Below are 111,458 nucleotides of genomic sequence, written 5' to 3' on the forward strand. Positions count from 1 at the left end.
GTGGCGGGCGCAAGATGCGGCTTGGGCCGCTCCGCGCCGGTCTGTCCGCCGCCAAGCTGGCCGAACAGTACCCGATCGAGATCGGTTGGCGCTTTCAGGCCATCGGTCGGCAGGACGATGTCGTTCGCGTTGACCGGCTTCACCAGATACGGCGTGATGACGATGACCAGTTCGGTTTCATTGCGCTGGAACGCGTTCGAGCGGAACAGCGCGCCCAGAACCGGCACGTCGCCGACGCCCGGAGCCTTGGTGATCGAATTGTTGTGCGTGTTCTGGAGCAGCCCGGCGATCATCATGCTCTGGCCCGACCCCAGCTCGACCGTCGTTTCCGCGCGCCGCGTGGTCAGTGCCGGGATGGTCGTGCCGGAAATCGTCACCGCCCCATCCGACGTCAACTGGGAGACTTCGGGGCGGACACGCAGCGAGATGCGGCCATCCGCCAGCACGGTCGGGGTATAGGCGAGGCTGACACCATATTGCTTGAATTCGACCGATACCGCGCCAAGCCCCTGGCTGAGCGGGATCGGGATTTCGCCGCCTGCGAGGAACGATCCGGTCTCTCCCGAGATGGCGGTGAGATTGGGGTTGGCGAGGGTCGATACCTGGCCGTCGGTTTCGCCGAGGTCGAGCGACGCGAGCAGATCCATGCCGAGCGCGCGACCCGCCAACCCGACCGCGGTGGAGCCAGCGAGCGCTCCGGGGAAACCGAACAATGTCGCACCCGGTCGCGCGCCATTGGCGTCGACCGGATTATTGGGAAGGCCGGGAACGCCCGGAACGGTCGTGATCGTGCCCTGCCGTCCCTGGCTGATGCCGAACAACATGCCGCCGCTGCCGCGGTTCGTCAGGTTGACGCCGAGCTTCTTGACGAAGCTGCGGCTGACTTCGGCGATGCGGACTTGCAGGTTGACCTGCAGCGGGGTGGAGGCGCCGAGCCGCGACAGCACCTTGGCGGTGTCCCCGACGAACGCCTGGACGAGCCGCGTTGCTTCGGCGGCATCCTCGGGCGAGGCGACGGTGCCGGTCAGCAGTACGAGCCCGTTCATCGGCGTCGCGACGATCTTGGCATCGGGCATCGCCAGCCCCAGCATCTGCTGGATCGAATCGAAGTTGCTGCCGACGCGGATGGTCGCGGAATAGACCACCGCGCCGCTCTTGCTCGTCGCCGAGATGGTGGTCTCGCCCGCGCCGCGCCCGAAAATATAGAGCTGGGTCGGTGAGCGGACCTGCACGTCGGCGATCTTCTCGTCGGCGACGAAGACGTCGCTCATCGGGCGGGCGAGCGTCACCAGACGGCCCCGACCGGTGTTGACCTGAAAGACTGGAGCGGTCGTGGCGCCTTGGACGGACGCGACGGTCTGGGCGGCCGCCTGGGGCAGGGCGACCATGCTAGCCGCGACCGACGCGGCGGCCAGCGACCAGCCGAGCGAGATCGAAACGCTACGCATCTACTTCTTCCCTTCGACGGCGACGTCCGTCACCGTATTGCCACGTGCGATGTGGACCATCGGGCCCGTGCGGGCTGTTCCGCCTGGAAAGGCGGCGGCGGGCGCGCCCATCGGGGCCATGCCGGTGCCAGGGCTTGCGCCGGACATATCCGTTGCCTTGCCGGGCACGGTGCGGCGCTGATAGCGGGACACGTCCGCACCGGTCGCCATCGAGCCGCTGCCTGCCGAGGGCGCGCTGGCGATCCGCGTCAGCATCGCGCGTTCGGCCTTGGGGTCGTCAGGCATCGACACGTCGCCGCTCGCGATTGCCTGCTCGAGTTCGGTGCTGTTGTCCGCGATCGAGCGCAGCGACAGGGAGATCGTCCCCACCGTCTGCGCGACCGCGATCTGTTCGGCCATTCGCGGGGTCGCCTCGATCGTCACGTTTGAAAAGGTCTTCACCACGGTCTTGCCGTCGTCGCCGACCGCATTGTCGGTGCGCTGGTCGGTCGCCAGCACGCGCATGTTGCGCATGATCGTCTCGGCTGCCTTGAGCGGCGGGCCGTCGCCGCCACCGACGACGCTTTGCGTGAGGATCAGGTCGATTCGGTCACCCGGGAAGACGAAGCCCGCGACGCTGGTGGTCGCCTCGACCGGGACGGTGACCGCGCGCATGCCCGGTCCGAGTGCTGCCGCAAGAAACCCACGGTCGCCCGGCTTGACCAGCGCACCTTGCGTCAACGGCTGACCCGCGGTGATCGCGTTGCGGACTACGGTCCCCTGCAGCGACTTGGGGTCGAACCCGGCTTTCTTGATGTAGTAGACGTTCTGGACGAGTTCCTTCGGCCACGGCTGGTAGCGCAGCGAGCTCGCGTCGAGGATCGTACCGACCGGCAGCGCCTTGGTCGCGACCAGCACGTCGGGGCCATCGGGTGCCGCGGCGACGACCGTCATCGCGGCGGATTGCGGGGCCGGGGTGCCGACGATCAGCGACCGCGCCATAAACGCGGTGATCGCCGCGACGATCAACGCGCCCACCAGCAACAGCATCTTACGACTATCCATTTCCGATTCCGACCTCTCGAACGCGGCCGGTTGGGCCTGCGTTAAGCATATCCACCTAGGTGGTTAAAAAGCGGTGCACGCAGCACCAAAAGCGCAGCGATTGCGATCGCGACTCCGTAGGGAACCTCGATCGGGGTGGGGCGCGGGCGCATCGCGCGGTCGACCAGCAGGACGATCGTCAGCACCCCACCCAGCAGCGACATGACGACGAGCATCCACAGCAACGGCTGGAGCGGGAGCCACAAGGCGAGCGCGCCGATCATCTTGACGTCGCCGCCGCCCATCCAGCCGAAGTGGAACGCCGCGACGAAGCTCGCGAACACGACGAGTGCGAGACCGAACTGAAGCGCCATGTCGGGCCAGGGCGAAAGCCCGCTACTCCACCACCACACGGGCGCGAGTAGCGCGATGGCTGCGTTCTTCCAATTGGCGATCTCGCGGACGCGCGCATCCTCGACCGCGGCCGAGAGGAGCAGGCATACCAGCGCGAGGAGGACCGCAGTCGAAAGAGAAGGCACGCCCATGGCCGAAAGCCCTAGACGACGTGCCTTTCGAAAACGTAACCATGCCGGATGGTCTCCCCCCAATTGTACCGGCGCGCGATTCCCGCAGCGGCGCGAATCACGCGCTGGTCCGCGCCGGATGGATGGATGCTCCGCCGGTTCGACTGGCCTGCGAAGGGCACGCCGCGCGGGCGGTTGCTGTTCCAGGGCGGGCGGGGCGACATCTTCGAGAAGTATCTGGAAAGCTTCGCGCACTGGCAGGCGCAGGGCTGGTCGGTGACATCGTTCGACTGGCGCGGGCAGGGTGGATCGGGGCGGCTCTCGAAGTCCGCGCACGTCGGCCATGTCGAGGACTTCAGACAGTATATCGACGATTTCCGGGCGTTCTGGGCGGACTGGGTGACCAAGGGCGCCGGGCCGCACGTCGTGATCGGCCATTCGATGGGCGGGCACTTGGTGCTGCGGGCACTGGTCGAGGGCGCCGCGACCCCCGATGCGGTCGTGCTGGTCGCGCCGATGCTTGGCCTGCACAGTCCGGTCGGTCAGAGGCTTGGCGGACGGATCGCCGCGATGATGGCGCGCCTGGGGGATCCCGCGCGTGCCGCGTGGCGCGGGAACGAGCGTCCCGCAACGACGGAAACACGCCAAGCGCTGCTGACGCACGATCCCGCGCGCTATGAGGACGAGATCTTCTGGCAGTCGACGCGGCCCGAATTGCTGCTTGGGCCACCGAGCTGGCGCTGGCTATCGCAGGCGTTCGCCTCGACGCGCGCGCTGCAACGCGATTCCCGGCTTGGGTTGCTGAGCGTGCCGACGTTGTTCCTGCTCGCCGATGCGGACACATTGGTGTCGACCAAGATTGCCGCGCAGGTCGCGGCCCGGATGCCGAAGAGCCAGACCCTGCGCTTCGGCCCCGAATCGGCGCACGAGATCCTGCGCGAGGCAGACGGCGTCCGCACCCGTGCGATCGGCGCGATCGACGCGTTCTTCGCCGCGCACACGGCAAGGGGATAGTCCGACATGCGCTATGACGTCGCCATCGTTGGGGCCGGCATGGCGGGCGCGAGCCTTGCCGCCGCGATCGCGCCTTATGCTTCGGTCGTTCTGCTCGAGGCCGAGGACCAGCCGGGGTATCACGCGACGGGGCGGTCGGCGGCGTTCTGGTCGGAGACGTATGGCGGCCCCGGTGTCCAGCCGCTGACCACCGCGTCCGGCCCCGCGCTCCACGACGGCGGGTTCCTCCAGTCGCTGGGGTCGCTCCACATCGGGCGCGAAGCGGACCGCGCTGCGATCGAGGCGTTCCTGGCGGAGTTCGACGGCAGCGGGGTCGCGCTGGAGCGAGTCGATCCGCAGGCGCTGGTGCCCGGGCTGCGGCCCGACTGGACGCTCGGCGTGCTCGAACAAAGCAGCACCTATATCGACGTAGGGGCGCTTCATGCGCATTATCTCGCGCAGGCGCGGCGCGGGGGCGTCCGGCTGGTCGTGTCCGCGGCGCTGTCGGGCGTGACGCGCATTGGCGGCGGCTGGTCGCTCGAAACGCGGGCGGGCCTGTTTGACGCCACGGTGCTCGTCAATGCCGCCGGGGCGTGGGCCGATGCGATCGCGCGGATGGCCGGCGTCGCGCCGATCGGGATCACCGCTTACCGCCGCACGATGGTCCAGCTCGCGACCGATCCGGGTCCACCCGAGGGGTTGCCGCATGTCGTCGGGATCGGCGGCGATTTCTATTTCAAACCCGAGGCGGGCAGCAAGATCTGGCTCAGCCCGCACGACGAGACCGCGACCGAACCGGGTGACGTCCAGCCCGAGGAGATAGACGTCGCCATCGCGATCGACCGATTCGAACGTGTCGTCGACTGGCGCGTGACTCGGGTCGAGCGCCGCTGGGCGGGGCTGCGCAGCTTCGCGCCCGACCGGTTGCCGGTCTACGGGTTCGCGCCCGAGGCCCCGGGGTTCTTCTGGTGCGCGGGGCAGGGCGGTTTCGGCATCCAGACCGCGCCCGCCGCGGCGGCGCTGGCGAGCGCGCTGCTGCTCGGGCGCGTGCCGGACGCCAGCGTTGGTGGGATCGATGCGGACCGCTATGCGCCGGGGCGGTTTGCGCCAGTCAGGTAACTGGAATGACACGGCAATGAGGCCGGCGCGGTTCTACTTGATACGGCGCTTCAGCCGGACTAGCGTCCCGCCATACCGGTAGCCAAAGGCGCCGTAACTAGGGGGGATCAATGCAAGCATATGCATCGCCGCGCGCCGTTCTGGCGTCCGGATTTTCTGTCGTCGCCTTTGTCGCTTGGGCGGCCGCCACGCCGGCTCTTGCGCAAGTCGCGCCGGATACCACGACGCAACAGGCCGAACCCGCGGCCGACGGAAACGACATCGTCGTCACTGCGAACAAGCGATCGACGACGATCCAGAACGTTCCCTTCTCGATCAACGCGCAGACCTCTGAAGACATCCGCCGCTCGGGCGCGACGACGCTCGAGGACGTGTCGCGCAACGTCGCGGGGCTTGCCATTCAGAACCTTGGGCCGGGACAGAGTCAGGTCGGGATCCGCGGCGTCTCCGCCGGGCAGGTCGCGCGTGACCAGCCGGGCGTAAAGGAGCAGGTCGGCATCTATCTCGACGAGTCGGTGATTTCGCTGTCGCTGTTTACGCCTGATCTCGACTTGTACGACCTCAACCGCATAGAGACGCTGCGCGGGCCGCAGGGGACGCTGTTCGGGTCGGGGTCGGTCGGCGGCACGATCCGCTACATCACCAACCAGCCGACCACGAGCCGGATCGAGGGATCGGTCGAGGCCAACGTCAACGTCGTTGCGGAGGATGCGCTCGGCGGGCATCTCAAGGGCGCGATCAATCTTCCGCTCAGCGAGAAGGTCGCGGTTCGCGCGGTCGGCTATTACACGCGGTATGCTGGCTTCATCGATGCGCGGCGCGAGGGCGGCGGGATCGACAAGAACGTCAACGACGGCGAACGCTATGGCGGACGGATCGCGGTGCTGATCAAGCCGGTCGAGGGGCTCAGCATCACGCCGCGCTTCATCTACCAGAAGATCGACGTCAACGGGTTCAACCGGCAGGAACGCTACAACCTGTTCGCCAACGACTTCACCACGACACGCCCCAAGGTGACGCTCGGCGAGCGTGAGCAATATCTGCTGCTCGACGAGAAGTTTACCGACGATATCAAGATTGGCGACCTGACGATCCAGGCAAACGTCAAGGGTGTCGATATCACCACGGTGACGAGCTACACCGACCGCAACATTCTGGTCAGTCGCGACGCGAGCGCGCTGACCGGGAGCGTCTCGGTCGACCTTGGCTTCCCGACCGCAGCGGTGCTGCTCCCATCCAACCTGCGCGACACGACCAAAGTGACGTCGTTCACGCAGGAAATCCGCTTCGCTTCGGCCTATGCGAGCCCGTTCCAGTGGCTGATCGGCGGGTTCTTCTCAAGCACCGACCGCGACTATGCGCAGCGGCTGCCGACGCCGGGCTATGACGCCTTCACCGATAGCGTGCTCGGCGCGGGGACGGCGGTGGCGGTCGCCAACGGGTTCGCGGCGGATTCGCCGTATAACGCCAACATCCCGTACAAGCTGAAACAGCTCGCGATCTTCGGCGAAGCGAGCCTCGCGATCACCGACCGGCTCAAGGCGACCGCGGGCGGGCGCTATTACGGGTACAACGAATCGCGCGTGTTCAAGTCGGGCGGGTTGTTCACCAATGGCGACAACAACAGCGACCGGACGTCCTCGGAAGGATTCTCGCCACGGTTGCTGCTGAGCTACAAGGCGGCGGATCGCGTGACCTTCAACGCACAGGCGTCGAAGGGCTTCCGGCTTGGCGGGGTCAACGACCCGCTCAACATTCCGCTTTGCTCGGGCGGTGCGGGCGGTCCGGACGCCGCGACCTTTGGCAACCGCCCGCGCTATGGCGACGAGACGCTGTGGAACTATGAGGGCGGGATGAAGGCGCGGTTCGGGCCGGTCACGCTCAACGCCGCGGCATTCTACAACGACATCAGCAATTTGCAGGTCACGGCGGACGCGGGAAGCTGCTCTTCGCGGATCGTGTTCAACGTGCCTAAAGCGCATTCCAAGGGGGTCGAGCTCGAACTGTCGATGACGCCGGTGACGGGGCTCGATCTGGGGGTGTCGGGCAGCGTGCTCGAAGCGCAGTTCGATGCGACGCTGGCGCGCCCCGACGGCAGCGTGATCGAGGGGATCCGCGATGGCAACCGCTTGCCCTCGGTGCCGAAGTTCCAAGTGTCGGCCAACGCCAGCTACCGCTTCGCGGTCGCGGCATCGACTTATGCAGTGTTCAGCGGGTCGTTCCAGCATGTCGGCAGCCGCTTTACGCAGCCGGGCGATCAGGAGAACAACCCCCGGCGGTTCGTCACCGGTCTGCCGTTCGGCGGTGCGCCAGCGACAGCGGCGACCGTGATCGACTTGCGTCTGCCACGCTACGAACTGGTTGGGTTGCGCGCCGGGCTCGAATTCGCGAACGACCTCGCTGTTTCGGTATACGTCAACAATCTGCTCGATGAGAACGCCTTGCTCTCGTTCGATCGCGAGCGCGGCGGGCGTGCGCGGCTGGCCTTCACGACCAACCAACCCCGCACGATCGGGCTTACGGCAAGCAAGCGGTTCTGAACGCCAGAGTTGCTTTGTGCTGGCGGGGCGTTAGCGCCGCGCCGCCAGCATCGCGGCATCGCTCGCCAGTCGGTCACAGCGCTCGTTGTCCGGATGGCCGGCATGGCCCTTGACCCATACCCAGTCGATCCGGTGCGGCTTGGCGGCGTCGAGCAGCGCCTGCCACAGTTCGGCGTTCTTGACCGGCTGCTTAGCGGCGGTCTTCCAGCCGTTCTTCTGCCAGCCTTTGATCCACTTGGTCAGGCCATCCATCACATAACGGCTGTCGGTCGACAGCGTGACGCGACACGGGCGCTTGAGCGCGCGCAGACCCTCGATTGCGGCCATCAGCTCCATGCGGTTGTTGGTGGTCATCTTCTCGCCGCCCGACAGTTCCTTCTCGGTCCCGCCGCTGCGAATCAGCGCGCCCCAGCCGCCCGGGCCGGGGTTGCCCTTGCATGCGCCATCGGTGGCGATTTCGACTTTGGTGAGTTCGGGTGGGGTGATCGGCGGAGGCGTATCGGTCATCGCGTCCGCTTAGCCAGCTCCGGGGCATAATGCGACAGCCGGCGGACATAGGCGAGCGGATCTTTTCGCGTCACTAGCGCGTCGGCAGGCGTGTTGAGCCAGTCCCACGCGCGCGACAACGCGAAGCGGACGCACGCGCCCGCCGCCAGCGTCGGGAACAGCGCGGTTTCCTCCGCCGAGAGCGGGAAGCGCTCGCCATAGCCTTGCAGCAGCGCCGCACTGATCCCGGCATCGAACTTTGCGCCCGTGGGATCGAAGGACCAAGCGGTATCCATGATCGCGAGATCGAACACGCGGATATCGGTGCATGCGAAATAGAAGTCGATCAGTCCCGACACGGTGTCGCCGCGCATCAGCACGTTGTCCGGAAACAGATCGGCGTGAATCGCACAGCGATCGAGCGAGTCGTCCGGCCAGCGATCGACGACGGCATCGAGCGCGAACCCGAGATCGTCGTACAGGCCGGGCGCAATGTCATCGAGGCTGCGACCGCATCGGTCGAACAGCGGGCGCCAGCTGTCGACTCCCATCGTGTTGGCGCGGGTAAGCGGGAAATCGGCGAGCGCCATATGCATCCCGGCCATCGCCGCGCCCGCGGCATGCGCTTGTCCCATGGTTGGATGCGAGATCGATACGCCCGGCAGGAACTGGATCAGGCAGGCGGGGCGCCCTTCGAGCATATGGATCGCAACCCCGTCGCGACTCTTGATCGCGGGCGGGACCGGGTTCCCGCGCGCCGCGAGATGGTCGAGCAGGGCGAGGAAGAACGGCAAGTCGTCGCTATCGACACGCTTTTCATACAGCGTGAGGATGAACCGCCCGGTCGTCGTGTCGACGAGGTAGTTGGTGTTCTCCACCCCCTCGGCGATGCCCTTGGCGGAGACGAGCTCGCCGCAGTCGAACCCGCGGAGAAACGCGCCGAGCGCCTCGGCCGAAACCTGTGTGTAGACTGCCATGGGTCAGGCCGCGACGTCGAGGCCGCGGGGAAGCTTGAACGAGACCGTTTCGCGCGTCGTCGCCACTTCGCGTTCGGTGACGTCGAAGCGTTGGCTGAGCTGGTCGACCAGTTCGCGCACCAGCACTTCGGGGGCGGATGCGCCCGCGGTCAGCCCGAGCGTGCGGACGCCCTCGAGGAAGGTCCAGTCCAGGTCCACAGCCCGCTGGATCAGCCGCGCCGGCGTGCCTTCGCGCTCGGCGACTTCGACCAGACGGAGCGAGTTGGACGAATTGGGCGCCCCGATCACCAGCATCGCATCGCACTCCTGCGCGATCGCCTTGACCGCGGCCTGACGGTTGGAGGTGGCGTAGCAGATGTCCTCGCCCGGCGGCCCCTGGATCGCGGGGAAGCGGCGCTTCAGGACGGCGACCACGTCGGCGGTATCGTCCATCGACAGCGTCGTCTGCGTCAGGAACGCAAGGTTCGCGGGGTCGGCGGGGGTATAGGCTTCGGCATCGGCAACCGTCTCGACCAGCGTCATCGCGCCCTCGGGCACTTGTCCGAAGGTGCCGATCACTTCCGGGTGGCCGCGATGGCCGATGAAGACGATGTGTCGCCCGACGCCGACCATCCGTTCGGCCTGGCGATGGACCTTGGATACGAGCGGACAGGTGGCATCGAAGAAATCGAGCCCGCGTTCGGTCGCCTTGTCGGGAACCGTTTTGGGCACGCCGTGCGCGGAGAAGACGACGGGAACGCCGTCGGGCACGGCATCCAGCTCCTCGACGAACACCGCGCCCTTCGCCCGCAGCTGATCGACCACGAACTGGTTATGGACGATCTCGTGGCGGACGTAGACCGGGGCACCGAATTTCTGCAGCGCCAGTTCGACGATGCGGATGGCACGGTCGACTCCTGCGCAGAAGCCGCGCGGAGCAGCGATGATCAGGTCGAGCGGGAGCTTTGCGGCGGTGGTACTCATGCGGGGGCGATCCTACGCGATTGCTTGCGTGCGCGAAAGGCGGTTCCTATGAAGCGGGACGTCCGTGCCGTCGCTTCACGACACGGAATCCCTTTGCATGATAAGGTGCGTGCCCCCGTGACCATCCGGAAATCAGCCATTGCCGCTCTCACGGCCAGCGCGTGCGGTGCGATCCTGCTTGGTGGCTGCGCCAAGACGGGGGAGCTCGATGCCTCCGGCGGCATCACAGCGGTTCGCAACGCCTGTCCCTCGGTCGGCGTGCCTGCCGCGACCGGGGACGTCACGATGTTCGATCCTCCCGCCAGCCGGGATGCCAATGCGATCGACCTGACCGCGGTGATGACCAACGTCCGGTCGACTTGTGACGACACGACTGCGGACGTGCTGACCAAAGTGACCTTCTCGGTCGAGGCACGCCGGGTCCACGCCGAAGCTGCGCGCGACGTGACGCTGCCGTATTTCGTTACGGTGGTTCAGGGCGGTAATGCGGTGGTTGCCAAGCGCGTCGGTCGGGTGACGCTCCACTTCGACGCCGGTCAGGCGCGGGCGTCCGCGCAGGGGACCGGCACCGCGAGCGTCTCGCGCGCTGCGGCGACGTTGCCCGACGAAATCCGCAAGAAGCTGACCGAGAAGCGCAAGGCCGGCGACGAGGATGCCGCGACCGATCCGCTCAGCCGCCCGGAGATCCGCCAGGCCGTCTTGCGCGCGACCTTCGAGGCGCTGGTCGGGTTCCAGCTGACCGACGACCAGCTGAAATATAACGCGACGCGCTAAGGCTTCTCGTTGACTTGCCTGTTGCGGCGCGGCAAACCGGCCGCGTCGTTGACGGGCAACCGTCAAGGGTACGCGCGGGAGAGCGTCCGGGGTAACTCGGACCGCCGAAGGAGCAACCGCCCCGGAATCTCTCAGGCAACCGGACCGCGCGGATCGACTCGACACTCTGGAAAGCGCGCTGCCCGGTGGGCGAGCGCCACCGAAGGGGTAAGCGGACCATGTGGTTCCGTGAAAGCTCTCAGGTTCCGTGACAGAGGGGGCGGCACACCACGGCGTTCCGGCGCCATGGCGCGCCGTTGACCTCTTGCGGAAGACCAACATGAGCGACCTCGACCCCTACGAGACCGAAGCCGACGAGATTGCGATCGAGCAGCTCCCGCTCGATGCGTGGCATCGTGCGCGGGGTGGCCGGATGGTGCCGTTCGCGGGCTACGAAATGCCCGTCCAATATGAAGGCATCATGGCCGAGCATCTGTGGGTGCGCGAATCGGCCGGGCTGTTCGACGTCAGCCATATGGGCCAATTGCTGTTCCGCTCGGAAGAGGGCGCGGACGTCGTCGCGGCGCTGGAAGCTGTGCTGCCAGCCGATGTCGCCGGGCTGGGGCAGGGCAAGCAGCGCTATTCGCTGCTGCTGTCGGAGGATGGCGGCATCCTCGACGATCTGATGGTCACGCATCTGCCGGACGCCAACCCGTTCGACATCCATGGCTATTATATGGTCGTCAACGGCGCGACCAAGATCGACGATATCGCGCATCTGCTCGAATATCTCCCCGACGGCATCGCGCTCAACCACATGGAAGACCAGGCGCTGCTCGCGCTGCAGGGGCCCAAGGCAGTCGATGCGCTCGAGCGACTGGTGCCGGGCGTCGAAGCGCTGGTGTTCATGACCGCAGGCGCGTTCGAGTGGAACGGCGTGCCGCTGTGGATCAGCCGCTCGGGCTATACCGGCGAGGACGGGTTCGAGATTTCGGTGCCTGCGGACAATGTCGAAGCGCTTGCCGACGCACTGACCGCCGAGCCCGAGGTCAAGCCGATCGGCCTTGGTGCACGCGATTCGCTGCGGCTCGAGGCGGGCTTGCCGCTCTATGGCCACGATCTCGACCCCGAGACGACGCCGGTCCAGGCCGACCTCGGGTTCGCGCTGTCGAAGCGCCGCCGCGAGGCGGGTGACTTCATGGGCGCGCCGCGCATTCTCGCCGAGCGCGAGTCGGGCGCGATCATCAAGCGTGTCGGCCTGCTGGTCGAAGGGCGTCAGCCGGTGCGCGAAGGTGCGGCGGTGCTCGACGATCAGGGCTCCGAAGTCGGCCGCGTCACCTCGGGCGGGTTCGCGCCGAGCGTCGGGGCTCCGATTGCGATGGCTTATGTCCCGACCGCGCTGGCGGTTGCCGGCACCACGATTAAACTCGCGCAGCGCGGCAAGGTCCATCAGGCGACCGTGACCGCGATGCCGTTCATTCCCCACCGCTATGTCCGCGCAGGAGGCAAGTGATGAGCCGTTATTTTACCGAAGATCATGAATGGGTCGAAGTCGACGGCGACGTCGGCATCGTCGGCATTACCGAATATGCGCAAAGCCAGCTCGGCGACATCGTGTTTGTCGACGTGCCCGAAGAGGGCAAGGAGCTCGCCAAGGGCGACGAAGCTGCGGTGGTCGAATCGGTCAAGGCCGCGTCCGACGTCTATTCGCCGGTGTCGGGCACGGTGATCGAGGGCAATGCCGCGCTCGCCGACACGCCCGGGCTGGTCAACGAGGATCCCGAGGCGGACGGCTGGTTCTTCAAGCTGACGCTGAGCGATGCCGACGAGCTCAACGCGCTGATGGACGAGATCGCGTACAAGGCGTTCGTCGAGAAGCTGTGATCTGAACTGGCCCCTCCCCTTCAGGGGAGGGGTTGGGGTGGGGCCTCTCCGCGGGCGCTCCACTCGTGGTACGGCCCCACCCCCGGCCCCTCCCCTGAAGGGGAGGGGAGGAGTATATTGATGCGCTATCTCCCCCTGACTCAGCCTGACCGCGACGCGATGCTCGGCGTGATCGGCGTGGCGACGATCGACGATCTGTTCGTCGACGTGCCCGAAGCCGCACGGCTCGACGGGCCGATCCACGGCCTGCCGATGCACGCCAGCGAAATGGCGGTCGAACGCCACATGACCGCACTCGCGCGCAAGAATCTGACCGCGGGGGAAGCGCCGTTCTTCCTCGGTTGCGGCGCGTACAAGCATCATGTCCCCGCCTCGGTCGATCACCTGATCCAGCGTGGCGAGTTCCTTACCGCCTATACGCCGTACCAGCCGGAGATCGCGCAGGGCACGCTGCAGATGCTGTTCGAGTTCCAGACGCAGGTCGCGCGGCTGCTCGGAACGGATGTGGCGAACGCGTCGATGTACGACGGATCGACCGCGTGCTGGGAAGCGATCGGCATGGCGCGGCGGATCACCAAGCGCGGCAAGGCGATCCTGTCGTCGGGGCTGCACCCGCATTACGTCTCGGTTGCGAAGACGATGGCCAAGTTCACGGGCGACCTGCTCGAAACGGCCACGCCGACGCTGAGCGCCGAGACCGACCTCGACGCGCTGATCGGCGCGATCGACAAGGATACGTCGTGCGTCGTCGTGCAATATCCCGACATTCTCGGGCGGATCGCGGATCTCACGCCGCTTGCGGATGCGTGCCATGCCAATAAGGCGCTGCTGATCGCGGTCGTGACCGAGCCGGTCGCGCTGGGAGCGATCAAGTCGCCGGGCGAGATGGACGCGGATATCGTCGTCGGCGAGGGGCAATCGCTCGGCGTCGGGTTGCAGTTCGGTGGGCCCTATGTCGGGCTGTTTGGGTGCAAGGACAAATATGTTCGCCAGATGCCGGGGCGCCTGTGCGGCGAGACGCTGGATGCGGATGGTCGGCGTGGGTTCGTGCTGACGCTGTCGACGCGCGAGCAGCATATCCGGCGCGAAAAGGCGACGTCGAACATCTGCACCAACTCGGGGCTGTGCGCGCTCGCTTTCTCGATCCACATGACGTTGCTGGGCGAGAAGGGGCTGCGCACGCTGGCGCAGATCAACCATGTCGGCGCGGTCGCGGCGGCGAAGCGGTTGAGCAAGGTGCCGGGTGTCGAACTGGTCACGCCCGCTTTCTTCAACGAATTCACGCTCAAGCTGCCGGTCGAGGCGCGCCCGGTGGTGCGGACGCTGGCGGATCGCGGCATCCTGGCGGGGGTGTCGCTCGGGCGTCTGTATCCGGGTGAGGACGGTCTCGCCAACGGGCTCGTCGTCGCAGTGACCGAGACGACGTCGGCAGAAGATGTGGAAACGCTGGCGGCAGCGCTCGAGGAGATCCTGGCATGAGCATCAACGCAAGCGGATGGCGCCCCGAAGCGCCCGTCGCCGGGGGCAAGGCGTCCCCGACTGTTACTGGTAACAAGGGGCTGATGCTGGAAGAGAAGCTGATCTTCGAGATTGGTGATGTTGAGACGACCGGGGTGGATTTCGCTGAAGCCCCTCCCCTTCAGGGGAGGGGTTGGGGTGGGGCTGTACCGGGCGCTGGTCTCGGTGAGACTTCCCCCACCCCCAGCCCCTCCCCTGAAGGGGAGGGGAGTGCAGATCTCCTTGCCGGTCTGTTCCGCACCACCCCAATCGGTCTTCCCGGCCTGTCCGAGCCCGAGACCGTGCGCCACTACACCCGCCTGTCGCGCCAGAATTACGGGATCGACCTCGGGTTCTTCCCGCTCGGGTCGTGCACGATGAAGCACAACCCGCGGCTCAACGAGAAGATGGCGCGGCTCCCCGGTTTTGCGGACATCCACCCGCTCCAGCCGGTCGACAGCGTGCAGGGCGCGCTCGGCGTGATCCATGAGCTCGCCACCTGGCTGATCACGCTGACCGGCATGCACGGCGTCGCGATGAGCCCCAAGGCGGGCGCGCATGGCGAGCTGTGCGGGATCCTGGCGATCCGCGCTGCTCTCGAGGCAAAGGGCGAGGGGCATCGGAAGATCATCCTCGTCCCCGAAAGCGCACACGGCACCAACCCGGCGACCGCGGCGTTCGCGGGCTATCAGGTCGAGGATATCCCCGCGACCGCCGAAGGCCGCGTTGATACACAGGCGCTGATCGCGCGGCTCGGGCCGGACGTGGCGGGGGTGATGATCACCAACCCCAACACCTGCGGCCTGTTCGAACGTGACATGCGGACGATCTCTGACGCGGTCCATGCGGCGGGCGGCTATGTCTATTGCGACGGCGCGAACTTCAACGCGATCGTCGGGCGCGTGCGGCCGGGGGATCTCGGCATCGATGCGATGCACATCAACCTGCACAAGACCTTCTCGACCCCGCATGGCGGCGGCGGACCCGGTTCGGGCCCGGTCGTGCTGTCGGAGGCGCTTTCGCCGTTCGGCCCGCTGCCGTTCGTCGCCAAGCAGGCGGATGGCCATTTCGCGCTGATCGAGGAAGAGACCGCGGGCGACGACCACCCGCACGCGTTCGGCCGGATGGTGGCGTTCCATGGCCAGATGGGCATGTTCACGCGCGCGCTTACCTACATCCTCAGCCATGGAGCGGACGGGTTGCGGCAGGTCGCCGAGGATGCGGTGCTCAACGCGAACTACATCCTGCGGTCGCTCGACACGACGCTCGACGCGCCGTTCGGGGCGTCGGGGCCGTGCATGCATGAGGCATTGTTCTCGGATAATGGGCTCGCGACCGGTTTCTCGACGATCGATATCGCCAAGGGGCTGATCGACGAGGGGTTCCATCCGATGACGATGTACTTCCCGCTGGTCGTCCACGGCGCGATGCTGATCGAGCCGACCGAGACTGAGTCGAAGGCCGCGATCGACCAGTTCGTCGCCGCTTTGCGCTCGGTCGCGGAGCGCGCCAAGGCGGGCGACGTCAGCCTGAAGAGTGCGCCGCACTTCGCGCCGCGCAGCCGCCTCGACGAGACGCTCGCCGCGCGCAAGCCGGTGCTCGTCTGGAAGGAGCCGGTCCTGGCGCAGGCCGCCGAGTGACCGAGCCGTGGATCCCGGGCGAGGCGGCGGGGGACACCCGCCGCCACGCACCGGCCACGCTGCGCAACCGGATGGCGATCGCGGACGTGCTGCGCGAGATTCTGCCGTTCTCGGGCACCGTGCTCGAAGTGGCGAGCGGATCGGGCGAGCATGTCGCCTATTTGGCGGAGGAATTCCCCGCGCTGGAGTGGCAGCCGAGCGACCCCGATCCCGCTGCGCGCGTGTCGATCGCAGCATGGTGTGATGGGATCATCAATGTGGCGCCGCCGCTCGATCTCGATGCGGGGGCAGCCGGTTGGACGGTAGAGCGTGCCGAAGCGGTGCTGTGCATCAACATGGTCCATATCAGCGCGTGGAGCGCGACGCTGGGATTGCTCGCCGGTGCGGCGCAGGTGCTGGGATCGGGCGCACCGTTGATCCTGTACGGTCCGTTCCTGCAAACCGATGTCCCGACCGCGCCGAGCAACATTGCGTTCGACGAATCCTTGCGCGCACGCGATCCGCGCTGGGGTTTGCGTCAAGTCGAATCGATCGTGCAAGTTGCTGCCGGGCATGATCTGGTTCAGGACCGGTTGATCGAGATGCCGGCGAACAATCTGATGCTCGTGTTCCGCCGGACGTAGCGCCTTCACTGGACCGGTTCGGGCAACCGGTTGATGTGGCGGATGCGTTCTCGCCAGAGGATATACAGGCCACTCCCTACGATGACGGGTGCGCCGATCCACAGCGTCGGCGCGGGTAGCGTGCCGAAAATCAGCCAGCCGAACAGCGTCGCCCACAACAGCGAAGAATAATCCATCGGGACGACGACGGACACCGGGCCGAGCCCGAGCGCGCTCGTCATCGCGAGCTGCGCGACTCCGCCGATGAGGCCGACCCCAGCCAGCAACAGCCACACTTCGAGCGGGTGATTGCGCGCCACCAACGCGTAGCAAATGCCCAGCGGCAGCAGCGATAGCGTGGAGAACCAAAATACGACCGTCATCGCGCTTTCCGTCCGCGTGATCTGGCGCAGCAGGATGGATACGCCCGCCGTTCCCAACGCACCCAGCAATCCGGTGGCCGCGCCCCACAGCGGGAAATGACCGCTCCCCGGCTGTGCGACGATCAGAACGCCGGCGAACCCCGCCAGCACGGCGCCCCATCGGTGCCATCCGGTTGGCTCATGCAGGATCAGCGCGCCGAGGATCGTCGCGAAAATCGGCATAGTGAAGCCAAGCGTTGTCGCCTCGGCGAGCGGGAGCGTGACGATGGTCGTGAAGGTGAACGCCATCGCGGCGAGCCCGAGGACCGCGCGAGAGATATGCGTGCCGATTCGCTGCGTGGCGACCGAACGCCAGCCGGGGCCTGCCAAGACGATGCCGCCAATCAGGAATGACGCGCCCAGCTGTCGGAAGAACAGGATTTCTCCGAGCGCCGCACCGTGCCGTTCGGCGAGCTTGATGACGACGTTCATCACCGCGAAAAGGATCACCGACATGAGCCGCATGCCGATCGCGGAGCGAATGCGGTCAGTCTTGCGCTCGGAAAGCTGCGCCGTCGACGTCATCGCGCCCTCCTACGGCCCTGGTCGGGAATGGACGAGCCACTCCGATCAGGCAAGCGCGTCCCACGCGCTGACGAACGCGGCACGTTCCGTCTCGCTCAGGTGCAGTCCGATCTTGGAGCGCCGCAGCAGCACGTCGTCCGCGCTGCGCGCCCATTCGCGCGTCCGCAACCAGCACGCCTCGACTTCGGACACGCCGCCGCCCAGGTCAGCACCGAGATCGTCCACCGCCGTCACATTCTTCAACAAATCCGGGAGCATCGATCCATACGCATGCGCCATCCGTTCGGATCGGGCTTCGCCGAGGAACGGCCAAGTCGCACGGACCTGATCGACGAAATGCCGAAAGTCGGTGATGGCACCGCCTGGGAACACGCGCGCGCGCGTCACCGGATGCGCGACGAACCCCATCGGTGCGGCCAGCTTGCCGAGGGCTTCCTCAGCGAGATGCCGCGCGGTGGTGATCTTGCCGCCGAAAATCGACAGAAGGACGGGGCCGTTGGTGTCGAGTTCGAGGACATAGTCCCGCGTGACCGCCTTTGCCTCGCTGGCCCCATCGTCATACAGCGGACGCACGCCGGACCAGGTGGATGTTACGTCGGAAGGCGAAATCTGCCGCGTAAAGTGGCGGTTCGCGGCGTCGCAGAGATAGGTGATCTCGTCCTGATCGATCACCGCGTCTTCCGGCATCTCGACCGGCACGTCGGTGGTGCCGATCTCGGTAAAGCCGTCCTGATAGGGAATTGCGAAGACGATACGCCGATCGGGCTGTTGCAAAATGTATGCATGGTCGCCCTCATACAGGCGTGGCACGACGATATGGCTGCCCTTGACCAGCCGGACCCCCGAGGCGGCATTGACGCCGAGCCGTCCGAGCAGTTGCGCCACCCAGGGTCCTGCTGCGTTGACCATCCCGCGGGCGCCAACCGTGCTGCCGTCGGACAGGCGGGCTTGCCACAGTTCGCCCTCGCGCCGCGCGGAGTCGAGCGCGACCCCGACCCGCACGTCCGCGCCATTCGCGGCGGCATCCATCGCGTTGAGCACCGTCAGTCGCGAATCGTCGACGAAGGCATCGGAGTAGACGAAGCCTTTGGCCGTGCCTTTGAGCGGGGCAAGAAATGCCGCGTCACTCTTGCGAAGTCCGCGCGAGCGCGCGAGCGTCATTTTTCCGCCGAGGAAATCGTAAAGGTACAGCCCGAGTCGCACCATCCACCACGGACGCACTGCGTTCTCGTGCGGTAGGACGAAGCGAAGCGGATGGATGATGTGCGGCGCCGCTTTCACCAGCCGTTCGCGTTCGCGCAGCGCTTCGGCGACGAGCTTGAACTCGTAATACTCGAGATAGCGTAACCCGCCGTGAATCAGCTTAGTTGATGCCGACGAAGTGTGCGCCGCGATATCGTCGCGTTCGACGAGCAGCACCTTGAGCCCAAGCAGGCTCGCCTCGCGCGCGATTGCGCACCCGTTGATACCGCCGCCGACGATGAGAAGATCATATGTCACCGCTGTCCTGTATCGTACAGTTACGGAGGATGCGACCCGCGTTTAGAAGGAGAGGCGATGCGGATTGCAGTCCGATCGCCCCGCTGCCATTGGCCCTGCCATGCCAGACAAATTGATCGCCGCTTTCGTGGGCGCGCTGCGGCGAGGCGCCGCGCAAGGTGCCGCATGGGTTGCATTAGCGGCGGGATCTCCAGTGCCGTCCCCCGTCATCCTGTCCGAAATGATTGACCCGTCGCCGCCCTATCCCCAGGCGCATTCGTCGACGATCGTGCAGTTGGCGGACGGCACGCTCGCTGCGGCGTGGTTCGGCGGGTCGGGTGAAGGGCGACCGGACGTCTCGATCTGGTTCGCGCGGCGGCTGGCGACGGGCTGGGAGAAGCCCGTGGCCGTTGCGATCGGGCGCCTGAAGGACGGTACTCGGACTCCGACCTGGAACCCGGTGCTGTTCCAGCCGCCCGGCGGTCCGTTGCGACTGTTCTACAAGATCGGCCCAAATCCCCGGGCATGGCAGGGTATGGAGATCGTCTCCAGCGATCGCGGGTGGCATTGGAGTGCTCCGCACTCTTTGCCGGAGGGGATCCTCGGACCAATCAAGAACAAGCCCGTCGCCCTCGCCGACGGCAGCTGGCTGTCCCCGTCGAGCCGCGAAGAGGGCACGCCCGAACATAATCGCTGGTTCCTCCGAATGGAACGATCGACCGATCGCGGGACAACGTGGCGCGCGCTGGACCCGATCGCATCCCCGATGGGGATAGAGGCGATTCAACCGAGCGTGCTGACCTATCCTGATCACCGGCTCGAACTTGTTGCGCGGACGCGGCAGGGGGCGCTTGCGATGAGCTGGTCGCGCGACAATGGGATATCGTGGAGCCCGCTCGCGGCAATCGATCTGCCCAACCCCAATGCGGGCACCGATGCGGTTACGCTGGCGGATGGACGGCAATTGATCGTGTATAACCACAGTGCGCACTGGCCCGACCGACCCGGTGATGGACCCCGCTGGCCCCTGAACGTAGGCCTATCCAGCGACGGCGTGCATTGGCGCAACGTCCTGACGCTGGAAGACAAGCCGATTCCCGATGGGTACGCCTATCCTGCGGTCATCCAGTCGCGCGATGGCCTGGTCCACATTTCCTACACGTGGAACCGGGTTCGGATTAAACATGTGGTCATCGACCCGGCGCGGCTGGCCGAGTAAGGAAGCCGGACTCCTGCCGTACCGTTCGATTCCATAGGGGTGAACGAGCGACTCGGTTGACCCCGCTTGCGTCCCGCTGTATGCGCACCTCCGCTCGACCGGAGGTTTTCTCCGGGACGGTGCTTGAACATTGCTGGATGCATTCCAGGACCCGCGGGGCATATGTCCCTGACGGTCCTTTTTGTATTCCCGAAATTTTGTTCTCGGGGGGCGTCATGGCTCCAGCAAAGTAACCATCGATCCAAGGTGAAGAGATTCAATGCCGACAATCAACCAGCTGGTCCGCAAGGGCCGCGATCCGCAGAAGGCCAAGTCCAAGGTCCCTGCGATGGAAGCCAACCCGCAGAAGCGCGGTGTTTGCACCCGCGTCTACACGACGACCCCGAAGAAGCCGAACTCGGCTCTGCGCAAGGTGGCCAAGGTTCGCCTGACTAACCAGCGCGAAGTCATCAGCTACATTCCGGGTGAGGGCCACAACCTGCAGGAGCACTCGGTCGTGCTGATCCGTGGCGGTCGTGTTCGCGATCTTCCCGGCGTGCGCTACCATGTCCTGCGCGGTGTCCTCGATACACAGGGTGTCAAGGATCGTCGCCAGTCCCGTTCGAAGTACGGCGCCAAGCGTCCGAAGTAAGCCGGTCGGCTCTGATAGCCGACCATCTTATGGCTGAAGTTAGAAAAGGTTTTTGATATGGCACGTCGTCGTCGGCCCGAAAAGCGGGTCATTCTTCCGGATCCCCAGTATGGGGACGAGGTTCTCTCCAAGTTCATGAACAGCGTGATGCTCGACGGCAAGAAGTCGGTCGCGGAGTTGATCGTCTACGGTGCGCTCGCAACCGTCGAGACGCGTGCCAAGAAGGACCCGATAGCGGTTTTTCATGACGCGCTGACCAACGTGAAGCCCGGCATCGAAGTTCGCAGCCGCCGCGTCGGTGGTGCGACCTATCAGGTCCCGGTCGAGGTTCGCCCCGAGCGTGCTCAGGCCCTGGCAATCCGCTGGCTGATCACTGCCGCTCGTGCGCGCAGCGAGAACACCATGTCGGCACGCCTGTCGGGTGAGCTGATGGATGCGGCGAACAATCGCGGCAACGCGGTCAAGAAGCGTGAAGACACGCATCGCATGGCCGAAGCCAACCGCGCCTTCTCGCATTATCGCTGGTAATCGTTCAGACGGCGGCTTTTCGCCGACAGAACTAACACCTATATATTGGGGAGCCGGTTTCGCTGGCTCCCCATATCCTTAAGGAAGCACGATCATGGCCCGCAGCCATCCGCTGGACCGCTATCGCAACATCGGCATCATGGCGCACATCGACGCCGGCAAGACGACGACGACCGAGCGTATCCTCTATTACACCGGCAAGTCCTACAAGATCGGCGAAGTGCATGAAGGCACTGCGACGATGGACTGGATGGAACAGGAGCAGGAGCGCGGGATCACGATCACGTCCGCCGCTACGACGTGCAAGTGGCGCGCCGAAGAAGGCAAGGGCGAAGAGCACCTGATCAACATCATCGACACCCCCGGCCACGTCGACTTCACGATTGAAGTCGAGCGCTCGCTGCGCGTGCTCGACGGTGCGGTTGCCTGTTTCGATGGCGTTGCCGGCGTTGAGCCGCAGTCCGAGACGGTGTGGCGTCAGGCTGAAAAGTACAAAGTTCCGCGGATGTGCTTCGTCAACAAGCTCGACCGGACTGGTGCTGATTTCTATTTCTGCGTTCAGTCGATCATCGATCGCCTGGGTGCGCGTCCGGCTGTGCTGTATCTCCCGATCGGCATGGAAGGCGGCTTCAAGGGTCTCGTCGATCTCGTCGAGAACCGTGCGATCATCTGGCTCGAAGAGAGCCTCGGCGCGAAGTTCGAATATGCCGAGATCCCCGAGGATCTTGTCGACAAGGCAGCGAAGTATCGCAGCGACCTGATCGAAATGGCGGTCGAGCAGGACGACGCGCTGATGGAGGCGTATCTCGAGGGCAACGAGCCGAGCACGGCCGACCTGAAGAAGCTGATCCGCAAGGGCACGCTCAACTTCTCGTTCGTTCCGGTGGTTTGCGGTTCGGCGTTCAAGAACAAGGGCGTCCAGCCCCTGCTCGACGCGGTCGTCGACTATCTGCCGTCGCCGCTCGACGTTCCGGCAATTCAGGGCCTCAAGCTCGACGGCACGACCGTCGACGAGCGTCCTTCGTCGGATGAGGCACCGTTCTCGGCCTTGGCGTTCAAGATCATGAACGATCCGTTCGTGGGTACGCTGACCTTCGCGCGCATTTACTCGGGCAAGCTCGAGACCGCGTCGCAGGTCACGAACTCGGTCAAGGACAAGAAGGAAAAGGTCGGTCGCATGCTGCTGATGCATGCGAACGAGCGCGAGGACATCCAGTTGGCATACGCGGGCGACATCGTCGCTCTCGCAGGCCTCAAGGACACCACGACGGGCGACACGCTCTGCGCGATGAACGCTCCGATCATCCTCGAGCGGATGGAATTCCCTGAGCCGGTGATCGAGCTTTCGGTCGAGCCCAAGACCAAGGCCGACCAGGAGAAGATGGGCGTCGCGCTCAATCGTCTCGCACGCGAGGATCCGTCGTTCCGCGTTTCGTCGGACTCCGAGTCGGGCCAGACCATCATCAAGGGCATGGGCGAGCTCCATCTTGAGATCCTGGTCGATCGCATGAAGCGTGAGTTCAAGGTCGAAGCAAACGTCGGCGCGCCGCAGGTTGCTTACCGTGAATATCTCGGCAAGCCAGTCGACGTGGATTACACCCACAAGAAGCAGTCGGGTGGTACCGGTCAGTTCGGTCGCGTGAAGGTCAAGGTTACGCCAGGCGAGCGCGGTTCGGGCATCATTTTCAAGGATGAGATCAAGGGCGGTAATATTCCGAAGGAATATATCCCCGCGATTGAAAAGGGCTTCCGCGAGACCGCTGCTACCGGTTCGCTGGTGGGCTTCCCGATCATCGACTTCGAGATCCTCGTTTATGACGGCGCCTACCATGACGTCGACTCGTCGGCGCTGGCGTTCGAAATCTGTGCTCGCGGCGCAATGCGTGAAGTCGCGCAGAAGGCCGGGATCAAGCTGCTCGAGCCGATCATGAAGGTCGAGGTCGTGACGCCTGAGGATTACCTGGGCGACGTGATCGGCGACATGAACAGCCGCCGTGGCCAGATCCAGGGCACCGATACCCGCGGCAACGCGCAGTCGGTGGACGCGATGGTTCCGCTGGCGAACATGTTCGGCTATGTGAACGCGCTGCGCTCGTTCACGCAGGGTCGTGCGAACTACTCGATGCAGTTCTCGCATTACGAGGAAGTCCCCGCGAACGTTGCGGACGAAGTGAAGGCCAAGCTGGCCTAAGGCACCAAACCTGACGCCCGAGATGGGCGTCAGGGCTGGCGCTACCGAAAAACTCTCGCTATGGGGCGCGCTTCGCGTGGCGCTCCGGGCGAACCGAAAACGATCAATAAGGTAGGAAATCATGGCGAAGGCAAAGTTTGAGCGGAACAAGCCGCATCTTAACATCGGCACGATCGGCCACGTCGATCACGGCAAGACGTCGCTCACGGCTGCGATCACCAAGGTGCTCGCTGAGACCGGTGGCGCCACGTTCACCAGCTATGCCAACATCGACAAGGCTCCCGAGGAGCGCGAGCGCGGCATCACGATCTCGACCGCACACGTCGAGTATGAGACCGAAGCACGTCACTACGCGCACGTCGATTGCCCGGGCCACGCCGATTATGTGAAGAACATGATCACCGGTGCGGCACAGATGGACGGCGCGATCCTCGTCGTCTCGGCGACCGACGGCCCGATGCCGCAGACCCGCGAGCACATCCTGCTCGCACGCCAGGTCGGCGTGCCGACGATGGTCGTGTTCATGAACAAGGTCGACCTCGTCGACGACGCCGAGATTCTCGAGCTCGTCGAGCTGGAAATCCGCGAGCTGCTCTCGTCGTATGACTTCGACGGCGACAACATTCCGGTCATCCAGGGTTCGGCTGTTGCAGCACTCAACGACGTCACGCCCGAGATCGGCCATGACGCCGTTCTCAAGCTGATGCAGGCTGTCGACACGTACCTGCCGCAGCCCGAGCGTCCGCTCGACAAGCCGTTCATGATGCCGATCGAGGACGTGTTCTCGATCTCGGGTCGTGGTACGGTTGTCACCGGCCGCGTCGAGACCGGCATCGTCAAGGTTGGCGAGGAAGTCGAGATCGTTGGTATTCACCCGGCAGTCCGCAAGACGACCGTCACGGGCGTCGAGATGTTCCGCAAGCTGCTCGACCAGGGCCAGGCAGGCGACAACATCGGCGCGCTGATCCGCGGCGTTGGTCGTGAAGAAGTCGAGCGTGGCCAGGTTCTCTGCAAGCCCGGCTCGATCAAGCCGCACACCGACTTCAACTCGGAAGTTTACGTGCTGTCGAAGGACGAGGGTGGCCGTCACACGCCGTTCTTTGCCAACTACCGCCCGCAGTTCTACTTCCGGACCACGGACGTTACCGGCACGGTCGAGCTGCCTGAGGGCACCGAGATGGTCATGCCCGGCGATAACGTTGCCCTCGGCGTCAAGCTGATCGCACCGATCGCCATGGACGTTGGCCAGCGCTTCACGATCCGTGAAGGTGGCCGTACGGTCGGCTCGGGCATCGTTAGCGCGATCGCCAAGTAAGACACATCGTCTGAAAAAAAAGCTGCCGCCCGCGCCTCAAATCGAGGCGCGGGCGGTTGCCTTTTTATGGAGGCCGCTGTAATGCCCCGCCTCCGGTTTTAATTGAAACTAACTAGCGCCCGGTAACGGGCCCGCTCTTTCGCATTGGTAGGGACTATGGACAGCAACATCCGCATCCGTCTGAAGGCGTTCGATCACCGCGTGCTCGATCAGGCGACCGGCGACATCGCCGACACTGCGCGCCGCACCGGCGCTCTCATCCGTGGCCCTATTCCTTTGCCGACGCGCATCGAGAAGTTCACGGTCAACCGTGGCCCGCACATCGACAAGAAGTCGCGTGAGCAGTTCGAAGTCCGCACCTACAAGCGCATGCTCGACATCGTTCAGCCAACCCCGCAGACGGTTGATGCGCTGATGAAGCTCGATCTCGCCGCAGGCGTTGACGTCGAGATCAAGCTCGCCTAATAGCGACGCTTCGCAAGAGATTCGGCCCGTTTCGACGGGCCTGATAGGGATACCGCCAGCGTTTGCTGGGTCTGCGTCCCCCGACACGTTTCCCGTCATAGCGGGGGCACCAGCCCGGGTCGGGGCAGCAGTATAAAAGAAAATTGGGCTGAACCGGGTTCTCGTCGGAGCGATGCTTCGACGGGGGCCCAGCACGCATGTTTCGGAATGGTCCGGGATGTGCCTCTGCACTGATTGGAGCATTGGTCATGCGCACTGGCGTGATCGCGAAAAAGTTGGGGATGACCCGCTTGTTCCAGGACGATGGGCGCCATGTGCCCGTCACCGTCCTGGCACTGGAAAATCTGCAAGTGGTGGCCGTTCGCGAGGCCGACCGTGATGGATATACTGCCGTACAGCTTGGTGCTGGCGTTGCGAAGGCGAAGAACGTCGCCAAGCCGCAGCGTGGCCACTTCGGCAAGGCCGAAGTCGAGCCCAAGGCGAAGGTCGCCGAATTCCGTGTCGCCGAGGATGCAGTCCTCGAAGTCGGCTCGACAATTTCGGCAGATCATTATGTTGCTGGCCAGATCGTCGATATCCAGGGCGTGACCCAGGGTAAGGGCTTCCAGGGCGGCATGAAGCGTTGGGGCTTCGGCGGTTTGCGCGCGACCCACGGCGTCTCGGTCTCGCACCGTTCGCTCGGTTCGACCGGTCAGCGTCAGGATCCGGGCAAGGTCTTCAAGAACAAGAAGATGGCCGGGCAGATGGGCGACAAGAACCGCACCCAGCAGAATCTTGAAATCGTATCGACCGACGTCGAGCGTGGCCTCATCTTCGTCAAGGGTTCGGTCCCTGGCTCGAAGGGTGGCTGGTTGCTCGTCAAGGATTCGGTGAAGGTCGCGCGTCACGCCGATGCGCCTTACCCCGCCGGTCTCCGTCAGGTCGCCAACAACAACGACACCGCTCCCGCCGAGACGCCTTCCGACGTCGCGACTGTGGATGCGACTGACGGCCAGGAGGGCTGATCATGAAGGTTACCTCTCAGTCTTTCGACGGCGCAGCCGGCACGGAAGTCGAGCTCAACGACGAGGTCTTCGGCCTCGATCCGCGCGCTGACATTCTGCACCGCGTCGTTACCTGGCAGCTCGAAAAGCGTCGTGCGACCGCAAGTGGTACGCGTGAGCGCGCCGACGTTGCTCGCACCGGCAAGAAGTTCGGTCGCCAGAAGGGCGGCGGTACGGCTCGTCACGGCGATCGCCGCGCACCGATCTTCGTCGGTGGTGGTAAGGCGCACGGTCAGCGGACCCGCGACTTCAATCCTGGCTTGAACAAGAAGGTTCGTGCGCTCGGTCTGAAGATGGCGCTTTCGAGCCATGCGCAGGCTGGCACGCTGGTCGTCATGGACAGTCTGGCTGTCGAGGCGAACAAGACCAAGACGCTGATCGGCAGCTGGTCGAACATCGGTGCGGGCAAGACCGCACTCGTGATCGACGGTGACATGGTCGACACGAGCTTCGCACTGGCCGCGGGCAACCTGCACACGATCAACGTGATGCCGGCTGCAGGCGCCAATGTGTACGATATCCTGAAGCACGACACGCTGGTCCTGACCCGCGCTGCCGTCGAAATGCTGGAGGCGCGCTTCAATGGCTAAGCCAAAAACCGCGATCGACGCGCGTCATTACGACGTGATCGTTGCACCGCACATCACCGAGAAGGCGACGTTGCTCAGCGAGCATAACGCCGTTGTGTTCAAGGTCACCAACGACGCGACCAAGCCGCAGATCAAGGCTGCAGTCGAGGCGCTGTTCGACGTGACCGTTCTGGGGGTCAACACGATCGTCCAGAAGGGCAAGACCAAGAAGTGGAAGGGTGCGCCCTACACGCGGTCCGACATCAAGAAGGCGATCGTGACGTTGAAGGACGGTCAGTCCATCGACGTGACGACGGGGATCTGATCCGATGGCACTGAAGCATTATAATCCGACCAGCCCCGGCCAACGCGGGCTCATCCTCGTCGACCGTTCGGCGTTGCACAAGGGCGGCCCCGTCAAGGCGCTGACCGAAGGCAAGCGCAAGACCGGTGGGCGCAACAACAAGGGCCATGTGACCTCGCGCGGCATCGCCGGCGGTCACAAGCAGCGCTACCGCATCATCGACTTCAAGCGCCGTAACTGGGGCGTCGATGGCGTGGTCGAGCGGATCGAATATGATCCCAACCGAACTGCCTTCATCGCGCTGATCAACTACGGTCAGACTGCCGATGGCAAGGAAAACGTCGCGTACATCATCGCGCCGCAGCGCCTCGCCGTTGGCGACAAGGTGATCGCGGACAAGAAGACCGACGTTAAGCCGGGCAACGCGATGGAACTGGGCCAGATGCCGGTTGGCACGATCGTCCACAACGTCGAGATGAAGCCGGGCAAGGGCGGTCAGCTCGCGCGTTCGGCAGGCACGTACGTGCAGGTCGTCGGTCGCGACAAGGGCATGGTCATGGTCCGTCTCAACTCGGGCGAGCAGCGTTACCTCCACGCCAATTGCATGGCGACGGTCGGAGCGGTGTCGAATCCGGACAATGGCAACACCAACCTGGCGAAGGCCGGTCGTAACCGCTGGTTGGGCATCCGCCCGCTGACGCGTGGTGTCGCGAAGAACCCGGTCGACCATCCGCACGGCGGTGGTGAAGGCCGTACCTCGGGTGGCCGTCATCCGGTCACGCCATGGGGCAAGCCGACGAAGGGTGCGCGCACCCGTCACAACAAGTCGACGGATAAGATGATCATCCGTTCGCGTCATTCGACGAAGAGGAAGGGCTAAGATGGCTCGCTCAGTCTGGAAGGGTCCGTTCGTGGACCTTCATCTGCTCAAGAAGGCAGAAACCGCGCAGGAAACCAACGCGCGCGGTGCGATCAAGACCTGGTCGCGTCGCTCGACGATCCTGCCACAGTTCGTCGGCCTCACGTTCAGCGTCTATAACGGCCGCAAGTTCGTGCCGGTCTCGGTCAACGAGGACATGGTGGGCATGAAGCTCGGCGAGTTCGCGCCCACCCGCTATTTCCCCGGCCATGCCGCGGACAAGAAGGGCAAGCGCTAATGTCTAAGGCAAAAGCTCCCCGCCGCGTGGCGGATAACGAGGCGCTCTCGGTCGGCACGCAGATTCGTGGTTCGGCGCAGAAGCTCGGTTTGGTTGCAGCGCTGATCCGCGGCAAGAAGGTCGGCGACGCGATGAACATCCTGCAGTTCTCGACCAAGGGCATGGCGGACGACGCGCGCAAGGTGCTGGCTTCGGCCATCGCCAACGCCGAGAACAACCATAATCTCGACGTCGACTCGCTCGTCGTTGCAGAGGCTTCGGTTGGCAAGTCGATCGTGATGAAGCGTTTCGCGACCCGCGGTCGCGGCAAGTCGACGCGCATCCTCAAGCCGTTCAGCCGTCTGCGCATCGTCGTGCGCGAGCAGGAAGAAGCATAATGGGTCAGAAATCGAACCCGATCGGTCTGCGCCTGCAGATCAACCGTACGTGGGACAGCCGTTGGTACGCCGAAGGCGCTGACTACGGTCGTCTTCTCCTCGAAGACCTCAAGATGCGCGCTTACATCATGAAGACGCTGCCGCAGGCCGCGATCTCCAAGGTGGTGATCGACCGTCCGGCCAAGCTGTGCCGCGTCTCGATCTTCGCGGCACGCCCTGGCGTGATCATCGGCAAGAAGGGTGCGGACATCGAGAAGCTGCGTCGTACCCTCGGTGCGATGACTTCTTCGGACGTCAGCCTCAACATCGTCGAGATCCGCAAGCCGGAAGTCGACAGCAAGCTCGTCGCACAGGGCATCGCCGATCAGCTCGAGCGTCGTATCGCTTTCCGTCGCGCCATGAAGCGTGCGGTTCAGTCGGCGATGCGTCTCGGTGCCGAAGGCATCCGGATCAACTGCGGTGGCCGTCTTGGCGGCGCCGAGATCGCACGGTCGGAATGGTATCGCGAAGGTCGCGTTCCGCTCCACACGCTGCGCGCAAACGTCGATTACGCCGAAGCGCAGGCACACACCGCGTACGGCGTGTGCGGCGTGAAGGTCTGGATCTTCAAGGGCGAAATCCTGGGTCATGACCCGATGGCGACCGACCGGCTGATGATGGAAGCACAGACTTCCGGCGTCCGGCCTGATCCGCGCCGCTAAGGAATAGATCATGCTGCAACCGAAAAAGACCAAGTTCCGCAAGGCCTTCAAGGGCCGCATCCATGGCGACGCCAAGGGTGGCACCACGCTCAACTTCGGGTCGTATGGCCTGAAGGCGATGGAGCCGGATCGTCTCACCGCACGCCAGATCGAGGCGGCTCGCCGCGCGATCACGCGTCACATCAAGCGCCAGGGCCGTTTGTGGATCCGCGTTTTCCCGGACGTTCCCGTCTCGGGCAAGCCCGCCGAAGTCCGCATGGGTAAGGGCAAGGGCTCGCCGGAATATTGGGCAGCCCGCGTCAAGCCAGGCCGCATCCTGTTCGAACTGGATGGCGTTCCGGGTGACATTGCCGCTATGGCGTTCAGCCGCGCAGCGATGAAGCTGCCGATCAAGGTGAAGGTCGTTGCCCGTCTCGGCGACACCTCGCATCTGGGAGTTGCATAAGATGGCCCGCATTGACGACCTCAAGGCGAAGTCCGAGGACCAGCTGGGTGAAGAGCTCGGCAACCTGAAGCGCGAGGCGTTCAACCTCCGTTTCCAGGCCGCGACCAACCAGCTCGAAAAGCCGAGCCGGGTTCGTGAAGTCCGTCGCGACATCGCTCGCATCAAGACCCTGCAGACCGCGCGTTCGCGCGACACTGCGGCAAAGTAAGGATTTAGACATGCCAAAGCGCGTGCTGACGGGGCTGATCGTCTCCGACAAGGGCGACAAGACGGTGGTCGTGAACGTGGAGCGCAAGGTCAAGCATGCGCTCTACGGCAAGATCATTCGTCGTACCAAGAAGTACCATGCCCATGACGAGGGCAACGAATTCAAGCTCGGCGAGATCGTGCGGATCGAAGAGACCGCACCGATTTCCAAGCTGAAGACGTGGAAGGTGATCGAGCGGGTTAATGCCCACGCGACGCCGCAGCGAGTTGACGTCGACGCGTAAGCGTCAACGTTTATTGAGGCGGGGACCGGTCGGTATCGGCCCCAGATGAGAAGGAAGCGGATCCAATGATCCAGATGCAATCCAATCTCGAGGTCGCTGACAACAGCGGCGCGAAGCGGGTTATGTGCATCAAGGTGCTTGGGGGTTCCAAGCGTCGTGTTGCAGGCGTTGGCGACATCATCGTCGTCAGCGTGAAGGAGGCCGCACCGCGCGGCCGCGTGAAGAAGGGCGACGTGCATCGTGCCGTCATCGTGCGGACGGCGAAGGACATTCGCCGCGCCGATGGCACCGTGATCCGCTTCGATTCGAATGCGGCCGTGCTGGTCAACAAGAACGAGGAGCCGATCGGCACCCGTATCTTTGGCCCAGTCGTGCGTGAGCTTCGCGGCAAGAAGCACATGAAGATCATCAGCCTTGCGCCGGAGGTGCTGTAATGGCCGCTGCACGTATCAAGAAAGGCGACCGCGTCATCGTCCTGTCCGGCAAGGACAAGGGCAAGACCGGTGACGTGACGATGGCGATGCCGAAGGACGGCAAGGTCGTTGTTTCCGGCGTGAACATCGCCGTTCGCCACACCAAGCCGAGCCAGGGTGACCCGCAGGGTGGCCTGATGCGTTCGGAAGCGCCGCTGCACGTTTCGAAGGTCGCGCATGTGACCGCCGACGGCAAGCCGACGCGCGTTCGTTTCGAGACCCAGGACGGCAAGAAGGTTCGTGTTGCGGTCAAGACCGGAGACAAGATCGATGGCTGATGCAGCTACCAAGCCCCGCATGAAGGGCATCTACGACGACAAGGTCGTCGCAGCGATGACCGAGAAGTTCGGCTACAAGAACGCGATGGAAGTTCCGCGCATCGAAAAGATCACGCTCAATATGGGCGTGGGCGAAGCGACGCAGGACAAGAAGAAGGTCGACCAGGCTTTCGGCGAAATGGAATTGATCGCAGGGCAGCGCCCGGTCGTGACCAAGGCCAAGAAGTCGATCGCGCAGTTCAAGCTGCGTGAGGGCATGCCGATCGGCGTCAAGGTCACGCTTCGCCGTGAGCGCATGTACGAATTCCTCGACCGTTTCATCACGATCGCGCTCCCGCGCGTTCGCGATTTCCGCGGGCTCAACCCCAAGTCGTTCGACGGACGCGGCAACTATGCCTGCGGCCTGAAGGAGCAGCTGGTGTTCCCGGAAATCAGCTACGACAAGATTGACAAGATCCGCGGTCTCGACGTGATCGTCACGACCAGCGCGAAGACCGACGACGAGGCGCGCGAGTTGCTGCGTTTGTTCGGCTTCCCATTCCCGATCGAAGAGTCTGCTGACGACCAGAAGAAGGCGGCATAAGATGGCCAAGGTAAGTTCGGTGAACAAGAACGAGCGTCGTAAGATGCTCGTCAAGAAGTACGCTCCCAAGTACGCCGCGCTGAAGGCAATCGCTGCCGACAGCACGCTGAGCGACGGCGAGCGGATCGAAGCCCGCCTCAAGATGGCCGAGATTCCCCGCAACGGGAACCCGACGCGCATCCGCAACCGCTGCGAGCTGACGGGTCGTCCGCGCGCATATTATCGCAAGTTCCGTCTCTGCCGTATTCAGCTGCGCGATCTGGCCAACAAGGGCCTCATCCCCGGCGTTACGAAGTCGAGCTGGTAAGGATCACGAGATGGCATTGACCGATCCCCTGGGTGATATGCTCACCCGCATCCGCAACGGCCAGCGCGCGCGCAAGGACTCTGTCCTGACGCCGGGCTCCAAGCTGCGGACCCACGTTCTCGATGTGCTCCAGCGCGAAGGCTACATCCGTGGCTATAGCGAAGAGCAGATGGGCCCTGCGGCCGGCATCCGCATTGAGCTGAAGTATTTTGAGGGCCAGCCCGCGATCAAGCACGTCGCTCGTGTCTCGAAGCCCGGTCGTCGCGTCTATTCGGGTTCGACCGAATTGCCGCGGATCATGAACGGCCTCGGCATTACGATCGTTTCCACCCCCAAGGGTGTTCTGTCCGACGCGGAAGCGCGTGAGCAGAATGTCGGCGGCGAAGTCCTCGCGGAGGTGTTCTGATGAGCCGCATCGGTAAAAAGCCGATCACCGTTCCCGCCGGCGTCACTGCGACGATCGACGGCGGGCAGATCAGCGTGAAGGGCCCCAAGGGCACCCTCGCGATGCCGCTGCGCGACGAGATCAGCTACACGCTCGAGGACGGCGGCATTTCGGTCGTCCCCGCGAACGACACCAAGCGCGCACGTGCCTTCTGGGGCATGCAGCGTACCATGGTTCAGAACCTGATCACCGGCGTGTCGGACGGCTTCACCAAGAAGCTGCTGATCAACGGCGTTGGTTATCGTGCCGCGGCCCAGGGTCGCAATCTGAACCTGAAGCTTGGCTACAGCCACGACGTCAACATCAACGTGCCGGAGGGGATCGAGGTCAAGACCCCCGACAACACGACGATCGAGATTTCGGGCACCGACAAGCAGAAGGTCGGCCAGTTGGCCGCTGAAATCCGTCGCTGGCGCAAGCCCGAGCCGTACAAGGGCAAGGGTATCAAGTATGACGGCGAGTTCATCTTCCGCAAGGAAGGGAAAAAGAAGTAATGGCTACCAAGGGTATGTCTCTGTTCGAGAAGCGGCGCCGCCGCAACCGCACCGCGCTCCGCGCGCGTGGCTCGGGGCGTCCGCGCCTTTCGATCCATCGCTCGGGTCGTCACATCTATGCGCAGATCATCGACGACGCCAAGGGCGTGACGGTCGCCTCTGCCTCGACGCTGGAGAAGGACGTGCGCGACACGACCGGAGCCAACATCGATGCAGCGACTGCAGTCGGCACGCGCGTTGCAGAGGCTGCCAAGGCAGCCGGCGTGACGCAGGTCGTGTTCGACCGTGGCGGCTTCCTGTTCCACGGCCGCGTCAAGGCGCTGGCGCAAGCCGCGCGCGAAGCCGGATTGGAGTTCTAAGACATGGCGGATGAGATCAACACCGGCGAAACCGCCGCTCCGGCAACGACGCCGAACGACGCACCGCAGGGCCGTGGCCCGCGTGGTGGTCGTGGTCGCACCGGTCCTGGCGGCGGTGGCCCCAACCGGGGTGGCCGTGATAGCCGTGGCGGTCGCGACAATCGTGGGGGCCGTCCCGGTTCCGACGATGGTGGCGAAGAGCTGATTGAGAAGCTGGTTCACATCAACCGCGTCTCGAAGACGGTCAAGGGTGGTAAGCGCTTCGGCTTCGCAGCGCTGGTCGTCGTGGGTGACGGCAAGGGTCGTGTCGGCTTCGGTCATGGTAAGGCACGCGAAGTGCCGGAAGCCATTTCCAAGGCGACGGCTGCTGCCAAGAAGGCAATGGTTCGCGTTCCGCTCAAGGAAGGCCGTACGCTGCATCATGACGGTCGCGGGCACTTCGGTGCAGGCCTCGTTACGCTGCGCTCGGCACCTCCGGGCACGGGCATCATCGCAGGCGGCCCAATGCGCGCCGTTTTTGAAGCACTCGGCGTCGGCGACGTGGTGACCAAGTCGGTCGGTACGTCGAACCCCTACAACATGATCCGTGCAACCTTCGAAGCGCTGACCGCACAGGTCAGCCCGAAGGCGGTAGCGCAGCGTCGCGGCAAGAAGATTGCGGACCTGCTCGGCCGTGGTGGTGCGGACAAGGACGTCGCCGAGGCCCAGGCCGAAGCGATCGCGGAGTAATATCGATGGCGACCATCAAGATCACGCAGACCGGTTCGCCGATCCGCCGCGAGAAGGATCAGCGCGCAACGCTGATCGGTCTCGGCCTTAACAAGATGCACAAGACGCGCGAACTCGAGGATAGCCCGGAAGTCCGCGGCATGATCCGCAAGGTTGCGCATATGGTGAAGATCGAGGCGTAAGGGCTGGGGTTGCTGCGCAGGCGGTAACCCAGGTTCAAACTGCTACTCATCTGAGCCAGGGTTCCTGCCTTGGCAGGAACACTAGTGACAAATCCGGAGAAGGGGGCTAACGGCCCCTTTCTCTTTTTATCAGCGCGACAAAAGCGAAAGCGAGTGCACCATGAAGCTCAATGAAATCCGCGACAATCAGGGCGCGCGTAAGTCGAAGATGCGGGTCGGCCGTGGTATCGGTTCCGGCAAGGGCAAGACCGCAGGACGCGGCCAGAAGGGCCAGAAGAGCCGCGAGGGCGTTTCCATCGCCGGCTTCGAAGGCGGCCAGATGCCGCTTCACATGCGCCTGCCTAAGCGCGGCTTCAACAACATCTTCGCCAAGGATTATGCCGAGGTGAACCTCGGTGCGATCCAGAAGGCGATCGACGCGGGCAAGATCGAAGCCGGTGCGGCGATCGATCACGAGGCGCTCAAGGCCGCTGGCCTTGCGCGCGGCGGCAAGGACGGCGTTCGTCTGCTCGGTAAGGGCGAGTTGACCACGGTTCTCAAGTTCACTGTCGCTGGCGCTTCGAAGGGCGCGATCGAAGCCGTTGAGAAGGCTGGTGGTTCGGTCGACGTGATTTATGTCATGCCGGCCAAGGAAAAGGCTGCTGCCAAGAAGGGCGTGAAGTACAAGGAGCGCCAGGCGCATAAGGCGTCGTTCAAGGCGTAACTGTCGCTCTGGCGTAGCGTTTTCGATCTTGCCTCCGCCCTGGGCTCCTCCCGGGGCGAAGCGCATATTGGTCGAGCGTAAACGCTAGGCATTAGACAAGCCCGTTCGGGCCCCTATATGAAGCGGCGGGGCGGTAAAACGTTTCCCGCCGTTTTTGTTTCCGTCGATTCCGTTTCCAGGACGATCAACCGCATGGCATCCGCAGCCGATAAAATGGCCTCAAGCATCAGCCTGTCGAAGTTCGCGCAAGCGACCGACCTCAAGAAGCGGCTGTGGTTCACCATCGGCGCGCTGATCGTGTTCCGCTTGCTCAGCTACGTGCCGCTGCCGGGGATCGACCCGACCGCGCTGGCTGCGCTGGCGAGTCGCACGAATGGCGGCGTGCTCGACTTTTTCAACGCTTTTTCGGGTGGTTCGCTCAAGCGTGCCAGCCTGATCGCATTGGGCGTTACCCCGTACATCACCGCTTCGATCGTGGTGCAGCTCGCGACCTCGCTGTCGCCGACGCTTGCCGCGATCAAGAAGGAAGGCGAGAGCGGGCGCAAGCGGCTTAACCAGTACACGCGCTTCGGCACCGTCGCACTGACTGTCATTCAAGGATATTTCCTCAGCCTCGGGTTCCAGAGCCAGGGCGTCGTGGTCGATCCCGGCATGCTGTTCATCGTCGGGTCGGTGATCAGCCTCGTCGGCGGTACGATGTTCCTGATGTGGATCGGTGAGCAGATCACCAGCCGCGGGATCGGCAACGGCATGTCGCTGATCATCATGGCCGGTATCGTCGCTAACCTGCCGACAACGCTGTTCAATCTTGCGCAGACTGCGCGGACCGGGGGCGGGAACGTCACTGGATTCACGCTTGTTGCGATCATCGTTGCGGTTGCCGGGCTGATCCTGTTCATCTGCTTTATGGAGCGCGCGCAGCGCCGTATCCTGATCCAGTATCCGAAGCGTCAAACGCAGCGCGGGATGCAGTCGGATCGCAGCCATTTGCCGCTGAAAATCAACACCGCGGGTGTGATTCCACCCATCTTTGCGTCGTCTTTGCTCCTAATGCCGCTGACAATTACGCAGTTCGCGGGCAAGAACGTGTCGGGTGACACCTGGTGGGGTTCGGTCGTCATCACGCTCAATCAGTATCTGCAGCATGGCAGCGTGGCCTACATGCTGCTGTACGGTGCGGGCATCATCTTCTTCTCGTTCTTCTACACCGCGGTCGTGTTCAACCCGGAAGAGACTGCGGACAATCTGAAGCGGCATGGCGGCTTCATTCCGGGCATCCGTCCGGGCAAGAACACCGAGACCTATTTCGATTATGTGCTGACGCGCATCACCGTGATCGGTGCGGGCTATCTCGCGATCATCTGCCTGTTGCCCGAGTATCTGGTGTCGGCCTTGTCGATTCCCTTCTACCTTGGCGGCACGAGCCTGCTCATCGTCGTCAACGTGACGATGGACACGGTGACGCAGATTCAGAGCCACTTGCTCGCGCACCAATATGGTGACTTGATCAAGAAGGCGAAGCTGAAGGGCGGGCGCCTGCGCTAAGCGCGGCAACGGTAAACGGGAGAGTCGCGTGAACATCATTTTGTTGGGCCCCCCGGGCGCGGGCAAGGGCACCCAGGCGGCGCGCCTCGAAAGCGACCGCGGCATGGTGCAGCTCTCGACCGGCGACATGCTGCGCGCGGCCGTCAAGTCGGGGAGCCCGGTCGGGCTCCAGGCGAAGGCCGTGATGGAGGCGGGGCAACTCGTTTCGGACGAGATCGTCTCGGGGATCATCGGCGAGCGGCTCGACATGGGCGACACCGACAAGGGTGTGATCTTCGACGGCTACCCGCGCACCGCGGCGCAAGCCGAACAGCTCGACGCGATTCTCGCCGCACGCGGCCGGACGCTCGACAAGGTGATCGAGCTGACCGTCGACGAGGACAAACTCGTCGAGCGGATCGTCGGGCGGTTTACCTGCGGCAATTGCGGTGCCGGGTATCACGACCATTTCAAGCAGCCCAAGGTTGCCGGCACGTGCGACATGTGCGGGCACCATGAGTTCAAGCGGCGTCCGGACGATAACGAAGAGACCGTGCGCACGCGCATGGCCGAATATCGCGCGAAGACCGAGCCAATCATCCCGATCTACGAAGCGCGTGGACTTCTCGCGCGAGTCGACGGGATGAAGGACATGGATAGCGTGTCCAAGGCGATCGAGGGCATTCTCGACGCGGTTTGATGTGGTGCGGGGGCTGGCGCTGGGCGCTTGACGGCATGCACCCCCCACGCCCGTCATCCTGAACTTGTTTCAGGGTCCAGCCCTCCACGAGTTCGGACCGTCCTTGTTGGGCGGTGGATGCTGAAACAAGTTCAGCATGACGGCAGAAGAGTGGCGGGCGGCGGTGTGCTCCCCGCTGCATCCGCGCGACATCCTAGAACCCCAAATGACATTTTCGTCACCTCAATGTCACCGGATCGCACGGGCGATTCGGTGCAAACCTCGCCTCGTGGCCGTTGCACGCGGCCGGAAATGATCACCGAGATCGGCACTCGCACTCCCGGGGGTGCCGTTGGCCGGCGGAAGGCTCGCTTTCCGTCGGCCTCATTTCATTCTAGGCATGAGGAAACCGCCCGGAATGCCGCCTGTGACCCGCAAGATTCTGATCGTCGAAGACGATAACTCGACCGCCGCTTATCTCGCCAAAGGGTTGGCTGAGGCTGGCTATGCCGTGGAAAGTTGCGGCGATGGCCGCGACGGCCTGTTCCTGGCCAGCGAGGGGATCTTCGATCTCATCATCGCGGACCGGATGCTGCCGGGTCTGAACGGCCTGGCGATGCTCGGCGCGATTCGCGCTGCGGGCGTCAGCACCCCGACGTTGGTCCTCTCGGCGCTGGGAACGGTCGACGACCGGATCGACGGGCTTAACGCGGGCGCGGATGACTATCTCGTCAAGCCGTTTTCTTTCGCAGAACTCACCGCGCGAATCGATGCGATCTTCCGCCGGGTCGATCGCAACGCGGCAGAAGGCCAGACCACGCGGTTGTCGGTCGGTGACCTTGAGATCGACCTGCTCGCACGCACGGTCGCGCGGCAAGGGAAGGCGATCATGCTCGGCGCGCGCGAGTTCAACCTGCTCGAATATCTGGCGCGCCATGCCGGGCAGGTCGTCACGCGGACGATGATGCTCGAGAAGATCTGGAATTACCATTTTGACCCGGGCTCGAACGTGGTCGACGTGCACATCGGGCGGTTGCGGCGCAAGCTCGAGGAGGGCTTCCCTGCGCCGATCCTGCATACGGTGCGCGGTGCCGGGTATCGGTTGTCGGTCGAACCTTGATCCGCCTGTCGGTCACGGCGCGGATCGCGCTGCTGTCGATCCTGCTCGCGCTGGTGTCCAATCTCGTGCTCGTCGCCTTCGTCTGGAAGGTTGTGCGCGACGATGCGATCGATGAATTGCGCCGCGACACGGTCGAGCAGTCCGACGCGTTGATCGCGGTGTATCGCACCGGTGGCCTGCCCGCGCTCGGTCGGACGATCCGCGAAGCGCGTGCGCCTGGCGATGTTTCGCGGATCGTCGCGGTCATCGCGCGCGATGGCCGGTTGATCGCCGGGGTCGGTCCCGAACTCGATGGGCTCGCGCGGTGGCCCAATCTCGGCTTCCGGATTCGCGCGATGGGAACGCCGTGGTCGGATCGCGAGGTCGGCTATGCGGTGCGGCAGATCGGTCCGTATCGGCTGGTGAGTGGCCGCGTGCTCGACGATTGGGATGCCGAGCAACGCGGGATCGAGCGCGCGCTGGCGGCCGCAATGCTTCTGTCGCTCGCGTTAGGTATCGGGGGCGGGCTGGTGGTGACGCGGTATGTCGGGCGGCGTCTCGACCGGGTCGCGGACGTGATCGAAGGCGTTGCCGCTGGCGACCTCTCGCGGCGCGTGGGCAATGCCGCGAGCGGTGATGCGTTCGACCGGCTGGCGGTGCGGCTCAACGGGATGCTCGACAAGACCGAGCGGTTGATGAGCGAACTCAGAATCGTCACCGACGGGCTCGCGCACGACCTGCGCTCGCCGCTGGCACGGCTGCGCGCAAAGGCGGAAGCGGCGGTGCTCCAGGCCGATCCCGCGCAACGCGAGGCGGCAATGGGGGGCTTGCTGATCGAGACCGATCTGGTGATGCGGATGCTGTCGACGATGATCGAGATTACACGCGCCGAGAGCGTATCGCGGGACCGGCTCGCGCGGATCGACCCGGCGACGCTGGTCGAGGAAATCGCCGACCTGTACGCGCCGGTGGTGGAGGATGCCGGAATGCGGTTCGAGGCGGTCGTCGCGCCCGCGCTGCCGCAGATCACGCTCCACCGCGAATTGATGACGCAGGCGATCGCCAACCTCATCGACAATGCGCTGCGCCATGCCGCTAATGGCGGTGAGATCGTGCTGCGGCTCGCGCTACGGGACGATGAAGCGCGCTTCCAGGTCGAGGATCGCGGGCCCGGTATTGCGGAAGCGGATCGGGCGGAAGCGCTGCGGCGGTTCGGGCGGCTCGACCGGGCGCGTAGTCTGCCTGGGGCAGGGCTGGGCATGGCGCTGGTCGAGGCGGTTGCGCGGTTGCACGATGGGCGCGTCGAACTGCACGACAATGCACCGGGGTTGATCGCGGCGATCGTGGTTCCCATCTCTCGTTAAGCATTCGATGGCGCGTGCTTGACAGGCGCCGAGTCGATGTTTACTAGCCCGGCATTCCAAACCACCGGTCTCCGGCGGCGCATGCGTGCGTTCGTCGGTATGTTGCGTTCCGCAACGGGGCACGGAGTTCGGTAGCGCAACGCGATGAGATGGGATGTGCAGCCATGCAGGTCCCGTGGAGCAGGAGAACCAAGTTCATGGCACGTATCGCCGGGGTCAACATCCCGACCAACAAGCGCGTAGTTATCGCGCTCACCTACATCCACGGCATTGGAGACACCAAGGCCAAGGAAATCGTCACCAAGCTGGGCATTCCGATGACCGCGCGCGTGCAGGACCTGACCGACCAGGAAGTCCTCCACATCCGCGAAACCATCGACGCCGATTACACGGTCGAGGGTGATCTTCGTCGCACCGTCGCGATGAACATCAAGCGCCTGATGGATCTGGCCTGCTATCGCGGCCTGCGCCATCGCAAGGGCCTCCCCGTTCGCGGCCAGCGCACGCATACCAATGCGCGCACCCGCAAGGGCAAGGCAAAGCCGATCGCCGGTAAGAAGAAGTGAGCTTGAGCCGCGGGTGACCGCGGCTCGCTCCTGCAGTAGGGTTAGGACAAGACAATGGCACGTGAACCGCAACGCATTAAGCGGCGTGAGCGCAAGAACATCACTTCTGGTGTCGCGCATGTGAACGCAAGCTTCAACAACACCATGATCACGATCACCGATGCCCAGGGCAATGCGATCTCGTGGTCGTCGGCCGGCGCAATGGGCTTCAAGGGCTCGCGCAAGTCGACCCCGTATGCGGCACAGGTCGCGGCGGAAGACGCGGGCAAGAAGGCAGCCGAGCACGGCGTCCGTACGCTCGAAGTCGAAGTGAAGGGCCCGGGTTCGGGCCGTGAGTCGGCGCTTCGCGCGCTGCAGGCGGTCGGTTTCCAGATCACCTCGATCCGTGACGTTACCTCGATCCCGCACAACGGCGTGCGTCCTTCGAAGCGTCGCCGCGTCTGATTTCGTCTCGGCCGTGCGCGGTTGATCGCGCTGCACGGTCCGATTCCCACTTGGTCGGCATCGCCCGTGCCGACCCAAAATCAAGGGATAGCCTATGTCCGTCAATGCAAAGAACTGGCAGGAACTGAAGAAGCCGTCCGGCCTCGAAAAGAAGCCCGGCGGTGACGGCAAGCGCAAGGCGACCTTCATCGCCGAGCCGCTGGAGCGTGGTTTCGGCCTGACGCTCGGCAATGCGCTGCGGCGCGTTTTGTTGTCTTCGCTGCAGGGCGCGGCGGTGACGTCGATCAAGATCGAGAACGTTCTCCACGAATTCTCGTCGCTGGCGGGCGTCCGCGAGGACGTGACCGACATCGTGCTCAACGTGAAGCAGATCGCTTTGCGCATGCAGGGTGAAGGCCCCAAGCGGCTCCAGCTGTCGGCAACGGGCCCGGGTCCGGTCAAGGCGGGCGACATTGCGGTTTCGGGCGACATCGAAGTGATGAACCCGCAGCTCGTTTTGTGCCATCTCGATGATGGCGCGACGCTGAACATGGAACTGACCGCAGACGTCGGCAAGGGCTATGTCCCCGCCGTCGCCAACCGTCCGGCCGACGCGCCGATCGGACTCATCCCGGTCGATGCTTTGTATTCGCCGGTCAAGCAGGTCAGCTACAAGGTCGAGAACACCCGCGTCGGGCAGGAACTCGATTACGACAAGCTGACGCTGACGATCGAGACCGACGGCACCGTTTCGCCTGAGGAAGCCGTCGGTTACGCCGGTCGCATCCTGCAGGACCAGCTCGCGCTGTTCGTCGGCTTCGACGATTCGAGCGTCACGCGTCAGGCCCCGATCGGCCAGGCAGCGCCTGCCGCTGGTGGCACCGAGGTTTCGGGCGATACGCAGCAGATCAACCGTTACCTGCTCAAGAAGGTCGACGAGCTCGAGCTTTCGGTTCGCAGCGCCAACTGCCTCAAGAACGACAACATCATCTACATCGGCGATCTGGTCCAGAAGACCGAAGCCGAGATGCTGCGCACGCCGAACTTCGGCCGCAAGTCGCTCAACGAGATCAAGGAAGTGCTGTCGAGCATGGGTCTCCGCCTGGGGATGGAAATCCCCGGTTGGCCGCCTGAGAACATCGAAGAGATGGCCAAGAAGCTCGAGCAGGAGATCATGGGCTAAGGCTCATGCGTCTTACGGGCTCCCGCAACCGCGGGTGCGACGGTATTTTGGGTGGGCCACCGTCCCCACCGGCTCTGGGGTACCTCATACGGCCCCTTAACGAACGAAGGACATACCATGCGTCATCGCGTAGGCGGCCGTAAGCTTCAGCGGACCTCGGCTCACCGCATCGCCCTGTTCCGCAACATGAGCGCCGCGCTCATCAAGCACGAGCAGATCACCACGACCGTCGCCAAGGCGAAGGAACTGCGTCCTTACGTCGAAAAGCTGATCACGCTGGCGAAGAAGGGTGGCTTGTCCAACCGTCGCCTCGCGCATGCCCGCTTGCTCGACGATGCGCAGCTGACCAAGCTGTTCGACGTTCTGGCCGAGCGTTATGCCGGCCGTAACGGCGGCTACACCCGGATCGTCAAGGCCGGTATCCGTCTGTCGGATGCGTCGCCGATGGCGATCATCGAGTTCGTCGACCGTGACGTCACTGCAAAGGGCCAGGACTCTGGCCCGGTGATGACCGGCGAAGAGTATGACGAGGCGGCATAAGCCCTTCGTCATCGGACGTTGAGAAAGGAGTCGCACTCGCTAAGAGTGCGGCTCCTTTTGTCGTTTTCGGGGTTTGCATGCGTCCTTTTCCGATCCTCGCGGTTCTCCTGGCTTCCCCCGCTTTCGCGCAGACACAGGCTCCCATTATGCACTATCCCGAAACCCGCCGCACCGCGCAGGTGGACGAACAGTTCGGCGTCAAGGTTGCCGATCCCTATCGCTGGCTCGAGAACGACGTCCGGACCGATCCGGAAGTCGCCAAGTGGGTGGCGGACCAGAATACGGTGACCAACGCGTATCTCGCGACGCTGCCCGGGCGCGACATCTTCGCGGCGCGGTTGAAGCAGTTGCTCGATTACGAGCGGTTCGGTGTTCCGGAGAAGAAGGGCGGGCGCTATTTCTACAGCCGCAACGCGGGGCTGCAGAACCAGGCGGTGCTGTACGTCCGCGACAGCGTGGACGGGCAGGGGCGCGTGCTGATCGACCCCAACGGCTGGTCGAAGGACGGCGCGACGGCGCTGGCAGAATGGTCGCCATCCGAGGACGGGAAGAAGCTCGCTTATGCGGTGCAGGATGGCGGGACCGACTGGCGCACGGTCAAGGTGCTCGACGTCGCGACGGGCGCGGTGTCGGATCAGGTCGATTGGGTGAAGTTTTCGGGGTTGTCCTGGGCGAAGGACGGGTCGGGATTCTATTACTCGCGCTTCGCCGCCCCAGCGGACGGCGCCAAGTTCCAGGCACTGAACGAGAACCAGCAGGTCTATTTCCACAGGCTCGGCACCGCGCAGGCGGCGGATACGCTGGTCTATGCGACGCCGGACCAGCCCAGGCTTGGGCACAACGCGCAGGTGACGGACGACGGCAAGTGGCTCGTCATCACGACGCACGAAGGCACCGACAACCGCTATCAGATCACCGTGATCGACCTGACCGCGCCCAAGCCGGCGCCGCGCACGATCGTCAAGGGCCTCGAGAACGAGTGGACCTTGGCCGGGAACGTCGGTGGTAATTTCTACTGGGTGACCAACAAGGGCGCGCCGCGGGGGCGGATCGTCGCGACCAACCTGTATGCGCGGTCGGCGGAAGTGCCCGAGCATGAAGTCGTCGCGCAGGGCAAAGACGTGATCGACGGCGCCAGTCTCATCGGTGGTCGCCTGCTCGTTTCGTATCTCGCGGACGTGAAGAGCGAGGTTCGCCGGTTTACGATCGACGGCAAGCCCGACGGAGTCGTGGCGTTGCCCGGGATCGGGACTGTCGGCGGGCTCGGCGGCAATGCGGACGACAGCGAGACCTTCTACGCGTTCACCAGCTTTGCGACCCCCACGACCATTTACCGGTACGACGTGAAAAGTGGGCAGGCGACACCGTGGGCCAGCCCGAAGGTCGCGTTCGACCCGTCACGCTATCAGGTCGACCAGCGCTTCTACACGTCGAAGGACGGCACGCGCGTTCCGATGTTCGTCGTCCGGCGCAAGGACGTGACCGGGCCCGCGCCGACGCTGCTGTACGCGTATGGCGGGTTCAACATTTCGGTGACCCCGAGCTTCTCCGCGACTCGGCTTGCGTGGCTCGAGCAGGGGGGCGTCCTTGCGGTCGCGAACATCCGCGGCGGGGGCGAATATGGCAAGGCGTGGCACGATGGCGGACGCCTGGCGCAGAAGCAGAACGTGTTCGACGATTTCATCGCGGCGGGGGAATATCTGAAGGCGCAGAAGATCACCGGGAAGGACCAGCTTGTCATCCAGGGCGGGTCGAACGGTGGGCTGCTTGTCGGCGCGGTGACCAATCAGCGCCCGGACCTGTTCGCCGCGGCGATCCCGGCGGTCGGCGTGATGGACATGCTGCGGTTCGATCGGTTCACCGCCGGGCGCTACTGGGTCGACGATTACGGCTATCCGTCGAAGGAAGCCGACTTCAAGACGCTGTACGCTTACTCGCCGTATCACAACATCCGCGCGGGCAAGCCGTATCCGGCGATCCTCGCGGAGACTGCCGACACCGATGACCGCGTCGTGCCGGGTCATACGTTCAAATATACCGCGATGCTTCAGTCGATGGATCTGGGCCCCAAGCCCCGGATCGTTCGGATCGAGACGCGCGCCGGGCACGGATCGGGTAAGCCGACCGACAAGGTCATCGCCGAGACGGCGGATGCCTGGGCATTTGCCGCAAAATGGACCGGGTTGCAGGTCAGGCCAGTTAAGTAAGGATCGTTAGACTTAAAAGGTGTATTTGATATTGGACACCAGTATGGCATGATCCCTGTCTTGGGGGAGATGGGACATGCGCAAGCTTTTTCTTTGTTTGACTGTGGTTCCACTCTTGGGTGGGTGCAACGTCATCTTGAAAGAGGTGCGGTATCCCGGCGGTTACCCCGGGCATATCTTGGACGAGCGGACCTTCGACGCAAGCGCGAACAAGCAGTTGCAGCTCCTGCGCGGGGCTATGGTCCTTGCGATCGCCGCGCGGGTGGGGGAGGCATCTGTCCGGGGCGAAGATGGCGACGGCTTCGCCCGCCTGTTGGGCAACGCGGCAGGGGAGATCAACCATGCTGCTGCCAATCTGGGGATGGGCAATGCAAGGACATGCTTGGTTCGAACACCAAGTCCCACGCCCACGCCTCCGGTAACTTCGATGCAGGCCGACGCCCAATGTGACGGCTATTACGTCAATTACGAAGCCGACGTGGCGCGGATCGAGGCTCGGGTCACCCGGGCGATGATCGCGGCTCTGCCGACCGATCGCGCACGCGCGTTCCTCAACAAGCTGGCCAAAGGCGATGTGTTGTCGGCGGCTTGGGGAGCATTGGGGGCCACGGCAGACATGGCTGGGGCATTTCACCGCGGGGCAGGGGTGTATCGCGCCGGGATGGAAACCGTTGCAGCGGGCATGACCACCAAGTGTCAGGGCAACAACGCAAATCTGGAGAAAGAAATGACTGTCCTGGACGCGGCGGACTGTCTCGGGCTGGATCGCAACTCCCTGTTCGATAGCGAAGATGCGCCTGCCTCGGATTTGACCGATCCGGTCAGCCCCCAAGCCTTTAATGCCGTGATGCGGATCGTTCGTACCTCTTGCGTCGCCTTGCCCTTGTCGAACGAACTCAATCCTAGCCAGCTTGCGCAGAGTCGGAGTGTCCGTCGCGACACGTGCGCACTCCTCGTGTTCGATCCTCAGAAGCGGCGTGATCAAGTCGCGTTGTAGGCGGATACTTCCCTACAAAGTCTAGTGCAGCTATGCGCTGCCGCATGACCCATCCCAGCGACTCCATCCTCATCGTAGATTTCGGTAGCCAGGTGACTCAGTTGATTGCCCGGCGCGTGCGCGAAGCGGGGGTCTATAGCGAGATTGCGCCGTTCACGACCGCCGCCGATGCGTTCGAGCGGATGCAGCCCAAGGGCGTGATCCTCTCCGGCAGTCCCGCTTCGGTGCTCGACGAGAATAGCCCGCGCATCCCGCAGGCAATCCTCGACAGCGGCGTGCCGCTCCTGGGGATCTGTTACGGTCAGCAGGTGATGATGCACCAGCTCGGCGGGACGGTGACGCTCGGCGACAGCGGCGAGTTCGGCCACGCGGTGATCGAGATCCGCGACACCTGCGCGTTGTTCGATGGCGCATGGGAAACCGGCGAATCGCACCAGGTGTGGATGAGCCACGGCGACAAGGTGACCGAGCTTGCCCCTGGCTTCCGTCCGGTCGCGGCGAGCCAGGGTGCGCCGTTCGCGGTGATCGCCGACGATGCGCGGCATTATTACGCGATGCAGTTCCACCCGGAAGTCGTCCACACCCCAGATGGTGCAAAGCTGATCGCGACCTTCGCGCGGCACGTCTGCGGGCTGAGCGGCGACTGGACGATGGCCGAGTTCCGCGCGACCAAGATCGCCGAGATCCGCGCGCAGGTCGGCAGCGGCAAGGTCATTTGCGGTTTGTCGGGCGGGGTCGATTCGGCCGTCGCAGCGGTGCTGATCCACGAGGCGATCGGCGAGCAATTGACGTGCGTTTTCGTCGACCATGGGCTGATGCGCAGCGGCGAGGCCGATCAGGTCGTCACGCTGTTCCGCAACCATTATCATATCCCGCTGGTCCATGTGGACGCCGAGGAGACCTTCCTGGCCGGCTTGGCGGGCGTCACCGACCCGGAGGCGAAGCGCAAGTTCATCGGCGGCGCGTTCATCGACATCTTTGAGGCAGAAGCGAAGCGGATCGGCGGTGCGGACTTCCTCGCGCAGGGGACGCTGTACCCTGACGTGATCGAGAGCGTCAGCTTTACCGGCGGGCCTTCGGTGACGATCAAGAGCCACCACAATGTCGGCGGCCTGCCCGCGCGGATGAAGATGCAGCTGGTCGAGCCGCTCCGCGAGCTGTTCAAGGACGAAGTCCGCGCGCTGGGTCGCGAACTCGGGCTGCCCGAGATCTTCGTCGGGCGGCATCCGTTCCCCGGGCCGGGGCTCGCGATCCGCATTCCCGGCGAAGTGACCAAGGAACGCTGCGACATTCTGCGCAAGGCCGACTCGGTCTATCTCGACGAGATTCGCCGCGCCGGGCTGTACGACACGATCTGGCAGGCGTTTGCGGTGCTGCTGCCCGTCCGCTCGGTCGGCGTGATGGGCGACGGACGCACCTATGACAACGTGTTGGCGTTGCGGGCTGTGACGTCGACCGACGGCATGACCGCGCAGGCGTTCCAGTTCCCGGGCGACTTCCTGCCGCGGGTCGCGACGCGGATCGTCAACGAAGTCCGCGGCGTCAATCGCGTGACCTACGACTATACGAGCAAGCCGCCCGGCACGATCGAGTGGGAATGACGAGGAAGACTTACCTCCTCCGATATCGGGCACGACCCACGATCTGACGGCCGAGGCAGCGCCGTAGCGCTCACACGGCTGGCGTCACCAGAAGACCGTGTCCATCCGCTTGGCGGGTTCCTCTGCGACCCAGCATCCGTTCTTGAGGATGAAGTGGCACTCCGGGTACCATTCGAAGGTCGTTTCGCCATATCGGCGCTCCGGCGCCGGGGGCGGCGGCGGGCTGTTTTGCGAGAGCCGGAATTGCCAGTGCCGGTCGTAGATCGCCGGTGATGCCCAGGACTCCAGCAGCGCGAGATTCTCGGGGAAATCGACGCTGCGGAAAAAGGTGAACTCCAGACAGCCTTCTTCTTGCCGCGTCCCGTACGACAGGTCGACCAGCGGTTGGGCCGGATCCGTCGGATTGCCCGTTACCTGAATCAGAATGCGGATGGGCCCGGGCGCTGCGGGCCAGCGCAGGGTTTCGCCGCGCGCGTCGCTATCCACGGCGACCCAGGCCGGGCCGGTCGGCGCAAAGCGCGCGAACTTGTAGAATTCCAGCCTGTACGCGAGCGCGGTCAAGGCTTCGGTACGCGCGGCATAAGCGGCGTCCCAGGCTCCGGGTGTCTCCCACAGCTCGACATGCAGGAATTGCGAATCGGATTCGAGCGCGACGAAATCCTCGGCGTGCAGGCATCCCGGCATGGCGCGCGCCGCCTCGGTGAGCGCTGCGAGGCGCGGCATGGCGTCCGGGCCCTCTGCGCGCAGAAGCATTCTTACACTGGTCATCGCGCTCTCCTCATCCCGTTGCAATTCTGCATAATGGTGACACAATCTGGATAATATGATAACGACATGGCTACAAGCTTGTAATAAGCGGGCAGCCGAAGCAATGGAGACGGCAATGCAGATTCCAGCGGACAAGCTCCACCATATCTCCCTCGTCGTTCATGATGCGCGCGCATCGGCGGCCAAGCTGGCGCGGATGTACGGCATTGCGGAATGGCACGTGGTTGGCGACAGCGGGCATCTGGACGAAACCGTGGTCGGGGGGTTCCGCTCGGATTTCGGCTATGTCACGGCGACGGGCACGGTGATGACCGGGACGGGTCCCGTGACGTTCGAGCTGGTGCAGCCGACGTCCGGCTGGACCATCTACCAGCAATGGCTGATCACTCGCGGGGAAGGCATCATCGGCGTAGCCGTTGCCGAGATTGGCATGGAGGCGTTTGCCGCGTTGAAGCCGTGGCTGGCGGAGCAGGGCATCGCGATTGCCCAGTCCGTTCGAGTCGATGGAGTGGTCGATCGCGTGACGCTCGATACGCGGGCGGCGCTGGGCGGTTTCTATGTCGAACTTCTCGTCGCCCTTGAGGCCGACTGGCGTGCGAAGGTCCGGATCGATGAAACCTGGGATCTCTCGGGCGAGATTCCCGCGGAAGGGGCGTTGCTCCCGATTCCCGCTTTCCTGCATTTCGGCGTGGTGGTGACGGACCTGATGAAGGTCGTGGAGCGGTGGAACGGTTTGTTCGGCCAGACCGATTTCCTGTTCATGAACTGGCGTAAAGCCCCCGGCCTGCTTACCGACCCGGAAAACAACGGGGTGCAGGTCGATCACGCCTATTTCACGACGACCCCGACGATCGGGGAACGGCTGAGCTTCGAGTTGATCCAGCCCACCTTCGGGCCGAGCCACTATAAGGAGGACTTCCTGCAGCCGCTGGGCGAAGGCATTCACCACATCTTCGCGGGCTTCCTTCCCGACCGTACCGCCTGGGAGACCATCAGGGCGCGGATGGAATCGGTCGACGTGCCGGTGTGCATGGGCGGCGGCCTCGGCGATGATGTGGCGTCGTTCTATTATCTGGATACGCGCAAGGCGCTGCCGGGATATGTTACCGAACTCGTCCATCCGGGGGCGAACGCGCCTGCGCCGGATGCCGGGTTCCCGTTTACGCCGACGATGGTGGTCCGCCTTGGGGACCGGGTGTAGACGCTGCCGGCGCGCCATTGACCGTGGCAGCGACGGACGCATGGCACACGACAGCGCCCCAAAGCCTGATGATGCAAAAGCCCGTCACCGCGGAGGGCGTTGCCAGAGCCGTCGAGACCTTTTCCGCCCGACTGGCCGGAAACCACGCAAGCGGTCTTTCAGACCGCGTGGAAATCCTGCAGTTCAGCTTGAATCGAGCTGAAGACTCTGGGGCAGGCGGAAGCACCGAGGGCTAAACCGGTGCGATAGGCTTCAAACATCGCACGGGCTCAGTGCGGCGGTGATCGCGTTGCGAAGCTTATGGCTCGACACGGGCTTGAACAGGATCGCGCAGGGGTGATCGGTACGCATCCGGGCCACGCTGTCTGGCTCTTGCGAACCGGTGATGAAAATGACCTTCGAGCCGATCTCTTCGTGGATGACCATGGCCGCATCGACACCGTCCTTGGTGCCGTCCAGGCGGAGGTCCATCAGCACGACCATCGGCCGATGTTGGCGCGCGAGTGCGACCGCTTCGTCCGCCGTCGCCGCCGAACCGCACACAGTCAAACCCATTTCCTCGACCTGATCGATGAGGCCCATGACGATGATGAACTCGTCATCCACCACCAGAACCTGGCGCTGCAGCGCGCTCATTCTATTGCGGCGATATGGATGGCGACTCGCGTGCCGTGTTCGGAATGCATTGTCATCGTCGCCCTGAGCTGCCGTACGAGCGCCGTGATGATCTTGGTTCCAAGACCGCCAGCGGAAGACCCAAGCGCGTTGGTGTAGCCTATCCCCGTGTCCGACACCACCAAGGCAAAGGATCCATCGGCGTTTTGAGACAGTTGGACGTCGATGTGACCTTGCCCACCGGGAAAAGCGTGCTTCAGCGCATTGGTCACGAGTTCCGTAACCAGAAGCGCCAATGGGATCGCGAAGTCGAGGCCAACGTCAAGCGTGTCGGCATGAACGCTGATGCCTACGTCATTTGAGGCGCTTCCATCCAAGATATTGTCGGCAAGTTCCCGGAGGAACGGTGCGATATCGAAGGTCGTCAGATTGCCGGATTGCATCAACTGGTGATGGACCAGACCCAAGGCGTGAACGCGTTTACGAAGGCTGGTCAAAGCGTTCTTGGCCACCGGGTCGGTTAGAGCGGCCTTTTGCAACACCAGGAAACTGTCGACCATCTGCATGTTGTTCTTCACCCGGTGATAGACTTCCTGGAGTAGCAGGTCGCGTTGTACCAACGCCGCGCTGAGGCGCCCGTTGGCCACCGTCAAAGCCTCGGTCTGGCTTTCCAGTTGAGCGTTGAGCCGACCGAGCTCGGCCTCACTCGCTTTTTGCGCGCCGATGTCGACGGATAGTCCGATGATGCCGGTGACGGTGCCGTCGGCGTCTCGCAATGGCGCCTTGGTCGAGAGCCAGGTCACGGCCGCGCCATTCGGAAGGCTCACTTGCTCCTCGATCTGTTCGGTCGTGCCGGTTTCCATCACTCGACGATCGTTCGCCATAACGGCGTTGGCTTGTGCCGGATCGTCCAGGAACTCGGCATCAGTCTTGCCGAGGAAGTCGTTCTTTGCCTTGCCGATCAGCGCGGCGGTGCCGTCATTCGCGAACACCATGCGGCCTTCGCGGTCCTTGGCAAAGATCACCCCCGGAATCGCGTCGGTGAAACCGCGTAGCAGATCGTTCGTGTGCGCCAGCGCCTGTTGCGCTTCGATTTCGTCCCGAACATCCCGAAGCGTAATGAATCCCAGCAGTAAGGTGCCGTCGGCTGCGTAGATCGGCGCACCATTATAAACCGCGTCGAACGATCGACCCGTATCCGCCCGCTCGGCGTGGAAATACTGGTTCCGGACACGCTCGCCTCGAAGGACGCGTAGCAGCGGCCATTCCTCGAAGGGCAGGAGCTCCCCTTCACGGGTCCAGCCACGCCACTGGACAGGCAATTCGTCACGATGAAATAGCCCATCCGCTTCGTGCTCGATCCCGTGAATCCGTGCGGACGCGGGATTGTGGAAGGTCACGGCGCCGTGCTGGTCGAAGATCATCAGCCCCTCGGACATGTGCTCGACAACCGCGCCGAACTTCTGTTCGCTGTCGCGCAAAGCCTCCTCGGTGCGATCCACCTTGACCGCGAGCGCCGCGCGCGCGGCGTCCAGCGCGAGCATGGTTTCGCGATGTGCCCGGATTTCGATCCGCATCGCTTCGGCCGACGGAAGCGCGAGCGCTTGCGGCACAAGCTTCGTCAAGCCGATCGCCGTCGCAACCGAAACTACCGCCGTAATCGCCTTCAGCCACCCTTCGATGATGTAGATCGGCACCCAGAGAACATAGATGCTGACGACATGCGTCAGGCCGCAAAAGGCGATGAAGGCAGCGAAGAGTAGCGCCATGCGCTGATGCCTGGGCTCGAGATCGTTCCGCCCCTGGACGAATCGCAAGATTGCAAAGGGGATCGTGAAATACGCCAGGGCGATCAACGCGTCCGATACGACGTGGAGAGCCATTAACTCCGGCTGCCACAGGAAACACATTCCGTGCGGCATGAAAAGCTCATATTGCGAGCGCCAATTCATCGCGGTGCTTCGGGTAAATGGGACATGCACATCATCCTGTAAGCGGTAGCTTTTCTGAAATCTCTCAGTCGCCGCAGGCGTGGTCAAGTCATTCAGAATATTAGACCGAAACATAGATTAAGAGCGTGTGCGAAGGGGTAGTCGCGGACCGAAAACTTCAGTTCTGTTTTTTGCGGGACGTGTCCCACCCGGCAGTTCCAACGCGCTGCTATCTTCGGAACGGGATCATTTGCGCGCGGGATCGCAAACCGTTTCCTATCGGCGAAATTGCAGGAGCGTGGCATCGGTGGTTTTGGCGCGCCCGGAGGGAGTCGAACCCCCGACCGAGGAGGTAGAAGCTCCTTGCTCTATCCAACTGAGCTACGGGCGCGCGCCGGGCAGGGCTGTAGCGCGGATTGCGTGACAACGAAACGGTCTTCATACCGGAGCGCTCGGAAGGAACGGGGGGCGCATGAACGGACCGCAGGGGATAGCTGCACGCGACCTGGGTGGCCGCGCGTTCCGATATTACGATTTCATCATGGTTGCGTTCGTCGTGATCCTGTTGCTGTCCAATGTGGTCGGGGCGGGCAAGCGCTCGGTGATCGAGCTTCCGGGGATCGGGCCGTGGCCGTTCGGGGCGGGCATCTTGTTCTTCCCGGTCAGTTACGTGATCGGCGACGTGCTGACCGAGGTCTATGGCTACGCCCGCGCGCGGCGCTGCGTCTGGGCGGGCTTCGGGGCACTCGTGTTTCTCGCGGTGATGGAACAGGTCGTCGTCGCGCTGCCGCCCGCGGCGGGGTGGAGCGGACAGGCGGCATATGAATATGTGTTCGGAAGGTCGGTCCTGATCGACCCCGCCGCCGCGACCGGGTTGCGGATCATCGTCGCGTCCGTCGCCGCGTTCTGGGTGGGGGAACTCGCCAACAGTTTCGTGCTCGCCAAGCTCAAGATCCTGACCGAAGGGCGGATGCTGTGGACCCGCACGATCGGCAGCACGATCGTCGCGCAAGGGTTCGACAGCCTCATTTTTTACCCGCTGGCGTTCCTGGGCGCGCCCGACTGGCCGATCGAAGCGATGATGCTGGTGATGCTCAGCCAGTTCGTGCTCAAGGTCGGTTGGGAAGTGCTGCTGACCCCCGTTACCTATCTGGTGGTTGGGTCCCTCAAGCGCCGCGAGGGCATCGACGTCTATGATCGCGGAACGGACTTTTCGCCCTTCAAAGCGAGCGTCTAAAAATCGGTATGCTCGCGATGTGGATCAAGCGCCTTGCGCAGCGCTAGCCGTGCGGGGATTTCGGGCTTACGGTAGGTGCGGAAGGAGAGTCCGATGACGATCTCATATGACAAGCAAAAGAAGCTGCATTTCGATCTCACCAACGTCGGGTTGCGGGCACAGGCGACCGCGGTTGGGTTGGTCCAGCTCTGTCACGAGCTGAAGCGTGCAAACGTGCTCGATGATACAGCGCTCGACCGGATCAAGGATGCGATTGCCGACGAGGTGTCGGTAACCGCCCCGCGTTCTCTCGCGGCCAAGGGCTATCGTGGCGAAATCCGCGGGCGGCTCGATCGGCTGTTCGACGGGGAACAGCATGTCGGCCCCGCGGATGCGCTCGCGATCGGGAGGCCGCTGGACTAGATCGGGGCGGGCTCAGGCCCGAACCGTCTCCAGCAAGCCTTCGAACATCCGTCGTCCATCATTGCCCCCGTGCGCCGCGCCGTCGATGCGGCGTTCGGGGTGGGGCATCAGGCCGAGGACGTTGCCCGCCGCATTCAGCACGCCGGCGATGTTGCGCGACGAGCCGTTCACGGGCTCGGCATAGCGGAACGCGACGCGGCCTTCGCCCTCGAGCCGGTCCAGCGTTTCGGCGTCCGCCGAATAGTTGCCGTCGTGATGCGCCACCGGAATGACGATCTTCTCCTGCGCGGCGTAGCGGCTGGTGAACGCGGTTTGCGCATTTTCCACCGTTAGCGATACTTCACGGCAGACGAAATCGAGACCGGCATTGCGCATCAGCGCGCCCGGCAGCAGCCCGGCTTCGGTCAGAACCTGGAAGCCGTTGCACACGCCGAGCACCGCCACGCCTCGCCCTGCGGCGTCGGTCACGGCCTTCATAATTGGCGAACGGGCACCGATCGCGCCCGAGCGCAGATAGTCGCCATAGGAAAAGCCGCCGGGGAGGGCGATCAGATCGATCCCGTCGGGAAGCGCGGTGTCGCCGTGCCACACCATCGTCGGTGCGGTCCCGCTCACCTCCCGCAAGGCAACCGCGACGTCGCGGTCGCAGTTCGATCCCGGAAAGACGATGACCGCGGTCTTCATGCGCGTTCCACCCGGAAATTCTCGATCACGGTGTTGGCGAGCAGCTTGCGGCACATCTCGTCGACCTGCGCGTCCTGCATGTCGTCGGCAACGTCGAGTTCGATCAGCTTGCCCGCGCGGACATCGTTGACACCGGCGAAACCGAGGCCGTCCAGCGCCTTGTGAATTGCGCGACCCTGCGGATCGAGCACGCCGGGCTTCAGCGTGACGAAGATGCGGAGCTTCATAGATATGTCCTGCTGCGACGGTAGGGAATGCGGGTCGCTATGCTCGCGCACGGCGCGGGTCGCAAGGGGGTGATGGCATTCGCGGGTGCCGCTTCCCCGTTGTTGCAAATGCCGCACTCCCCCGGCGCAGGTCTGCGCCGGGGGAGTGGATCGCGGAAGCCCGCGTTTACTTGCCCTTGTTGAGGCGGTGTTGTTCCATGTCGAGGACCGCGCCGTCGGCGTCCTCCGGCAGCAAGCCAAGGCGGCGGGCGACTTCCTGATACGCCTCGACTTCGCCGCCGAGGTCGCGACGGAAGCGATCCTTGTCGAGCTTCTCGTTGGTGGTCATGTCCCACAGACGGCAACCGTCGGGGCTGATCTCGTCCGCCAAGATCACGCGCGGGTAATCATTGTCCCATACGCGCCCGAATTCGAGCTTGAAGTCGACCAGGCGGATCCCGATCCCGGCGAACAGGCCGCACAGGAAATCGTTCACGCGAATCGCCAGATCGGCGATGTCGGCCATTTCTTCCTGTCCGGCCCAGCCGAACGCGGCGATATGCTCGTCGGTGATCATCGGATCGCCGAGCGCATCGTCCTTATAGTAATATTCGATGATCGTGCGCGGCAGCTGCGTGCCTTCCTCGATCCCGAGGCGAGTCGAGATCGACCCTGCCGCGACATTGCGGACGACGACTTCGATCGGAATGATCTCAACCTGGCGAATCAGCTGCTCACGCATGTTGAGCCGGCGGATGAAGTGCGTCGGCACGCCGATCGCGCCGAGCAGGGTGAAGATGTGCTCGGAAATCCGGTTGTTGAGCACGCCCTTGCCGCTGATCGTGCCCTTCTTCTGGGCGTTGAAAGCGGTCGCGTCGTCCTTGAAATACTGGATCAGCGTCCCAGGCTCAGGACCCTCGTACAGGATCTTGGCCTTGCCTTCGTAGATCTGGCGGCGGCGTGCCATATGTGCGCTAACCCTCGGAAATGAGCGGCCCCGGCAACGCGGATCACGCGGGCCGGGGCGGGAAGCCCAATGCTATACCGAATCGATGCCGGGGGTGCAATCAATCGCTTGGCAATCGCTTGGCCTTTACGCTGGAGGGCGTCAGGTTACTGCGTTTCGGTTCCTGAATGCTGGGTCATGGTGGGTGTCGTTCGCGAGAATGTCGCCAAGGATCTCGCCCGCCCGAACCACGTCTTCGTACCCGAGATACAGCGGGGTAAGCCCGAACCGAAGGATGTCCGGATCGCGAAAATCGCCGATCACGCCGTGCGCGATCAGCGCCTGACAGAGCGCGTAGGCGTCCGGGTGGCGGAACGAGATATGGCTTCCGCGTTGCGCCGGGTCGGCGGGGCTCACGCAAACGAGCCCCAGCTTCCTGCCGATCGCGGCCATGACGTCGAACAATGCGGCACTCTTCTGCGCGACATGCTGCTGATCGACGTCCTGCCAGACGTCGAGGCCCGCTTCCAGCGCAGCAAGCCCGAGCATCGGTGGAGTCCCCGCCAGCCAGCGCATCATGCCGGGGGCAGGGGCGTAGGCATCCGCGAACCCGAAGGGCGCGGCGTGGCCCATCCACCCGGACAAGGGGCTGGCCAGTTGCTCCTGCAAACGCTTCGACACGTACAGGAAGGCCGGCGCGCCAGGGCCGCCGTTGAGATATTTGTAACCGCATCCGACCGCGAGATCGGCACCGGCGGCGTTGAGGTCGACCGGTATCGCGCCAACACTATGGCTTAAGTCCCAAAGGCTTAGCGCGCCTGCTTCCCGAGCTATCGAGGACCATTGAGACATATCGAAACACTCGGATGTCTTGTAATGGACATGGGTCAGCATCAGCACCGCGGTATCGGCGTCGACCGCCTGCCGGAGGGACTCGCGCGGGACTGCCTTGAGCCGTGCGCCGGGAACGCAGCCGACGGCGCCTTCCGCGATATGGAGATCGGTTGGGAAGTTCCCCGTCTCACTGAGAATCGTCGTGCGCGGTGCGGCATGGCGCAGCGCGCCGACCAGCAGCTTGAACAGATTGACCGAGGTCGAATCGGCGACGATCACTTCGTCCTCGGCGGCACCGATCAACCGCGCGATCTTACCACCGACTCGACGGGGCGCTTCGATCCAGCCTTCGTTCCAGCTGCGGATGAGCCGCTCGCCCCATTGCCGTTCGGCGATGTCCGCGAGCGCCGCCGGTGTCGCGCGCGGAAGCGGGCCGAGCGAATTGCCGTCGAGGTAGATGACGCCGTCCGGCAAGACGAACGCGTCGCGATAGACGCGGAGTGGATCGGCGGCGTCGCGTGCGCGGGCTTCCTGCGGGGTCACTTGGCCAACGCCGCGCGAATCAGGCGCTTCGCTTCCGCCCACGCCGGGGTTTCGGGAGCAATCAGTTCGACATGGCCGGTGTGGTCGACCACGTGCAGGTCGGCCCGGTCGCCCTTGGCGCGGGCGGCCGCCACATAATCCGTACCCATCCGAAGCGGTATGATCTTGTCCTCCCGTCCATTGACGAGATCCTGTGGCACGCCGATCGGCAACAGCCGCGGGACGGATGTGTCGGCATAGACATCGGGCCGCACGCCCGGTGCGCCGACGAGTTTGGCGACGACCTCGACGCCGCAGCCGTTGTCCGGACTGCCGGCCGTCGCTTCCAGATCTGGGAGGCCGCCGAGGCTGATGGCGTGGGCGATCTTGAGCGGGTGTCGTTGGTACAGTGCACTGCTCTTCGGAATCCTGCCGCGTGCCGCCAGCCAGAGCGCGAGATGCCCGCCAGCGGAGTGGCCTATGGCGACCACCCGCCTGGTATCAAGGTGGTAGGTGTGTGCCGAGCTGCGCAGCGCGTCCGCAGCGGCGGCGGTGTCTGCGAAGGTCCCGGGATAGCCGCCGCCCGGTCGATCGACGCCCCGATAGTCGATGTTCCACACCGCCATTCCATCGCGGCGCAGATCGTCCGCGATCCAGTTCATCAGGGTGCGATCCGCGATGCTCGTCGTCCAGCAGCCGCCGTGGACCATTACGACGGTCGGGAACGGTCCTTTGCCCTTTGGCACCCAGACGTCGACCTTCTGGTACGGGTCGGTGCCATAGTCGACCGTGGCATCGGGCGCAGGCTTGGTGCGGCCGACCAGATCGGGCCAGGTCAGCAGCGGTTTGGGGGCATCCTGCGCCGGGAGCGCGGTGGCGGTGAGCAGCGTGGCAGCGGCAAGGGCGAATCTTAGCATCGCTCCTTCGATACGATGGCATCGGGCGCTTGTCGAAGGGGCTGCGTCGCGGTGGACGCGGGGCGCCCCGGCCTGCTAACCGGAACAGATGGCGACCGACATCATCGACCCCAACGATCCCTTCAACGCGATCGCCGACGCGCCGTTCGATAGCGCGCTGTCGGATCGCTATCTCGTCTATGCGCTGTCGACGATCACCGCGCGCTCGCTCCCCGATCTGCGCGATGGGATGAAGCCGGTGCATCGCCGCCTGTTGTGGGCGATGCGTGCGCTGCGGATGGACCCGAGCAGCGCGTTCAAGAAATCCGCGCGTGTCGTCGGCGAAGTGATCGGTAAGTATCACCCACATGGCGATCAGTCGGTCTATGACGCAATGGTCCGGCTCGCACAGGATTTCTCGGTGCGCTATCCGCTGGTCGAGGGGCAGGGGAACTTCGGCAATATCGACGGCGATAACGCTGCCGCCTTCCGCTATACCGAGGCCCGGCTGACACAGGTCGCGATCGACCTGATGGACGGGCTCGACGAAGACGCGGTCGCCTTCAAACCCACGTATAATAACGAGGAACAGGAGCCCGAGCTGTTCCCCGGTGCCTTCCCCAACCTGCTCGCCAATGGCGCGGCGGGGATCGCGGTCGGCATGGCGACCAACATCCCGCCGCACAATGTCGCCGAACTGTATGACGCCGCAATCGCGCTGATCGATCGGTCGGGGGATCTTGCCGGGTTCAACATCCTCGATCACGTCCGGGGGCCGGACTTCCCGACCGGTGGGCTGGTGGTCGACTCGCCCGCCGCGATTGCCGAAAGCTATGCAACCGGGCGTGGTGGGTTCCGGGTGCGCGCGCGGTGGAACGTCGAGGATCTCGGGCGCGGCACGTGGACCGCGATCGTCACCGAAATTCCGTATGGCGTGCAGAAGGGCAAGCTGATCGAGCAGCTCGCCGCGATCGTCAACGACAAGAAGCTGCCGATCATGGCGGATGTCCGCGACGAATCGGACGCGGTGATTCGCATCGTGATCGAGCCGCGCAGCCGCACGGTCGATCCGGTCGTGCTGATGGAGAGCCTGTTCAAGCTGTCCGACCTCGAGAGCCGTTTCAGCCTCAACCTTAACGTGCTCGATGCGAGCCGGACGCCGCGCGTGATGAGCCTGGCGGAGGCGCTCAACGAGTGGGTCCAGCACCAGTTCATCGTGCTGCGGCGGCGCGCCGAGCATCGGCTGCGCAAGATCGCGGACCGGATCGAGCTGCTCGACGGCTATATCGTCGCGTATCTCAACCTCGACCGCGTGATCGAGATCATCCGCACCGAGGACGAGCCCAAGCCGGTGATGATCGCCGAGTTCGAATTGAACGACCGTCAGGCCGAGGCGATCCTCAACATGCGACTGCGCAGCTTGCGGCGGCTCGAGGAAATGGAGTTGCGCAAGGAACGCGACTTGCTGGATCGCGAGCGCAGCGGGCTGGAGGGCTTGCTCGCCAGCGAGGCGAAGCAGCGGACGCGGTTGAAGCGCGATTTTGGCAAGCTGCGCGACCGCTATGGTCCCGAGACGACGCTCGGGCGGCGGCGGACGACGATCGAGCAGGCGGCGCCGTTGCGCGACATTCCGCTCGACGCGATGATCGAGCGCGAGCCGATCACGGTGATCCTGTCACAACGCGGATGGATCCGCGCGATGAAGGGGCATGTCGATGCCGCCGGGGTCGCAGCGGTCAAGTTCAAGGACGGCGATGCGCCGCTGTTCGATTTTCACGCGCAGACAACCGACAAGGTCCTCGTCGCGGCGGAGAACGGGCGCTTCTTCACCTTGCCGGCGGACAAGCTGCCCGGCGGGCGCGGGTTCGGCGAACCGCTCAGGCTGATGATCGACCTCGACGGCAACATCGGGATCGTCGGAGTGTTCCGGGCGAGTCTGGCCGATCGATGGATCGTCGCGGCGACGGACGGTCGCGGGTTCATCGTGCGCACTGCCGACACGTTGGCCGAAACGCGCAAGGGGAAGACCGTGGTGACGCCGCGGTTTGGCGCAAAACTCAAGATCGTGCGGCCGATTTCGGTCGAGGATGATTATGTCGGCGCGATCGGGGACAATCGGCGTCTGCTCGTCTTCCCGCTGGCGGAACTGCCCGAGTTGACGCGCGGGCAGGGGGTGCAGTTGATGCGCTTCCGCGACGGTGGTCTGTCCGATGCGATCACATTCGTCTTCGCGAACGGGCTGAGCTGGCCAATGGGCGGCGACAGCGGTCGTGTTCGGACCGAGACCGATCTCGGCGCTTGGCGGGCGGCGCGGGGTGCTGCCGGGCGGATGCCGCCGAATGGGTTCCCGCGGGACAACCGATTCGGCTGACCGGGCGCTTCTGGAAAGCGCAGCCCAGCCGGGGGTGGAGATGGTCTGCGCGCATGAATCCGCCAGCTAAGACCTATACAAAGCCGGCTGAAATTGGCCTTCGCAGCAGCTTATTAACTATTCGACCCTAGCACCGCAGCCATGGCGCTCAGGACTCATCCTGTCTTGGTAGAAGATCCCGTGGTCGGTGCGCTGATCGCGATGGATAACAATGCCTTGTCGGTCATGCTCGTATCGCGTGCGATCGACTTGCTGCCGATTCCGGCAGCGCTGGTCACGCTCGCGTCGGGCGGGGTGCGGGTCGAAGCGTCCAATACGGCGTTCAACCTCGCGGGGCTTGGCCCGGTCGACCGGCGCCCCTCCCTCATCGTTCAGATCGAGGCGCAAATCGAAACCTTTATCCGCAGCGATGCCTTGCGGACGGAATTTCGAATCGATTTCGGCGACGTAGTCGATGGTCGGCACTATCAGGCGACGCTGGCGCGGTTGATCCGCAACCCTGAACAACGCTGCATCCTGACGCTGGTCGATCAGACCGCCGAGTTGCGCACCGAACATAATTTGCGCCGCGAGATGCTGACCGACAGCCTGACCGGCCTACCTAATCGCGCTGGGTTCAGCGACCGGCTCGAAACGCTGATCGAAAACCCGCTGACGCGTGATCGCTACGCGGTGCTGGTGATCGATCTCGACCGGTTCAGCCGAGTCAATGCGTGCCTCGGATCGATGGCGGGGGACGAACTGCTCATCACCGTGGCGCGGCGCCTGAAGGGGGCCCTTCGCGCGCAGGATGTGCTCGCGCGCACCGGGGGCGATGAATTCGCGATTCTCTTGACCCTCGAGGATGGCGCGATCGATGCGGAGCATGTCTCCAAACGTATTTTTGGCGCGCTTTCGACGCCGTTTCGCTTGTCCGATTTCGAAATCCGCGTGGCCTGTTCGATAGGCATTGCGTTCGGCGCGGCAGAGATCGACGATGCCGAGGAACTGATCCGCCACGCGCAGTTCGCAGTGAAGCGGTCGAAAGTGACCGGCAAGTCGGAGGCATACCAGACCCAGGCGTTCGACATCGCGCGCGAACAATTCGGGATTGAAACCGCGCTTCGCCGGGCGATCGAGCGCGGGCAATTGCGGTTGTGCTATCAGCCGATCATCGATCTCGCGACGGGCAAGCTCGTCGCGTTCGAAGCGCTCGCGCGGTGGCGCGACGAGGTCGGCACCGAATATTCGCCGAACGATTTCATCCCCGTTGCAGAAGAATCCGGGCTGATTGTTCCGCTTGGTCGCTGGGCAATTCAGGAGGCGGCGGCGACATTGGCCGGTTGGGACGCGCGGCTTGGCGGGGATTGCGGCATCAAGCTCGCGGTCAATTTGTCGGCGATCCAGTTGCAGCGGGATTCGATCGCGGCGGTCGTGCAGGCCGCGCTGGATTGCAACGGCCTGAGCGGACAGCGCTTCACGCTCGAGCTCACCGAAAGCGCGCTGGTCACCGATCCCGATCGCATTGCCGGAATCATGCAGGCGCTAAAGGCACTTGGCACGACGATCGCGATGGATGATTTCGGGACAGGCTATTCGAACCTCGCCTACCTCCAAAAACTTCCGATCGACGTGCTCAAGATCGATCGCAGCTTTGTGACCGGAATGCTCGCCGACCGTGACAAGATCGCGATCGTCCGTGCGATCCTGAGCCTCGCGCAGGCGCTTGGGATGAAGACCACCGCCGAGGGCGTCGAGACGATCGAATTGTCACAGACACTCGCGGCTTTGGGCTGCACCTTCGGGCAGGGCTATTATTATGCTCGCCCGTTGGAAGCGGAGGCGGCCTATACGATGCTGCTTGAGCGCCGCCACTGATCGACCGCCTCGTCGGCGAGTTGCGCGGTGCGCTCGGCGTCCGGGAAACCCTCCGCGATCCACGCATTTTCGACTTCGCGGAGCATCCGCGCAACGTCCGGCCCCTTGCCGACGCCGCGCTGGACCAGCGCGCCGCCGGTCAGCGGGAAGGCGGGGATCGCGAACGCCGCGATTGCTCGTGCGCCGTCCACCGCTGGCGTTCCAGAGGTCGTCAACAACCAGCGATCGAGTGCACCATCGCGACCTAGGCGATATGTCAGTTCCGGCGGCGTGCCTCCAGGCGCACCCAGCGCAGAGACGATCCGCTTGCGCTGTGCATTCGACAGTTTCAGGCGATTGGCGATCGCCTCGCCAAGTGCAGTGTCCCGCGGGAGGAGCGCGGCAAGCCGTCGCAAAGGGTCGGGCTTCAGGTCCGCAGCGGCTTCATAGCCCGCGACCTCGGCCAATTTGGCGACGCCCGCGATCGAGATTTCCGGCAACACCGGCAGCAGGATGTCGTGCGCGATCATCAGTTCGAGCGTGGCCACCGCGCCTTGCGCGACGAGCAGCTTGAGCAGCTCGGCCGCGATTCTTTCCCGCGACAAGGCCATCAGGTCATTCGCGCGCGCCGTGCAGGCCGCGAGCGCCGCCGCATCCGGTAGGCTGCCGAACCGCGCGTGAAAGCGGAAGAATCGCAGAATGCGCAGATGATCTTCCGCAATCCGCTGCAAGGGATCGCCGATAAAACGGACACGCCCCGCGGCGAGATCGTCGATCCCGCCGAAATAATCGAAGATTTCGCCGCTGGCGGGGTCGGCATAGAGCGCATTGATCGTGAAATCGCGGCGTGCGGCATCCTCGCGCCAGTCGTCGGTGAAGGCGACGACGGCATGGCGCCCATCGGTCGCCAGGTCGCGCCGCAGGGTCGTGACCTCGACCGGCCCATCCGACAGGACCGCGGTGATCGTGCCGTGTGCCAAGCCGGTGGGAACCGCCTTGACGCGGGCGCGCTGAAGCGCCGCTAAAACGTCTTCTGGCGCCTGACGAGTCGCAAGGTCGATGTCGGACACCGGGCAGCCGAGCAACGTGTCGCGCACCGCACCCCCGACGACGCGCGTATCGCCCCCGTCCGCGCCGAGGACCCGGCACAACGCCTGCAATTCTTCGCGGTCACGCCAGCCTGCCGCGGGAAGAGTCACCCGTTCCATCGCAACCGCCGCGACAGGTTGACGATCATTGCCGCGGTCGCGCCCCAGATACGGTGCTCCCCCCACAGGATCTCGTAATAATGGCGATTGCGCCCCTGCCATTCGACACTCGTTTCGATGTGGTTGCCCGAATCGAGCAGGAAATCGAGCGGCACTTCGAAGACGGCCGCGACTTCCGCTGGATTGGGTGTCAGCACCAGGTCCGGCGGGACGACGCCGATCACCGGGGTCACTTCGAATCCGGTGATGGTGCGATAGCGATCTGCCTCGCCGACGATCCTAACGGCGGCGCGGGGGAGCGCGATTTCCTCCTCCGCCTCGCGCAGCGCTGCGGCGACCGGGTCGGCATCACCGGGGTCGATCCGGCCACCAGGGAAGGCGACCTGTCCCGCATGGCGTGTCATCGTATCGGTACGCCGAGTGAGGATGACCCCGGGCGCCGCGCGGTCGGTCACCGGCACCAGCACCGCCGCCTGTGTCAGCACGGAGGGAAGCAGATCGTGATCGACATGGTCGCCGGTGAGCAGCACGGCATCGACCGAAGACCCAGCGGTCAGCGCGTGACGGAGTCGTTCGACCAGCGTCATTCGACTGGCTCGATCGAGAAGAACGTCCCGGCGCTCCAAACCCCCGGCGGCGTGTCGCCCCCGTCGATCGCGCGTTGTGCCAGATCGTAATAGACGGCGCGCGCGATTACTGCGTCCAGGCCACCGCGGACCCGCAGATACGGGCGTGGGCCGTCCTCGCCAGGTTCGAACCGCAAGGGATGGTCGGCATCCGCCGTCACGATGTCGCCCGTGTTGAGCCGAAACGCGAGCACTGCATCACGACCGTCGCGTTCCACCTTCATCTCGACCGCAACGAACGGCGCGTCCTCCACGACGATGTCGAGCTTTTCAACCGGCGTCACAAGGACATAGCCGCCATCCGGTTCGCGTCGGAGGATCGTCGAGAACAAGCGCACCATTGCCGGGCGACCGATCGGGGACCCCTGGTGAAACCAAGTGCCGTCCCGCGCGATGCGCATTTCGCTGTCGCCGCAATGAGTCGGGTTCCAACGCTCGACTGGGGGCAGTTTATGGTCTTCGGCCAGCCGGGCGATGTCGGCGAGCGATAAGGACGAAAGATCGGGGATCGGCTCCATGGGCATGCCGACGGCGGTAGGACAGCGGGATGCGGGCGTAAAGCGGTGGCTGCGCGAAGTGCCTCGAACGCCGGTCAAGCCAGCGCATGGATCCGGGGGCAAAGCATTCCGGCGCGGGCAGGAACCCCCGCGCCCCGCGCCAGCAAGCGGTGCGGCTCGACCGGGCCCGGGACACGCCACTGGGCCGTGCGGCTGGCATCGAAACCGAAGAAGCGTCCATAATATTCCGGATCGCCGATCAACGTAAGCGCATCGCCAAGCCCTTCCTGCGCTGCTGCGTCCAGCGCCCGGTTGGTCAGCATTCGCCCGATCCCGCCGTGTTGATGCGCCGGGTCGACCGCGACCGGTCCAATCTGCACCATCGCCACATCGTTTCCGGCATCACAGGCGAAGCGAACGGGCCAACACTGAATCGTCCCCAGCAGGGATTCTTGTGACAGCGCAGCGAAACTCAGTGCCGGGAGGACGGGCATCCCTTTCCGGATCCGGTATGCCGTCCTGTCGTGGCGCTCGACACCAAAGGCCTGATCGAGCAGGCGCTCGACGCGCTCGGACGCGATGTCGGCAATCGGGACGATAGTGATCGGGCTATCGATCTTTGCGGCGACCACAGGCGAGTCCTCACCGCGTCCGGTCCCGGATGAACCGACGGGGCGGGGCGCTTTAGCCGTCATGGCGTCGAACGCAAGAAAGAAGCGGTCCTGGTCATGTGGCTATTAAATCCCGTTGGCGTGCCGCGGCGGCGGCGTCAGGACGGTTCCCCTGACGCGCCGATCTGCTATGGCGCGCGCGCGTCCCTTTTATGACGTGACCGAAGTGAAGGGCTTTCCTTGGACGACCGACTGACGCTCAACGTGCACGACCTTGAAGTGCAGGTGCTGACCGGAATCTATTCCGAGGAGACGCATTTGCCGCAACCGCTGCGCATCTCGCTGACGGTCGACCTGATGATGGCGGAGCGCTATACGCCCGATACGCCGCTGAGTGCCTCGAAGAATTACCTCGATTTGAAGCATGCGGCGACCACCGCTCTGCCGGAAGGCGTGCACTTTACGCTGATCGAAGCGGTGGCCGACCACATTTGCGAAACGCTGTTCCTGCAGGACCGGCGCGTGACGCGGGTCGAAGTGACCATCGTCAAGCTCGCGATTGCAGAGGCGGGGGAATCGATCGGGATCACGTTGACGCGGCACCGCCGGTGACCGCGTGCTGCTGAACGAGGCGGTGGGTGCCGCGCTTCCGGCAACGACTGCGCTCGTCGTGGCAGACGCGGATGCTGTCTTGGTAGATGTGCTGGCGCGGCTTCGGGGGGCGGCCGCGGACGAGGCGATCGTCGTGCTGATCCAGCCCGACTTCGCGGCAATCGACCGGGCGATGCTGATCGCGGCACTTGGGCCACTCGCGCTCGAGCTTGCGCCCAGACGGATCAACGCCATTTCGCTGGCGGATGGCGCTGCGAGCGAACGCGTTGTGGCTGCCGCCCGCTATTTAGCATTTGCGCGTTCTACCACCGGGCAGAGTCTCGTCGTCGGCTAAGCCGGCAGAAGCGGTGCCCCTGCCGCAGCGATCACTGTCCTGCTGGGTTAGCCCTTCGACCGCAGGGGCCTAGGCCGCTCAGAACCGTTGCATAATCTTCCCGTACAATCGCATTGTCGGCTTCGCTCCCGTGAAGTGCAGTATCGGGCATGGCGGCCGGCAAGCTGCACGCGAGCCGGTACCACAGCAGCGTCTCCCGGGGCGGGGGCGGGGCGGCCTGATCGACGACTTCGCTCAACGCTACCGACCACCGCGGCGGCTGGTCGGGCTGGCGCTGGACGTTGAGCGAGATCGGGCGGTGATCCGTCGTCGTGAGGAAGATTTGCGTCTCCCCTTCGCCAGGCAGAGCGCCCGCCGCGTAGAAGGCGTTGCCAATCCCGGTGACCGTTGGTGGCGCATCCGGCGCCAGCACTTCACGCACGATCCGCCGCGTGAGGGCATCATTGGTTGGCGTCCAATTGCGTTGCGCATCCGACCGGACCAGCTGAATCTGCCCCTGGTTGTTCGCCACGCCGCGCGCGAACAGCAAGACACGCATCTTGCGGTAGCGCGGCGGTCGACCACGCGAATCCAGTGGAACGTCGATCGTATACCCGATTCTCGGCGGAACGGCGCCCGTTCCGCGAATCAGAGCCGTTACGTCTGCCTCGATATAAAGCCGAACCGCATTTTGTAGGACATCTGGAGCCTCGGCCGGTTTCAGCCGAACTTGGCTTCTTATGGTCGCATCGATGATCACCGGAGAGGCGATGACCAGATCGGCATAATCCGAATAGGGTACAGCGGGGGTCTCAACCGAAACCGCGGATTCCGGCGCAATTGGAGCTGTTTGCTGTAGCGCGGCGAAGCTCGGCGTCGCTGCCAGAACGCAGGTGGCAAGCAGCCATTTCATCGGGTGAGTCATGGCGATCCGATACCCGACCGTGCCAGTTTTAAACAGAAATAATTCTGCCATGCTTAGCTTGTACGTTTGTTGCGTGAGACAAAGCGTTTGCGTCGTGGTTTTTGGCGCGATAGAGGTTGTGGCCTGTCCAGGATATATTAACCCATGACAGGCCGGATAACGAGCGGACGTTACGGATCGGGCTTGGACCGTCGTGCCGGAAAAGAGGAGTTTCGTTTCTGAATGGCTTACGCTGATCGCAATACAAGTGGCAGCCGCGCCGTGTCGATCGTGATCGTTTCGATCATCGTCGCGCTGTTCGCGTGGGGCTTCGTGAACGGTCTGACCTTCAAATACATTAAGAAGGTTACCGAGAAGTTAAACACGTTCGACGTCGTCGAGCCGCCACCGCCGCCGCCTGACAAGCCGCCGCCCCCGCCGCCTGAACAGCCGCAGCTGCAGACCCCGCCGGTCGTGTCGCCGCCGCCGATCGTGCGCGTGCAGGCTCCGCCGCCGCCGGTCACCACCGTCATCACCCCGCCGCCAAGCGCACCCATTACGGTTGTCGCCGCTGCGCCAGCACCCGTGCCCGTACCGGCTCCACCGGCGGCTCCGGTCGTCAGCAAGGCAGCTGGTCCCAAGGGTAACCCGGCCGACTGGATCACCAACGACGATTATCCGTCCGATGCGCTGAGCGCAGAGGCGCAGGGTACGACGAAGATCCGTTGGGACATCAGTCCCGCAGGCCGTGTCGAGAATTGCACGATCGTCTCCTCCAGCGGCAACTCGTCGCTCGATCGCGCGGCTTGCAGCGCCTTGACGCGGCGTGGGCGCTACTCGCCTGCGCTCGACCAGAGCGGTGCGCCGATGCGGACCAGTGGCCAATCGCGCAACGTCGTCTGGCGTCTGCCCGAATAATCATCCGGCCGTGCGGCTCCCGGCGGGTCGCACGGCTTTTCAATCGAGAAGGAAGTACCCTCAATGTCGACCACCATCCTCGCCGCCGGAGCATCGGCTGCAGACAACTTCGGCTTCATGAACGCAATGAAGCAGGGCGGCCCCGTCACGTGGACGACTGCTGCGATCCTGACGATCTTCCTGTTCTTCACGCTCTACATTCTGTTCACCAAGATTTTCGAGCAGCAGAAGATCATCAACCAGGGCCGTCGCGTCCGGGCGACCTTCTGGAACTCGAACTCGCTGAAGGAAGGCGCTGCAAAGCTCGAGAAGAACTCGGCCTACAAGCAGATCGTCGACGACGGCATCGCGGCACAAGAGCAGCACGGTCGCCTGACCGATCCGGTCGAAGCACATGACTGGCTCCACGGTTCGCTGTCGCGTTCGGAAGCCATCATCAACTCGCAGCTGGGTGGCGGTCTCGCCTTTCTCGCAACGGTCGGCGCAACCGCACCGTTCGTGGGTCTGTTCGGTACGGTGCTTGGTATTTACCGCGCACTGATCGGCATCGGCCAGGCTGGCCAGGCATCGATCGACAAGGTCGCAGGCCCGGTCGGTGAGTCGCTGATCATGACCGCCTTCGGTCTGGTCGTCGCGGTTCCCGCAGTGCTCGCGTTCAACTATCTGCAGCGCCGCAACAAGGCGATCGCAGAGCATCTGAGCGCGTTCTCGACCGACGTTCTGGGCTACCTTGCTTCGAACGGCGCCGTCCGCCCGGCCGCTCCGCGCACCGCATCGGCCAAGGGTGCCGCTGTCGTTGGCGGCACGAAGGCTGCTGCTCCTGCAACGACCACCGCCGGCCAGGCTGGTGGCGTTCAGACGCGCGTCTAAGAACGACCCGGGGCCGTCCAGCCGGACGGCCCCGCTTTTCTCGCTACCCGGACGTGCCGGGTGGCCTGACTGATACGGATAGGATGGCCTTTCATGGCGATTAGTACTGGTGGTGCAGAAGACGCCCCGATGTCCGACATCAACACGACGCCGCTCGTCGACGTTATGTTGGTGTTGCTGATCATCTTCCTCATCACGGTTCCGGCCATTGTGCAGAGCGTCAAGCTGAAGCTGCCCGATGTGAAGTACGACCCGACCGTGACAAAGCCCGAGAACGTTTCGCTCTCGATCACGCGTGATCCCAGCGGTGCTTGCGCCGTTTATTGGGGCCTCACTCGCGTGACGCATGAAGAACTGCTCAAGCGGGCGACTGACAAGCTCAAGGAAATCGTCGACAAGGCAGGTGGCGCCGCCAACCTGACGACCGAGGATCTCCCCGAAGCGCATATCCGCGGCGACGTGGAAACGCCGTACAAGTGCATTGGCGGCGCGATCTACACGATGCAGTCGGCTGGCTTTGCCAAGGTCGGCTTCATTTCCGAGCCGCCCCCCACCGGCGGTCCGTCATCGTAAGTGTGCGCTAGCACCGAGGAGTAATACCCATGGCTATGAGTGTAGGCGGCGCCGAAGGCGAGCCCATGATGGACATGAACACGACGCCGTTGATCGACGTCATGCTCGTGCTCCTCATCATGTTCATCATCACGATCCCGATCCAGACACACGCGGTGAAGGTCGACCTGCCGATCAACGATCCGAACCAGGTCAAGCCGGCGGTCGATCCGCAAAAGAACAAGATCGTCATCACCCCCGATGGCGTGGTTCTGTGGAACGGCGCACCGACTGACGCGGCGACGTTGCAGCAGTACCTGACCCAAACGACTCAGCTGAACCCCGAGCCGGAACTTCACTTCCAGCCCGATCCGGCCGCACGGTACGAAAAGGTCGATCAGGTTCTCGCGATCATCAAGCGGTCCAACGTCTCGAAGCTCGGCTTCATTGGCAACGAGCAATATCGCGGCGAATTCTAAGCGCTATCGACATTGATCTACGTCTTTCAGGGCGGTCCTTCGGGGCCGCCCTTTTTGATTCTGGCGCCTAGAAATACGTCAAAGGTCTCGCTTGCCGACGTTTCACAAATGTGACACCTTACTGTCACAAAAATGAAACCTCTCACGCACGAGAGGGCTAGGAGGCGTGATGATGAAGTTCAGCGGTTTTGCCGTCGCGGCGATGGTGGCGGTCTCCAGTCCGGCGTTGGCGCAGGACGATTTCAACGGTGCGACGCAGATCCTTCAAGGGGACTACGCGAGCGCCGAGCGCATCATCCTCGCGCAGCAGCGGATGTTCCCGACCGATCCAGATCTGATGCTCAATCTCGCGGTCGCTTATCAGCGGACTGGACGGACGAGCGAGGCGCGTGCGCTGTACCGGACCGTGCTGTCCCGCCCAGACGAGCCGATGGACATGCCGAGCGCAACGGTGCCTCGGTCGTCCCACGCGCTCGCGAACGCTGCGCTTGGGCGTCTCGACGGGCTACAGTATAGCGCGCGCTAAACCGCGCGGCGCGGTGTGGGTTACAGCCGGGGCAGGGTAACCCCGCGCTGGCCCATGTACTTACCCGCGCGGTCGGCATAGCTCGTCTCGCACGGTTCGTTACCCTCGAGGAAAAGGAACTGGCAGGCTCCCTCGTTGGCGTAGATCTTGGCGGGAAGCGGGGTGGTGTTCGAGAATTCGAGCGTCACGTGGCCTTCCCAACCGGGTTCAAGCGGCGTGACGTTGACGATGATTCCGCACCGCGCATAGGTCGACTTGCCGAGGCAGATGACGAGGACGTCGCGCGGAACCCGAAAGTATTCGACCGTCCGCGCCAGCGCGAAGCTATTTGGGGGAATGATGCAGCAGTCGGTCTTGCGATCAACGAAGCTGTTCGATGCGAAGTCCTTGGGGTCTACGATAACGCTGTCGATGTTGGTGAAGACCTTGAACTCATCGGACACGCGCGCATCGTACCCGTAGGACGACAAGCCGTAGCTAATGCACCCGTCGCGCTTCTGGCCGTCGACGAACGGCTCGATCATGCGATGCGCGAGCGCCTGTTCACGAATCCAGCGGTCGGACATGATCGACATGCAATGCTCCTAATGAGGTGTGCCCGTTTCGCGCGATCGGCGCTGAGGGGCAAGAAATCAGTTCATCTTGCCGAGGCCAAGGTCCGCAGGCCCGAACGCGTGCGGCAGTAAAAGCGACAGCGGATAGCGTTCAACCGCATCCCCTTCAGCAGCGCCACACCAGACGATGACGTCCCTACCGCCGATTTGCGCGGCTTCGTTGATGACTTGCCGACAGCGGCCACAGGGGCCGACCGGGCTTGTGCCGGTCGGGCGCCCATCACTATCCATGGCACCGCCGACGATGCCGATCTCGGTCACGCGCGCCAGATCGCCAGCGCTGCTGACCATCGCTAGCGCAACGGTTTCTGCACACAGCGAGAGGCCGTAGCTGGCGTTCTCGAAATTTGCAGCGGTGATGATACGACCGTCGTTGAGCATCACTGCCGCACCGACCGCGAAGCGTGAATAGGGCGCGTGCGCATTGCGCGCCGCGTGGCGTGCTGCAGCGATGAGAATGGCTCCGGTCGACGAATCGGTCATGGCGGCTTCCTTCATGGTCGGACGACGTCCCAATGCACTGGTTTCTCGACGCCTTCGATGTGACGGGCATCGTTGGCCTGCCACATGCGCCATGTGCGCGAAGGATATTCGGGCGCAAGATAGTTTTGGACCGCCCACACGGACCGCGGAAGATCCGCCGTCACGCCGTAAGCAAGGTCGAATGGTTTCGATATCTTGATAAGCACGGGCTTGCCAGTGTGCGCCTCGACCATCTCGAGATACTGGCGCAAGCTCTCGCGCAGGAACGCGGGGGCTGGCCGCGCGGTGCAATCCGCCGAGAAATCGAGGACGACCGCTGCCGGGAGTGCATCCTCCACGCGGGGAACGGTGGTATTGAAGTTGTTGGCTTGATCGGTCGCGTTTTTGCAAAGCGAATAGCGATGCATCGCGCCCCGGGGCATTCCCGCTGCGCCGACCGCAGCCCAATTCTCTTCGAATCGCGTGTCGCGCCGGTCAGCGCCGACGGTCGCACGAAGATAGGCGAACGCCGCGCCGTCGCGTTTGACCGCCCACCAGTCGACTGCTCCATCGGCAGCGGAGACGTCGACGCCTTGGAGGGTGTAGGGGGCACCAGGCCGCCAGGTCATGGAGTAAACCCAAGCGGCGATCGCTGCCAGTCCGAGCGCCACCGCGGCAAACACAAACACAGCGACCAGTCTGCCCAAAAGGCGAACGGTCAACGTCTTACCCCTGATTATGCTTTGATGTGGAGGACGCAGATCAGCGTGAAGAGGCGTCGTGCGGTGTCGAAATCGATTTCGATCTTTCCCGCCAGCCGTTCCCGCAAGAGTTCTGCGGACTCATTGTGGATGCCACGGCGCGCCATGTCCACCGTTTCGATCTGAGCAGGCGTCGCGTTGCGGATGGCCTGATAGTAACTATCACAGATTGCGAAGTAATCTTTGATTGGACGACGAAATCGACCCATTCCGAGGACGTAGGTTTCGAGCAGCGTATCGTCTTCGCGGTGGATCGCGATCGCCAGCCGTCCCTCCTCCACCGCCAGCGCAATCCGGTACGGGCCAGCATAGCCGTCGGGATAGTCGCGTTGCGGCGCGAAATGGTTGCCCTCGATCAGATCGAAGATCGCGATCCGTCGCTCCTGCTCGATATCCGCCGACCGCCACAGAATCGTACGTTCGTCGAGCGTGACGGCAATGATGCGCGGATCGGCCATGTACCCGCCGTAGATTGGAAGGGCAGGGAGAATCAACGCTTTCTAGCGGGTGACGTAAAGGTGGCGTGGTACGGCGTTCGGCCTGCCGGACTTATACAAAGGTTATCCACAGGGTTGCCCACGCAGTTTACCGGACTTGTCCCATGGTTATGCCGCGTTTGTGCCGACGTTGTCCCGCGCTTGTCCACCGCTTATCCCCATAGCTCTGCACCAGCTTTCCCAGACTTATGCCGGACTTATCCACAAGTGCGACGAGCGGTCCGGCGCAACGCCCTTGAGCTGCCGCCCCGAGAGGTCCAAACCGCGCCGCATGGCCACTGCATTTGCTCCTCCCCCCGTTGTTCCAGAGATGGTTTCGCTTCCCCAGAACGTTGAGGCCGAAGCGGCGATGCTGGGCGCGATGATGATCGACAACCGGCTCGCCGACGATCTGGTCGACAAGCTCAATGCCGAGCATTTCTTCGAGCCGCTCCACGGTCGCATTTTCAGCGCAATCAAGATGTTGCGCGGCAACGACATGCTGGTGACCCCGGTGACGTTGCGTCCGATGTTCGAGCAGGACGCAGGGATGCGCGAGCTTGGCGGTCCGGCGTATCTCGCACAGCTGACGGGAAGCGGCGCGGGCCTGATCGGCGCACGTCAGTTCGCACAGCAGATCTATGATCTTGCGATGTTGCGCACGTTGGTGACGGTCGGTCGCGGTCTGGTCGATCGCGCGATGGACACGTCCGAGGAGGTCAATCCGCGCGCGCAGATCGAGGCGGCGGAAGAGGAATTGTTCAAGGTCGCGGCGGATGGCGGCAGCGAGACGGCGATCAAGTCGTTCGCGCAAGCCACGACTCTTGCGGTCAAGAATGCAGAGAAAGCGCTCAACAGCGGCGGCGGGCTGTCCGGCATCACGACGGGGCTCGACAGCGTCAACGCCAAGATCGGCGGCATGCATCACAGCGATCTCATGATCCTCGCCGGACGTCCGGGCATGGGCAAGACCTCGCTGGCCACCAACATCGCGTTCAACGCCGCGGCGCGCTGGATGCGCGACATGCAGGATGGGATCAAGCCGGCCGACTCGGTCGGGGCGAAGGTTGCCTTCTTCAGCTTGGAAATGTCGGCTGACCAGCTGGCGACGCGTATCCTGTCCGAGCAGGCGCGGATCAGCTCGGAAGCGCTGCGCATGGGTAAAATCAGTCGCAACGAGTTCAATCAGCTCGCGGCCGCGGCGGCGGACCTCGAGAACCTTCCGCTCTATATCGACGACACCGCAGGACTGACGATCGGCGCGTTGCACACGCGGATGCGGCGGTTGCAGCGGCGGCATAACAACGAGATCGGGCTGGTGGTGGTTGATTACCTCCAGCTGCTGACCGGGTCGGGCAAGAGTTCGGAGGGCAACCGCGTGCAGGAAATTTCGGAGATTTCGCGCGGTCTGAAGACGCTGGCGAAGGACATGAACGTGCCAGTGATGGCGCTGTCGCAGCTCAGTCGTGCGGTCGAAAGCCGCGAGGACAAGCGACCGATGCTTTCGGATCTGCGCGAATCGGGATCGATCGAGCAGGACGCCGACATCGTGTTCTTCGTGTTCCGCGAGGATTATTACGTCGCCGCACGCGAGCCCAAGCGCCCGGTCGAGGGCGACAATCCCAAGGTGTTCGAGGATCACGCGCAATGGGCGCTGGAAATGGAGCGTGTGTTCGGTCTCGCCGAGCTGATCGTCGCCAAGCAGCGCCACGGCGCGACCGGCAAGGTGATCCTGAAGTTCGAGCCGAGCGTGACCCGGTTTAGCGATTACGTTGGGTATTGAGACGGCGTTCCCGGTTTCAACCGGGACGCCTACGCTTTAGAATACTGGCTCTTCACCCGGCTTCTCCGGTACGTGGATGCCGCATTCCACCTTGTCCCAACCCCGCCAGCGTCCGGCGCGGGGATCTTCCCCGGGCTGGACCTTCGACGTGCAGGGGGCGCATCCGATCGACGGATAGCCTTGTGCTTCCAGCGGGTGACGCGGGAGTTCGTACTCTGAGAAATACGCTTCCAACTTGCTCTTGTCCCAATCCGCAAGCGGATTGATCTTCAAGCGTCCTTCGTCTTCTTCGAAGCGGGGCATCGTAATCCGCGTGCCAGCCTGGAAACCCTTGCGTCCCGAGATCCACGAATCGAACGGCGCCAGCGCACGCCGCAGCGGCTCCACTTTGCGCAGGTCGCAGCAGCCGTCGGGGTCGTAATTCCAGCGCAGACCGGTGGCGTCCTTGGCCGCGAGCAAGCGCGGGTCCGGGCGGAAGACGCGCAAGTCGGTGAGGCCGAGCTTCTCCGACAGCTGATCACGATACGCCAGCGTTTCCCCAAAGATCTTTTGCGTGTTGAGGAAGATCACCGGAATGTCGCGGTCGACCTGCGCGATCAGGTGGAGGAGCACCGCGCTCTCTGCGCCGAACGACGAAACGGCGGCGACCCGACCGCGCAGCTCTCCCGTCAGCAACTCGCCGAGCAGGTCGCCGGTACCGACGCCGGCGAAGCGCGCTTCCATCGCGGCTGCGTCGGCGGGCGAGAAGGGGGCAACGTCGATGATGTCCAGACGGTGGGCAGCACTAGCCATGCCGCAGTTTCCAAACCGGAACCTGGCCATCGGCGGCCTTTTGATAGACGTGGTCGTAGCGCGTCAGCGCCGCTTCCAGCGTTGCCGCATCGATCTCTGCCTCCGGCGCGAAGCTGTCGAACCCACATCGCTTCATCAGCGGCATCTGATCGACCAGCACGTCGCCCTGCGCGCGCAGTTCCCCCTGATACCCGGCCTCCCGCAGGATCCGCGCGGCGGAATAACCACGACCGTCGCGGAAGCTCGGGAAGCTGACTTCGACCAGCGCGATCCGGTCGAGGTGCGGGAGCAGCGCGCGTGCGTCCTCGCCCGCTTCAAGGCGGACTGCGGTTGCGTTGGCCTGGTCCTCGAGGAAGGCATCGAGCGTGACCGCTGGCTCATCGGAGCCAATGGCGATGGTCGCGTTATCCATAAAGGGCCTCCTTGAACGGGTCCATGCCGAGCCGGCGGTAGGTATCGAGGAAGCGTTCGCCTGCCTCGCGCTTGTCGAGATAGACGTTGGTGACGGTCTCGACCGCGTCGACGATGCCGTCTTCGCTGAAGCCTGGCCCGGTAATCCGCGCGAGGCTCGCGTCTTCCGCGCCCGAGCCGCCGAGGAGGAGCTGGTAATTCTCGGTGCCCTTCTTGTCGACGCCGAGGATGCCGATGTGGCCCGCGTGGTGATGGCCACAGGCGTTGATGCAGCCGCTGATCTTGAGCTTCAATTCGCCTAGGTCGCGCTGGCGCTCGGGGTCGGCGAAGCGGGTGGCGATCTTCTGCGCGACGGGGATTGAGCGGGCGTTGGCTAGGCTGCAGTAATCGAGGCCGGGGCAGGCGATGATGTCGCTGATCAGATCGATGTTGGCAGGCGCCAGACCGGCCGCATCGAGTGCGGTCCAAACGTCGTGAAGGTCGCTTACAGCGACGTGCGGCAGGACGATATTCTGCGCATGGGTGACGCGCAACTCATTGAAACTGAACCGTTCTGCCAGGTCGGCCATGAGGTCGATCTGGTCGGCCGTGGCGTCGCCGGGGATGCCGCCGGTGGGCTTCAGGCTGATCGTGACGATCGCGTAGCCGGGTTGCTTGTGGGCGACCGTGTTCTGCGCGCGCCAGGCGTCGAACGCCGGGTTGGGCGCGGTATCGGCCTGAGGGCCAAACGTGGCGAACGTTGGGGGGGCGAACATCTTGGTAATGCGGTCGAATTCGGCCTTGGGTGGATCGAGGCCGAGCGCCTTGACGGCGACGAACTCCTCCTCGACCTGGCGGCGATATTCGTCGGCGCCGAGTTCGTGGATCAGGATCTTGATCCGCGCCTTGTAGATATTGTCGCGGCGGCCGTAGCGATTGTAGACGCGCAGGCATGCCTCGACATAGCTCAGCAGATCGTCGGCGGTGATGAAGTCCTTGATTTCAGGCGCGATCATCGGAGTGCGGCCCATGCCGCCGCCGACGAAGATGCGTCCGCCGAGCACACCGTCGCGCTGGACCAGCTGGATGCCGATGTCGTGCAGCCGCATCGCCGCGCGGTCCTCGTCCGCGGCGATCACCGCGATCTTGAACTTGCGGGGCAAGTAGCTGAATTCGGGATGGAAGGTGCTCCACTGGCGGAGCAGCTCGGCCCACACGCGCGGATCCGCAACTTCGTCCGCGGCAGCGCCGGCGAACTGGTCGGAGGAGATGTTGCGGATGCAATTGCCGCTGGTCTGGATCGCATGCATCTCGACCGTCGCCAGTTCGGCGAGGATGTCGGGCGCCTCGGACAGCTTGATCCAATTGTACTGGATGTTCTGCCGCGTCGTGAAATGGCCGTATCCACGGTCGTATTTGCGCGCAATGTGGCCGAGCATGCGCATTTGACGCCCGTCCAGCGTCCCATATGGCACCGCTACGCGCAGCATATACGCATGAAGTTGCAGATACAGACCGTTCATCAGCCGGAGCGGCTTGAACTGGTCCTCTGTGATTTGGCCCGCGAGGCGGCGCTTCACCTGGTCGCGGAACTCCTCGACGCGGGCATCGACGATCGACTGGTCGTACTGGTCATATTTATACATGGGCAATTCCGGGCAGGATCGCAGAAGAATTTTTCACGTAAAGGCGCGAAGCCGCGAAGAAGGAAGACGATCGATTTGCGCCGAGGCGCAGGGGCATGGCTTTGCGCCTTTGCGCCTTTGCGAGACCAGAAATCATATCACCCAGCTTCCAGCGTTCGGATCGGCAGGCTTGAGCGTCAGGTCGGGCCGCACCGTCGGGCCGAGGGCCCGAACGCGATCCTTGATGTGCGCGGGGCGGGGGCCGTCCGCGGTGACGGTGGCGTCGATCACATAGGGGCCGGTGACATGCCGCGCGCCTTCCTCGGCGCGCGCGATGCTCTCGCCCTGGTCGGCGACGTCGCGGGCATCCTCGATATGACGCGACCAGCCATTGCCGGTCCACCAGATCACATCGCCCGTCGGCAAGTCGTTCCCGGTCAGCACTTTCACGCAACAGTCTCCGCTAACGTCCCGGCGATGCGCGCCCAGGACCCCAATTTGTCTTCCGCGTCCGACAGCTCGACCACGTCCCCCACCACGATGATGGCGGGCGAGGCGACGCCCTCGCGCTCGACCATCGGGCCGAGATCGGCGAGCAAGGTCCGGATCGCGCGGTGGCCTTCCAGCGTCCCGCGTTCGAGCACGGCGACCGGGGTTTCGGGCGCCACGCCGTCGCGCATCAACTTGTCGGCAATGTCGGGCGCGGTCACGACGCCCATATAGATGACCAACGTGCGGCCCTTGCCCGCGAGCCCGGACCAATCCTGTTCGGCCAGCCCCTTGCACTGGCCAGCGACGAAGCTGACCGCGCTGGAATGATCGCGGTGCGTGAGCGGGAGCATCGCCTCCGCCGCGCAGCCGAGCGCCGCCGATACGCCGGGGATCACCTCGACCGGAAGCCCGGCGGCACGAACCGCCTCGACTTCCTCGCCACCACGTCCGAAAATGAACGGATCGCCGCCCTTTAACCGCACAACGACGCTGCCTGCGGTCACATGTGCGACGATCAGCGCATTAATCGCCTCCTGCGGCAGCGTATGCCGCGCGCGCTTTTTGGCGACGGAGATGCGTTGCGCGCCGGCTGGGGCGATATCGAGCACGCGGCGATCGATCAGGCCGTCATGGACGACGACGTCCGCCTGTTTCAGCGCCTCGACCGCGCGGACGGTGAGCAGGCCAGGGTCGCCGGGACCCGCGCCGACGAGAATGACTCGCCCGCGGGCGGTTGGATCTAGGAGGCTTGCCATCGCTGTCAGATGGGCTGAACCAGTCCGCGCGGCAATTCAAGGATGCTTTGGGGGGAGGTAGGCATTCTTTTCCACCACCGCGGCTTTTTGCCTGGCCTGGACCGCGGAAAGCGCCGCGCGCGGGGTTGCGACGGCGGCCGTCGAGGCGGCGGCATTGGAAACAGTCCAACCGATACGGCTGCTTGTGACGCGCGGCGGGTGCGCCTAGCAATGACCGGCAATGCGTTCGATTTGCAAAGAAACTCCAGTTCCAGGATTTCGTCCAATGCTCACCAAGACTTTCGTGGCGCTCAGCGGAGCGACCCTGTTGCTCGCCGGCTGTGGCAGCAAGACCGCGACCGACGGCAACACCACGACCACTGCCACGACGACTGCGACACCGGCGGCGACCCGCGTGCGCGGCGTGGTCCAGAAGGTCGATGCCAATGCCCTGACGATCCAGGGTTATGACGGAAAGACCTCCGCCGTCCCGATCGACGCCAAGACCGGGTTCGCCTGGGTTGTCGGGTCGAGCCTCGCGACGCTCAAGACGGGCGACTTCATCGGCACCGCGACCACTGGTCCGGATAGCGCGCTGCGCGCGGTCGAAGTGGTGATCTTCCCGGAATCGATGCGCGGTTCGGGTGAGGGGCATTACGGCTGGGACGTTCCCGGTGTCGTCGCTGCATCGGGCGGTTCCAGCGCGGGTAGCAGCGGGATGACCAACGGCACGGTCCAGGAGCAAAGCGGGATGACCAACGGCACGGTCCAGGAGCAAAGCGGGATGACCAACGGCACCGTTCAGGAACAGAGCGGAATGACCAACGGCACGGTTTCCAGCACAGCCGGGACCGCCGGGGAAACCATGCTGACCGTCTCGTACAAGGGCGGCACCGCGAAGGTGCTGGTCCCCGCCGGAACCCCGATCGTCCGGTTCGAGCCGACGGAGCGTTCGGTCGTGGCGAAGGGGCAGAAGGTGTTCGTCGTACAGACCGCGGATGCGCCAGGCGCGAAGTTCGTCGCGGTCGGCAAGGACGGCCTCACCCCGCCGATGTAACCGCCCCAACAACCACCGACGGGGCGCTGACCGAGCCAATCTGGCGCCGGCCAGCGCCCCGATCCGGCGCGTGGATGGTGATGGCGGCGCCAGTGCTGCCGCCGGATCAATGCGTCGTCTGGTAAGACCCCGGGGTCCCACCGACCCGGAACAGGCCGGTCTGGCGGGTGAGTGATGCCACCTCATCGGTCAGGTTGCGCGCAGCGGCGGAGGTTTCCTCCACCATTGCGGCGTTTTGCTGCGTGGCCTGTTCCATGCTGCCGACCGCGACGGTGATCTCGGTGATCGCCGAGGACTGGGCGAGATTGTCGGTGACCATGCCCGACAGCCGCGTGTGGACTTCGCCAACATCGGCAGTGATCGCGACAAAGGCGTCATCGACCTTCTCGACCGCATTGACCGCGGTGATGATGTCGGTCTGCGTCAGCGTCAGTTGGTCGCGCGCGCGCTTGGCTTCCTCCTCCGCCCGCATCGCCAGCGCACTGACCAGATCCGCGACGACCGCGAAGCCGCGCCCGGCTTCTCCCGCGCGACCCGCTTCGACCGCGGCGTTCATCGCCAGGACGCGAGTCTGGAACGCGATCTTGTCGAGCCCCTCGATCACGTCGTCGATTCCCTTGGCGCTATCGGACACGCGCTGCATCGCCTGTTTGGCTTGCCCGGCGGTGGCGCGTCCGTCCCCAACCGTTGCGATCGCCTGATCGGCGCGTTTGACGGTGTGTCCGGCGGTCTCGGTGCTGGTCTTGATCCGGCTGTCGATCTGCATCAGCGCGGCGGACGATTGTTCCAGGCTGGCGGCGTTGCTTTCGGTGCGGCGCGCGAGATCCTGCGATGCGATCGAGATCTCGCCCGACCCGGTCCGGATCGCATCCGCGCTGGCGCCGACCGCGCCGATCGTCGAGCGCATCTTCTCGAGGGTCGCGTTGTAGCTTTTCTCGAGTTCGGCAAAGGACGCTGGCAAACCGCGCAATTCCTGGGTCAGGTCGCCGTCGGACATGGTCGTCAGCGCCTTGCCCAGCGCGGCGATCGCCTGGTCGCGTTCGACCTGGGCTTCTTCGAAATAGATCGATACCGACAATTCCATGTCGAGCAGCGCGGCCTTGACCACCGCGATGCTGACCGCGACCGGATCGGGGCCACGGAACAGCGTCAGCAGGCGGCGCCACGGCGACATCGCGCGGTGAAGGTTCCCGATCACGGATTCGAGGACGAGCGCATAACCGCCGATATACCAGCGGGGCTCAAGGCCGATGCGTGCGTGCACCGACCCGATCCGTCGAACGCTGGTGTAGAAGTCGTCGTTGAACGAACCGTCGAGGATTCGCCGCCAATGCGCCTCCTGCGCGGCCTTGGCCTTTTTCATGTGCGCGTCGTCGCGGAAGAAGGCGGCGGTCTCCGGCGTGGCGCGCGCACTGTCGTAGAAACGATCGAGTGCCGGGCCGATCAGCCGGGAGACCAGCGGGAGGACACCAGCGAGGGTGGCGCGCTGCTTCTGGTCCATCCCCATGAATGTAAGACGTTCTGCTACAACCTTATTCGACATGCTTGATCTTCCCCGGCGGATGCCCGCCAACACCCGGGCACACTCTCTGTGTTATAGGCGGCGCGAGCAGTGCCGGTCGCCGGGCAGGGGACTTTTGCGGTCAGTGGCGGTGTCGTCCGAGAGTACGCCAAAAAAAAGGGGAGCGATCGTGCGATCGCTCCCCTTCCGAGAGTCGGTTCCGATCAGGCGATCAGAACTTGGCCTTGAACCCCGCATAGAAGCGGCGGCCGATCGGCTCGTAGATGCCCGAGCCACCACCGATGCCGGTCGAACCGAGCGGCGGGATGCGGTTGGTGAGGTTGTCGAGCCCGACGTAGAACTGCGATCCACCCTGGATGTTGAGGGCAAAGCGCGCGTTCATGTAAACGACGTCGGGGTAGTAGGGGATGCTGTAGCGATCCGCATTCTGCGGTGCACGACCCTGATAGGCCTTGGTGTCCTCGATCAGGCCGACCGCCATCTTCGAGAGGTAGTTGAACTGATAGTTCATCTCGAACGGACCGAAGCCGGCGTTCAGGTTCCAGAACAGCTTGTCGCGCGGGCTGGGAAGCTCGCCGAGCAAGTTGTCGCCGAAGGTCGGCTGGCTCGGATCGATGAACGCGGCATTCTCGAACTGGTGCGTGTAGATCAGGACCGAGCTCGCCTTCACGAAGCCGAAGTCATGGTTGTAGCTCAAGTTCACGTCGAGACCGCGCGTGCGCAGGCTGGCGTAGTTGAGCAGCGTCTGCTGAAGGCTGCCTTCGAGGATCTGGAACGGCACTTCGCCGTTCGGCCCGGTCTGACCCGCACCGACACGCGTGAACAGGTTGCAGAACTGGCCGCCCCCGGTCGGGGAATCGTAGCAGCTGTTGGCGATCTGTTGCGCCGTCGGCGCAGTGATCACGTTGGCGACCTTGATGTTGTAGTAATCGACCGACAGCGTGAGACCGCGGGTGAAGCGCGGCTTCAGGATGATCCCGTAGGTGTAGGAGTCCGACTTCTCCACCTTCAGGTTCGGGTTGCCGCCGCTGTTGATCTCGAGCGACTGCTGGTAAAGGTAGTTATAGTTGGTTGGAATGCCGGCAGCGGCACAGTTCGCCGCGCGGAATTGCGTGCCGGTTGCGATGAAGTTGGCCGAGCACGGATCGTTGAAATTCGTCGCGAAGTTCTGGCCCTGCGGCGAGTAGAGTTCCGACAGGTTCGGTGCGCGGACGGCGCGGGCGTAGGATGCGCGGAAGCTGATGTCCGGGATCGGCGAATAGTTGCCGCCGAAGTTGTAGGTGTAGGCCGTCCCGGCGCTGCTGTTATAGTCGGAGACACGACCAGCGGCGGTGAAGCTCAGGTCCTCGGCAAAGCGCATGTTCTTGAGAACGGGGATCTGGACTTCGCCATACGCTTCCTTCACCTCGAACGCAGGCGGTGCGAAGGTCGAGAGCGCGTTGTAGAAGGTGTAGCCGCTTTCAACCAAAGGATCCGGCTTGAAGTAGTTGGTTTCCCGACGATATTCGCCACCAACCACGAAGCGGAGCGGGCCGCCCGGCAAGTTGAAGAACCCGCTCGTGTCGCCGTTGACGAAGCCCGAGATGTCGAGCTGCGTGATCTTGCCGCGCGAGATCGTGTCCTGCAGCACATACTGCTTGGCCGCATTCGAGATGTTGCCCTTGCCGAACAGGTTGATCGGCTGGCACGCCGCGATGTCGGCGGCGAGGATGGCGGGGTTGCCGCCGATGTCGGTGCCGCCACGGGTCGGGTCGTTCTGCGATCCGCAGACGATCTGGCCGGCGCCGTTTCGCTGCGCGTCGAGGCCGAGCAGGAAGCGTTGGACGTTCAGGTTGCCGAGAACACGCGTATCCTCGCGGAACTCGCCGTAGTTGGCGGACAGTTCATAGCGCCAGTCGGTGTTGAACTTGCCGCGAATACCGCCGACGATGCGATAGGTCTGGCGCTTGGACTGCTCCGACCGAACGCCGAGATCGACGAGGTTCTTGCGGACCGTGAAGCGCGTTGCGTCGGTGATGGTTGCCGGATCGGCGCCACCGGCGACCAGCGCGTTGGTGATCGTCGTGCGGGCCGCTGCGCTCAGATACGGGTTGTCGAGACGCGGACGCTCGAACGTCGAGGTGTCATACCCGGCGAGCGTTGCGCCGGTGATGAACGCCGGCCCCGAACTGCCCTGGCCGTAGGTTTCAGTGCGCGAGTAGGACGCCTCGACGAACGGTACGAGCGCTTCGGAGATTTCGTAATGGCCGACGAGGTTTGCCGAATAGCGATCGAGCGCGGGCTGGATCTGAACCAGCTGGCCTTCACGGTTGGTGTCGCCGTTGCCGCCGACGAACGGCGCGCCGCTCGGCGAGCTGCTGTTGGTGCCGATGCCGACGCGCGTACCGGTCTGCGGGGTCAGCGAGCCATCGGGCTGGAACAGATAGTTGCACGAGAAGCGACGGCCGGTGGCGTCCGCGCCGCAAGCGCCGGTCGGGCTGGCGAAGGTCGCCATGCCGCCCGCTGCGATCGTTCCCGAGCGGATGTCGCGGAAAAAGGTGTTGTCCGGGATGCCGTCGAAGTTCGGCAGCGTCTGCCCGGACGCGATCCCTGCGGAGTCGGTGTCGGTGCCGACGAAGGCGTCATTCTGCTGCAGCGCGCGACGGTCCGATGCGTACACGCTGTTCTGGCGCGCATATTCCGCGTTGATCGCGATGTTGCCGCGACCTTCGGAGAAGTTCTTGCCGGCGAGCACGCTGCCGAAGAACGAACCGGCGTCGCCGTACTGGCTGATGCCGCCCTGAACACGGGCTTCGAGACCCTGGTAATTGTCCTTCAACCGGAAGTTGACGATGCCCGCGATCGCGTCCGAACCGTAAACCGCGGATTCGCCGCCGGTCAGCACGTCGACGCTCTCGATCAGGTCCGACGGGATCGTGTTGATGTCGACCGAGACGGCGTTGTTGAGGATGTCCGAACCGACATGGCGACGGCCGTTGACCAGCACCAGCGTACGTTGCGTGCCGAGGCCGCGCAGATCGAGCAGGTTGAGGCCGGCAGTGCCGAGGAAGCGAGTCGAGTTCGCCTGGCTGAACGTGCTCTGCAGCTGGGGCAGGGTGTTGAGCGTGTCACCGATCGAAACGCGCGACGTGGCGAGCAACTGGGTCGGCGTGATCGTGGTGATCGGGCTGGTCGAGGTCGCGTTGGGGCTGCTGATGCGCGAACCAGTGATGACGATGTCCTGCGGCGCGGCGGCGGTATCGGCCTGCGCGCTGGTGTCGGTGCCAACGGTGGTCGTGGTCTGCGTCTCGGCGCGTCCGTCTGCGCTGGTGGCGGTTTGCGCGAAGCCTACGGCCGGGAATGCCGAAAGCGCACTGACGAGCGCCGTCGCTTGCAGAAATCTGTTAAATTTCATGGTAGTTCCCTGTTTACTTGATACTCTTCAGGGCTCGTTAATCGAACGGTTTGGAAAGCTTATGCAACCACAACTGAACGTATTGGCCGGGATACGGTATCTTTTACAACCATATGTTGCAGAACTGTCACATCCTTGACGACGTTGAATTCGTTACGAAAGCGTAATGTGCGTTAATGCATATGAACCGTTCTGGTTCGTTACTTGGCGATTTTGCTAATGGTTTCTACGAAGCCTGTCCCGATCACGACCAAACGGCACGGGGGCGGCTGGCAACCAATGCGGATCAGGTCTAGGAAAACCGCGTGAACGCTGCACAAACCCGCTTCATCGACGCCGTCCGCGCCCGGTTGGGCGATGCGGCCGTGACCACCGAATCCTTCGACATCGCCCCGTGGCTGACCGACTGGCGCGGTCGCTATCATGGGGCGAGCGCGGCGATCCTGTCGCCGGACAGCACCGCTGGCGTCGCCGCGATCGTCGGGTTGGCACGCGATCATGGCGTTCCGCTGGTGCCGCAGGGCGGCAACACCTCCATGGTGGGCGGCGCGACGCCGCCGGCGGATGGCTCGGCGCTGATCCTGTCGTTGCGCCGCATGAACCGGATGCGCAGGGTTGATCCCGCAGCTGGGCTTGCGGTCGCGGAGGCGGGAGTGATTCTCCAGGATCTACAGGCCGCCGCGGAAGCCGAGGGAATGCGGTTCCCGTTGACGCTCGGCGCACGCGGAAGCGCCACCGTCGGCGGGCTCGTGTCGACCAATGCGGGCGGCACGCAAGTGCTGCGCTTCGGTCCGATGCGCGCGCTCGTCGCCGGGCTCGAGATCGTCCTGCCCGATGGGCAGGTGCAGGATGGATTGTCCGCGCTCAAGAAAGACAATCGCGGCTACGACCTGACTCAGTTGCTGGTCGGTGCCGAGGGCACGCTGGGGGTGGTAACCGCGGCTACGCTACGGATCGTTCCGGCCGAGGCGGATCGGGCGACCGGCTGGATCGGGGTCGAGAGCCCGCAGGCCGCGTTGACGTTGCTGCGCATGCTGGAGCGGCGTTCGGGCGATGCGATCGAGAGCTTCGAGCTCGTTCCTGGCGAAATCCTCGACCTCGTGCTGAAGCATGTTCCCGGCACGCGGGCGCCGCTGGAAGCCCGCCATCCGTGGCTGGTGCTGATCGATTACGTCACCAAGACCGCGCAGCCGAGCGCGCACGATGCGCTGGAGCAACTGCTCACGACTGCGCTGGCGGACGGTCTGGCGCGCGATGCGGTGGTGGCTGCAAGCATGGCGCAGGCGGCGGCATTCTGGCGGTTGCGCGACTCGATTTCGGAAGCCGAACGCGCCGAAGGGCCGACGATTGCGCACGATATCTCGGTCGCGGTCGATGCGATGCCCGACTTTATGGTGCGCGCGGCGGCTGCGGTAGAGGCGGCGTATCCGGGGGTCCACGCGACCGGGTTCGGGCATCTCGGTGACGGCAACGTCCATTTCCACGTCAACGCGCCCGCGGGATTGCAGCATGATCCCGTTGCCGCTGACCGGTGGCAGCGCGAGATCGGCGCCCCCGCCAGCCGGATGGTCTATGATCTGGTCGTGGCGGCGGGCGGGTCGATTTCCGCCGAACATGGCATTGGGCAGATGAAGCGGGACGAGCTGGAACGGCTGTCGTCTCCCGCCCGGATCGCGGCGCTGCGGGCGATCAAGCACGGGCTCGATCCCGACGGGTTGATGAACCCGGGCAAGCTCCTCGCCCTTGCAGAAAGCCGACGCGCACCATAGACGGCGAACCCAAGGCGTGGGGGACCTGCGCGCTACTTTCATCAATGGAGACGATCATGGCCAGCGCGCCGCAAACCCTTCCCCTGTTTTACAATGCGCTCGAGCCGCTTTCCAGCGAGACGCACGCGACCTTCCGGTTCAACGCGGGCGATGCGGCACCGTTTCTGGTCAACCAGCATGCCATTCCCGTCACCGTCGACGAATTCGTCGCGACCCAGCCGTGGTTGCCGATCGTCTTCACCACGGGTGCGGATTCGATCCCGATCGCGCTGATGGGCCTGAACGAGGGCGTCAATGTCTTCGTCGGCGATGACGGCAAGCTGATCGAGGACAAGGTCTACATCCCGGCGTACATCCGCCGCTATCCGTTCATGCTCGCCCGGCTTCGTCCGGATGCACAGGACCTGTCGCTGTGTTTCGACCCGACCAGCCCGACGATCGGCGCGTTCGACGAAGGCGAGGCGCTGTTCGCTGATGGCAAGCCGACCGAGCTCGTCCAGAACATCCTGGGCTTCAACGAACAGTTCGAGCAGGCTGGCGCACGCACCGCCAATTTCATGACCGAGCTGCGCGAAATGGACTTGCTGATGGACGGCGAGTTTACGCTCAACATGGCGGGCAACGATCAACCGTTCATCTATCGCGGCTTCCAGATCGTGAACGAAGAGAAACTCAACGATCTGCGCGGCGACCAGCTTCGCAAGATCCAGAAGTCGGGCTTGCTGCCGCTCGTCTATGCGCACCTGTTCTCGCTCACGACTCTGCCGCAGATCTTCGACCGCCAGGTCAAGCTGGGCAAGGCCCCGGCGCCGCAACTGGTAAACTGAGCCGGGCCTGCGGCAAACGCCGCATGTGCCCTGCTACCAAGAACCCCGTCGCGCTGCGGCGGGGTTTTTTGTTGTTCTGAAACAATGCCTTATCGGTTTATCGACTGATTTTGCGATGAAAATTGCGGCGGGTGCGCAGATCGCGGCGATTTCGTCTTGAACCCGGAAAACCGCTTACCTATATCGGTCTTACGCGGTTTCGTGTTCCCCCCTTTCGCGGGGCCGCGCGACGCTCCTTCGGGAGTGTCTCCTCCCTGAACCTTGGCCACCGCGTGCACTGCACGCGGTGGTTTTTTTATGTCCTTTATTCCGCCGCGATCGCGTGCGGCGCCGTGATGCGCCCGCTTGCCTCGGCTTCGACCGAATCGATCATCGCGCGAAGCAAGTGCGCGGTTTTGTGCAGGCCATCACCCGGCAAGTCGCCGGCCGGATCGAGATACAGGGTCCGGTCGAATTCGATCTGGATTGCATGCACGACGCCGCCCTGCGCCTGCGTGTCGAGGATGTGCGCGCCGGCATAGGGCGTGTTGCGGGCGCACGGAATTTCGGCGGCCCGAACGGTGCGTTCGATCGCGTCGACGAAGCGTGCGCCGGCGCTGCGGCCGTGACGATCCCCCAGCACGATCCGCGGGCCGCCAGGGCCGAGGCTGGGCATCGAATGGACGTCGAGCAGCACCGCTATGCCGAAGCGGGCGCGCGCCGCCTGCAGCGCACCGGTCAGCGCTGCATGATAAGGGCGGTAGTCCTGCGTGATTCGCGTTGCGATATCGTCCGCGCCAAACCGCCGCCGCCACAAGTCCCCCGCTCCGGCGACTCGCCGCGGGATCAAGCCGAGCCCGCCGCGCACCTTGACGGAGGCGATTGGCGTGCCGCTGGCGCGAGCACCCTCGTCGATTGCCGGATCGCGTTCCTGTTCGTTGCGGTTGAGATCGATCCACGCCCGGGCGCGACGCTGGATCAGCATCGTCTCATCCTTGTGGGCGAGCAGCGCGACCGCATCGACATAGCGGTCCTCGAGCACGGTCACCGCGACGAACGGAACGCGCAACGCGGCCAGCAGCGCGGCTGGATAGTCGCGTCCGGCGTGCGGGACCGATACAATCACCGGACTGGCGGGAATCGTGCCCCCGAAACGGTCGAACGGCGGTCGCGGCGGGGCAGGGGCATGGGGATCGAAAGCGGCCATATTGGCCTATAGTAGCACAGCCCGTGCGGCGATCCGGCTGGAAAATCTTAAGGCCTTCGCGCATACAATACCCCAAATTCGGGCGTTTTGGCCCGACGGAACGTACCAGGACGCAATGGCATGATCAGGATCTTGTTGGCGGAAGACGATCGCGTGATGCGCGAATATCTGACGCGGGCGCTGGAGCGGTCCGGCTATTCGGTCGCGGCGGTCGACCGCGGCACCGCCGCGATCCCACTGTTGCAGGAGGAACGGTTCGACCTGCTGCTGACCGATATCGTGATGCCCGAGATGGACGGGATCGAACTCGCGCAGAAGGCGAGCGAAATGGTGCCCGACCTGCGCGTGATGTTCATCACCGGCTTTGCCGCAGTGACCCTGCGGGCGGGCAAGTCGATGCCGCAGGCGCGCGTCCTGTCGAAGCCGTTCCACCTCCGCGATCTGGTGCTGGAAGTGGACCGGATGTTCGAACTGGAGCGGGTCGGCGGAAATTTCTGATTCGTCGCGAAGGGTGCTTGCGCGACGGGAAAGCCTTCGTTAAAGGCCACCCCTCGCCCGGCAGCGCCGCGGCGACGTGGGCGTGTAGCTCAGTGGTAGAGCACTGTGTTGACATCGCAGGGGTCGCAAGTTCAATCCTTGCCACGCCCACCATTAAAAGCCCGTCAGCTCTCCGAGCTGGCGGGTTTTTTCGTTTCCAGCTCCCGTCTCGAACCGTCTTTACCGGCGCACCTCTGATGCTGATGCCCTGCAGGTTTCGGGCGACGCCGATGTTGCCGTTACCATTTCTTGTTAAAGTAACTGCCGTGCAAAATTCCGGTATCCCTCCGGAATTTCCTGAAAATGTTTTAATTGACAAAATGTTTTTATATTTGGATCCTGGGGGCGTCAGGGACGACCCGGACCAACGATAAAGCGACACTTCGATCGCTGGTCCGGCAGGGAGAGGGAAACAGGGATGGCACGGTTTTACGGATCGTCTGCGGTGCAGGCGCGGCTTCTGCGGCAGTGGCTGACGTCGGCAAGCGCAATCATCGTCTTCGGGGGAGTAGCTCAGGCGCAGACGGCACCGCCGCCGCTGGTAACGAACGCGCAGCAGCCGACCGCCCCCGCAGACCAGGCGCCCGCACCGGCAGCGGATGGCGCCGCCTCAGGCCAGGAAGTCAGGGTCATCGCCGATGATATCGTCGTTACCGGGTATCGTCGCTCGATCGAAACCAGTCTCGCCCGGAAGCGGGACGCCAACGCCTTCATCGACGTCATCACTGCGGAGGATGTCGGCAAGTTCCCCGACAAGAACGTCGCCGATTCGCTCCAGCGCGTGCCGGGCGTGGTCATCGAGCGCGACGGTGGGGAGGGCAGCCGGGTCAGCATCCGTGGCCTGCAATCCGACCTGACGCTGACCGAACTCAACGGTAATTTCATCGCGGGTGCGGATACCGGCGACCCGTCGCGGTCGTTCAACTATCTGCTGCTGCCGTCGAACATGATCGGCAGCATCGACGTCTATAAATCGCCCGAAGCGCGGCTCGATGAAGGTGGGGTCGGCGGCACGATCATCCTGCACACCCGCCGCCCGCTCGACCTCAAGCCCTGGTCGGGGTTCGTCTCGGCAGAGGGGACGATCGCCGATGTGACCGAGAAGGTCGAACCGCAAGTGTCGGGCCAGCTTTCTTGGCACAATGCGTCGGGTACGCTGGGGCTTCTGCTCGGCGGGACGTATCAGAAGCGCACCAATCGCGAGATGAACGGCTCGACCGAGAGCTGGCAGTGGTGGACCGACGGCGGGCGCGACGGGATCAAGGCGACCGACGTCAACGGTCGGCCGATCGCGAATGATGCTGCGGTGTCCTATTGGTCGCAGAATCGCGGCGAAACGACTCAGTCCGGCCAGCATTACAACGGTTATTGGGCGCCGCAGTCGGTCAACGAATCGATCCTCGTGTCGGAACGCGAGCGAATCGGCGCGCAGGCGACGCTCGAATGGAAGCCGACGGACAATCTACGGCTGACCGCCAACTATTTCCGCTTCCAGCTCAACAGCGAAACCCGGACGAACGCGCTCAAGATCCCCGAATGGGGGTACGATAACTTTTTCACAGCCGCGAAGTTCGACAAGAGCAACACGGTCCTGCAATCCGCGACGTTCCAGGTGCCGAACGCAGGGACGGGTTGCCTGACGCAGACGCCGATCTGCACGATGGAGACGCCGCAGCTTGCCGGCATCTATTCCAAGGAAAAGGACGTCTCGAACACGTTCGACCTGCATGGCGACTGGTCGCAGGACCGCCTCTCCGTATCGTTCATCGCGGGCAAGACGCGGTCGACCGGTGGACCGTCGCAGCAGTTCCAGGTCGCGGCCAAGCCGCGCCTGACCGGTACGGTGACGCAGAACGGCAATTTCCTGAGCTCCTACGATTATAGTGGTGGCGGCTTGGCGATGGCGTTCTCGCCGGAACTGCAACGGAATTTGATGAACGGCATCGCGCAGATCGATACCGGCTCGACGGGATCGGGCTTCACCAACAGTTCGATCGAGCAGAAATACGGACAGGTCGACGTCACGCGCAAATTCGGCGGCGTGCTCGAGGCGATCCAGGTCGGCGCGAAATGGCGCGACGGCAAGATCACGCGGCGGACGGGCGAACTCAACTGGTATGCCGATCCGGCTACGCTGTTGCGGTTCCAGGACACGGCGCAGGGTGCGGTCGCGCAGCCGTCATTCTTCTATGATCAGCCGATCAGCAATATCCCGGGTGGGTTCACCGCGACGTCCTTTCCGGGCGTCAACCTCGATAACTACCTTGAGTATCTGAACAAGACCTATGGCAATGCGGTCACCGTGCCGCAGCCGCAGAACCTGTACCAGATCAAGGAACGGATCTGGGCGGGCTATGTCGAGGCGAACTTCAAGGCCGGGCCGGTGCGCGGGAACATCGGCGTGCGCATCGCCAATACCAAGCAGTCGGGCACGTCCACCGACACGATCTATCGCGAGATCGATTATTGCCGCGACGGACCCGGCGGTCCGTTCAGCCCTGCGCCGATCGGCGCGGACGGGAATTGCCAGGTATTGCCGCAGAGCCAGCGCGAGATCCGCGAATTCAGCCCGAACAATGAGTCGAAGAGCTACACCGACGTCCTGCCGAGCTTCAACATCTCGTGGGACGTGACCAGCAACGTGCTGCTGCGCGGTGCCGTATCGAAGGTCGTCGCGCGTCCGGCGTTCAACGATCTGGCGGCGGCGCGCTCGCTCACCTTCAACTCCGATGCCTATACGTATGACCGCAATCAGTTCGGCGAAGTTGCGGGCTGGTCTGGCAATGGCGGCAACTTCGGCCTGAAACCCTTCTCGGCTTGGGCCTATGACCTAGGTGCGGAATGGTATTTCCATCGTGGATCGGTGATCGGCGCTGCTCTTTTCCGCAAGGATGTGAAGAACTTCGTGGTCCCGCTGGTGCTCGACCTGACTCAGACGGTGCAGGGCCAGCAAGTCCTGGTGCGGCAATATTCGACCCAGGCGAACGGCGCCAGCGCGGTATCGGAGGGCGTCGAGCTCTACGCCCAGCATACGCTGGACTTCGGGCTTGGGGCGCAGGTGAACTTCACCTACAACCATACCTCGACCGCGGACGTCTCGCTCAACGGTACCAAGATCGGCACGTCGCCGCTGGTCGGCAGCGCCAAGACGCAGTGGAACGCTTCGGTCTTCTACGAAAAGCACGGCGTGTTGCTGCGCGCGTCGTACAACCGCAAGGGCGAGCAGGTCGGCGGGATCGTTTCCGGCCTGAACATCTATTCCGATCCGTACGAACAGGTCGATCTGAACGGTCTGTATAACCTGACCGATCATATCTCGCTGACCGCGTCCGTGATCAACTTGACCAAGTCCGAGCAGCGCGCGCATCTCGGGAACGATACGAGCGCACGGTATTATTCGAGCCAATATACCGGGCGGCGTTTCTACACCGGCGTGCAGTGGACTTTCTGAGACGGCGTACCCCTCCCCGAGTACGCCGCGCGGCACCGTCTCCCCCAGGCGGTGCCGCGCCATTTTCCGATCCGGGAGCAAGGATGATGTGCCCATGAACAGGTTGGGACTGGCCGCGCTGGCCGCAGTGGCGATTGCCGTTCCGGTCGCGGCGCGCAATCCGATCGTTCCGGGCTGGTATGCCGACCCCGAGATCCGGGTGTTCGGTGACCGGTACTGGATCTACCCGACCTACTCCGACGACGCGGGAAAGCCCGACGTATCGCCGCATTTTACCCCCGAACAGGTAAAGTTGCGCCGGCAGCATACCGTGCGGCCGTCCTACCTCCAGCAGACCTTCTTCAACGCCTTTTCCTCGCCCGATCTGGTCCATTGGACCAAGCACAGCCATGTGCTCGATGTCGCCAACGTGGCGTGGGCTGGCTATGCGGTGTGGGCACCCTCGGCGATCGCGCACGAGGGCCGCTATTATCTGTTCTTCGGCGCGAACGACATTCAAAGCGACGCCGAACACGGCGGGATCGGGGTTGCCGTAGCCGACCGGCCGGGCGGGCCGTTCAAGGACGCGATCGGCAAGCCGCTAATCGGGGCGTTTCATAACAAGGCGCAGCCGATCGATCCGTTCGTCTATCGCGACGACGACGGGCAGGTGTATCTCTATTACGGCGGCTGGAAGCAGTGCAACGTCGTCCGCCTGAGCGACGACCTGCGCAGCGTGCGGCCCTTCGCGGACGGCACGACCTACAAGGACATTACGCCCCCCGGCTATGTCGAGGGGTCGTTCGTCATCAAGCGCAAGGGTATCTATTATCTGATGTGGTCCGAGGGCGCTTGGACCGGCTCGGACTATCGCGTCGCCTACGCAACGGGAAAGAGCCCGACCGGCCCGTTTACGCCCAAAGGCACGATCCTCGCGGAAGATTCGCGGATCGCGCGCGGGGCAGGGCATCATTCGGTGGTCAAGGTGCCGGGCACCGACGAATGGTACATCGTCTATCACCGCCGTCCGCTTGGCGACGACAAGGGCGAGCATCGCCAGATCGCGATCGATCGCATGACCTTTGCTGCGGACGGGACGATCAAGCCGGTCGTGCTGACCAATAGCGGCGCTCCTCTGCGCCCGATTGTGCGGCGGAAATGATCGATCCGCATTTTCCGGGAGACCTGACGTGAAGATCCGATTTGCCGCATCCGCCGGGCGCAGCCTTGCGTTGCTCGCCGTCACCAGCCTCGGCCTGCCTGCGCCGCTTCTCGTCGCGCCCGCGATGGCGCAACAGCGGGGAGAAGCGGCGGAATCGCTCGCCGATCTGGTCAACCCGCTGATGGGGACCGATTCCACCTACGAACTGTCCTACGGTAACACCTATCCGGCGGTCGCGGTGCCGTGGGGGATGAACTTCTGGACCCCGGTGACCGGCAAGCCCGGCAGCGGCTGGGGCTATATGTACCATGATTTCAAGATCAACGGATTGAAGCAGACGCATCAGCCGAGCCCGTGGATGAACGATTACGCTGCCTTCTCGCTGTTCGCGGAAACCGGCCCGCTCAAGATCAAGGAAGACGAGCGCGCGAGCTGGTACAGCCACAAGGCGGAGACGAGCCACCCGTACAATTACAAGGTCTATCTCGCGGATTATGACGTCACCGCCGAGGTGACGCCGACCAACCGCGCCGCGCAATTCCGCTTCACCTTCCCCAAGAGCGACGACGCGCACATTCTGCTCGACGGGCTGGCGGGCGGGTCGATGGTCAAGATCGACGCGGCCAACCGGCGGATCACCGGCTATGTCCGCAACAACCACGGCGGCGTGCCCGACAATTTCCACAATTACTTCGTCGCGCAGTTCGACCACGACTTCAGCGTCAGCCGGACCTGGGACGATAATTGGCAGATCGGCGCGGACACCACGCGCGAAGGCGGCCATGTCGGCGCGGTCGTCAGCTTCAAGACGCGTGACGGCGAGCAGGTCGGCGTCAAGGTCGCTTCGTCCTTCATCAGCGCGGAACAGGCGCAGCGCAATCTCGACAGCGAAGTCGGCCGCGACAGCTTCGCCGCGACCGAAGCCAAGGCGAAGGCCGCGTGGGAGAAGGAACTCGGAATCATCCGGGTGAGCGACCCCAGTCTCGACAACAAGCGCACCTTCTATTCGGCGATGTACCGGATGCTGCTGTTCCCGCGGCAGTTCCACGAGATCGATGCGCGCGGTACGATGGTCCATTACAGCCCGTATGACGGCAAGGTCCACGACGGGCCGATGTATACCGACAACGGCTTCTGGGACACGTGGCGCGCGGTCTTCCCGTATTTCGCGCTCGTCCGGCCTGAACTTGACGGCCAGATCATGCAGGGGCTGGCGAACGCTTACAAGGAAGGCGGCTGGCTTCCCGAATGGATGAGCCCGGGCCAGCGCGACGTGATGATCGGGTCAAACTCGGCGAACATCATCGCGGACGCCTATCTGGAGGGCGTGCGCGGGTTCGACGTCGAGACGCTGTACGAGGCGATGGTCAAGAACGCGACCACCTCGGAAAGGCGACCGAAGGACAAGAAGGGCAATGTCGTCAGCGCGGTCGGGCGCGAGGGCGTCGAATGGTATAACAAGCTCGGCTATGTGCCCTATGACGTCGGCATCAACGAGAGCGCCGCGCGCACGCTCGAATATGCGACCGCCGACTTCTCGCTGTCGCGGCTCGCCGCTGCGCTCGGCAAGACCGAGGATGCCCAGAAATACGCCGCGCGGGCGCAGAATTACCGCAAGCTCTACGACGCGCAATCCGGCTGGATGCGCGGCCGCAACAAGGACGGCAGCTGGATGCAGCCGTTCAACCCCTACGCCTGGGGGGATGCCTTCACCGAGGGGAATGCGCTGCACTACAGCTTCTCGGCGATGCAGGATGTGCAGGGGCTGATCGACCTGCAGGGCGGCGACCGCAAGTTCACCGACAAGCTCGATTCGATCTTCACGCTGCCGCCGGTGTTCGACGACAGCTATTACGGATCGGTGATCCACGAGACGCGCGAAATGCAGATCGTCGACATGGGGCAATATGCGCACGGCAATCAGCCGATCCAGCACATGACCTATCTGTACGACTGGGCCGGGCAGCCGTGGAAGACGCAAGGCCATGTCCGCGATGTGATGGCAAAGCTCTATTCGGCGACACCGGACGGCTATCCGGGCGACGAGGACAATGGCCAGACGTCGGCCTGGTACGTCTTTTCCGCAATGGGCTTTTATCCGGTGACCCCGACGGTCGGCCAATATGCGATCGGAAGCCCGCTGTTCCGATCGGTCCGGCTAACCATGCCGGGGGGCAAGGTGCTGACGATCGAGGCCCCCAACAACGGGCCGAAGAACGTCTACATCCAGTCGGTGACGCTGAACGGCAAGCCGCACGACAAGCCGTGGCTGTCGCGCGCTGCCTTGCAGGCAGGCGGGACGCTGCGTTTCGTGATGGGGCCGACCCCCAACACGCGCTGGGGCACCGCCAAGGCGAACGCGCCTTTCTCGATGAGCGCGCCCGTAGCGCGCTGACCTGACAACGGAACGGGAGACTGACATGAATCGTCGGGACATCATCGCGGGCGCTGGCGCGCTCGCGGTTGCAGCGGCGGTCCCCGCTCGCGCGGCGACGGCTGCCTATGGATCGAAGCGGCCGCCGGTCAGCGCGCGCCGCTTTACGAGCAAGGCGGTCGAGGCGGAGATCCGCGCGGTGAAGGCGCGGATCGCCGACCCCGAACTCGCCTGGATGTTCGAGAATTGCTACCCCAACACGCTCGACACGACGGTCAAGCTGTCGACGATCGACGGCAAACCCGACGCTTTCGTCATCACCGGGGACATCGACGCTTTGTGGCTGCGCGACAGTTCGGCGCAGATGCAGACCTACGTACACCTCGCCCCGCGCGATGCCGATCTGCGCCGTGTGTTCCACGGGTTGATCCAGCGACAGGCACGCTGCATCCTGATCGATTCCTACGCCAATGCCTTCATGGAGGATCCGGGCGCGAAGTCGTCACTCGGCGCGGTGTCCGACAAGACCGAGATGAAGCCCGGCGTGGCGGAGCGGAAATGGGAGATCGACTCGCTTTGCTATCCGATGCGGCTGGCGCATTCTTACTGGACCGCCACGCGCGACAACGCCCCGTTCGACGCGCTGTGGGCGCAGGCGATGGCGCGCGCGGTCGCCACCTTCCGCGAACAGCAGCGCAAGGACGGGCCGGGGCCTTACCACTTCCAGCGTGTCGACCCGTCGCCGACCGAGACGCTGATGCTCGGCGGATATGGCGCGCCGACGCGCAAGGTCGGGCTGATCCATTCGATGTTCCGTCCGTCGGACGACGCGACGGTGCTGCCGTTCTTGATCCCCTCCAACCTGTTCGCCGTCTCCGCGCTGCGGATGCTGGCGCAGGTCCACCAGGAAGCGCGTGGCGACGCCACCGCGGCGCGGGACTGTCTCGCGCTTGCCGCGGAAGTCGAGGCGGCCCTTGTCGCGCATGGCCGGATGTCGGACGGGCAGGGCGGAACGATCTGGGCATATGAGGCGGATGGTTTCGGCAGCACGCTGTTCATGGATGACGCCAACGTCCCGAGCCTGTGCGGCCTTGCGTTGCTTGGCGCCGCGGACCGTGCGGACCCGTTGTTCCGCCGGACAGCGGCGCAGGCGTGGAGCCCGCGCAACCCGTTCTTCTTCGAAGGCAGCGCCGCGAAGGGCATTGGCGGGCCGCACATCGGGTTCGACATGATCTGGCCGATGTCGATCATGGTCCATGCGCGCAACAGCGACGACGATGCGGTGGTCCGGCAATGCCTGCGCTGGCTGAAAACCACGCATGCGGGCACCGGCTTCATGCATGAGAGCTTCCACAAGGACGACCCCGCCAAGTTCACGCGACCGTGGTTCGCCTGGGCCAACGGACTGTTCGGTGAGCTGATCCTCGACACGCTGCGGCGCAAGCCCGCGCTGCTGGCCGAGCGGCTTTAGGACGGGCGCATCGGATGCGGTTGCAAAACATGAAACTGTTTCGAGGAATCTGGATATGGTGACCGCCAATCGTCGCCAGTTGCTTGGCGGGGCTGGGCTGAGCGCGCTTGCAGCGGCCATCCCGGGCGGGGCGTACGCCCGCCCCGCGGCAGGCAAGCCCGACCTGTTCATCGGGACCGGTGGGCATGGCCATACCTATCCCGGCGCCGTGTTGCCCTTCGGCATGGTGCAGATCGGGCCGGACACCGACAACAGCCGCTGGGATTCCTGCTCGGGATACCACAAGGGCGACTCCTCGATCATGGGGTTCAGCCACACCCATTTGTCGGGCACCGGGATCGGCGACATGCTCGACGTGCTCGTCGTTCCCGCGCGGGGGCCGTTGAAGCTTCAGCCCGGATCGCTCGAGCAGCCCGAGACGGGCTATCGTCAGCGGTATGTCGATGAGGTTGCCGAGCCTGGCTATTATCGGGTCCAGCTTGCCAACGGCGTGGCCGTGGAACTGACCGCGACCGAGCGGACCGGACTGCATCGCTACCGCTTTCCGGCGGGCCCGGGCCATATCCTGATCGACTTCGCGCATCGGACGATCGATTCGTGGGACAAGGGCGTGGTGATCGACCAAGCGTCGCTCGCGCTGGAAGAAGACGGGACACTGACCGGAAGCCGGAGTGTCCACCGTTGGGCGAAGGGTCGACGGATCCATTTCGCGCTCAAACTTTCTCGCAAGCCGGACCGAGTCGCGTTCTTTGGGGACGGGGATGCGGCGGCGCCCCTTGGTGCGCGGAGCGTCGCGGGCAACCAGTTGAAGGTCGCGCTGTTCTTCGACGAGGCGGGCGGCGCGCCGATCCTGATCAAGACCGGGATTTCCGCAGTCGACGTGGCCGGGGCCAAGGGGGCGCTCGCGGCCGAAGCGCCGGGCTGGCCGTTCGACACGGCACGGCGCGCCGCACGCGCGCGTTGGGCGAAGCAGCTCGGCTGCGTCCGCGCCGAGGGCGGGACACCGGCGCAGCGCACCATCCTCGCCAGCGCGCTCTACCATTGCTTCCTCTCGCCGACGCTCTTCACCGATCATGACGGCCGGTATGTCGGCATGGATCGCGCGGTGCATCAGGCCCCGGCGGACTCGCCCGCGTTCAGCACCTATTCGACCTGGGATACCTATCGCGCCTTCCATCCGCTGCTGACGCTGATCCAGCCCGAACGCGCCACGATGTTCGCGCGCGACCTGATCCGCCAGACGCAGCAAAGCCCTTATGGGCCACCCGTCTGGCAATTGCAGGGCGTCGAGACCGGCACGATGATCGGCTGGCATTCGGTCGTGATCCTGGCGGAGGCGCACGCAAAGGGGATCAAGGCGGACTACGCCGCCGCCTGGCCCAACATCCGGCGGCGCGCCTTCGACCGCGCTTTTGCCGATACCGACGCATCGCTGGGGCGGGGCTATTATTACGATCTGGGCTATGTCCCTGCGGACAAGATCTGGGAATCGGTCAGCCGCACGCAGGAATATGCGTATGACGACTGGGCGATGGCCGCGCTGGCGGATGCGGCGGGGGCGACGGACGATGCGGCGGTGCTGCGGCGGCGGAGCGGCAATTACCGCAACGTGCTCGATCCCACGATCGGCTTTGCCCGGCCGCGCTTTGCCGACGGCAGCTGGTGGCAGGACTATGATCCGATCCAGCTCGGCCATGCCCCCGACAAGTACCGCGACTATACCGAGACCAACGGATGGCAGGCGACCGTTCTCAACCAGCACGATGTCTACGGCCTGATCGCGCATTTCGGCGGCGACGCGGCGTTCGAGCGCAAGCTGGATGCGCTGTTCACCGCGCCCTCGACCCTGCCCAGGAACGCGCCGCCGGACATCAGTGGGCTGCTGGGGCAATATGCGCATGGCAACGAGCCCGACCAGCACGCCGCCTATCTGTACGCCTACGCCGGTGCACCTTGGAAAACCCAGGCGATGGTCCGGCGGCTGCTGACCGAAATGTACAAGGATGATCCGGACGGCGTGATCGGCAACGACGATTGCGGGCAGACCAGCGCGTGGTTCGTGCTGAGCGCACTCGGCTTCTATCCGGTCGATCCGGTCAGCGCCGTGTATGTGTTGGGATCGCCGCTGTTCGATCGGGTAGAGGTCGACGTGGCGCCGGGCCGTACATTGCGGGTCGTCGCGCGCGGCAATGCGGCGGACCGGCCGTACGTGCAGTCGGTCCAGTGGAACGGACGGCCATGGAGTCGCAACTGGATCGCGCATGCGGATCTGGTCAAGGGCGGCACACTGACGTTCGAAATGGGTGCCACGCCATCGCGCTTCGGGGCCGCGAAGGAAGACCGTCCGCCGTCCTTTGGACGCATACCGATTTAAGTACTCCATCGAGGACGGTGCCAACTGCTGCGTTTGGTAACCGCTTCGCCCTTCTGGAGGATTGAATTAGGTAAGTTGGTTAATTAAACAGAGGTATCGTTTTGGTATTCAGGCCACTCAAGTGTGAACAGGTTGCGGAATTCATATGCAGGTAGCGTTTACGATCCAGGTTTCCGCGCGAGCGATGGAAGCGTGACGGTTCCGGCGGGAATGTCGACGCTCAGGGCTGGCATTGAACTTGGCGGGACCAAGTGTGTCTGCACCTTGGCACAGGCAACCGGCGAGATCGTCGACCAGTCTACCGTTCCGACCCGGCATCCGGACGAAACCCTCCCTGCGATCGTCGCGACGCTAGAGCGCTGGTCGGCCACCTCCGGCTTCGGGGCGTTGGGAATTGCTTCGTTCGGGCCGATCGAACTCAACGCCGCGTCCCCCCGTTTCGGACAGATTGGCGCGACCACCAAGCCGGGCTGGCGCGGGACCGACGTCCGCGCGATCTTGTCCGAACGGTTCGACGTGCCGGTCGGGTTCGATACCGACGTCAATGGGGCGGCGCTGGCCGAAATGGCGTGGGGGTGTGCGCAGGGGTTGGCGGACTTTGCGTATGTCACGGTCGGCACCGGTGTCGGGGTCGGTCTGGTCGTCCATGGATTGCCGACCCGTGGGATCGGGCATAGCGAATTGGGGCATATCCGCGTGCCGCGGCTCGCGGGCGATACCGTCCCGAGCTTTTGCCATTTCCACGATGATTGCGTCGAAGGACTCGCTTCCGGATCCGCGCTGGCGTTGCGATTGGGCGGCCGCGCGACGGGCGATCTGGCCGAGGACGATCCGGTCTGGGTTCCGGTCATCCACACGATTGCGGTCATGTGTCATACGATCGTCTGCACGACCGGACCGCACCGGATCGCGATCGGGGGTGGCGTGGTGACCGGGCAGCCGCATCTGCTCGAACGGATCGAGGCGGCGTTGGTCGCCAGCCTGAATGGGTACATGACCTTGCCCGAGGACGGCCCGTACATCATCGCGCCGGCGCTGGGGGACAAGGCGGGTCCGCTCGGGTCGATCGCAGTCGCCAATCTTGCAGCGACCACCGCGACCCGGTCGCTCGCAATGGCGTAATCGCAGCGGGATTGCCTTACAGTCGCTCGTCGTTCTGGACGAGGTGATCGGCGATCTGGCGTGCCGCGGCGAGCGCCATGTCCGCGACGTCCTTGGCGGGATGCACCGGCTGGCGGCGTTCCAGATACGGGACGGTGAGCGCGGCGGCGGCGGCGTTGCCGCGCAGGATCGGGACCGAAATGTCGGTCACGCCGGCAATCAGCGGGCTGGGGCGTTGCTCCAGTCCAGCCTCGCGGACGTCCTTTGCCAGAGCACGGAAGGCTGCGAGCGCGTCCGGCGTTAGCGACGGTTCGAACAGCGTCTCCCAGCGGTCCCGCACGGCCTCGCTCTGGAAGGCGTACAGCACTGCCCCCGAGGCGGTGGAGGGGAGGGCGCGGCGGTAGCCGACCCGAACCGAGAAGCCGAGGTGGTCGCCCGATTCGACGCGCGCCACGACCACCATCTCGCCGCGGCTGTGCAGCGCGAGATGGCACGATTCACCACTGTCCTGAACCAGTTGCCGCATCACCGGCAGCGCCAGTTCGACCAGATTACGAGTCCGCGGCTGCCGCATCCCCAGCGAGAACAGCCGATCGGTCAGCCGGAACCCCTCGGACCCCGGATCCTGTTCGATATAGCCGCGAAACTGGAGCACCTGCACCATCCGGTGCAATTCCCCGCGCGACCGATCGAGCCGGTCGGCGATCGCGGAGAACGGCATCGGATCGCGCGCGTCGGCAAGCAACTCGAGGATATCGAGCCCCTTTTCCAGGGCGGGCGCCTTGTACCGGCGTGCCTCGTCTGCTGCGTCGTCCATGATCGTTCCCGGTTTGCCCGTGGCAGGGCGCGACTTTAGCGTAGCGTGGCGAAAGCGCACCAGCCGCGCCTCCACCGGGTGCTGTCAACGCGCCATTACCTTGACCAACCCGGCGACGTCCTGCCCGGTCGGAAGCTTGCCCGATGCGGTCAGCCGCTTGGCGGTGTCGTCCCAGCGGAGCACGGCGCTGCTGCCGGTCTTGCGGTTCGAGACGCCATCGTCGTCGTACAGCGTGAAGCTGGTCGAGCGCCCGGGATAGACCCGGATGCTGTCGAGCGTCTGGCGGGTCGCGGTGCTCGGGACCTGCACGCCGATCGGGATGATCGATCCGGCGCGGACGAACAGCGGGATATGGTCGATCGGCGCCGCGGCGGTAATGGTTTGTCCGCCCGTATGGCGTTCATTGGTCCAGTAATCGTACCAGTCGGCGCCGGCCGGCAGGTACACCGGGCGGCTGGTCGCGCCCTGGTCGGTGACAGGCGCGACGAGGAAGGCGGGTCCGAACATATATTCGTCGCCCATGTCGGCGACCTTGGGATCGTTCGGAAAGTCCATGAACAAGGCGCGCATGAACGGCGCGCCGGTCTGGTTGGTCTGGTGCGCCATGGCGTAGAGATACGGCATCAACGCGTAGCGCAGCCGCAGATATTGCGCGAGCACGGGCTCGGCCGCCTTGCCATATTCCCAGATCGCGGTTGCCGGGCGCTGGCCGTGAATGCGCAGCGTCGGGGTGAAGGTGTTGTACTGGAACCAGCGGACGAACAGCTCGGGGTAATCCGGATAGCTCGCCCCCATCGCGGTTGCGCCGGCGGGATCGAGCAGGACGGGGTGCTGCGCCTTGGGGCCGGAGGGATATTGCCAGCCCCCCGTGTCACTGCTCCAATAGGCCATGCCGGAGGCGGTGAAGTTGATGCCGGTCGGCACCTGGCGCTTGAGCGTCTCCCACGTCGCCTGGACGTCGGACGACCAGAACAGGCAACCGTTGCGCTGCGTCCCGAGATAGGCGGCGCGGCACAGGATCAGGTTGCGGAGATCAGGGCGGTCCTTTGCGGACCCTTCCGCGACGCTGGCGGTGTGCACCAGCGGGAAGAGGTTGTGGTAGCGATCCCCCGACCCGATCGCGAACTGATGGCCGTCGGGCACCAGATCCGGCTCGGTTTCGTCGAGCCAGAAGAAATCGAAGCCCTGCGACGCGATGTTGTCGCGGATCCGGTCCCAGAACCAGCTGCGGGCGTCGGGGTTGGTGCTGTCGAGCAGTGCGCCCGCCCGGTCTGAACGGATCGGCAAGCCGTCGACGACGCTGCCGTCCGCGTCGTGCAGCAACCAGCCTTTTGCGGAGAGCATGTTGTAGTAGCGCGACTCTTTCTCGAACCGCGGCCACACGCTGATGATACTGCGCATCCCCAGGCCCTTCAGCTTGGCGTTCATGCCCGCAGGATCCGGGAAAGCGCTTCGATCGATGTCGAGCTGGCCCATCCGGGTCCAATAGAACCAGTCGAGCACCATCGTATCAAGCGGATAGCCGCGGCTGCGATAGCCCTCCGCAACGCCCAGCAGCTCCGCCTGACTCTCGTAGCGCGCCTTGCTCTGGATGAGGCCAAATGCCGATTTCGGGGGGAGCGGCGTCGCCCCCGTCAACGTCGCATAGCCAGCGTACAGTGCATCGGTCGTGTCGCCCGTGATGACGAAGAACGACACGCGCTCACCGACTTCGGATTGCCAGTGCGTGCTGTTGTTCAGTCCCGGCGAGACGGTGGTGGTAGAGGGGTTGTCCCAGACGATCCCATACCCTTTGTTGGTGACGAGGAAGGGCACGCAAACCGTCTCGCCAGCCGGCGCATCGTAATTGTGGCGGCAGTCGATCGTCCGTCCGCGCAGGTCGAGCTTGCCTTCCTGGTTCTGGCCGAGCCCGTAGTAATGCTCGTCGAGCGGCGCGGCGAAGCTCGCACCGACCTTGAAGGTCTTTTCGCCCGATACGGTATGCGGCGCCATCTCCCACCCGTTCATCTGGGTGATGACGTGACCATCGGTGCCGGCGATGGTGATCGTGACGGGAGGAAGCGATGGCGCGAAATAGCGTTCCATCTGTGATGGCGGCTTAGGCCAAGGCTGCGCGGCAACCGTCAGCGACAGCGCCGAGGACGCGAACACGTCGCCCGAGGCGTCGGTCCGGTGCGTCCAACCGGTAGCGTTGGCCTTGGCGTTGGGTCCGGGGCCGGGTGCCGCATCGGCCTGCGCGCGGTCGAGCGCGATGGTGACGCGCACGATGTTGGGAGCATAGGCTTCGATCGCGACGAGGCTGCCGTTGCGATCGACCGTCGCGATCGGCTCGGCCTGCGCCGCTGCGAGGGGGAGAAGCGCCATCGCCGCCGCGCCCGTCCAGCGCGCGAGAGGGCGTTTGGATGTCGCGGCGTCGCTCATTGGAAACCCCCGTTTCAGATCTCGTCAGATACAAGCATCGATCGGTCGATGTCTGCAATGCGCGTTCGACCGCACAGTGCCATTGCCACGCGCATTTCGGCTTCGATCAACTGGAGCATGTGCGCAACGCCCGCTTCGCCATCCGCGGCGAGCGCATAAGCCCAGGCGCGTCCCAGCAGGACACCCTTTGCGCCCAAGGCCAGCAGCTTCACGACGTCCAGGCCCGAGCGCACGCCCCCATCGGCCAGCACGGTGAGCGCGTCGCCGACCGCGTCGACGATCGGCGGCAGTGCATCCGCGGTGGCGGGGACGCCGTCAAGCTGGCGGCCGCCGTGGTTCGACACGACGATCCCGTCCGCACCGGTCTGCGCCGCAGCGCGCGCATCGGCCGGGTCTAGGATGCCCTTGATGATCAGCGGCCCCTTCCAGTGCGACCGGATGAAGTCGAGTTCGCGCCAGGTGACGCTGGAATCGAAGTTGGTCCGCATCCAGCCGAGGAAATCTTCGAGCCCGGTCTTGTCGCCCAGCGCGGGGGCGACGTTGCCGAGATGATGCGGACGACCGCGCAGGCCGACGTCAACCGCCCAGTCGGGGTGCGCTAGCGCTTGGCCGAAGCGTCGTGCGGCGCCGCGCAAGCCGGGCGCCCCCGCCAAACCGGATCGGTAATCCCGGTAGCGCGCGCCCGGCACGGGCATGTCGACCGTGAACACCAGCGCCGAACAGCCGAGGTCCTGCGCCTCGTCGAGCAGCGCCCGGACCAGCCCGCGGTCGCGGATCATGTACAGCTGGAACCAGAACGGCGCCTTGGTCGCGGCGGAGACTTCGGCGAGCGGACAGACGCTGACGGTCGACAGGCAGAACGGAACGCCCGCCGCATTGGCGGCACGAACGGCCTGCACTTCGCCGCGCCGGGCGTTCATGCCGGCCAGGCCGATCGGTGCGAGCATTACGGGGAGGGCCTGATCCATCCCGAACACGCGGGTCGTCAGGTCGATCGACGACACGTCGGTCAGCACGCGTTGGCGCAACGCAAGCTGTTCGAGCACCGCGACATTCCGGCGCAACGTGACTTCGGCATACGATCCGCCGTCGAGATATTCGAACAGGAACGGCGGCAGGCGGCGTTGCGCGCGGGCCCGATAGTCCAGCACTGCTGCGGCTTTTGCCATTCTGCTCCCCTAGCGGATACTGCGCTCGAGCAGTTGACGCCTATCCGCGCGTCTGGTCCCTTCGTTCACCTATGGGCAATCACTTCACTGGCGCAAGCGTCAATGCGATCCCTCCCGATCGTACCACCGCATTGTGTGCGGGACTTTTGTCTGGAGAAAGCGGTAGCGTCCGGAAACGTGCGGAAAGACCGCGCCACGGGGAGAGGAAAGAACCATGACGATCGAACCGTTTAAGGCGGTAGCGTGCATCGCGCTTGCAGGCATGGTGCTTGCCGCAATACCCGTCTCGGCGCAGTCGAGCGACGTGCCGCACATCGTGTCGCGGAACGGACGTCATGCGCTGATCGTCGACGGGGTACCGTTCCTGATGCTCGGTGCGCAGGTCAACAATTCAAGCAATTACGCGTCGGCGCTTCCCAAGGTATGGCCGATGCTCGACCGGATCCACGCCAATACGGTCGAGGTGCCGGTCGCGTGGCAGCAGATCGAACCCGTTGAAGGGCGGTTCGATTATGGCTTCGTCCAGACGTTGCTGGAGCAGGCGCGTGCGCACGACAAGCGGCTCGTGCTCCTCTGGTTCGGCGCGTACAAGAACACCGGCCCCGGCTATGTGCCCGATTGGGTCAAGCAGGATAACCGGCGCTTTCCGCGCATGAAAAAGCCGGACGGAACAGACCATTACGTGCTGTCGCCGCATGCGAAGACGACTTTGGAAGCGGACAAGCGGGCGTTCCTGGGGCTTATCACTTATCTGCGCGACCATGACCGGCAGAACACCACGATCCTGGTGCAGGTGGAGAATGAGACCGGCAGCTATGCGGTGCCGCGCGATTTTGGCCCGGCGGCGCAGAAATTGTTCGAGGGACCGGTGCCCGCAAAGCTCGGGCGCAAGGGGACGTGGGCGCAGGCCTATGGCGCGCAGGCGGATCGGGCGTTCAATACCTGGTATACCGCGGCCTATTGCAACGCGCTGGCTGTGGCAGGAAAGGCGATCAAGCCATTGCCGTTGTACGTTAATGCGGCACTGTCGGATCCGTTCAAAGTGCCCGCGCCGACGGCGGTAGCGAGTGGTGGGCCGCAGCAGGACGTGATCGAGATCTGGAAGGCGGCGGCACCCGCGATCGATTTCGAAGCGCCTGATATTTACGAGCGGAAGAGTGCGAAGGTGTTCGCCTATCTCGACGCCTATCGCCGGGCCGATAACCCATTGGCAGTGCCCGAGATTGGCAATGCGGCGGAATATGCGCGCTATGCCTGGGCGGCGTTCGGGCGCGGGGCGATCGGCTTTGCGCCGTTCGGGATGGATGACACTGGCTATACCAATTATCCGCTGGGCGCGAAGACGCTCGACGACGCCACGCTTGATGCATTTGCCACGCCATATCAGGTGTTTGCAGGGATGCAGCGGGCATGGGCGAAGATCGCGTTCGAACATCCGACGTGGGGCAGCGCCAAGCCCGACGACGGCACGCCGCAATCGACCACGCTCGGCGGATGGAAGATCACGGCGAGCTATGGCGAGTGGCAGTTCGGGCACCGCACCGACACGTGGATCAAATCCGAACCGCCCGCCTGGGCTTCGCAACCGATCGGTGGCGCGGTCGTCGCGCAAATCGCGCCGGATCAGTATCTTGTGGCGGGCGACCATGTCCGGGTCGACTTCACGCCGGGGGCAGGCGCCCCCAAGAACGCGCTGATATTGCGCGTCGAGGAGGGGCGGCTCAGCCCAAGTGGGTTCGTGGTCGACCGGGTGTGGAACGGGGACCAGACCGATTACGGGCTGACGTTCGTCGATCGGCCGGTGCTGTTGCGCGTGACGACGGGGCGGTACGAATAGCGCCGGAGCGCGTCAGCCCTGGTCGGAAAGCGCGTAAATCTGCGTCGTTTCCGTCCATTTCGTGCCAGGTTTCGCGCAGGGCAACGCCTGTTGAAAGCGATTCATCAGCGTTTCCCACGCGATTACGTCCGGATTCGCGCCGTCGCTCGCGGCCTTGGCGGCGGGGTCGTAGTCCGGCCCCGTTTCCATCAGCATCACCAGCCGATTCCCCGCGCGGAAAATCCGCATGTCGCGGATTCCGGCAGCGCGGATGCTCGCGGTCACCGCGGCGGGCACATTGCCCGCCGCGTGCCACCGTTCGTACTCGGCGATCCCGGCGGGATCATCCTTGAGGTCGAGCAGCAGGACCTGTTGCATCAGTCTGCCGTGACTTCCTGGCGCTGTTCGCCGAGCTTCTCGATCCCGAGCGTCATCACGTCGCCCGCCTTGAGATAGACCGGCGGCTTCTGGCCCATGCCGACGCCGGGCGGAGTGCCCGTCGTGATGACGTCGCCGGGGTGGAGCGTCATGAACTGGCTGAGGTAGCTGACGAGGAACGCGGGCTTGTAGACCATCGTCGCGGTGGTGCCGTCCTGATAGCGATGGCCGTTGACCTCGAGCCACATGTGCAGCGCGTCCGGATCGCCGACTTCATCGGGGGTGACCAGCCACGGGCCGATCGGGCCGAACGTGTCGCAGCCCTTGCCCTTGTCCCAGGTGCCGTGGCGTTCGAGCTGGTATTCGCGCTCCGACACGTCGTTGATCAGGCAATAGCCTGCGATGTGCGCGGGGGCGTCCGCCTCCGAGACGTATTTGGCGGCGGTGCCGATGACGATGCCGAGCTCGACTTCCCAGTCGGTCTTGGTCGATCCGCGCGGGATGCGGACGGTGTCGTTGGGGCCGACGATCGCGCTGGTCGCCTTGGTGAACAGCACCGGCTCGGGCGGGACGGTCATGCCGCTTTCGGCGGCGTGATCGGAATAGTTGAGGCCGATGCACAGGAACTTGCCGACCTGGCCCACGCATGCGCCGAAACGCGGATTCCCCTCGACCGGCGGGAGCGTCTCGGGGTCGAGCTTCGCCAGATCGGCGAGGATCGTGGGCGAGAGCGTGGCGCCGATCACGTCGGGGATTTCACCCGACAGGTCGCGGAGCGTGCCGTTGGCGTCGATCAGGCCGGGGCGTTCTTCGCCTGGGGTGCCGTAGCGAACTAACTTCATGGGGAAACTCCTGGGAGGTGGTCTCTAGGCTCCGTCATCCCCGCCTTCGTGGGGAGGACGAAGGTAAGGGGAATGCGGGGTGTAGGAAAGGAAGGACGGAAGGGGGCGTCGTACCGAAGCCTCAGTTGATCCAGCCGCCGTCGATGATGTGCGCCTGACCCGTGGTGAAGGCAGATTCGTCGCTGGCGAGGTACAGCGCCAGCGCGGCGACTTCCTCGGGGCGGCCGAGCCGTCCCATTGGCTGTCGCGCGGTGAAATCCTTGCGGGCCTGGTCATAATCCCCGGTATCGCGCAGCCGCTGCTGGAGCGAGGGGGAATCGACCGTGCCGGGGCAGATCGCGTTGCAGCGCACCCCGCGCGCGACGAAATCCGCCGCGACCGCTTTGGTCAGACCGATCACCGCCGCCTTGGTCGTGCCGTAGGCAAAGCGGTTGGGGATGCCCTTCACCGAGCTCGCGATCGAGGCGACGTTGACGATGCTGCCTGCGCCGCGATCCAGCATCAGCGGTAAATAGGTGCGGATCGTGCGGTACATGGCGGTGACGTTAAGGTCGTTGGCGAACGCCCAGCTGTCCTCATCGCACTCGAGGATCGTGCCGTTGTGGACGACGCCCGCACTGTTCATCAGCACGTCGACCGGGCCGGTCCGCCCGGGCAGGGCGGCAACCGCGGCGGCATCGCGCACGTCGAGCGCAAAGGTCTCGCACGCGAGCCCCTCCAGCTTCGCCGCGTCGATGTCAGTCGCGATGACGGTCGCGCCTTCCGAAAGAAACAGTTCGGCACTCGCGCGGCCGATGCCTTGTCCGGCGGCGGTGATGAAGACGGTCTTGCCGTTCAGTCGTCCGCTCATGCCGCCTGCCTCCGCGGCAGGCAGGCGGGACCGACGGGTTCGAAACTCTTGTAGGTCAAGATAAACTCCTGGTGGCCAAGCTCTTCGGACACGCTGCGTTCGCCCGCGGCGACGGCGAGCGTCCGTTCGTAGATTTCGGTGCCGACCTCCTCGATCGTCGCGGCACCTTCGAGGATGCGACCGGCGTTGATGTCCATGTCGTCCGCCAGCCGCCGCGCGGTCTCGGGGTTGGCGCAGATCTTGATGATCGGCGAGATCGCCGAGCCGACGACCGATCCCCGCCCGGTGGTGAACAGGTTGATGTGCGCGCCGCACGCGATCAGTTCGACGATCTCGGCATTGTCCGAGATGTTGGGGAAGCCGAAGCGCGGCTCGCCGTCGGGCACGACGTCGAGCATGTAGAGCCCGGGCGAAGGGGGCACGTCGCCGGGCTTGACGATTCCCGAGATCGGCGAGCTGCCCGATTTGGAATAGGCGCCCATCGACTTTTCCTCCTGCGTCGTCAGGCCGCCTTCGGCATTACCGGGGGCGAAGCTGCCGAAGCCGAGGATCGTGTAATAGCGTTCGGCCTTCTCGACGCTCGCGATCAGTTCCGCGCCTAGCTCGGGGGTGATCGCACGATCGGACATGATCGCCTCGCACCCGACCAGTTCACCGGTTTCCTCGAAGATGCAGGTTGCACCCTCCGCGACGAAGCGATCGAACGCGCGCCCGACCGCGGGGTTGGCGGTGATCCCGCTGGTCCCGTCCGACCCGCCGCAGATCGTACCGATGACGAGTTCGCTGGGGGCCATCGGGATGCGTGGGCCGGCATCCGCAATCGCCTTGACGCGCGCGACGGCGGCGAGCCCCGCGGCGATGGTCGACGCGGTGCCGCCGTTCTGCTGGATCACCAGCGTCTCGACTGGGCGACCGCTGGCGGCGACCGCGGCGGCGAGGCCCTCGCGGTTGAAGCTCTCGCAGCCAAGCGAGATGATGACGAGCCCACCGACATTGGGATGCGTCGCGATCGCCTTCATCACCTTGTCGGCATAGCTGTTGGGGTAACAGCCGGGGAAGCCGATCAGCTGGATGTCGGGATCGTCGCTCTTGTCGACGATGCGGCGCGCGACGTGATGCGCGCATTCGACCAGATAGGCGACGGCGACGACGTTGCGGATGCCCTTGCGGCCGTCGGTGCGGGACCAGGCTGAAATCATGACTCGCTACTCCGTTCGAGCGTGTCGCGCATGTGCGACGCGATATAGTCGCTCTTCATATTGTGCAGATGGACGTGGTCGCCGGCGGCGGCGGGGGCGGTCATCGATCCGATCGGGGCGCCGTATTTGATGACGGTCTCGCCAAGGCTCAAGGCCCGGCGCGCGATCTTGTGGCCGACCTGCACCGCCATCGGGACGATAACCGCGACGCCGTCGATCGGGACGGCGTCACCGGGCGCGATCGCGGCGGTGACGACGAGGATATTGTCGTTGGGATGAAGCAATATGGCGGTCATGAAGCGAAGACGTCCGATACGGGAGTGAGGGTGGCAGTCAGGCGGTCCCACAAAGCGTCGGGGATCGGCCATTCGGCGAAGCGCACCGTTGCCTCGACCTGGTCGCGGCCGACCAGACCCGGGATCGTGCTGGCGACGACCGGGTTGCGGCGTGGGAACTGGAGCGCTGCGGCGGGGAGGGGCACGTCGAATTCGGCGCACGCGTCTTCCAGCGCGGCCACGCGCGTTACGACGTGGGGCGGTGGGGGCGCGTAGTTGAAATGGCGCGCGCTGCGGCTGCCCTCGACCAGAATGCCGCTGTTGTACGGGCCGCCGACGACCAGTCGTGTTCCGCTTGCCGCGCATCGCTCGATCAGGGACAGGGCGTCGTCCTGTTCGAGCAACGTGTAGCGACCCGCGAGCAGGATGATGTCGAACTCGGCGGAGTCGAGCACTTCGTGGCAGACGGCGACCTCGTTGACGCCGATCCCGATCGCGCCGATCGCGCCTGCGTCGCGCAGGACCCGGAGCGCGCGATACCCGCCATCGAGGAAATCGGCCATGTGCCGCGCGGCGGCGTCGCCGTGGGTTTCCACCCCCAGGTCATGCGCGAACAGGATGTCGATCCGGTCGCGTTTTAGCCGCCCGAGGCTCTCCGCATGGCTGCGCAGCACCGCATCATGCGTATAATCGAACACGGGTTCGAGCGCGGGGGCACCGACGAAACCGTGGCGTTCGGTCGCGTCGCTGTCGGTCGGTTCGAGCAGGCGGCCGACCTTGGTCGAGATGAGCGCATGGCCTTCGGGGTCATGCTCCGCGAGCGCGACACCGAGCCGAGTTTCCGCGAGGCCGAAGCCGTAATGCGGGGCGACGTCGAAATAGCGGATTCCGGCATCGAGCGCGGCGGCCACCGTCTCGGTCGCGACATGGTCGTCGACGCGCCGATACAGGTTGCCGATGCCCGCACAGCCCATGCCGATCGGGGGAAGGGTGATCATGCGGGCCTCCGCAGGTGAAACAGGCCGAACGCGAGCACGACCAGGAAGCAGGCGGCGGGGACGAGCATCGCGCCCACGATCGATCCGCCGGCGTCGGACACCAGCCCCATCACCGCCGGGAACACCGCGCCGCCGACGATCGCCATCACCAGCAACGCCGATCCGGCCTTGGTGCGCGGGCCCAGCCCGTCGACGGCTTCGGCGAAGATCGTCGGGTACAGGATCGACATGAAGAAGCTGCTGCCGACCAGCGCCAGCACGCCGGTCATGCCGCCGACGACCCCGGCGATCGCGCAGAGGATTGCGGCCGCCGTCGCGAAGATCGCGAGGAGCAGGAGCGGGCGAACCCGTCCCATCAGCGCGACGCCGACGAACCGGCCCACCAGGAACGCGATCAGCGACGCGGTGAGATATCCCGCCGCGGTGGTCGCGGGAGTGCCAGGGAGAACGGTCTCGACATAGCGGATCAGGAAGCTCCAGACGCCGACTTGCGCGCCGACGTAGAAGAATTGCGCGAGCACCCCCATCAGGAAGCGCGGCGAGCGCAACAGCCAGGCGAAATCGGACGCGGCGCCGACGCCTTCCTCGACATCGGGTTGCGTCGCGATCGGCGGGAATTTCGCGAGGCGAATCAGCACGGCCCAGACCAGCACGCCGATCCCGATGAAAAGATAGGGCATCTGCACCGCCGCCGCTGCCTGGGTGCGGTCGAGCTGTTCGACGGTGCTGTCCGACAGGATGAAGGCGC

Annotated in this window: 113 protein-coding genes, 2 tRNA genes and 2 riboswitches (1 of these 117 running past the window's edge); of the genes, 71 read left to right on the forward strand and 44 right to left on the reverse strand. The window is 64.3% G+C overall.

Annotation, left to right across the window (positions count from 1 at the left end; genetic code table 11):
- From QBJ92_RS07860 to QBJ92_RS07870, 3 genes are all read right to left on the reverse strand, one after another.
- A partial coding sequence (locus QBJ92_RS07860) for a type II and III secretion system protein family protein (RefSeq protein ID WP_277969143.1) occupies nt 1–1,448 on the reverse strand: 1,448 nt, incomplete at its 3' end.
- Entirely contained in the window at nt 1,449–2,492 is a 1,044-nt protein-coding gene (gene cpaB / locus QBJ92_RS07865) for a Flp pilus assembly protein CpaB (protein WP_277969144.1), read from the reverse strand.
- 41 nt (nt 2,493–2,533) lie between these two features.
- Entirely contained in the window at nt 2,534–3,016 is a 483-nt protein-coding gene (locus tag QBJ92_RS07870; RefSeq protein WP_277969145.1) for an A24 family peptidase, read from the reverse strand.
- Between the two features lie 48 nt (nt 3,017–3,064).
- Here QBJ92_RS07870 and QBJ92_RS07875 point away from each other — a divergent pair, with 48 nt between their 5' ends.
- The 3 genes from QBJ92_RS07875 to QBJ92_RS07885 all read left to right on the forward strand — a co-directional run bounded on the left by QBJ92_RS07875 (nt 3,065) and on the right by QBJ92_RS07885 (nt 7,647).
- A complete protein-coding gene (locus QBJ92_RS07875; RefSeq protein WP_277969146.1) occupies nt 3,065–4,009 on the forward strand; it encodes an alpha/beta fold hydrolase in 945 nt (314 codons plus the stop codon).
- A gap of 6 nt (nt 4,010–4,015) precedes the next feature.
- Entirely contained in the window at nt 4,016–5,107 is a 1,092-nt protein-coding gene (locus QBJ92_RS07880; RefSeq protein WP_277969147.1) for an NAD(P)/FAD-dependent oxidoreductase, read from the forward strand.
- Between the two features lie 110 nt (nt 5,108–5,217).
- On the forward strand, nt 5,218–7,647 hold the full coding sequence (locus QBJ92_RS07885) for a TonB-dependent receptor (protein WP_277969148.1): 2,430 nt from the start codon (nt 5,218–5,220) through the stop codon (nt 7,645–7,647).
- A 30-nt stretch (nt 7,648–7,677) separates the two neighbouring features.
- Here QBJ92_RS07885 and rnhA read toward each other — a convergent pair whose 3' ends face one another.
- The 3 genes from rnhA to ispH are packed head-to-tail and all read right to left on the reverse strand — an operon-like array spanning nt 7,678 to nt 10,073.
- Nucleotides 7,678–8,154, reverse strand: a complete 477-nt coding sequence (gene rnhA, locus QBJ92_RS07890; RefSeq protein WP_277969149.1) for a ribonuclease HI — start codon at nt 8,152–8,154, stop codon at nt 7,678–7,680.
- The gene (gene thrB, locus QBJ92_RS07895) at nt 8,151–9,110 is read right to left on the reverse strand and encodes a homoserine kinase (protein ID WP_277969150.1); all 960 of its coding nucleotides are present in this window, start codon (nt 9,108–9,110) and stop codon (nt 8,151–8,153) included. Before thrB ends, rnhA begins: the two co-directional genes overlap by 4 nt.
- A gap of 3 nt (nt 9,111–9,113) precedes the next feature.
- Nucleotides 9,114–10,073, reverse strand: coding sequence for a 4-hydroxy-3-methylbut-2-enyl diphosphate reductase (gene ispH, locus QBJ92_RS07900; RefSeq protein ID WP_277969151.1), 960 nt, complete (start codon nt 10,071–10,073; stop codon nt 9,114–9,116).
- Between the two features lie 117 nt (nt 10,074–10,190).
- On the opposite strand from ispH, the gene QBJ92_RS07905 reads away from it, so the two are divergent.
- The 6 genes from QBJ92_RS07905 to QBJ92_RS07930 all read left to right on the forward strand — a co-directional run bounded on the left by QBJ92_RS07905 (nt 10,191) and on the right by QBJ92_RS07930 (nt 16,470).
- Complete coding sequence (locus tag QBJ92_RS07905; RefSeq protein WP_277969152.1) at nt 10,191–10,847, forward strand: hypothetical protein; 657 nt, start codon at nt 10,191–10,193, stop codon at nt 10,845–10,847.
- A 65-nt stretch (nt 10,848–10,912) separates the two neighbouring features.
- Nucleotides 10,913–11,004: riboswitch (glycine riboswitch) on the forward strand.
- Nucleotides 11,005–11,110, forward strand: a riboswitch (glycine riboswitch).
- 56 nt (nt 11,111–11,166) lie between these two features.
- The gene (gene gcvT / locus QBJ92_RS07910) at nt 11,167–12,339 is read left to right on the forward strand and encodes a glycine cleavage system aminomethyltransferase GcvT (RefSeq protein ID WP_277969153.1); all 1,173 of its coding nucleotides are present in this window, start codon (nt 11,167–11,169) and stop codon (nt 12,337–12,339) included.
- Complete coding sequence (gcvH, locus tag QBJ92_RS07915; protein WP_277969154.1) at nt 12,339–12,710, forward strand: glycine cleavage system protein GcvH; 372 nt, start codon at nt 12,339–12,341, stop codon at nt 12,708–12,710. Before gcvT ends, gcvH begins: the two co-directional genes overlap by 1 nt.
- Nucleotides 12,711–12,830: 120 nt before the next feature.
- Nucleotides 12,831–14,189 (forward strand): aminomethyl-transferring glycine dehydrogenase subunit GcvPA, encoded by a 1,359-nt coding sequence (gene gcvPA, locus QBJ92_RS07920; protein ID WP_277969155.1) that lies wholly within the window; start codon nt 12,831–12,833, stop codon nt 14,187–14,189.
- The gene (gcvPB, locus tag QBJ92_RS07925) at nt 14,186–15,847 is read left to right on the forward strand and encodes an aminomethyl-transferring glycine dehydrogenase subunit GcvPB (RefSeq protein WP_277969156.1); all 1,662 of its coding nucleotides are present in this window, start codon (nt 14,186–14,188) and stop codon (nt 15,845–15,847) included. Before gcvPA ends, gcvPB begins: the two co-directional genes overlap by 4 nt.
- Nucleotides 15,844–16,470 carry a DUF938 domain-containing protein gene (locus QBJ92_RS07930; protein ID WP_277969157.1) on the forward strand — a complete coding sequence of 209 codons (627 nt, stop codon included), beginning with the start codon at nt 15,844–15,846 and terminating at the stop codon, nt 16,468–16,470. Before gcvPB ends, QBJ92_RS07930 begins: the two co-directional genes overlap by 4 nt.
- Before the next feature lie 5 nt (nt 16,471–16,475).
- Here the strand turns inward: QBJ92_RS07930 and QBJ92_RS07935 are convergent, their stop codons facing one another.
- Nucleotides 16,476–17,396, reverse strand: a complete 921-nt coding sequence (locus QBJ92_RS07935; protein ID WP_277969158.1) for a DMT family transporter — start codon at nt 17,394–17,396, stop codon at nt 16,476–16,478.
- A 45-nt stretch (nt 17,397–17,441) separates the two neighbouring features.
- Complete coding sequence (glpD, locus tag QBJ92_RS07940) at nt 17,442–18,896, reverse strand: glycerol-3-phosphate dehydrogenase (RefSeq protein WP_277969159.1); 1,455 nt, start codon at nt 18,894–18,896, stop codon at nt 17,442–17,444.
- A 193-nt stretch (nt 18,897–19,089) separates the two neighbouring features.
- Between glpD and QBJ92_RS07945 the strand changes: the two genes are divergently transcribed.
- The 37 genes from QBJ92_RS07945 (at nt 19,090) to guaA (ending at nt 47,047) form a co-directional block, all read left to right on the forward strand.
- On the forward strand, nt 19,090–20,094 hold the full coding sequence (locus tag QBJ92_RS07945; RefSeq protein ID WP_277969160.1) for a sialidase family protein: 1,005 nt from the start codon (nt 19,090–19,092) through the stop codon (nt 20,092–20,094).
- 259 nt (nt 20,095–20,353) lie between these two features.
- The gene (rpsL, locus tag QBJ92_RS07950) at nt 20,354–20,725 is read left to right on the forward strand and encodes a 30S ribosomal protein S12 (protein WP_010164594.1); all 372 of its coding nucleotides are present in this window, start codon (nt 20,354–20,356) and stop codon (nt 20,723–20,725) included.
- Nucleotides 20,726–20,782: 57 nt separating this feature from the next.
- Nucleotides 20,783–21,253, forward strand: coding sequence for a 30S ribosomal protein S7 (gene rpsG / locus QBJ92_RS07955; protein WP_010164592.1), 471 nt, complete (start codon nt 20,783–20,785; stop codon nt 21,251–21,253).
- Nucleotides 21,254–21,347: 94 nt separating this feature from the next.
- Complete coding sequence (gene fusA / locus QBJ92_RS07960; protein WP_277969161.1) at nt 21,348–23,444, forward strand: elongation factor G; 2,097 nt, start codon at nt 21,348–21,350, stop codon at nt 23,442–23,444.
- Nucleotides 23,445–23,565: 121 nt separating this feature from the next.
- On the forward strand, nt 23,566–24,759 hold the full coding sequence (gene tuf, locus QBJ92_RS07965) for an elongation factor Tu (protein WP_277969162.1): 1,194 nt from the start codon (nt 23,566–23,568) through the stop codon (nt 24,757–24,759).
- A 156-nt stretch (nt 24,760–24,915) separates the two neighbouring features.
- Nucleotides 24,916–25,224 (forward strand): 30S ribosomal protein S10, encoded by a 309-nt coding sequence (gene rpsJ / locus QBJ92_RS07970; RefSeq protein ID WP_007406109.1) that lies wholly within the window; start codon nt 24,916–24,918, stop codon nt 25,222–25,224.
- Between the two features lie 248 nt (nt 25,225–25,472).
- Entirely contained in the window at nt 25,473–26,228 is a 756-nt protein-coding gene (gene rplC / locus QBJ92_RS07975) for a 50S ribosomal protein L3 (protein WP_277969163.1), read from the forward strand.
- A 2-nt stretch (nt 26,229–26,230) separates the two neighbouring features.
- A complete protein-coding gene (rplD, locus tag QBJ92_RS07980) occupies nt 26,231–26,857 on the forward strand; it encodes a 50S ribosomal protein L4 (protein ID WP_277969164.1) in 627 nt (208 codons plus the stop codon).
- A complete protein-coding gene (locus QBJ92_RS07985; RefSeq protein ID WP_277969165.1) occupies nt 26,850–27,161 on the forward strand; it encodes a 50S ribosomal protein L23 in 312 nt (103 codons plus the stop codon). Before rplD ends, QBJ92_RS07985 begins: the two co-directional genes overlap by 8 nt.
- A 4-nt stretch (nt 27,162–27,165) precedes the next feature.
- Nucleotides 27,166–28,020, forward strand: coding sequence for a 50S ribosomal protein L2 (rplB, locus tag QBJ92_RS07990; RefSeq protein ID WP_010164583.1), 855 nt, complete (start codon nt 27,166–27,168; stop codon nt 28,018–28,020).
- 1 nt (nt 28,021) lies between these two features.
- Nucleotides 28,022–28,297 (forward strand): 30S ribosomal protein S19, encoded by a 276-nt coding sequence (gene rpsS / locus QBJ92_RS07995; protein WP_010164582.1) that lies wholly within the window; start codon nt 28,022–28,024, stop codon nt 28,295–28,297.
- On the forward strand, nt 28,297–28,674 hold the full coding sequence (gene rplV, locus QBJ92_RS08000; RefSeq protein WP_277969166.1) for a 50S ribosomal protein L22: 378 nt from the start codon (nt 28,297–28,299) through the stop codon (nt 28,672–28,674). The genes rpsS and rplV overlap by 1 nt, the downstream gene beginning before the upstream one ends.
- Nucleotides 28,674–29,375 carry a 30S ribosomal protein S3 gene (rpsC, locus tag QBJ92_RS08005; protein WP_131531376.1) on the forward strand — a complete coding sequence of 234 codons (702 nt, stop codon included), beginning with the start codon at nt 28,674–28,676 and terminating at the stop codon, nt 29,373–29,375. Before rplV ends, rpsC begins: the two co-directional genes overlap by 1 nt.
- Before the next feature lie 10 nt (nt 29,376–29,385).
- Nucleotides 29,386–29,820: a 50S ribosomal protein L16 gene (rplP, locus tag QBJ92_RS08010; protein ID WP_010164579.1), complete on the forward strand. Its 435-nt coding sequence runs from the start codon at nt 29,386–29,388 to the stop codon at nt 29,818–29,820.
- Nucleotide 29,821: 1 nt separating this feature from the next.
- Nucleotides 29,822–30,028, forward strand: coding sequence for a 50S ribosomal protein L29 (gene rpmC / locus QBJ92_RS08015; RefSeq protein WP_010164578.1), 207 nt, complete (start codon nt 29,822–29,824; stop codon nt 30,026–30,028).
- Nucleotides 30,029–30,038: 10 nt separating this feature from the next.
- A complete protein-coding gene (gene rpsQ, locus QBJ92_RS08020) occupies nt 30,039–30,311 on the forward strand; it encodes a 30S ribosomal protein S17 (RefSeq protein WP_010164576.1) in 273 nt (90 codons plus the stop codon).
- A 65-nt stretch (nt 30,312–30,376) separates the two neighbouring features.
- The gene (gene rplN / locus QBJ92_RS08025; RefSeq protein ID WP_010164574.1) at nt 30,377–30,745 is read left to right on the forward strand and encodes a 50S ribosomal protein L14; all 369 of its coding nucleotides are present in this window, start codon (nt 30,377–30,379) and stop codon (nt 30,743–30,745) included.
- Complete coding sequence (gene rplX / locus QBJ92_RS08030) at nt 30,745–31,062, forward strand: 50S ribosomal protein L24 (RefSeq protein WP_242137509.1); 318 nt, start codon at nt 30,745–30,747, stop codon at nt 31,060–31,062. Before rplN ends, rplX begins: the two co-directional genes overlap by 1 nt.
- Complete coding sequence (rplE, locus tag QBJ92_RS08035; RefSeq protein ID WP_277969167.1) at nt 31,055–31,645, forward strand: 50S ribosomal protein L5; 591 nt, start codon at nt 31,055–31,057, stop codon at nt 31,643–31,645. Before rplX ends, rplE begins: the two co-directional genes overlap by 8 nt.
- Before the next feature lies 1 nt (nt 31,646).
- Entirely contained in the window at nt 31,647–31,952 is a 306-nt protein-coding gene (rpsN, locus tag QBJ92_RS08040) for a 30S ribosomal protein S14 (RefSeq protein ID WP_010164571.1), read from the forward strand.
- Nucleotides 31,953–31,962: 10 nt separating this feature from the next.
- A complete protein-coding gene (gene rpsH, locus QBJ92_RS08045) occupies nt 31,963–32,358 on the forward strand; it encodes a 30S ribosomal protein S8 (protein ID WP_277969168.1) in 396 nt (131 codons plus the stop codon).
- On the forward strand, nt 32,358–32,891 hold the full coding sequence (gene rplF / locus QBJ92_RS08050; protein WP_277969169.1) for a 50S ribosomal protein L6: 534 nt from the start codon (nt 32,358–32,360) through the stop codon (nt 32,889–32,891). Before rpsH ends, rplF begins: the two co-directional genes overlap by 1 nt.
- Complete coding sequence (rplR, locus tag QBJ92_RS08055; protein WP_277969170.1) at nt 32,891–33,250, forward strand: 50S ribosomal protein L18; 360 nt, start codon at nt 32,891–32,893, stop codon at nt 33,248–33,250. The genes rplF and rplR overlap by 1 nt, the downstream gene beginning before the upstream one ends.
- 3 nt (nt 33,251–33,253) lie before the next feature.
- Nucleotides 33,254–33,979 carry a 30S ribosomal protein S5 gene (gene rpsE, locus QBJ92_RS08060; RefSeq protein ID WP_277969171.1) on the forward strand — a complete coding sequence of 242 codons (726 nt, stop codon included), beginning with the start codon at nt 33,254–33,256 and terminating at the stop codon, nt 33,977–33,979.
- Between the two features lie 5 nt (nt 33,980–33,984).
- Nucleotides 33,985–34,161: a 50S ribosomal protein L30 gene (rpmD, locus tag QBJ92_RS08065; RefSeq protein WP_277969172.1), complete on the forward strand. Its 177-nt coding sequence runs from the start codon at nt 33,985–33,987 to the stop codon at nt 34,159–34,161.
- Between the two features lie 160 nt (nt 34,162–34,321).
- On the forward strand, nt 34,322–34,864 hold the full coding sequence (rplO, locus tag QBJ92_RS08070; protein WP_277969173.1) for a 50S ribosomal protein L15: 543 nt from the start codon (nt 34,322–34,324) through the stop codon (nt 34,862–34,864).
- Nucleotides 34,865–35,056: 192 nt separating this feature from the next.
- Nucleotides 35,057–36,409: a preprotein translocase subunit SecY gene (gene secY, locus QBJ92_RS08075; protein ID WP_277969174.1), complete on the forward strand. Its 1,353-nt coding sequence runs from the start codon at nt 35,057–35,059 to the stop codon at nt 36,407–36,409.
- A gap of 28 nt (nt 36,410–36,437) precedes the next feature.
- Nucleotides 36,438–37,088, forward strand: coding sequence for an adenylate kinase (locus tag QBJ92_RS08080; RefSeq protein ID WP_277969175.1), 651 nt, complete (start codon nt 36,438–36,440; stop codon nt 37,086–37,088).
- Nucleotides 37,089–37,494: 406 nt separating this feature from the next.
- The gene (locus QBJ92_RS08085; protein ID WP_277969176.1) at nt 37,495–38,187 is read left to right on the forward strand and encodes a winged helix-turn-helix domain-containing protein; all 693 of its coding nucleotides are present in this window, start codon (nt 37,495–37,497) and stop codon (nt 38,185–38,187) included.
- Entirely contained in the window at nt 38,184–39,530 is a 1,347-nt protein-coding gene (locus QBJ92_RS08090; protein WP_277969177.1) for a HAMP domain-containing sensor histidine kinase, read from the forward strand. The genes QBJ92_RS08085 and QBJ92_RS08090 overlap by 4 nt, the downstream gene beginning before the upstream one ends.
- 197 nt (nt 39,531–39,727) lie before the next feature.
- Nucleotides 39,728–40,096 carry a 30S ribosomal protein S13 gene (gene rpsM, locus QBJ92_RS08095; protein WP_010164558.1) on the forward strand — a complete coding sequence of 123 codons (369 nt, stop codon included), beginning with the start codon at nt 39,728–39,730 and terminating at the stop codon, nt 40,094–40,096.
- A gap of 54 nt (nt 40,097–40,150) precedes the next feature.
- Nucleotides 40,151–40,540 (forward strand): 30S ribosomal protein S11, encoded by a 390-nt coding sequence (gene rpsK, locus QBJ92_RS08100; protein WP_010164557.1) that lies wholly within the window; start codon nt 40,151–40,153, stop codon nt 40,538–40,540.
- Between the two features lie 94 nt (nt 40,541–40,634).
- Nucleotides 40,635–41,702 (forward strand): DNA-directed RNA polymerase subunit alpha, encoded by a 1,068-nt coding sequence (locus QBJ92_RS08105; protein ID WP_242137497.1) that lies wholly within the window; start codon nt 40,635–40,637, stop codon nt 41,700–41,702.
- A gap of 117 nt (nt 41,703–41,819) precedes the next feature.
- On the forward strand, nt 41,820–42,242 hold the full coding sequence (rplQ, locus tag QBJ92_RS08110) for a 50S ribosomal protein L17 (RefSeq protein ID WP_277969178.1): 423 nt from the start codon (nt 41,820–41,822) through the stop codon (nt 42,240–42,242).
- 146 nt (nt 42,243–42,388) lie between these two features.
- Nucleotides 42,389–44,449 (forward strand): prolyl oligopeptidase family serine peptidase, encoded by a 2,061-nt coding sequence (locus QBJ92_RS08115; protein WP_277969179.1) that lies wholly within the window; start codon nt 42,389–42,391, stop codon nt 44,447–44,449.
- Between the two features lie 76 nt (nt 44,450–44,525).
- Nucleotides 44,526–45,446 carry a hypothetical protein gene (locus QBJ92_RS08120; RefSeq protein WP_277969180.1) on the forward strand — a complete coding sequence of 307 codons (921 nt, stop codon included), beginning with the start codon at nt 44,526–44,528 and terminating at the stop codon, nt 45,444–45,446.
- 44 nt (nt 45,447–45,490) lie between these two features.
- Nucleotides 45,491–47,047, forward strand: a complete 1,557-nt coding sequence (gene guaA, locus QBJ92_RS08125) for a glutamine-hydrolyzing GMP synthase (RefSeq protein WP_277969181.1) — start codon at nt 45,491–45,493, stop codon at nt 47,045–47,047.
- A gap of 84 nt (nt 47,048–47,131) precedes the next feature.
- Here the strand turns inward: guaA and QBJ92_RS08130 are convergent, their stop codons facing one another.
- Complete coding sequence (locus QBJ92_RS08130) at nt 47,132–47,800, reverse strand: antibiotic biosynthesis monooxygenase (protein ID WP_277969182.1); 669 nt, start codon at nt 47,798–47,800, stop codon at nt 47,132–47,134.
- A 130-nt stretch (nt 47,801–47,930) separates the two neighbouring features.
- Between QBJ92_RS08130 and QBJ92_RS08135 the strand changes: the two genes are divergently transcribed.
- Complete coding sequence (locus QBJ92_RS08135; RefSeq protein ID WP_277969183.1) at nt 47,931–49,016, forward strand: VOC family protein; 1,086 nt, start codon at nt 47,931–47,933, stop codon at nt 49,014–49,016.
- 252 nt (nt 49,017–49,268) lie between these two features.
- Here the strand turns inward: QBJ92_RS08135 and QBJ92_RS08140 are convergent, their stop codons facing one another.
- The 3 genes from QBJ92_RS08140 to QBJ92_RS08150 all read right to left on the reverse strand — a co-directional run bounded on the left by QBJ92_RS08140 (nt 49,269) and on the right by QBJ92_RS08150 (nt 51,953).
- A complete protein-coding gene (locus QBJ92_RS08140) occupies nt 49,269–49,652 on the reverse strand; it encodes a response regulator (protein WP_277969184.1) in 384 nt (127 codons plus the stop codon).
- Nucleotides 49,649–51,553 carry a sensor histidine kinase gene (locus QBJ92_RS08145; RefSeq protein ID WP_277969185.1) on the reverse strand — a complete coding sequence of 635 codons (1,905 nt, stop codon included), beginning with the start codon at nt 51,551–51,553 and terminating at the stop codon, nt 49,649–49,651. Before QBJ92_RS08145 ends, QBJ92_RS08140 begins: the two co-directional genes overlap by 4 nt.
- Before the next feature lie 323 nt (nt 51,554–51,876).
- Nucleotides 51,877–51,953, reverse strand: a tRNA-Arg gene (locus QBJ92_RS08150).
- A gap of 81 nt (nt 51,954–52,034) precedes the next feature.
- Between QBJ92_RS08150 and QBJ92_RS08155 the strand changes: the two genes are divergently transcribed.
- Nucleotides 52,035–52,799: a queuosine precursor transporter gene (locus QBJ92_RS08155; protein WP_277969186.1), complete on the forward strand. Its 765-nt coding sequence runs from the start codon at nt 52,035–52,037 to the stop codon at nt 52,797–52,799.
- Between the two features lie 93 nt (nt 52,800–52,892).
- The gene (locus QBJ92_RS08160; protein ID WP_277969187.1) at nt 52,893–53,201 is read left to right on the forward strand and encodes a hypothetical protein; all 309 of its coding nucleotides are present in this window, start codon (nt 52,893–52,895) and stop codon (nt 53,199–53,201) included.
- Nucleotides 53,202–53,213: 12 nt separating this feature from the next.
- On the opposite strand, the gene purQ is transcribed toward QBJ92_RS08160, so the two are convergent.
- The 5 genes from purQ to QBJ92_RS08185 all read right to left on the reverse strand — a co-directional run bounded on the left by purQ (nt 53,214) and on the right by QBJ92_RS08185 (nt 57,310).
- On the reverse strand, nt 53,214–53,885 hold the full coding sequence (gene purQ / locus QBJ92_RS08165; protein WP_277969188.1) for a phosphoribosylformylglycinamidine synthase subunit PurQ: 672 nt from the start codon (nt 53,883–53,885) through the stop codon (nt 53,214–53,216).
- The gene (gene purS, locus QBJ92_RS08170; RefSeq protein ID WP_277969189.1) at nt 53,882–54,112 is read right to left on the reverse strand and encodes a phosphoribosylformylglycinamidine synthase subunit PurS; all 231 of its coding nucleotides are present in this window, start codon (nt 54,110–54,112) and stop codon (nt 53,882–53,884) included. The genes purQ and purS overlap by 4 nt, the downstream gene beginning before the upstream one ends.
- A 166-nt stretch (nt 54,113–54,278) precedes the next feature.
- On the reverse strand, nt 54,279–55,058 hold the full coding sequence (gene purC, locus QBJ92_RS08175; protein ID WP_277969190.1) for a phosphoribosylaminoimidazolesuccinocarboxamide synthase: 780 nt from the start codon (nt 55,056–55,058) through the stop codon (nt 54,279–54,281).
- A 141-nt stretch (nt 55,059–55,199) separates the two neighbouring features.
- The gene (gene kynU, locus QBJ92_RS08180; RefSeq protein WP_277969191.1) at nt 55,200–56,414 is read right to left on the reverse strand and encodes a kynureninase; all 1,215 of its coding nucleotides are present in this window, start codon (nt 56,412–56,414) and stop codon (nt 55,200–55,202) included.
- Nucleotides 56,411–57,310, reverse strand: coding sequence for an alpha/beta hydrolase family protein (locus QBJ92_RS08185; RefSeq protein WP_277969192.1), 900 nt, complete (start codon nt 57,308–57,310; stop codon nt 56,411–56,413). Before QBJ92_RS08185 ends, kynU begins: the two co-directional genes overlap by 4 nt.
- Before the next feature lie 88 nt (nt 57,311–57,398).
- Between QBJ92_RS08185 and parC the strand changes: the two genes are divergently transcribed.
- Together parC and QBJ92_RS08195 are read left to right on the forward strand one after the other, a co-directional pair.
- On the forward strand, nt 57,399–59,660 hold the full coding sequence (parC, locus tag QBJ92_RS08190; protein ID WP_277969193.1) for a DNA topoisomerase IV subunit A: 2,262 nt from the start codon (nt 57,399–57,401) through the stop codon (nt 59,658–59,660).
- Between the two features lie 165 nt (nt 59,661–59,825).
- Entirely contained in the window at nt 59,826–61,517 is a 1,692-nt protein-coding gene (locus QBJ92_RS08195; protein WP_277969194.1) for a putative bifunctional diguanylate cyclase/phosphodiesterase, read from the forward strand.
- Here the strand turns inward: QBJ92_RS08195 and QBJ92_RS08200 are convergent.
- The 4 genes from QBJ92_RS08200 to QBJ92_RS08215 form a co-directional block, all read right to left on the reverse strand.
- Nucleotides 61,487–62,704: a CCA tRNA nucleotidyltransferase gene (locus tag QBJ92_RS08200; RefSeq protein ID WP_277969195.1), complete on the reverse strand. Its 1,218-nt coding sequence runs from the start codon at nt 62,702–62,704 to the stop codon at nt 61,487–61,489. The two genes, QBJ92_RS08195 and QBJ92_RS08200, sit on opposite strands and share 31 nt — an antisense overlap.
- Nucleotides 62,692–63,291, reverse strand: coding sequence for a CoA pyrophosphatase (locus tag QBJ92_RS08205; RefSeq protein WP_277969196.1), 600 nt, complete (start codon nt 63,289–63,291; stop codon nt 62,692–62,694). The genes QBJ92_RS08200 and QBJ92_RS08205 overlap by 13 nt, the downstream gene beginning before the upstream one ends.
- Entirely contained in the window at nt 63,288–63,854 is a 567-nt protein-coding gene (locus QBJ92_RS08210; protein WP_277969197.1) for a DUF1285 domain-containing protein, read from the reverse strand. The genes QBJ92_RS08205 and QBJ92_RS08210 overlap by 4 nt, the downstream gene beginning before the upstream one ends.
- A 68-nt stretch (nt 63,855–63,922) precedes the next feature.
- Entirely contained in the window at nt 63,923–64,459 is a 537-nt protein-coding gene (locus tag QBJ92_RS08215; protein ID WP_277969198.1) for a GNAT family N-acetyltransferase, read from the reverse strand.
- Between the two features lie 219 nt (nt 64,460–64,678).
- Here QBJ92_RS08215 and QBJ92_RS08220 point away from each other — a divergent pair, with 219 nt between their 5' ends.
- The gene (locus tag QBJ92_RS08220) at nt 64,679–65,050 is read left to right on the forward strand and encodes a dihydroneopterin aldolase (RefSeq protein ID WP_277969199.1); all 372 of its coding nucleotides are present in this window, start codon (nt 64,679–64,681) and stop codon (nt 65,048–65,050) included.
- A 4-nt stretch (nt 65,051–65,054) separates the two neighbouring features.
- The gene (locus QBJ92_RS08225; RefSeq protein WP_277969200.1) at nt 65,055–65,384 is read left to right on the forward strand and encodes a Rossmann fold domain-containing protein; all 330 of its coding nucleotides are present in this window, start codon (nt 65,055–65,057) and stop codon (nt 65,382–65,384) included.
- A gap of 31 nt (nt 65,385–65,415) precedes the next feature.
- On the opposite strand, the gene QBJ92_RS08230 is transcribed toward QBJ92_RS08225, so the two are convergent.
- Nucleotides 65,416–66,276: a hypothetical protein gene (locus QBJ92_RS08230; RefSeq protein WP_431358380.1), complete on the reverse strand. Its 861-nt coding sequence runs from the start codon at nt 66,274–66,276 to the stop codon at nt 65,416–65,418.
- A 234-nt stretch (nt 66,277–66,510) separates the two neighbouring features.
- Between QBJ92_RS08230 and QBJ92_RS08235 the strand changes: the two genes are divergently transcribed.
- The 5 genes from QBJ92_RS08235 (at nt 66,511) to QBJ92_RS08255 (ending at nt 69,612) form a co-directional block, all read left to right on the forward strand.
- Complete coding sequence (locus QBJ92_RS08235) at nt 66,511–67,185, forward strand: energy transducer TonB (protein WP_277969202.1); 675 nt, start codon at nt 66,511–66,513, stop codon at nt 67,183–67,185.
- Nucleotides 67,186–67,248: 63 nt separating this feature from the next.
- Nucleotides 67,249–68,055, forward strand: a complete 807-nt coding sequence (locus tag QBJ92_RS08240; protein WP_277969203.1) for a MotA/TolQ/ExbB proton channel family protein — start codon at nt 67,249–67,251, stop codon at nt 68,053–68,055.
- A 93-nt stretch (nt 68,056–68,148) separates the two neighbouring features.
- Nucleotides 68,149–68,628 (forward strand): ExbD/TolR family protein, encoded by a 480-nt coding sequence (locus QBJ92_RS08245; RefSeq protein WP_277969204.1) that lies wholly within the window; start codon nt 68,149–68,151, stop codon nt 68,626–68,628.
- Nucleotides 68,629–68,657: 29 nt separating this feature from the next.
- A complete protein-coding gene (locus QBJ92_RS08250; RefSeq protein WP_277969205.1) occupies nt 68,658–69,086 on the forward strand; it encodes an ExbD/TolR family protein in 429 nt (142 codons plus the stop codon).
- Between the two features lie 169 nt (nt 69,087–69,255).
- Nucleotides 69,256–69,612: a tetratricopeptide repeat protein gene (locus tag QBJ92_RS08255; protein ID WP_277969206.1), complete on the forward strand. Its 357-nt coding sequence runs from the start codon at nt 69,256–69,258 to the stop codon at nt 69,610–69,612.
- A gap of 20 nt (nt 69,613–69,632) precedes the next feature.
- Here QBJ92_RS08255 and dcd read toward each other — a convergent pair whose 3' ends face one another.
- From dcd to QBJ92_RS08275, 4 genes are all read right to left on the reverse strand, one after another.
- Entirely contained in the window at nt 69,633–70,187 is a 555-nt protein-coding gene (dcd, locus tag QBJ92_RS08260) for a dCTP deaminase (protein ID WP_277969207.1), read from the reverse strand.
- A 57-nt stretch (nt 70,188–70,244) separates the two neighbouring features.
- The gene (locus QBJ92_RS08265) at nt 70,245–70,709 is read right to left on the reverse strand and encodes a cytidine deaminase (protein WP_277969208.1); all 465 of its coding nucleotides are present in this window, start codon (nt 70,707–70,709) and stop codon (nt 70,245–70,247) included.
- A gap of 11 nt (nt 70,710–70,720) precedes the next feature.
- The gene (locus QBJ92_RS08270) at nt 70,721–71,317 is read right to left on the reverse strand and encodes a glycoside hydrolase family 25 protein (RefSeq protein ID WP_277969209.1); all 597 of its coding nucleotides are present in this window, start codon (nt 71,315–71,317) and stop codon (nt 70,721–70,723) included.
- Between the two features lie 107 nt (nt 71,318–71,424).
- Nucleotides 71,425–71,907 carry a UPF0262 family protein gene (locus QBJ92_RS08275; RefSeq protein WP_277969210.1) on the reverse strand — a complete coding sequence of 161 codons (483 nt, stop codon included), beginning with the start codon at nt 71,905–71,907 and terminating at the stop codon, nt 71,425–71,427.
- A gap of 349 nt (nt 71,908–72,256) precedes the next feature.
- Between QBJ92_RS08275 and QBJ92_RS08280 the strand changes: the two genes are divergently transcribed.
- Nucleotides 72,257–73,708, forward strand: a complete 1,452-nt coding sequence (locus QBJ92_RS08280; protein WP_347342787.1) for a replicative DNA helicase — start codon at nt 72,257–72,259, stop codon at nt 73,706–73,708.
- A gap of 36 nt (nt 73,709–73,744) precedes the next feature.
- Here QBJ92_RS08280 and QBJ92_RS08285 read toward each other — a convergent pair whose 3' ends face one another.
- The 5 genes from QBJ92_RS08285 to cobA form a co-directional block, all read right to left on the reverse strand.
- Nucleotides 73,745–74,500: a phosphoadenylyl-sulfate reductase gene (locus QBJ92_RS08285; protein WP_277969212.1), complete on the reverse strand. Its 756-nt coding sequence runs from the start codon at nt 74,498–74,500 to the stop codon at nt 73,745–73,747.
- Entirely contained in the window at nt 74,493–74,912 is a 420-nt protein-coding gene (locus QBJ92_RS08290; RefSeq protein ID WP_277969213.1) for a DUF934 domain-containing protein, read from the reverse strand. The genes QBJ92_RS08285 and QBJ92_RS08290 overlap by 8 nt, the downstream gene beginning before the upstream one ends.
- Nucleotides 74,905–76,536, reverse strand: a complete 1,632-nt coding sequence (locus QBJ92_RS08295; protein WP_277969214.1) for a nitrite/sulfite reductase — start codon at nt 76,534–76,536, stop codon at nt 74,905–74,907. Before QBJ92_RS08295 ends, QBJ92_RS08290 begins: the two co-directional genes overlap by 8 nt.
- A gap of 132 nt (nt 76,537–76,668) precedes the next feature.
- The gene (locus QBJ92_RS08300) at nt 76,669–76,965 is read right to left on the reverse strand and encodes a DUF2849 domain-containing protein (RefSeq protein WP_277969215.1); all 297 of its coding nucleotides are present in this window, start codon (nt 76,963–76,965) and stop codon (nt 76,669–76,671) included.
- Nucleotides 76,962–77,762 carry a uroporphyrinogen-III C-methyltransferase gene (gene cobA, locus QBJ92_RS08305; protein ID WP_277969216.1) on the reverse strand — a complete coding sequence of 267 codons (801 nt, stop codon included), beginning with the start codon at nt 77,760–77,762 and terminating at the stop codon, nt 76,962–76,964. Before cobA ends, QBJ92_RS08300 begins: the two co-directional genes overlap by 4 nt.
- A 265-nt stretch (nt 77,763–78,027) precedes the next feature.
- Between cobA and QBJ92_RS08310 the strand changes: the two genes are divergently transcribed.
- Nucleotides 78,028–78,798 carry a hypothetical protein gene (locus QBJ92_RS08310; RefSeq protein ID WP_277969217.1) on the forward strand — a complete coding sequence of 257 codons (771 nt, stop codon included), beginning with the start codon at nt 78,028–78,030 and terminating at the stop codon, nt 78,796–78,798.
- Between the two features lie 106 nt (nt 78,799–78,904).
- Here the strand turns inward: QBJ92_RS08310 and QBJ92_RS08315 are convergent, their stop codons facing one another.
- Both QBJ92_RS08315 and QBJ92_RS08320 read right to left on the reverse strand, forming a co-directional pair.
- Nucleotides 78,905–80,341 carry a globin-coupled sensor protein gene (locus QBJ92_RS08315; protein ID WP_277969218.1) on the reverse strand — a complete coding sequence of 479 codons (1,437 nt, stop codon included), beginning with the start codon at nt 80,339–80,341 and terminating at the stop codon, nt 78,905–78,907.
- Nucleotides 80,342–80,531: 190 nt separating this feature from the next.
- Nucleotides 80,532–83,714 carry a TonB-dependent receptor domain-containing protein gene (locus QBJ92_RS08320; RefSeq protein ID WP_277969219.1) on the reverse strand — a complete coding sequence of 1,061 codons (3,183 nt, stop codon included), beginning with the start codon at nt 83,712–83,714 and terminating at the stop codon, nt 80,532–80,534.
- A gap of 305 nt (nt 83,715–84,019) precedes the next feature.
- Between QBJ92_RS08320 and QBJ92_RS08325 the strand changes: the two genes are divergently transcribed.
- On the forward strand, nt 84,020–85,483 hold the full coding sequence (locus QBJ92_RS08325; RefSeq protein WP_277969220.1) for an FAD-binding oxidoreductase: 1,464 nt from the start codon (nt 84,020–84,022) through the stop codon (nt 85,481–85,483).
- 56 nt (nt 85,484–85,539) lie between these two features.
- A complete protein-coding gene (locus QBJ92_RS08330) occupies nt 85,540–86,310 on the forward strand; it encodes a SapC family protein (RefSeq protein ID WP_277969221.1) in 771 nt (256 codons plus the stop codon).
- Between the two features lie 304 nt (nt 86,311–86,614).
- Here QBJ92_RS08330 and QBJ92_RS08335 read toward each other — a convergent pair whose 3' ends face one another.
- The gene (locus tag QBJ92_RS08335) at nt 86,615–87,496 is read right to left on the reverse strand and encodes an N-formylglutamate amidohydrolase (protein ID WP_277969222.1); all 882 of its coding nucleotides are present in this window, start codon (nt 87,494–87,496) and stop codon (nt 86,615–86,617) included.
- A 120-nt stretch (nt 87,497–87,616) separates the two neighbouring features.
- Here QBJ92_RS08335 and cpdR point away from each other — a divergent pair, with 120 nt between their 5' ends.
- From cpdR to QBJ92_RS08375, 8 genes are all read left to right on the forward strand, one after another.
- Nucleotides 87,617–87,994: a cell cycle two-component system response regulator CpdR gene (gene cpdR, locus QBJ92_RS08340; RefSeq protein ID WP_277969223.1), complete on the forward strand. Its 378-nt coding sequence runs from the start codon at nt 87,617–87,619 to the stop codon at nt 87,992–87,994.
- Nucleotides 87,995–88,072: 78 nt separating this feature from the next.
- Nucleotides 88,073–88,147 (forward strand) — tRNA-Val (locus tag QBJ92_RS08345).
- A gap of 304 nt (nt 88,148–88,451) precedes the next feature.
- Nucleotides 88,452–91,484 (forward strand): TonB-dependent receptor, encoded by a 3,033-nt coding sequence (locus QBJ92_RS08350; RefSeq protein WP_277969224.1) that lies wholly within the window; start codon nt 88,452–88,454, stop codon nt 91,482–91,484.
- A 94-nt stretch (nt 91,485–91,578) separates the two neighbouring features.
- Nucleotides 91,579–92,625, forward strand: a complete 1,047-nt coding sequence (locus QBJ92_RS08355; protein WP_277969225.1) for a glycoside hydrolase family 43 protein — start codon at nt 91,579–91,581, stop codon at nt 92,623–92,625.
- Between the two features lie 28 nt (nt 92,626–92,653).
- Nucleotides 92,654–95,020 (forward strand): GH92 family glycosyl hydrolase, encoded by a 2,367-nt coding sequence (locus tag QBJ92_RS08360; RefSeq protein WP_277969226.1) that lies wholly within the window; start codon nt 92,654–92,656, stop codon nt 95,018–95,020.
- A gap of 25 nt (nt 95,021–95,045) precedes the next feature.
- Nucleotides 95,046–96,470: a glycoside hydrolase family 125 protein gene (locus QBJ92_RS08365; RefSeq protein ID WP_277969227.1), complete on the forward strand. Its 1,425-nt coding sequence runs from the start codon at nt 95,046–95,048 to the stop codon at nt 96,468–96,470.
- Between the two features lie 55 nt (nt 96,471–96,525).
- Nucleotides 96,526–98,844, forward strand: coding sequence for a GH92 family glycosyl hydrolase (locus QBJ92_RS08370; protein WP_277969228.1), 2,319 nt, complete (start codon nt 96,526–96,528; stop codon nt 98,842–98,844).
- 210 nt (nt 98,845–99,054) lie between these two features.
- Nucleotides 99,055–99,966 (forward strand): ROK family protein, encoded by a 912-nt coding sequence (locus QBJ92_RS08375; protein ID WP_277969229.1) that lies wholly within the window; start codon nt 99,055–99,057, stop codon nt 99,964–99,966.
- Nucleotides 99,967–99,982: 16 nt separating this feature from the next.
- Here the strand turns inward: QBJ92_RS08375 and QBJ92_RS08380 are convergent, their stop codons facing one another.
- The 3 genes from QBJ92_RS08380 to lldD all read right to left on the reverse strand — a co-directional run bounded on the left by QBJ92_RS08380 (nt 99,983) and on the right by lldD (nt 104,352).
- Nucleotides 99,983–100,762 carry an IclR family transcriptional regulator gene (locus QBJ92_RS08380; RefSeq protein ID WP_277969230.1) on the reverse strand — a complete coding sequence of 260 codons (780 nt, stop codon included), beginning with the start codon at nt 100,760–100,762 and terminating at the stop codon, nt 99,983–99,985.
- A gap of 84 nt (nt 100,763–100,846) precedes the next feature.
- The gene (locus QBJ92_RS08385) at nt 100,847–103,126 is read right to left on the reverse strand and encodes a TIM-barrel domain-containing protein (RefSeq protein ID WP_277969249.1); all 2,280 of its coding nucleotides are present in this window, start codon (nt 103,124–103,126) and stop codon (nt 100,847–100,849) included.
- A gap of 71 nt (nt 103,127–103,197) precedes the next feature.
- Nucleotides 103,198–104,352 (reverse strand): FMN-dependent L-lactate dehydrogenase LldD, encoded by a 1,155-nt coding sequence (gene lldD, locus QBJ92_RS08390; RefSeq protein ID WP_277969231.1) that lies wholly within the window; start codon nt 104,350–104,352, stop codon nt 103,198–103,200.
- 214 nt (nt 104,353–104,566) lie between these two features.
- Here lldD and QBJ92_RS08395 point away from each other — a divergent pair, with 214 nt between their 5' ends.
- Nucleotides 104,567–106,189: a DUF5597 domain-containing protein gene (locus tag QBJ92_RS08395; protein ID WP_277969232.1), complete on the forward strand. Its 1,623-nt coding sequence runs from the start codon at nt 104,567–104,569 to the stop codon at nt 106,187–106,189.
- Nucleotides 106,190–106,201: 12 nt separating this feature from the next.
- Here the strand turns inward: QBJ92_RS08395 and QBJ92_RS08400 are convergent, their stop codons facing one another.
- The 7 genes from QBJ92_RS08400 to fucP all read right to left on the reverse strand — a co-directional run.
- Complete coding sequence (locus tag QBJ92_RS08400; protein WP_277969233.1) at nt 106,202–106,546, reverse strand: L-rhamnose mutarotase; 345 nt, start codon at nt 106,544–106,546, stop codon at nt 106,202–106,204.
- A complete protein-coding gene (locus QBJ92_RS08405) occupies nt 106,546–107,388 on the reverse strand; it encodes a fumarylacetoacetate hydrolase family protein (protein WP_277969234.1) in 843 nt (280 codons plus the stop codon). The genes QBJ92_RS08400 and QBJ92_RS08405 overlap by 1 nt, the downstream gene beginning before the upstream one ends.
- Before the next feature lie 121 nt (nt 107,389–107,509).
- Nucleotides 107,510–108,238, reverse strand: coding sequence for an SDR family oxidoreductase (locus QBJ92_RS08410; protein ID WP_277969235.1), 729 nt, complete (start codon nt 108,236–108,238; stop codon nt 107,510–107,512).
- On the reverse strand, nt 108,235–109,437 hold the full coding sequence (locus QBJ92_RS08415; protein WP_277969236.1) for a UxaA family hydrolase: 1,203 nt from the start codon (nt 109,435–109,437) through the stop codon (nt 108,235–108,237). The genes QBJ92_RS08410 and QBJ92_RS08415 overlap by 4 nt, the downstream gene beginning before the upstream one ends.
- Nucleotides 109,434–109,733 carry a UxaA family hydrolase gene (locus QBJ92_RS08420; RefSeq protein ID WP_277969237.1) on the reverse strand — a complete coding sequence of 100 codons (300 nt, stop codon included), beginning with the start codon at nt 109,731–109,733 and terminating at the stop codon, nt 109,434–109,436. Before QBJ92_RS08420 ends, QBJ92_RS08415 begins: the two co-directional genes overlap by 4 nt.
- Nucleotides 109,730–110,710, reverse strand: coding sequence for an aldo/keto reductase (locus QBJ92_RS08425; protein WP_277969238.1), 981 nt, complete (start codon nt 110,708–110,710; stop codon nt 109,730–109,732). Before QBJ92_RS08425 ends, QBJ92_RS08420 begins: the two co-directional genes overlap by 4 nt.
- Nucleotides 110,707–111,458, reverse strand: partial view of an L-fucose:H+ symporter permease gene (fucP, locus tag QBJ92_RS08430; protein WP_277969239.1) — the 3' portion only. The gene runs 481 nt beyond the window's last position; 752 of the gene's 1,233 nt are visible here — the last part of the coding sequence; its start codon lies off the right edge, out of view — the gene reads right to left on this strand; its stop codon occupies nt 110,707–110,709. Before fucP ends, QBJ92_RS08425 begins: the two co-directional genes overlap by 4 nt.

The organism is Sphingomonas echinoides (assembly GCF_029623395.1).
In the GTDB taxonomy this organism is placed as follows: domain Bacteria; phylum Pseudomonadota; class Alphaproteobacteria; order Sphingomonadales; family Sphingomonadaceae; genus Sphingomonas; species Sphingomonas echinoides_A.

What these genes read in the sequence shown, in the direction of transcription:
- parC (WP_277969193.1), top strand. Translation starts at nt 57,399, where the DNA reads ATGGCGACCGACATCATCGACCCCAACGATCCCTTCAACGCGATCGCC.
- rplC (WP_277969163.1), top strand. Translation starts at nt 25,473, where the DNA reads ATGCGCACTGGCGTGATCGCGAAAAAGTTGGGGATGACCCGCTTGTTC.
- rplR (WP_277969170.1), top strand. Translation starts at nt 32,891, where the DNA reads ATGGCTACCAAGGGTATGTCTCTGTTCGAGAAGCGGCGCCGCCGCAAC.
- QBJ92_RS07875 (WP_277969146.1), top strand. Translation starts at nt 3,065, where the DNA reads ATGGTCTCCCCCCAATTGTACCGGCGCGCGATTCCCGCAGCGGCGCGA.
- tuf (WP_277969162.1), top strand. Translation starts at nt 23,566, where the DNA reads ATGGCGAAGGCAAAGTTTGAGCGGAACAAGCCGCATCTTAACATCGGC.
- lldD (WP_277969231.1), bottom strand. Translation starts at nt 104,352, where the DNA reads ATGGCAAAAGCCGCAGCAGTGCTGGACTATCGGGCCCGCGCGCAACGC.
- rpsE (WP_277969171.1), top strand. Translation starts at nt 33,254, where the DNA reads ATGGCGGATGAGATCAACACCGGCGAAACCGCCGCTCCGGCAACGACG.
- ispH (WP_277969151.1), bottom strand. Translation starts at nt 10,073, where the DNA reads ATGAGTACCACCGCCGCAAAGCTCCCGCTCGACCTGATCATCGCTGCT.
- QBJ92_RS08130 (WP_277969182.1), bottom strand. Translation starts at nt 47,800, where the DNA reads ATGCTTCTGCGCGCAGAGGGCCCGGACGCCATGCCGCGCCTCGCAGCG.
- rpsQ (WP_010164576.1), top strand. Translation starts at nt 30,039, where the DNA reads ATGCCAAAGCGCGTGCTGACGGGGCTGATCGTCTCCGACAAGGGCGAC.
- QBJ92_RS07880 (WP_277969147.1), top strand. Translation starts at nt 4,016, where the DNA reads ATGCGCTATGACGTCGCCATCGTTGGGGCCGGCATGGCGGGCGCGAGC.
- purS (WP_277969189.1), bottom strand. Translation starts at nt 54,112, where the DNA reads ATGAAGCTCCGCATCTTCGTCACGCTGAAGCCCGGCGTGCTCGATCCG.
- rpsC (WP_131531376.1), top strand. Translation starts at nt 28,674, where the DNA reads ATGGGTCAGAAATCGAACCCGATCGGTCTGCGCCTGCAGATCAACCGT.
- QBJ92_RS08115 (WP_277969179.1), top strand. Translation starts at nt 42,389, where the DNA reads ATGCACTATCCCGAAACCCGCCGCACCGCGCAGGTGGACGAACAGTTC.
- QBJ92_RS08295 (WP_277969214.1), bottom strand. Translation starts at nt 76,536, where the DNA reads ATGTATAAATATGACCAGTACGACCAGTCGATCGTCGATGCCCGCGTC.
- QBJ92_RS08365 (WP_277969227.1), top strand. Translation starts at nt 95,046, where the DNA reads ATGAATCGTCGGGACATCATCGCGGGCGCTGGCGCGCTCGCGGTTGCA.
- QBJ92_RS08185 (WP_277969192.1), bottom strand. Translation starts at nt 57,310, where the DNA reads ATGCTAAGATTCGCCCTTGCCGCTGCCACGCTGCTCACCGCCACCGCG.
- rplP (WP_010164579.1), top strand. Translation starts at nt 29,386, where the DNA reads ATGCTGCAACCGAAAAAGACCAAGTTCCGCAAGGCCTTCAAGGGCCGC.
- QBJ92_RS08355 (WP_277969225.1), top strand. Translation starts at nt 91,579, where the DNA reads ATGAACAGGTTGGGACTGGCCGCGCTGGCCGCAGTGGCGATTGCCGTT.
- QBJ92_RS08375 (WP_277969229.1), top strand. Translation starts at nt 99,055, where the DNA reads ATGTCGACGCTCAGGGCTGGCATTGAACTTGGCGGGACCAAGTGTGTC.
- QBJ92_RS08385 (WP_277969249.1), bottom strand. Translation starts at nt 103,126, where the DNA reads ATGGCGCTTCTCCCCCTCGCAGCGGCGCAGGCCGAGCCGATCGCGACG.
- rplE (WP_277969167.1), top strand. Translation starts at nt 31,055, where the DNA reads ATGGCTGATGCAGCTACCAAGCCCCGCATGAAGGGCATCTACGACGAC.
- rplO (WP_277969173.1), top strand. Translation starts at nt 34,322, where the DNA reads ATGAAGCTCAATGAAATCCGCGACAATCAGGGCGCGCGTAAGTCGAAG.
- QBJ92_RS08350 (WP_277969224.1), top strand. Translation starts at nt 88,452, where the DNA reads ATGGCACGGTTTTACGGATCGTCTGCGGTGCAGGCGCGGCTTCTGCGG.
- gcvT (WP_277969153.1), top strand. Translation starts at nt 11,167, where the DNA reads ATGAGCGACCTCGACCCCTACGAGACCGAAGCCGACGAGATTGCGATC.
- gcvPB (WP_277969156.1), top strand. Translation starts at nt 14,186, where the DNA reads ATGAGCATCAACGCAAGCGGATGGCGCCCCGAAGCGCCCGTCGCCGGG.
- QBJ92_RS08285 (WP_277969212.1), bottom strand. Translation starts at nt 74,500, where the DNA reads ATGGCTAGTGCTGCCCACCGTCTGGACATCATCGACGTTGCCCCCTTC.
- QBJ92_RS07935 (WP_277969158.1), bottom strand. Translation starts at nt 17,396, where the DNA reads ATGACGTCGACGGCGCAGCTTTCCGAGCGCAAGACTGACCGCATTCGC.
- QBJ92_RS08245 (WP_277969204.1), top strand. Translation starts at nt 68,149, where the DNA reads ATGGCGATTAGTACTGGTGGTGCAGAAGACGCCCCGATGTCCGACATC.
- QBJ92_RS08155 (WP_277969186.1), top strand. Translation starts at nt 52,035, where the DNA reads ATGAACGGACCGCAGGGGATAGCTGCACGCGACCTGGGTGGCCGCGCG.
- QBJ92_RS08200 (WP_277969195.1), bottom strand. Translation starts at nt 62,704, where the DNA reads ATGGAACGGGTGACTCTTCCCGCGGCAGGCTGGCGTGACCGCGAAGAA.
- rplD (WP_277969164.1), top strand. Translation starts at nt 26,231, where the DNA reads ATGAAGGTTACCTCTCAGTCTTTCGACGGCGCAGCCGGCACGGAAGTC.
- QBJ92_RS08230 (WP_431358380.1), bottom strand. Translation starts at nt 66,276, where the DNA reads ATGAAATGGCTGCTTGCCACCTGCGTTCTGGCAGCGACGCCGAGCTTC.
- rplB (WP_010164583.1), top strand. Translation starts at nt 27,166, where the DNA reads ATGGCACTGAAGCATTATAATCCGACCAGCCCCGGCCAACGCGGGCTC.
- gcvH (WP_277969154.1), top strand. Translation starts at nt 12,339, where the DNA reads ATGAGCCGTTATTTTACCGAAGATCATGAATGGGTCGAAGTCGACGGC.
- rpsK (WP_010164557.1), top strand. Translation starts at nt 40,151, where the DNA reads ATGGCACGTGAACCGCAACGCATTAAGCGGCGTGAGCGCAAGAACATC.
- QBJ92_RS08370 (WP_277969228.1), top strand. Translation starts at nt 96,526, where the DNA reads ATGGTGACCGCCAATCGTCGCCAGTTGCTTGGCGGGGCTGGGCTGAGC.
- QBJ92_RS08270 (WP_277969209.1), bottom strand. Translation starts at nt 71,317, where the DNA reads ATGACCTGGCGGCCTGGTGCCCCCTACACCCTCCAAGGCGTCGACGTC.
- QBJ92_RS08120 (WP_277969180.1), top strand. Translation starts at nt 44,526, where the DNA reads ATGCGCAAGCTTTTTCTTTGTTTGACTGTGGTTCCACTCTTGGGTGGG.
- QBJ92_RS08145 (WP_277969185.1), bottom strand. Translation starts at nt 51,553, where the DNA reads ATGCCGCACGGAATGTGTTTCCTGTGGCAGCCGGAGTTAATGGCTCTC.
- cobA (WP_277969216.1), bottom strand. Translation starts at nt 77,762, where the DNA reads ATGGCAAGCCTCCTAGATCCAACCGCCCGCGGGCGAGTCATTCTCGTC.
- cpaB (WP_277969144.1), bottom strand. Translation starts at nt 2,492, where the DNA reads ATGGATAGTCGTAAGATGCTGTTGCTGGTGGGCGCGTTGATCGTCGCG.
- rpmC (WP_010164578.1), top strand. Translation starts at nt 29,822, where the DNA reads ATGGCCCGCATTGACGACCTCAAGGCGAAGTCCGAGGACCAGCTGGGT.
- rpsS (WP_010164582.1), top strand. Translation starts at nt 28,022, where the DNA reads ATGGCTCGCTCAGTCTGGAAGGGTCCGTTCGTGGACCTTCATCTGCTC.
- rpsH (WP_277969168.1), top strand. Translation starts at nt 31,963, where the DNA reads ATGGCATTGACCGATCCCCTGGGTGATATGCTCACCCGCATCCGCAAC.
- rplF (WP_277969169.1), top strand. Translation starts at nt 32,358, where the DNA reads ATGAGCCGCATCGGTAAAAAGCCGATCACCGTTCCCGCCGGCGTCACT.
- QBJ92_RS08310 (WP_277969217.1), top strand. Translation starts at nt 78,028, where the DNA reads ATGCTCACCAAGACTTTCGTGGCGCTCAGCGGAGCGACCCTGTTGCTC.
- purQ (WP_277969188.1), bottom strand. Translation starts at nt 53,885, where the DNA reads ATGAAGACCGCGGTCATCGTCTTTCCGGGATCGAACTGCGACCGCGAC.
- QBJ92_RS08280 (WP_347342787.1), top strand. Translation starts at nt 72,257, where the DNA reads ATGGTTTCGCTTCCCCAGAACGTTGAGGCCGAAGCGGCGATGCTGGGC.
- rpsJ (WP_007406109.1), top strand. Translation starts at nt 24,916, where the DNA reads ATGGACAGCAACATCCGCATCCGTCTGAAGGCGTTCGATCACCGCGTG.
- QBJ92_RS08425 (WP_277969238.1), bottom strand. Translation starts at nt 110,710, where the DNA reads ATGATCACCCTTCCCCCGATCGGCATGGGCTGTGCGGGCATCGGCAAC.
- rplV (WP_277969166.1), top strand. Translation starts at nt 28,297, where the DNA reads ATGTCTAAGGCAAAAGCTCCCCGCCGCGTGGCGGATAACGAGGCGCTC.
- QBJ92_RS08135 (WP_277969183.1), top strand. Translation starts at nt 47,931, where the DNA reads ATGCAGATTCCAGCGGACAAGCTCCACCATATCTCCCTCGTCGTTCAT.
- QBJ92_RS08105 (WP_242137497.1), top strand. Translation starts at nt 40,635, where the DNA reads ATGTCCGTCAATGCAAAGAACTGGCAGGAACTGAAGAAGCCGTCCGGC.
- secY (WP_277969174.1), top strand. Translation starts at nt 35,057, where the DNA reads ATGGCATCCGCAGCCGATAAAATGGCCTCAAGCATCAGCCTGTCGAAG.
- rplQ (WP_277969178.1), top strand. Translation starts at nt 41,820, where the DNA reads ATGCGTCATCGCGTAGGCGGCCGTAAGCTTCAGCGGACCTCGGCTCAC.
- QBJ92_RS08415 (WP_277969236.1), bottom strand. Translation starts at nt 109,437, where the DNA reads ATGATTTCAGCCTGGTCCCGCACCGACGGCCGCAAGGGCATCCGCAAC.
- rplN (WP_010164574.1), top strand. Translation starts at nt 30,377, where the DNA reads ATGATCCAGATGCAATCCAATCTCGAGGTCGCTGACAACAGCGGCGCG.
- gcvPA (WP_277969155.1), top strand. Translation starts at nt 12,831, where the DNA reads ATGCGCTATCTCCCCCTGACTCAGCCTGACCGCGACGCGATGCTCGGC.
- QBJ92_RS08290 (WP_277969213.1), bottom strand. Translation starts at nt 74,912, where the DNA reads ATGGATAACGCGACCATCGCCATTGGCTCCGATGAGCCAGCGGTCACG.
- QBJ92_RS08235 (WP_277969202.1), top strand. Translation starts at nt 66,511, where the DNA reads ATGGCTTACGCTGATCGCAATACAAGTGGCAGCCGCGCCGTGTCGATC.
- QBJ92_RS08400 (WP_277969233.1), bottom strand. Translation starts at nt 106,546, where the DNA reads ATGCAACAGGTCCTGCTGCTCGACCTCAAGGATGATCCCGCCGGGATC.
- rpmD (WP_277969172.1), top strand. Translation starts at nt 33,985, where the DNA reads ATGGCGACCATCAAGATCACGCAGACCGGTTCGCCGATCCGCCGCGAG.
- QBJ92_RS08320 (WP_277969219.1), bottom strand. Translation starts at nt 83,714, where the DNA reads ATGAAATTTAACAGATTTCTGCAAGCGACGGCGCTCGTCAGTGCGCTT.
- QBJ92_RS07870 (WP_277969145.1), bottom strand. Translation starts at nt 3,016, where the DNA reads ATGGGCGTGCCTTCTCTTTCGACTGCGGTCCTCCTCGCGCTGGTATGC.
- rnhA (WP_277969149.1), bottom strand. Translation starts at nt 8,154, where the DNA reads ATGACCGATACGCCTCCGCCGATCACCCCACCCGAACTCACCAAAGTC.
- rplX (WP_242137509.1), top strand. Translation starts at nt 30,745, where the DNA reads ATGGCCGCTGCACGTATCAAGAAAGGCGACCGCGTCATCGTCCTGTCC.
- QBJ92_RS07985 (WP_277969165.1), top strand. Translation starts at nt 26,850, where the DNA reads ATGGCTAAGCCAAAAACCGCGATCGACGCGCGTCATTACGACGTGATC.
- rpsG (WP_010164592.1), top strand. Translation starts at nt 20,783, where the DNA reads ATGGCACGTCGTCGTCGGCCCGAAAAGCGGGTCATTCTTCCGGATCCC.
- QBJ92_RS08420 (WP_277969237.1), bottom strand. Translation starts at nt 109,733, where the DNA reads ATGACCGCCATATTGCTTCATCCCAACGACAATATCCTCGTCGTCACC.
- rpsL (WP_010164594.1), top strand. Translation starts at nt 20,354, where the DNA reads ATGCCGACAATCAACCAGCTGGTCCGCAAGGGCCGCGATCCGCAGAAG.
- rpsM (WP_010164558.1), top strand. Translation starts at nt 39,728, where the DNA reads ATGGCACGTATCGCCGGGGTCAACATCCCGACCAACAAGCGCGTAGTT.
- QBJ92_RS08335 (WP_277969222.1), bottom strand. Translation starts at nt 87,496, where the DNA reads ATGGCCGCTTTCGATCCCCATGCCCCTGCCCCGCCGCGACCGCCGTTC.
- QBJ92_RS08275 (WP_277969210.1), bottom strand. Translation starts at nt 71,907, where the DNA reads ATGGCCGATCCGCGCATCATTGCCGTCACGCTCGACGAACGTACGATT.
- QBJ92_RS08205 (WP_277969196.1), bottom strand. Translation starts at nt 63,291, where the DNA reads ATGACGCTGGTCGAACGACTCCGTCACGCGCTGACCGCTGGGTCTTCG.
- QBJ92_RS08315 (WP_277969218.1), bottom strand. Translation starts at nt 80,341, where the DNA reads ATGTCGAATAAGGTTGTAGCAGAACGTCTTACATTCATGGGGATGGAC.
- QBJ92_RS08240 (WP_277969203.1), top strand. Translation starts at nt 67,249, where the DNA reads ATGTCGACCACCATCCTCGCCGCCGGAGCATCGGCTGCAGACAACTTC.
- thrB (WP_277969150.1), bottom strand. Translation starts at nt 9,110, where the DNA reads ATGGCAGTCTACACACAGGTTTCGGCCGAGGCGCTCGGCGCGTTTCTC.
- QBJ92_RS08330 (WP_277969221.1), top strand. Translation starts at nt 85,540, where the DNA reads ATGGCCAGCGCGCCGCAAACCCTTCCCCTGTTTTACAATGCGCTCGAG.
- fusA (WP_277969161.1), top strand. Translation starts at nt 21,348, where the DNA reads ATGGCCCGCAGCCATCCGCTGGACCGCTATCGCAACATCGGCATCATG.
- QBJ92_RS08140 (WP_277969184.1), bottom strand. Translation starts at nt 49,652, where the DNA reads ATGAGCGCGCTGCAGCGCCAGGTTCTGGTGGTGGATGACGAGTTCATC.
- rpsN (WP_010164571.1), top strand. Translation starts at nt 31,647, where the DNA reads ATGGCCAAGGTAAGTTCGGTGAACAAGAACGAGCGTCGTAAGATGCTC.
- QBJ92_RS08410 (WP_277969235.1), bottom strand. Translation starts at nt 108,238, where the DNA reads ATGAGCGGACGACTGAACGGCAAGACCGTCTTCATCACCGCCGCCGGA.
- QBJ92_RS08380 (WP_277969230.1), bottom strand. Translation starts at nt 100,762, where the DNA reads ATGGACGACGCAGCAGACGAGGCACGCCGGTACAAGGCGCCCGCCCTG.
- QBJ92_RS08250 (WP_277969205.1), top strand. Translation starts at nt 68,658, where the DNA reads ATGGCTATGAGTGTAGGCGGCGCCGAAGGCGAGCCCATGATGGACATG.
- QBJ92_RS08160 (WP_277969187.1), top strand. Translation starts at nt 52,893, where the DNA reads ATGACGATCTCATATGACAAGCAAAAGAAGCTGCATTTCGATCTCACC.
- QBJ92_RS08255 (WP_277969206.1), top strand. Translation starts at nt 69,256, where the DNA reads ATGATGAAGTTCAGCGGTTTTGCCGTCGCGGCGATGGTGGCGGTCTCC.
- purC (WP_277969190.1), bottom strand. Translation starts at nt 55,058, where the DNA reads ATGGCACGCCGCCGCCAGATCTACGAAGGCAAGGCCAAGATCCTGTAC.
- QBJ92_RS08395 (WP_277969232.1), top strand. Translation starts at nt 104,567, where the DNA reads ATGACGATCGAACCGTTTAAGGCGGTAGCGTGCATCGCGCTTGCAGGC.
- QBJ92_RS07885 (WP_277969148.1), top strand. Translation starts at nt 5,218, where the DNA reads ATGCAAGCATATGCATCGCCGCGCGCCGTTCTGGCGTCCGGATTTTCT.
- guaA (WP_277969181.1), top strand. Translation starts at nt 45,491, where the DNA reads ATGACCCATCCCAGCGACTCCATCCTCATCGTAGATTTCGGTAGCCAG.
- cpdR (WP_277969223.1), top strand. Translation starts at nt 87,617, where the DNA reads ATGATCAGGATCTTGTTGGCGGAAGACGATCGCGTGATGCGCGAATAT.
- QBJ92_RS08405 (WP_277969234.1), bottom strand. Translation starts at nt 107,388, where the DNA reads ATGAAGTTAGTTCGCTACGGCACCCCAGGCGAAGAACGCCCCGGCCTG.
- QBJ92_RS08265 (WP_277969208.1), bottom strand. Translation starts at nt 70,709, where the DNA reads ATGACCGATTCGTCGACCGGAGCCATTCTCATCGCTGCAGCACGCCAC.
- dcd (WP_277969207.1), bottom strand. Translation starts at nt 70,187, where the DNA reads ATGTCGATCATGTCCGACCGCTGGATTCGTGAACAGGCGCTCGCGCAT.
- QBJ92_RS08210 (WP_277969197.1), bottom strand. Translation starts at nt 63,854, where the DNA reads ATGCCCATGGAGCCGATCCCCGATCTTTCGTCCTTATCGCTCGCCGAC.